This is a genomic window from Marivirga arenosa, from assembly GCF_030503875.2.
GTDB lineage: Bacteria > Bacteroidota > Bacteroidia > Cytophagales > Cyclobacteriaceae > Marivirga > Marivirga arenosa.
Map to the genome: position 1 here is coordinate 3,293,158 of NZ_CP129968.2, position 115,343 is coordinate 3,408,500.

97 protein-coding genes, 2 other RNA genes and 3 riboswitches (2 of these 102 only partly in view) are annotated in these 115,343 nt (G+C 33.7%); of the genes, 42 read left to right on the forward strand and 57 right to left on the reverse strand.

Going from position 1 to position 115,343, the window contains the following annotated elements; genetic code table 11:
- From sov to QYS47_RS14200, 14 genes are all read right to left on the reverse strand, one after another.
- Positions 1-4,044, reverse strand: the 5' portion of a protein-coding gene (sov, locus tag QYS47_RS14135; protein WP_322346870.1) for a T9SS outer membrane translocon Sov/SprA. The gene continues 3,102 nt to the left of window position 1, outside the view; only the first 4,044 of its 7,146 coding nucleotides appear in the window; it begins with the start codon at positions 4,042-4,044; its stop codon lies beyond the left edge, outside the window.
- Between the two features lie 13 nt (positions 4,045-4,057).
- Positions 4,058-4,651, reverse strand: a complete 594-nt coding sequence (gene ruvA, locus QYS47_RS14140) for a Holliday junction branch migration protein RuvA (RefSeq protein WP_308356055.1) — start codon at positions 4,649-4,651, stop codon at positions 4,058-4,060.
- A complete protein-coding gene (locus QYS47_RS14145; RefSeq protein ID WP_322346871.1) occupies positions 4,648-6,927 on the reverse strand; it encodes an NADP-dependent malic enzyme in 2,280 nt (759 codons plus the stop codon). The genes ruvA and QYS47_RS14145 overlap by 4 nt, the downstream gene beginning before the upstream one ends.
- Positions 6,928-7,038: 111 nt before the next feature.
- A complete protein-coding gene (locus QYS47_RS14150; protein WP_322346872.1) occupies positions 7,039-8,139 on the reverse strand; it encodes a DUF4837 family protein in 1,101 nt (366 codons plus the stop codon).
- A gap of 11 nt (positions 8,140-8,150) precedes the next feature.
- Entirely contained in the window at positions 8,151-9,536 is a 1,386-nt protein-coding gene (locus QYS47_RS14155) for a lytic transglycosylase domain-containing protein (protein ID WP_322346873.1), read from the reverse strand.
- An 88-nt stretch (positions 9,537-9,624) separates the two neighbouring features.
- Positions 9,625-11,049, reverse strand: a complete 1,425-nt coding sequence (gatA, locus tag QYS47_RS14160; protein ID WP_322346874.1) for an Asp-tRNA(Asn)/Glu-tRNA(Gln) amidotransferase subunit GatA — start codon at positions 11,047-11,049, stop codon at positions 9,625-9,627.
- Between the two features lie 2 nt (positions 11,050-11,051).
- Complete coding sequence (locus QYS47_RS14165; protein WP_322346875.1) at positions 11,052-11,297, reverse strand: Sec-independent protein translocase subunit TatA/TatB; 246 nt, start codon at positions 11,295-11,297, stop codon at positions 11,052-11,054.
- A 151-nt stretch (positions 11,298-11,448) separates the two neighbouring features.
- The gene (locus tag QYS47_RS14170) at positions 11,449-12,654 is read right to left on the reverse strand and encodes a murein hydrolase activator EnvC family protein (RefSeq protein ID WP_308356048.1); all 1,206 of its coding nucleotides are present in this window, start codon (positions 12,652-12,654) and stop codon (positions 11,449-11,451) included.
- Positions 12,644-13,390: a DUF4292 domain-containing protein gene (locus QYS47_RS14175; RefSeq protein ID WP_302123697.1), complete on the reverse strand. Its 747-nt coding sequence runs from the start codon at positions 13,388-13,390 to the stop codon at positions 12,644-12,646. The genes QYS47_RS14170 and QYS47_RS14175 overlap by 11 nt, the downstream gene beginning before the upstream one ends.
- Positions 13,374-15,134, reverse strand: a complete 1,761-nt coding sequence (locus tag QYS47_RS14180) for a tetratricopeptide repeat protein (protein ID WP_322346876.1) — start codon at positions 15,132-15,134, stop codon at positions 13,374-13,376. The genes QYS47_RS14175 and QYS47_RS14180 overlap by 17 nt, the downstream gene beginning before the upstream one ends.
- Positions 15,135-15,140: 6 nt before the next feature.
- Positions 15,141-16,151 carry a sugar phosphate nucleotidyltransferase gene (locus tag QYS47_RS14185; RefSeq protein WP_322346877.1) on the reverse strand — a complete coding sequence of 337 codons (1,011 nt, stop codon included), beginning with the start codon at positions 16,149-16,151 and terminating at the stop codon, positions 15,141-15,143.
- Between the two features lie 63 nt (positions 16,152-16,214).
- Positions 16,215-16,649, reverse strand: a complete 435-nt coding sequence (gene dut / locus QYS47_RS14190) for a dUTP diphosphatase (protein ID WP_302123691.1) — start codon at positions 16,647-16,649, stop codon at positions 16,215-16,217.
- Between the two features lie 25 nt (positions 16,650-16,674).
- Positions 16,675-18,153, reverse strand: coding sequence for a lipopolysaccharide biosynthesis protein (locus QYS47_RS14195; protein ID WP_322346878.1), 1,479 nt, complete (start codon positions 18,151-18,153; stop codon positions 16,675-16,677).
- A gap of 149 nt (positions 18,154-18,302) precedes the next feature.
- A complete protein-coding gene (locus QYS47_RS14200; RefSeq protein ID WP_302101653.1) occupies positions 18,303-19,088 on the reverse strand; it encodes an enoyl-CoA hydratase/isomerase family protein in 786 nt (261 codons plus the stop codon).
- Between the two features lie 268 nt (positions 19,089-19,356).
- Here QYS47_RS14200 and QYS47_RS14205 point away from each other — a divergent pair, with 268 nt between their 5' ends.
- Positions 19,357-20,481: a T9SS type A sorting domain-containing protein gene (locus tag QYS47_RS14205; protein WP_322346879.1), complete on the forward strand. Its 1,125-nt coding sequence runs from the start codon at positions 19,357-19,359 to the stop codon at positions 20,479-20,481.
- A 206-nt stretch (positions 20,482-20,687) separates the two neighbouring features.
- On the opposite strand, the gene QYS47_RS14210 is transcribed toward QYS47_RS14205, so the two are convergent.
- From QYS47_RS14210 to fabG, 3 genes are all read right to left on the reverse strand, one after another.
- On the reverse strand, positions 20,688-22,736 hold the full coding sequence (locus QYS47_RS14210) for an OmpA family protein (protein ID WP_322346880.1): 2,049 nt from the start codon (positions 22,734-22,736) through the stop codon (positions 20,688-20,690).
- Between the two features lie 46 nt (positions 22,737-22,782).
- On the reverse strand, positions 22,783-23,277 hold the full coding sequence (locus QYS47_RS14215; RefSeq protein ID WP_322346881.1) for a hypothetical protein: 495 nt from the start codon (positions 23,275-23,277) through the stop codon (positions 22,783-22,785).
- Positions 23,278-23,434: 157 nt separating this feature from the next.
- Positions 23,435-24,187, reverse strand: a complete 753-nt coding sequence (fabG, locus tag QYS47_RS14220; protein ID WP_322346882.1) for a 3-oxoacyl-[acyl-carrier-protein] reductase — start codon at positions 24,185-24,187, stop codon at positions 23,435-23,437.
- Between the two features lie 60 nt (positions 24,188-24,247).
- On the opposite strand from fabG, the gene QYS47_RS14225 reads away from it, so the two are divergent.
- From QYS47_RS14225 to QYS47_RS14245, 5 genes are all read left to right on the forward strand, one after another.
- Entirely contained in the window at positions 24,248-25,411 is a 1,164-nt protein-coding gene (locus tag QYS47_RS14225; protein ID WP_322346883.1) for an ArnT family glycosyltransferase, read from the forward strand.
- Between the two features lie 60 nt (positions 25,412-25,471).
- On the forward strand, positions 25,472-26,863 hold the full coding sequence (lpdA, locus tag QYS47_RS14230; protein ID WP_407660337.1) for a dihydrolipoyl dehydrogenase: 1,392 nt from the start codon (positions 25,472-25,474) through the stop codon (positions 26,861-26,863).
- 234 nt (positions 26,864-27,097) lie between these two features.
- Positions 27,098-27,625 carry an RNA polymerase sigma factor gene (locus QYS47_RS14235; protein ID WP_322348405.1) on the forward strand — a complete coding sequence of 176 codons (528 nt, stop codon included), beginning with the start codon at positions 27,098-27,100 and terminating at the stop codon, positions 27,623-27,625.
- Complete coding sequence (locus tag QYS47_RS14240; RefSeq protein WP_322346884.1) at positions 27,622-28,434, forward strand: anti-sigma factor; 813 nt, start codon at positions 27,622-27,624, stop codon at positions 28,432-28,434. Before QYS47_RS14235 ends, QYS47_RS14240 begins: the two co-directional genes overlap by 4 nt.
- A 108-nt stretch (positions 28,435-28,542) precedes the next feature.
- A complete protein-coding gene (locus QYS47_RS14245; RefSeq protein WP_322346885.1) occupies positions 28,543-29,613 on the forward strand; it encodes a T9SS type A sorting domain-containing protein in 1,071 nt (356 codons plus the stop codon).
- Between the two features lie 170 nt (positions 29,614-29,783).
- On the opposite strand, the gene QYS47_RS14250 is transcribed toward QYS47_RS14245, so the two are convergent.
- Positions 29,784-29,966, reverse strand: coding sequence for a DUF6576 domain-containing protein (locus QYS47_RS14250; RefSeq protein WP_322346886.1), 183 nt, complete (start codon positions 29,964-29,966; stop codon positions 29,784-29,786).
- A gap of 509 nt (positions 29,967-30,475) precedes the next feature.
- Between QYS47_RS14250 and QYS47_RS14255 the strand changes: the two genes are divergently transcribed.
- The gene (locus tag QYS47_RS14255) at positions 30,476-31,579 is read left to right on the forward strand and encodes a T9SS type A sorting domain-containing protein (RefSeq protein WP_322346887.1); all 1,104 of its coding nucleotides are present in this window, start codon (positions 30,476-30,478) and stop codon (positions 31,577-31,579) included.
- A gap of 44 nt (positions 31,580-31,623) precedes the next feature.
- On the opposite strand, the gene QYS47_RS14260 is transcribed toward QYS47_RS14255, so the two are convergent.
- The 4 genes from QYS47_RS14260 to QYS47_RS14275 all read right to left on the reverse strand — a co-directional run bounded on the left by QYS47_RS14260 (position 31,624) and on the right by QYS47_RS14275 (position 35,603).
- Complete coding sequence (locus QYS47_RS14260) at positions 31,624-32,532, reverse strand: rhomboid family intramembrane serine protease (RefSeq protein WP_322346888.1); 909 nt, start codon at positions 32,530-32,532, stop codon at positions 31,624-31,626.
- Between the two features lie 5 nt (positions 32,533-32,537).
- Positions 32,538-33,329, reverse strand: coding sequence for a rhomboid family intramembrane serine protease (locus QYS47_RS14265; RefSeq protein ID WP_308356040.1), 792 nt, complete (start codon positions 33,327-33,329; stop codon positions 32,538-32,540).
- Between the two features lie 88 nt (positions 33,330-33,417).
- Entirely contained in the window at positions 33,418-35,262 is a 1,845-nt protein-coding gene (gene mutL, locus QYS47_RS14270; RefSeq protein WP_322346889.1) for a DNA mismatch repair endonuclease MutL, read from the reverse strand.
- A gap of 8 nt (positions 35,263-35,270) precedes the next feature.
- Positions 35,271-35,603, reverse strand: coding sequence for a hypothetical protein (locus QYS47_RS14275; RefSeq protein WP_302101666.1), 333 nt, complete (start codon positions 35,601-35,603; stop codon positions 35,271-35,273).
- Positions 35,604-35,781: 178 nt separating this feature from the next.
- Here QYS47_RS14275 and QYS47_RS14280 point away from each other — a divergent pair, with 178 nt between their 5' ends.
- The 14 genes from QYS47_RS14280 to QYS47_RS14345 all read left to right on the forward strand — a co-directional run bounded on the left by QYS47_RS14280 (position 35,782) and on the right by QYS47_RS14345 (position 53,493).
- Positions 35,782-38,733 (forward strand): glycoside hydrolase family 3 N-terminal domain-containing protein, encoded by a 2,952-nt coding sequence (locus QYS47_RS14280; protein ID WP_322346890.1) that lies wholly within the window; start codon positions 35,782-35,784, stop codon positions 38,731-38,733.
- A 109-nt stretch (positions 38,734-38,842) separates the two neighbouring features.
- A complete protein-coding gene (gene bshA, locus QYS47_RS14285; RefSeq protein ID WP_308356037.1) occupies positions 38,843-39,973 on the forward strand; it encodes an N-acetyl-alpha-D-glucosaminyl L-malate synthase BshA in 1,131 nt (376 codons plus the stop codon).
- 101 nt (positions 39,974-40,074) lie between these two features.
- Positions 40,075-40,698: a sterol desaturase family protein gene (locus QYS47_RS14290; RefSeq protein ID WP_322346891.1), complete on the forward strand. Its 624-nt coding sequence runs from the start codon at positions 40,075-40,077 to the stop codon at positions 40,696-40,698.
- Positions 40,699-40,700: 2 nt separating this feature from the next.
- The gene (locus tag QYS47_RS14295; RefSeq protein WP_322346892.1) at positions 40,701-41,507 is read left to right on the forward strand and encodes an NAD(P)-binding domain-containing protein; all 807 of its coding nucleotides are present in this window, start codon (positions 40,701-40,703) and stop codon (positions 41,505-41,507) included.
- A 59-nt stretch (positions 41,508-41,566) separates the two neighbouring features.
- Positions 41,567-42,316 carry an NRDE family protein gene (locus QYS47_RS14300; protein WP_322346893.1) on the forward strand — a complete coding sequence of 250 codons (750 nt, stop codon included), beginning with the start codon at positions 41,567-41,569 and terminating at the stop codon, positions 42,314-42,316.
- A gap of 95 nt (positions 42,317-42,411) precedes the next feature.
- Positions 42,412-43,509 (forward strand): vWA domain-containing protein, encoded by a 1,098-nt coding sequence (locus QYS47_RS14305; RefSeq protein ID WP_308356034.1) that lies wholly within the window; start codon positions 42,412-42,414, stop codon positions 43,507-43,509.
- Positions 43,510-43,519: 10 nt separating this feature from the next.
- On the forward strand, positions 43,520-45,037 hold the full coding sequence (locus QYS47_RS14310) for a P-loop NTPase family protein (RefSeq protein ID WP_322346894.1): 1,518 nt from the start codon (positions 43,520-43,522) through the stop codon (positions 45,035-45,037).
- A 44-nt stretch (positions 45,038-45,081) separates the two neighbouring features.
- Positions 45,082-46,833 carry an ATP-binding protein gene (locus QYS47_RS14315; RefSeq protein ID WP_308356031.1) on the forward strand — a complete coding sequence of 584 codons (1,752 nt, stop codon included), beginning with the start codon at positions 45,082-45,084 and terminating at the stop codon, positions 46,831-46,833.
- A 46-nt stretch (positions 46,834-46,879) separates the two neighbouring features.
- Entirely contained in the window at positions 46,880-47,620 is a 741-nt protein-coding gene (locus QYS47_RS14320) for a TerC family protein (protein WP_322346895.1), read from the forward strand.
- A 38-nt stretch (positions 47,621-47,658) separates the two neighbouring features.
- A riboswitch (TPP riboswitch) is annotated at positions 47,659-47,754 on the forward strand.
- The gene (pnuC, locus tag QYS47_RS14325; protein ID WP_322346896.1) at positions 47,751-48,356 is read left to right on the forward strand and encodes a nicotinamide riboside transporter PnuC; all 606 of its coding nucleotides are present in this window, start codon (positions 47,751-47,753) and stop codon (positions 48,354-48,356) included. (Overlaps the previous riboswitch by 4 nt.)
- On the forward strand, positions 48,353-48,868 hold the full coding sequence (locus tag QYS47_RS14330; protein ID WP_322346897.1) for an ATP-binding protein: 516 nt from the start codon (positions 48,353-48,355) through the stop codon (positions 48,866-48,868). The genes pnuC and QYS47_RS14330 overlap by 4 nt, the downstream gene beginning before the upstream one ends.
- Positions 48,869-48,903: 35 nt before the next feature.
- Positions 48,904-48,998: riboswitch (TPP riboswitch) on the forward strand.
- A 6-nt stretch (positions 48,999-49,004) separates the two neighbouring features.
- A complete protein-coding gene (locus QYS47_RS14335) occupies positions 49,005-49,925 on the forward strand; it encodes an ABC transporter substrate-binding protein (protein WP_322346898.1) in 921 nt (306 codons plus the stop codon).
- Between the two features lie 8 nt (positions 49,926-49,933).
- Positions 49,934-50,030: riboswitch (TPP riboswitch) on the forward strand.
- A 58-nt stretch (positions 50,031-50,088) separates the two neighbouring features.
- Complete coding sequence (locus QYS47_RS14340; RefSeq protein WP_322346899.1) at positions 50,089-52,380, forward strand: TonB-dependent receptor; 2,292 nt, start codon at positions 50,089-50,091, stop codon at positions 52,378-52,380.
- Positions 52,381-52,437: 57 nt separating this feature from the next.
- A complete protein-coding gene (locus tag QYS47_RS14345) occupies positions 52,438-53,493 on the forward strand; it encodes a DUF6687 family protein (protein ID WP_322346900.1) in 1,056 nt (351 codons plus the stop codon).
- 56 nt (positions 53,494-53,549) lie between these two features.
- On the opposite strand, the gene QYS47_RS14350 is transcribed toward QYS47_RS14345, so the two are convergent.
- The 16 genes from QYS47_RS14350 to QYS47_RS14425 form a co-directional block, all read right to left on the reverse strand.
- The gene (locus QYS47_RS14350; RefSeq protein ID WP_308356025.1) at positions 53,550-53,969 is read right to left on the reverse strand and encodes a DUF5606 family protein; all 420 of its coding nucleotides are present in this window, start codon (positions 53,967-53,969) and stop codon (positions 53,550-53,552) included.
- A gap of 195 nt (positions 53,970-54,164) precedes the next feature.
- On the reverse strand, positions 54,165-55,745 hold the full coding sequence (gene ftsZ / locus QYS47_RS14355) for a cell division protein FtsZ (RefSeq protein ID WP_308356024.1): 1,581 nt from the start codon (positions 55,743-55,745) through the stop codon (positions 54,165-54,167).
- Positions 55,746-55,868: 123 nt separating this feature from the next.
- Positions 55,869-57,185: a cell division protein FtsA gene (gene ftsA, locus QYS47_RS14360; RefSeq protein ID WP_308356023.1), complete on the reverse strand. Its 1,317-nt coding sequence runs from the start codon at positions 57,183-57,185 to the stop codon at positions 55,869-55,871.
- Between the two features lie 24 nt (positions 57,186-57,209).
- The gene (locus QYS47_RS14365) at positions 57,210-57,974 is read right to left on the reverse strand and encodes a cell division protein FtsQ/DivIB (protein WP_322346901.1); all 765 of its coding nucleotides are present in this window, start codon (positions 57,972-57,974) and stop codon (positions 57,210-57,212) included.
- Positions 57,964-59,361 (reverse strand): UDP-N-acetylmuramate--L-alanine ligase, encoded by a 1,398-nt coding sequence (gene murC, locus QYS47_RS14370; protein WP_322346902.1) that lies wholly within the window; start codon positions 59,359-59,361, stop codon positions 57,964-57,966. Before murC ends, QYS47_RS14365 begins: the two co-directional genes overlap by 11 nt.
- Positions 59,358-60,464, reverse strand: coding sequence for an undecaprenyldiphospho-muramoylpentapeptide beta-N-acetylglucosaminyltransferase (gene murG / locus QYS47_RS14375; protein WP_322346903.1), 1,107 nt, complete (start codon positions 60,462-60,464; stop codon positions 59,358-59,360). The genes murC and murG overlap by 4 nt, the downstream gene beginning before the upstream one ends.
- A complete protein-coding gene (locus tag QYS47_RS14380; protein WP_308356019.1) occupies positions 60,465-61,646 on the reverse strand; it encodes an FtsW/RodA/SpoVE family cell cycle protein in 1,182 nt (393 codons plus the stop codon).
- Entirely contained in the window at positions 61,646-63,010 is a 1,365-nt protein-coding gene (murD, locus tag QYS47_RS14385) for a UDP-N-acetylmuramoyl-L-alanine--D-glutamate ligase (protein ID WP_322346904.1), read from the reverse strand. Before murD ends, QYS47_RS14380 begins: the two co-directional genes overlap by 1 nt.
- A 150-nt stretch (positions 63,011-63,160) precedes the next feature.
- Positions 63,161-64,378 (reverse strand): phospho-N-acetylmuramoyl-pentapeptide-transferase, encoded by a 1,218-nt coding sequence (gene mraY, locus QYS47_RS14390; RefSeq protein ID WP_308356017.1) that lies wholly within the window; start codon positions 64,376-64,378, stop codon positions 63,161-63,163.
- 6 nt (positions 64,379-64,384) lie between these two features.
- The gene (locus QYS47_RS14395; protein WP_322346905.1) at positions 64,385-65,851 is read right to left on the reverse strand and encodes a UDP-N-acetylmuramoyl-L-alanyl-D-glutamate--2,6-diaminopimelate ligase; all 1,467 of its coding nucleotides are present in this window, start codon (positions 65,849-65,851) and stop codon (positions 64,385-64,387) included.
- Positions 65,851-67,947 carry a penicillin-binding protein gene (locus QYS47_RS14400; RefSeq protein WP_308356015.1) on the reverse strand — a complete coding sequence of 699 codons (2,097 nt, stop codon included), beginning with the start codon at positions 67,945-67,947 and terminating at the stop codon, positions 65,851-65,853. The genes QYS47_RS14395 and QYS47_RS14400 overlap by 1 nt, the downstream gene beginning before the upstream one ends.
- On the reverse strand, positions 67,937-68,320 hold the full coding sequence (locus QYS47_RS14405; RefSeq protein WP_308356014.1) for an FtsL-like putative cell division protein: 384 nt from the start codon (positions 68,318-68,320) through the stop codon (positions 67,937-67,939). The genes QYS47_RS14400 and QYS47_RS14405 overlap by 11 nt, the downstream gene beginning before the upstream one ends.
- Positions 68,317-69,222, reverse strand: a complete 906-nt coding sequence (gene rsmH, locus QYS47_RS14410; protein WP_322346906.1) for a 16S rRNA (cytosine(1402)-N(4))-methyltransferase RsmH — start codon at positions 69,220-69,222, stop codon at positions 68,317-68,319. The genes QYS47_RS14405 and rsmH overlap by 4 nt, the downstream gene beginning before the upstream one ends.
- Positions 69,223-69,227: 5 nt before the next feature.
- The gene (mraZ, locus tag QYS47_RS14415; protein WP_302101696.1) at positions 69,228-69,674 is read right to left on the reverse strand and encodes a division/cell wall cluster transcriptional repressor MraZ; all 447 of its coding nucleotides are present in this window, start codon (positions 69,672-69,674) and stop codon (positions 69,228-69,230) included.
- A 350-nt stretch (positions 69,675-70,024) separates the two neighbouring features.
- A complete protein-coding gene (locus tag QYS47_RS14420; protein ID WP_322346907.1) occupies positions 70,025-71,164 on the reverse strand; it encodes a CaiB/BaiF CoA transferase family protein in 1,140 nt (379 codons plus the stop codon).
- Between the two features lie 22 nt (positions 71,165-71,186).
- Positions 71,187-72,584: an MATE family efflux transporter gene (locus QYS47_RS14425; RefSeq protein WP_322346908.1), complete on the reverse strand. Its 1,398-nt coding sequence runs from the start codon at positions 72,582-72,584 to the stop codon at positions 71,187-71,189.
- Positions 72,585-72,714: 130 nt separating this feature from the next.
- Here QYS47_RS14425 and QYS47_RS14430 point away from each other — a divergent pair, with 130 nt between their 5' ends.
- The 5 genes from QYS47_RS14430 (at position 72,715) to QYS47_RS14450 (ending at position 76,775) form a co-directional block, all read left to right on the forward strand.
- Positions 72,715-73,221, forward strand: coding sequence for a Rieske (2Fe-2S) protein (locus tag QYS47_RS14430; RefSeq protein WP_302123604.1), 507 nt, complete (start codon positions 72,715-72,717; stop codon positions 73,219-73,221).
- Positions 73,218-73,769, forward strand: coding sequence for a YceI family protein (locus QYS47_RS14435; protein ID WP_302123601.1), 552 nt, complete (start codon positions 73,218-73,220; stop codon positions 73,767-73,769). Before QYS47_RS14430 ends, QYS47_RS14435 begins: the two co-directional genes overlap by 4 nt.
- On the forward strand, positions 73,759-74,634 hold the full coding sequence (locus QYS47_RS14440) for a DUF5777 family beta-barrel protein (protein ID WP_302123599.1): 876 nt from the start codon (positions 73,759-73,761) through the stop codon (positions 74,632-74,634). The genes QYS47_RS14435 and QYS47_RS14440 overlap by 11 nt, the downstream gene beginning before the upstream one ends.
- Before the next feature lie 69 nt (positions 74,635-74,703).
- On the forward strand, positions 74,704-75,603 hold the full coding sequence (locus QYS47_RS14445) for a glycerophosphodiester phosphodiesterase family protein (RefSeq protein ID WP_302123597.1): 900 nt from the start codon (positions 74,704-74,706) through the stop codon (positions 75,601-75,603).
- 167 nt (positions 75,604-75,770) lie between these two features.
- Positions 75,771-76,775, forward strand: a complete 1,005-nt coding sequence (locus QYS47_RS14450) for an adenosine kinase (RefSeq protein ID WP_322346909.1) — start codon at positions 75,771-75,773, stop codon at positions 76,773-76,775.
- 55 nt (positions 76,776-76,830) lie between these two features.
- Here QYS47_RS14450 and QYS47_RS14455 read toward each other — a convergent pair whose 3' ends face one another.
- Positions 76,831-77,202 (reverse strand): VOC family protein, encoded by a 372-nt coding sequence (locus QYS47_RS14455; RefSeq protein WP_302123596.1) that lies wholly within the window; start codon positions 77,200-77,202, stop codon positions 76,831-76,833.
- Between the two features lie 435 nt (positions 77,203-77,637).
- Positions 77,638-82,377 carry a tetratricopeptide repeat protein gene (locus QYS47_RS14460; RefSeq protein WP_322346910.1) on the reverse strand — a complete coding sequence of 1,580 codons (4,740 nt, stop codon included), beginning with the start codon at positions 82,375-82,377 and terminating at the stop codon, positions 77,638-77,640.
- Between the two features lie 131 nt (positions 82,378-82,508).
- Here QYS47_RS14460 and QYS47_RS14465 point away from each other — a divergent pair, with 131 nt between their 5' ends.
- Together QYS47_RS14465 and QYS47_RS14470 are read left to right on the forward strand one after the other, a co-directional pair.
- Positions 82,509-83,591 (forward strand): isoaspartyl peptidase/L-asparaginase family protein, encoded by a 1,083-nt coding sequence (locus tag QYS47_RS14465; protein ID WP_322346911.1) that lies wholly within the window; start codon positions 82,509-82,511, stop codon positions 83,589-83,591.
- A gap of 493 nt (positions 83,592-84,084) precedes the next feature.
- Positions 84,085-85,212, forward strand: coding sequence for a fatty acid desaturase family protein (locus QYS47_RS14470; protein ID WP_322346912.1), 1,128 nt, complete (start codon positions 84,085-84,087; stop codon positions 85,210-85,212).
- A 91-nt stretch (positions 85,213-85,303) separates the two neighbouring features.
- On the opposite strand, the gene QYS47_RS14475 is transcribed toward QYS47_RS14470, so the two are convergent.
- The 6 genes from QYS47_RS14475 to QYS47_RS14500 form a co-directional block, all read right to left on the reverse strand.
- Positions 85,304-86,119 (reverse strand): ABC transporter permease, encoded by an 816-nt coding sequence (locus QYS47_RS14475; protein ID WP_369592733.1) that lies wholly within the window; start codon positions 86,117-86,119, stop codon positions 85,304-85,306.
- Positions 86,116-87,018 carry an ABC transporter ATP-binding protein gene (locus QYS47_RS14480; RefSeq protein WP_322346913.1) on the reverse strand — a complete coding sequence of 301 codons (903 nt, stop codon included), beginning with the start codon at positions 87,016-87,018 and terminating at the stop codon, positions 86,116-86,118. The genes QYS47_RS14475 and QYS47_RS14480 overlap by 4 nt, the downstream gene beginning before the upstream one ends.
- A 5-nt stretch (positions 87,019-87,023) precedes the next feature.
- Positions 87,024-87,614: a DUF4252 domain-containing protein gene (locus QYS47_RS14485; RefSeq protein WP_322346914.1), complete on the reverse strand. Its 591-nt coding sequence runs from the start codon at positions 87,612-87,614 to the stop codon at positions 87,024-87,026.
- 72 nt (positions 87,615-87,686) lie between these two features.
- Entirely contained in the window at positions 87,687-88,217 is a 531-nt protein-coding gene (locus tag QYS47_RS14490; RefSeq protein ID WP_322346915.1) for a DUF4252 domain-containing protein, read from the reverse strand.
- A 110-nt stretch (positions 88,218-88,327) separates the two neighbouring features.
- Entirely contained in the window at positions 88,328-88,846 is a 519-nt protein-coding gene (locus tag QYS47_RS14495) for a hypothetical protein (RefSeq protein WP_322346916.1), read from the reverse strand.
- The gene (locus QYS47_RS14500) at positions 88,815-89,348 is read right to left on the reverse strand and encodes an RNA polymerase sigma factor (protein WP_308356000.1); all 534 of its coding nucleotides are present in this window, start codon (positions 89,346-89,348) and stop codon (positions 88,815-88,817) included. Before QYS47_RS14500 ends, QYS47_RS14495 begins: the two co-directional genes overlap by 32 nt.
- Positions 89,349-89,678: 330 nt before the next feature.
- On the opposite strand from QYS47_RS14500, the gene QYS47_RS14505 reads away from it, so the two are divergent.
- Positions 89,679-90,197 carry a hypothetical protein gene (locus tag QYS47_RS14505; RefSeq protein ID WP_322346917.1) on the forward strand — a complete coding sequence of 173 codons (519 nt, stop codon included), beginning with the start codon at positions 89,679-89,681 and terminating at the stop codon, positions 90,195-90,197.
- Between the two features lie 106 nt (positions 90,198-90,303).
- A complete protein-coding gene (locus QYS47_RS14510; RefSeq protein ID WP_322346918.1) occupies positions 90,304-91,413 on the forward strand; it encodes an alkene reductase in 1,110 nt (369 codons plus the stop codon).
- Between the two features lie 143 nt (positions 91,414-91,556).
- On the opposite strand, the gene QYS47_RS14515 is transcribed toward QYS47_RS14510, so the two are convergent.
- The 4 genes from QYS47_RS14515 to QYS47_RS14530 form a co-directional block, all read right to left on the reverse strand.
- Positions 91,557-92,993 (reverse strand): TolC family protein, encoded by a 1,437-nt coding sequence (locus tag QYS47_RS14515; RefSeq protein ID WP_322346919.1) that lies wholly within the window; start codon positions 92,991-92,993, stop codon positions 91,557-91,559.
- Positions 92,990-96,151 (reverse strand): efflux RND transporter permease subunit, encoded by a 3,162-nt coding sequence (locus QYS47_RS14520; RefSeq protein WP_322346920.1) that lies wholly within the window; start codon positions 96,149-96,151, stop codon positions 92,990-92,992. Before QYS47_RS14520 ends, QYS47_RS14515 begins: the two co-directional genes overlap by 4 nt.
- Before the next feature lie 26 nt (positions 96,152-96,177).
- On the reverse strand, positions 96,178-97,263 hold the full coding sequence (locus QYS47_RS14525) for an efflux RND transporter periplasmic adaptor subunit (protein WP_322346921.1): 1,086 nt from the start codon (positions 97,261-97,263) through the stop codon (positions 96,178-96,180).
- Between the two features lie 122 nt (positions 97,264-97,385).
- Entirely contained in the window at positions 97,386-97,796 is a 411-nt protein-coding gene (locus tag QYS47_RS14530; protein ID WP_322346922.1) for a hypothetical protein, read from the reverse strand.
- A 361-nt stretch (positions 97,797-98,157) separates the two neighbouring features.
- Here QYS47_RS14530 and ssrA point away from each other — a divergent pair.
- Positions 98,158-98,563: a transfer-messenger RNA gene (ssrA, locus tag QYS47_RS14535) on the forward strand.
- 88 nt (positions 98,564-98,651) lie between these two features.
- Here ssrA and QYS47_RS14540 read toward each other — a convergent pair.
- On the reverse strand, positions 98,652-99,455 hold the full coding sequence (locus QYS47_RS14540) for a hypothetical protein (RefSeq protein WP_322346923.1): 804 nt from the start codon (positions 99,453-99,455) through the stop codon (positions 98,652-98,654).
- 180 nt (positions 99,456-99,635) lie between these two features.
- Here QYS47_RS14540 and ffs point away from each other — a divergent pair.
- The 7 genes from ffs (at position 99,636) to QYS47_RS14575 (ending at position 107,776) form a co-directional block, all read left to right on the forward strand.
- Positions 99,636-99,733, forward strand: an RNA gene (ffs, locus tag QYS47_RS14545) — signal recognition particle sRNA small type.
- Between the two features lie 216 nt (positions 99,734-99,949).
- Entirely contained in the window at positions 99,950-100,606 is a 657-nt protein-coding gene (gene fsa / locus QYS47_RS14550) for a fructose-6-phosphate aldolase (RefSeq protein ID WP_302123562.1), read from the forward strand.
- A gap of 71 nt (positions 100,607-100,677) precedes the next feature.
- A complete protein-coding gene (locus QYS47_RS14555) occupies positions 100,678-100,881 on the forward strand; it encodes a fructose-6-phosphate aldolase (protein ID WP_302104297.1) in 204 nt (67 codons plus the stop codon).
- A 1-nt stretch (position 100,882) separates the two neighbouring features.
- Complete coding sequence (locus QYS47_RS14560; RefSeq protein WP_308355994.1) at positions 100,883-101,593, forward strand: cell division ATP-binding protein FtsE; 711 nt, start codon at positions 100,883-100,885, stop codon at positions 101,591-101,593.
- A 43-nt stretch (positions 101,594-101,636) separates the two neighbouring features.
- Positions 101,637-102,026, forward strand: coding sequence for a hypothetical protein (locus QYS47_RS14565; protein WP_322346924.1), 390 nt, complete (start codon positions 101,637-101,639; stop codon positions 102,024-102,026).
- Positions 102,027-102,322: 296 nt separating this feature from the next.
- On the forward strand, positions 102,323-104,014 hold the full coding sequence (locus QYS47_RS14570) for a tail fiber domain-containing protein (RefSeq protein WP_322346925.1): 1,692 nt from the start codon (positions 102,323-102,325) through the stop codon (positions 104,012-104,014).
- A gap of 36 nt (positions 104,015-104,050) precedes the next feature.
- Positions 104,051-107,776: a T9SS type A sorting domain-containing protein gene (locus QYS47_RS14575; RefSeq protein ID WP_322346926.1), complete on the forward strand. Its 3,726-nt coding sequence runs from the start codon at positions 104,051-104,053 to the stop codon at positions 107,774-107,776.
- Between the two features lie 60 nt (positions 107,777-107,836).
- Here QYS47_RS14575 and cdd read toward each other — a convergent pair whose 3' ends face one another.
- Positions 107,837-108,310 (reverse strand): cytidine deaminase, encoded by a 474-nt coding sequence (gene cdd, locus QYS47_RS14580; protein WP_322346927.1) that lies wholly within the window; start codon positions 108,308-108,310, stop codon positions 107,837-107,839.
- Between the two features lie 96 nt (positions 108,311-108,406).
- On the opposite strand from cdd, the gene QYS47_RS14585 reads away from it, so the two are divergent.
- Positions 108,407-108,799 carry a hypothetical protein gene (locus tag QYS47_RS14585; RefSeq protein ID WP_322346928.1) on the forward strand — a complete coding sequence of 131 codons (393 nt, stop codon included), beginning with the start codon at positions 108,407-108,409 and terminating at the stop codon, positions 108,797-108,799.
- 69 nt (positions 108,800-108,868) lie between these two features.
- A complete protein-coding gene (locus tag QYS47_RS14590) occupies positions 108,869-109,372 on the forward strand; it encodes a hypothetical protein (RefSeq protein WP_322346929.1) in 504 nt (167 codons plus the stop codon).
- Here the strand turns inward: QYS47_RS14590 and deoC are convergent, their stop codons facing one another.
- Positions 109,373-110,020 (reverse strand): deoxyribose-phosphate aldolase, encoded by a 648-nt coding sequence (gene deoC / locus QYS47_RS14595; protein WP_322346930.1) that lies wholly within the window; start codon positions 110,018-110,020, stop codon positions 109,373-109,375.
- 22 nt (positions 110,021-110,042) lie between these two features.
- Here deoC and QYS47_RS14600 point away from each other — a divergent pair, with 22 nt between their 5' ends.
- Positions 110,043-111,299 (forward strand): aspartyl protease family protein, encoded by a 1,257-nt coding sequence (locus QYS47_RS14600; protein WP_322346931.1) that lies wholly within the window; start codon positions 110,043-110,045, stop codon positions 111,297-111,299.
- On the opposite strand, the gene QYS47_RS14605 is transcribed toward QYS47_RS14600, so the two are convergent.
- The gene (locus QYS47_RS14605; RefSeq protein WP_322346932.1) at positions 111,292-111,771 is read right to left on the reverse strand and encodes a hypothetical protein; all 480 of its coding nucleotides are present in this window, start codon (positions 111,769-111,771) and stop codon (positions 111,292-111,294) included. The two genes, QYS47_RS14600 and QYS47_RS14605, sit on opposite strands and share 8 nt — an antisense overlap.
- A 146-nt stretch (positions 111,772-111,917) precedes the next feature.
- Between QYS47_RS14605 and QYS47_RS14610 the strand changes: the two genes are divergently transcribed.
- Positions 111,918-113,390, forward strand: a complete 1,473-nt coding sequence (locus QYS47_RS14610; protein ID WP_322346933.1) for an SDR family oxidoreductase — start codon at positions 111,918-111,920, stop codon at positions 113,388-113,390.
- Here the strand turns inward: QYS47_RS14610 and QYS47_RS14615 are convergent.
- The 3 genes from QYS47_RS14615 to QYS47_RS14625 all read right to left on the reverse strand — a co-directional run.
- Positions 113,351-114,379 carry a glycosyltransferase family protein gene (locus QYS47_RS14615; RefSeq protein WP_322346934.1) on the reverse strand — a complete coding sequence of 343 codons (1,029 nt, stop codon included), beginning with the start codon at positions 114,377-114,379 and terminating at the stop codon, positions 113,351-113,353. The genes QYS47_RS14610 and QYS47_RS14615 overlap by 40 nt on opposite strands.
- A 117-nt stretch (positions 114,380-114,496) precedes the next feature.
- Positions 114,497-115,147 carry a protein-L-isoaspartate(D-aspartate) O-methyltransferase gene (locus QYS47_RS14620; RefSeq protein ID WP_308355983.1) on the reverse strand — a complete coding sequence of 217 codons (651 nt, stop codon included), beginning with the start codon at positions 115,145-115,147 and terminating at the stop codon, positions 114,497-114,499.
- A 92-nt stretch (positions 115,148-115,239) separates the two neighbouring features.
- Positions 115,240-115,343 carry the 3' portion of a phenylalanine 4-monooxygenase gene (locus QYS47_RS14625; protein WP_322346935.1) on the reverse strand. 634 nt of this gene lie beyond the right edge of the window, so only the last 104 of its 738 coding nucleotides appear in the window; its start codon lies off the right edge, out of view; the stop codon is at positions 115,240-115,242.

The window sequence follows — 115,343 nt, forward strand, 5'->3', positions numbered from 1 at the left end:
CGCTACAGCCGCAATATCTTGATCTCGGGTAATTCCAGGTGGTAATTGATAAGGTACCTTACCTGGACCATTTTCCGAGTTGGCTTCAATACTTACTGCAGATATCACTAAGTTGGAAGGCTTTTGCTCTGGAGTTTCAATTATTCCTGATCTTGACAAAGATCCATTATATTTTCTCCATTGAGAACCTACCAATCGGAAATCAGCCATTCTTAACACTACCGGTTGTTCAAAATCTGTCAAAAGAGTTCTGATATAGCGAATAGTTTTAAATCCTTGAATTTCCCCTTGAATTCTAGTTGGGTTCCTTACGGGTATTCTAAATAGATACCATTTCACATTTTCATTTTCACTTGATGCAGTTACTTCATCTACAATCAATGGGTTATTCGCTACATTTAATGTGGATTGTCTTAAATCCACTTCATATTCGTAATATTCTTCTAGAGTAGAAACTGTTCTATCATTATTTAAATCTTCAGAATCTGGGTATCGGCTTCCTGAAGGATTAAAACTTCCTTCACCACTACTAGCAGGAGTGTTTCCTTCCATATTACTGAAATTTTTATATCTTTCTACTATTGGCGCTTGTTCTGCATCAAATTCATCGCCCAAGAAATACCTGAAATTATCAGCAGATATATCACTGAGAATTCTGTTTTTAGCCTCATCAGATATCGATGAATTACTATTAATCTCGTTTACAAAATCACTATAAAATTCTTCCTCTTGATCATTTCTCACCCCATCTAAACCTACATCTTGATTTTCCCTTGCATCAGGATCCGTTGAGAATACATCTGTTATCGGTGCATTAGAAGGTACTCTTGCCTCTTCTGTAATGTCCACTTCAGCAGTATTATCATAATTTGCAGGTAATCCATTTTCATAGGCTAGCTTATTATCGGGTAAAATATCTTCTGAGACACTCCCCAGATTAAAGTACAATTTACCTCCTGTTGTATTATTAGTAGCATCTTCAGTTCCATCATCCACCACACCTCTTTCTGTTTCAATGAATGGATCAAGTAACCAAAATTCAATGTATTCAATATTATTTTTATCAAAATCAACCTCAGAAGTAATGGCTCTGGTAATACCTGCCCAGTTTTGTCTAGGATTTTTTAGCCTACCCTCAGCAGTTAAATCAGAATTGAAGTTATACATACCACGCTCTTCTGGGAAGTAAGCCAAGTCGAATGTCTGTTGGGCGTTGATTCCAATGTTCTGATCCCTGTTTTTATAAATTTCTTGTGCGGGTACATATCTAGCGTAATGATTTTCCTTTGCCTCATCAGTTAATTCGGGTATATTTTGCCCACTTCTATTATAAAAACTTAAATCGATGTTATACCAAGCTAGCTTAGCTCTTTTCTTATTAGCTCCCCATTTACCTTGTCCAAAAAAACGATTGTCTTGTGTAGCTGGAGTGGCTGCCATATTCCAACTCACAAAATCACTTCCGAGATTATTAACCGTTACAGATTGCTCAAAATCATCTAAGTAGGCTGTACCTTCACCATCCACCTGACTACTAGTACCCGGTATTAATTGGGCAAACTCTCCTCTAAAAGTTAAAGAAGAAGGCACTTTGGTATCTATAAAAGGAATGAAATCGACCATTTTGGTTAAAAATGGAACTTCATCATTATAATTTAAATCCACACCCCATTTGGTATTACTAGATGGTTCTGAACCTATTGTATATCGCGATACTCCCAATGGCCTTTGGGTATGCCTTAAGACAGTAGCTCCAACATTAAATTTATCACTTACTACATAATCGAAACGAGTACCTATTAATGTTTTAGACTGGAAATTAAACATATCCTCAGTTTCGAAGTCAATATCCAAATCTCTTCCTGAGTTCAAAATACCTTCATTCAATATGATAACTCTGCCTAAATTATAATCTACGCGATAATCAATTCCCTCTTGAAGAGGAGTTCCCCCGGCACTAACTCTAACAGAATTCTCAGCTATATTTAATCCAGGAAGTGCAATTTCAGTAGAAGAACCACTTTCATATTGCCCTTTAATAAAAAATTTATCTTTGGAAGTAAGCTGCTGAGCATCATTTTTAGTAGACTCATAAAGCGTATTAAAAACATATTTACTTTTAAAGGTTTGCTCATCATCCCTAAACTGCTGATCTAAACTGCTTCCGAATGGCTCCAATACTGGAAATATAATTTTTCCTTCTTGCTCATTGATAGTAAGTCCATTTATATAATCGAAATTTCCATCAGGTTGCGGATCATTATTTTGATTTAAGCTATCCAAATTGAACAGTCTTAATAATGGAATATCTCTTAATGAGCTTTCATGAAGACTAGGATTATCTTGACCAGTTCTATCATCACGATAGATGATTCTAAGTTGAAATCCTTCTTGGCTTATCTGATTTCCTTGAAGGTTGTAGATGTTTTTCATCATCAAATCCCAGCTAGGAACATCCACATTGATTTTTGACGGTCTTAATAGTTTTAATAATACTACTTCATCATCCGAGCGGCTACCATAATTTTCAGCCATTTCCCCTACTTGATAGCGCTGCCCATTATAAGTATACTCATAGGCAACAGCTAGCATCTCATCATTTTGAAGTTGTCTTCTTAAAGAAAGATACCCCAATTCCTTATTAAAATTATACTCCGTAGCATCTAGCTTTCTCGCTACGTTAATAATTTCATAATCGACTGTTCTAGCTAATTCTGGACTTGAGGTTTCTAAGGAATTAAGGAAATTATCATAGCTTTTATTGTAAGTATTGATTTCCTCCCATAGTCCGTTCGCATCATTATCTGTGGGACTATTATTAGGTGTGCCAGAATTTAAGTATTGCAATTGGTTGGTATTATTAGGATTTGCTTCTCCCAAATCCATAAAAGCAGCAATTGATCGAAGATTTTGAGTATTTTGATTTCTATTTAGTATATAGACCTCTACCCTTCTAATATCTAAGCTGGAATTAATTCGAGGCAATCCATTAAGCCATCTCTCGTAATTATTTCTGAAAAAATGCCCTAAAAAGAAATGCCTATTTTCATCATAATCAGATGATCTCACCTGGAACTCTTGCCTTTGTGCCCCTCCTTCTACTTTTACGCTTTCTGCTTTTCCTCTTTGAGTAGATGCTACACTAGTTACAAACAAATGACCAAATTGCATTTGAGTTTTAACTCCAAAAAGGTTTTGTGCTCCTGACATTAAAGAATTATTGACTGGCATACTCACATTACCGATCTCAATTTTCTTTAAAATCTCTTCTTCATATCCAGTATATTCAACTTTTAAGTCATTTTGGAAATCAAAAGAGTTGTTATTTGCAAAATTTGCTGTTACAGCTAACTTCTCTCCTACTTTCCCTACTGCATTCATATTGATTTGCTGATCGAATTCAAAGCTAGAATATCGTTGCTGCTGAACGGGCAAGTTTGGATTTTCATTTTTAGTAAATCGGCCTCCAAAATCAAGAGTAATAAAACCATTTGGAATGAGCTCAACAAAACTACCCCCAAAAATTCGATCAAATACAGGACTTACATACAAAGGCGGAATCAAAGAACGGCCACTTAATGCGCTTTCGCCATCTAAACCTAAAGATCTTTCCTTCCAATATTCTTTTAAAATTCGATCATCTTGATAATTGGAAAACTCCTGAAATGACATAGAAGATGTTGGTCGGAAATCTATATCACCTATAGTTTCATAAATGGAATAATTAAAACCTGTATCAATTTCAACGTCTACATTTAATGCCGCAGGGTCTTCCAATAGTAATGGACTATTCCCTAAATCATTAGAAAATGGATCACCGTATCTATCTTGCGCCTGATAAGTAGGTCTTCTACTGGGTTGATAGTTACGTACACTATCTACTTTAGTAGTATCAGATTTAACAGTGTCTTGTTGCTGCTGAACTTCCTGAAACAATTCAAATGAATGCTCGTTTGAATTAGCGTATAGGTATATCTGTCCTACTATTAAGAATAGGAAAAAGAGTACTGTCCGTAAAAGAAGTTGAAAGCTCCTACTTTGCAAAATACAATTTAGTTTAAGCTGATTTTAAGGCTTGCTTTATTAATTGCTCTAAAGTAATATTTTCCTTATTAGCTTGCAATATCTTATCAATAACCTTTTCAGCAGAATTTTTAGCGAATCCTAAATTTATCAATGCTGATAACGCTTCCTTGCGCAAGCTATTGTTTGAAATAGTAGAAGTTTGAGCAGATTCAGTAATTAAATCTTCTTTTTTATATCGATCTTTTAATTCAAGAATTACCCTCTGGGCTGTTTTTCCTCCAATTCCTTTAATCGATTGAATTTGTTTTACATTTTCAGCTACAATTGCTGACTTAATTTCATTAGGATTCATAGCGGAAAGCATCCCAATTGCTGTGGATGGGCCTATTCCTGAAATCCCAATCAAATCTAAAAATACGGCTCTTTCTTCTGGCAGAAAAAAACCATATAAAGTTTGAGCATCTTCTTTTACATGGAAATGTGTTAATACGCGGGCTTCCTTTTGACTTTTGAAAGCATCATAGGCAGAAAGCGGAATATTAACATGATAACCTACCCCCCCAACTTCAATGATGAGGTGAGTAGGTTCTAATTCTATTATTTGGCCTTTTAAAAATGATATCATGATTTCATCCTATTCTGATGGTCTTGAGCATCTACTACAGAAATAGCTACCATATTCACAATTTCACGAATAGAACTGCCAAGTTGTAGAATGTGAACTGGCTTATTCATACCTAATAAAATTGGTCCTATTGCTTCCGCATTTCCTAATTCCATCAAAAGCTTGTAGGCAATATTACCAGAAGCTAGATTAGGGAATATAAAGGTATTAGCCCCTTTTTCGGCCAATTCAGAAAAAGGATAAGTTTCCTTTAATAACTCTTCATTAACGGCTATATTGGCTTGAATATCTCCATCAATAATTAAATCTGGCCACCTTTCTTTTGCTATAGCTCTTGCTTTAGCTGTTTTCTCTGGTATATCACCTTTACTACTTCCAAAGTTAGAATATGAAAGCACCGCCATTCTTGGCTCAAAACCAAAAACTTTTGCTCCTCTGGCAGTTAAACCAATAATCTCCACTAATTCATCTACAGTTGGGTTTGTATTTACTGTAGTGTCTGAGAAGAAGAAAGTTCCCTTTTTGGTAAGTAAGATATACATACCTGCAACTCGCTTTCCTGCCTCTGCTCCAATTATTTCAAGTGCTGGACGGATAGTTTTTGGATAATCCTTAGTTAAACCAGAGATCATTGCATCTGCTTCTCCTAACTCTACCATCATACTACCAAAATAATTTCTTTCACGCATAATTTTGACAGCTTCGTATTGGGTTACCCCCTTACGTTTTCTCTTATTGTAGTAGACTTTACCATATTCCTCTCTTTTCTTGTCATCAATGTAATTATCAATGATTTTTACATCGTGTAAGTCTAGTTGATGCGTCTTAATTAAGGATTCAATTTTCTGCTTATTTCCTAAAAGAATTGGTTCAGCAATACCCTCATCTATTACCATTTGTACCGCTTTGAGTATGTTGGCATTATCCGCTTCAGCAAAAACTACTCTCTTAGGATCTTTTTTAGCAATGGTTAAAATTCTATTCATCAACTTCTGATCAACCCCAATTCTCTTTTGTAAATCTACATCATATTGAGACCAATTAGTGATTCTAGTTTTAGCCACTCCAGAATCCATTGCAGCTTTTGCAACTGCAGGTGAAATAGTAGTAATCAATCGAGGATCCAGCGGTTTTGGAATTAAATACTCTCTACCAAATACAATCTTTTGATCATCATATGCTTTATTAATCAATTCTGGAACTGGCTGCTTTGCCAATTCAGCAATTGCATAAGCAGCCGCTAACTTCATTTCTTCATTTATGGCTGTTGCTCTAACATCCAATGCCCCTCTAAAAATATATGGGAATCCGATCACATTATTCACCTGATTAGGATGATCAGATCTTCCTGTAGCCATAATAATATCTTTTCTTGCAGACATTGCTTCTGCATAAGGAATCTCTGGATCAGGATTAGCTAGGGCAAATACAATTGGATTATCCGCCATGGCTTTTATATGACTTTTGTCAATAACATTTCCTGCAGAAAGTCCCAAAAATACATCGGCTCCTTTCATTGCATCCTTCACATCATTGATATCTGATTTATCCTGAGCAAATAGTTTTCCCATCTCACTCAAGTCATCTCTGTCTTTAGTAAGTAAGCCCTTTCTGTCAAACATATAAATGTTTTCAAGCTTAGCACCTAAGGAATTATATAGTTTTGAACAAGATATAGCAGCTGCTCCTGCACCTAATACAACAATTTTGATGTCTTCAATTTTCTTATCAACTAACTCCAATGCATTGATTAGTGCAGCACCCGATATGATAGCCGTTCCATGCTGATCATCATGCATGACAGGAATATTCATTTGTTCCTTTAATGCGGTTTCAACTTCGAAGCATTCGGGAGCTTTTATGTCCTCTAAATTGATCCCACCAAAAGTAGGCTCTAAGGATTTTACGATTTCAATAAGCTTTTTAGGATCTTTTTCATTGATTTCAATATCAAATACATCAATTCCAGCAAATTTTTTAAAAAGTACTCCTTTCCCCTCCATTACAGGTTTTGAAGCATCCGGACCAATATCCCCTAATCCTAATACTGCTGTACCATTTGATACTACGCCTACTAAATTTCCTTTAGCAGTATATTTATAAGCATTTTCACTATCTTTTTCAATCTCCTTACAAGGTTCAGCAACCCCAGGAGAGTAGGCCAATGCTAAATCAGATTGAGAACTTAACATTTTTGTAGGTACAACCTCAATTTTACCTGGAGTACCCTGCATATGATAATTTAAAGCATCTTGCTTACGAACTTTTTTAGCCATAATAGTAATATAAAATATCAGAAATGACTCAATTGAATTTGAAAAATATATCCAATTGAATAAGTATAAAATTATTTAGAATTGCCTACTTCGATAGTAGGTTTAAATGGATTAATCCTCTATACTTTCAGGAAATTTAGCGGTACCCATAATTGCTTTTAATTTACGCATGGATTCACGCTTTGATTCTCCTGGAGCATCAAGATAGCCTTCCATAAAGTACAAATCACCGGAGTCTTCATTTGCAAATAAATAACCTACAAAAGCACCCCCACGAGAATTATCGGAATACTTCCATAACCCTCTCGTTCTTAATGTGTAGTTATTATTTAAATTGATTGTATCTATCACAAATTCTACTTCATCCTGACTGGTTAAGTATAAATCAGGTATGTCTTCATCTGTGATATACTTTTGTCCTAATTCATTTCTTAAAGATTTAATATTAGCGGGGTCAAAAATTGATTCATCCGTATAAGGCATTTTTACAATCCAGATATTAAATTCTTCATCATTGCCCAATTCTCTTAGCCAAACAAAATCATCTTGTTTGATTGCAATATCGAATCCTGCTGGAATCATTAACTCAAGATTTAAGGAATCCTCAATATAATTCATAATCCCCTTCTGAGCTGTTTTCTTATAATTTGAAATTAATCTTTCTGCTTCCTTATCATTGAAAAACTCTTTAATTCCATCACGGTTAGCTTTTATATTCTTGATTAATTCTTTCTCATTACGACCAAATAAATACAATACCTCTTGACCACGAGCATAAACGTCTTCTTGATTAAAAGAGAAAAGGTTTGGATTTTGCTCAATTTGATTCAATGAGTTTTCAGTAAAATACTTTTTCATGTATTTCCCTTCCGGCTTATTATTATCTAGAGTTGCCACAAACATCAAATTCTGTGAGGCTTTGAAGACACTATTAAATTTACTCGGATCTACAGGTTTTAGATCATAAAGGGCTTCATCTTGTGGTAGAACTTCAACTTTTGACACAAGAATTTCTCTTAATAAATTTCCTAGTTCACCATCCCAAAGGCTAGGTGGTATTACTAATATTACTTCTCCTGATTCACCTCTTGCCTTTTGCATAGTGGAATTTTCACTTTTCTCACCAGCTTTTTTATCATTATTACATGAGAAAATAAAAAGAGATAGTAATACTATTAAAAATAGATTATATGATTTTTTTAATAAGTGCATAATGAAAGTTTTTATGAATTTTCTTTAATCTTAAGAATCTGTCCGGGCTTAATCCCATTACCCTCCAAATTATTCATTTTTTTCAACTTCTCTACCGAAAGACCTTCAAATTTTCTGGAAATATCCCATAAGGTATCTCCGTATTGAACTCTATATTGGCCAGATTTAAGTGCTACCCTCTGGCTATTTAAGTTATTCTGGCTTGCTGCTTTTAATTGCATATTCACATTATCATAAAAGCCATCCTCAATCCAAATATTTAAGTTTTGTCCTACTCTGATTGTAGTTCCTCTTATATTATTCCATTGCTGAATATCCCCTATTCTGACATTATAAGTTTGAGCAATTTTACCGAGAACATCTCCTGGCTTCACCTTGTAAGCTAGCTTTTGTCTTCCATAAGTACTCCCTAATTCATTTCTTGCTAATCGTTCAAAATGCTCTTTTCCTTGACTCGCAAACTTCATGATCTCATCGAGATGGGAATCAACAAATTCTTTTTGATCAGAAGGGATTCTTAATTGATAACTTGCGTGATGATCAGAAATAGCTCCATGCTTCAATTCAGGATTAAGCTCATTTAAAGTTTCTAGGCAAATACCACTATGCTCTGCAAATAAAGATAGATTTAAAAATTCATTTATGGTTACAGTGGAGTATTCTGGCAAATATTCATACTCATCAATAAATAAATTATGCTCCTCTAAGTAATTCATACTGTACATAATGGCTATAAATTGAGGAACATATGACCGGGTTTCTCTATATAAATAAGGGTATATTTCCCAGAAGCTTTTTTTATACCCACTTCTTCTGATGGCTTTTCTAACATTACCTGGGCCTGTATTGTAGGCTGCAAGGGCTAATTGCCAATCATTATAAAAATATTTGTAAAGAAATGATAAATAACGACAAGCAGCATCAGTGGATTTTTCCATATCCATCTTTTCATCCATGTACCAGTTTTCATGTAGTCCATAATCTAATCGTCCTGTAAGAGGCATAAATTGCCACAAACCAACTGCTCCAGCTGGTGATTCAGCTTTTGGATTTAAACCAGATTCTACAATTGCTAAATATTTCAACTCTTCAGGCAAATCGTATTGCGCTAAATATTTCTCAATCATAGGAAAATATTTGGTCTGCAGTTTAGCTACTTTTCTAGTATAATCTCTATCAGTTACAGTAAAGTAATTGATAAATGAGTTAACTATACTATTGTAAGTTAGGGGGATTTCATTTTCAATGGAGGAAAGTCTTTCCTGAATAATTTCATTATTGAATTCAGGAATAAATTCGTATTCATGATTTAAAACAATCAAACTATCTGAAACAGAATCCATTTGAATTTCAATAGTATCTGATTCCTCAATACTATCTGCTTGTTGTAAATTCATTTGATATGCTTCTACATTCAAAGAAGTGCACATCAAAAAAAGCACAGCGATATATTTACTGACAATCTTCACCCACATATTAATAAAATTAGGAATTCATCAGATAATTAGAAAATGCATACAACTCATTTTCTTTAAAAACATCAGTCATCACCTGAAGTCCAATCGGCATGTTTGATTTATCTCTACCATTTGGAATCGAAATAGCTGGTATACCTGATACATTAGCTTGAACGGTAAAAATATCTTCCAAGTACATCTCCGCAGGATTATCTCGATCAGAATTAAGTGGAAATGCGGTACTTGGAGTCGTTGGCATTATGATAAAATCATATTTTGAAAGAATATCTCGAGTTTCATCTCTAATTATTCTTCTTACTTTTTGTGCTTTTGTGTAGTAAGCATCATAATAACTAGCTGACAGCACAAAAGTGCCTAGCATAATTCTTCTCTTAACTTCCTCTCCAAATCCTTGAGTTCTAGAAAGCTTATACATGCTTTCCATATTATAGGCTTCTGGGGCTCTATATCCATATCGGACGCCATCAAAACGAGATAAGTTTGAACTTGCTTCAGCTGTTGTTAATATATAATAAGTTGGTAGAACATAATCTAAATGAGGAAATGTGACCTCCTCAACTTCATGCCCTTGTTCTGTTAGCCAGTTTAACTTTTCTAAGGTTGAGTTTTTAATTTCTTCTTGAAGGGCTTCATTTTCAATTGTTTCTTTTATAAAAGCAACTCTAGCCTTTTGATTAAAAGATAATTGCTTTGAATATTCAGGTACTTCCTTATTAGAAACGGTACTGTCATAATCGTCTGAACCTGAAATGACTTCAAGAATAAGAGCATTATCTTCAATGTTCTTTGAGAACACTCCGATGCAATCGAAGGAAGAAGCAAATGCTATTAATCCATATCTAGATACTCTAGAATAGGTAGGTTTAATGCCGACAACACCACAGAATGCTGCGGGTTGCCTAACTGAACCACCCGTATCGGTACCTAAAGCAGCCATGCATAAACCTGCTTGAACTGAAACAGCTGATGCCCCTGAAGAACCTCCTGGTACTTTTAAATTATCATCAGCATTTAATGTAGGACCGAATGCTGAATTTTCATTTGAAGAGCCCATTGCAAATTCATCACAATTCTGTGATCCAATAATGATGGCATCCTCGTCTAAAAGTCTTTGAACTGAAGTAGCGGTGAATTGAGATTCAAAACCTTCTAATATTTTAGATGCAGAACGAACTTCTTTATTCTTCTGCACTAGAACATCCTTAATACCTATCACTAATCCGAATAGCTTGCCTAAAGATTGACCAGAATCTATTTTATTCTGTAATTCTTGAGCTTTCGAAATAGCTTCAGAATGGTAAACATCAAGAAAAACATTAAGATGTTTATTCTCCTCTATTGATTTAAGATAATGTTCTACAACTGAAACAAGGGTATAGCTCCCCTCCCTCAGCTCATTCTGAAGCTGCTGTAGACTGTGATAGGTCTCCAATATTATTGGTCTTTAGTATTGCTACTTTGAGTGCTATCAGTTTTAGAGGTAGTGTTGTGAGAAGTACCTCCGTCTTCAATATTATCTTTAATTTCTGTAGTAGCATCCTTAAATTCTCTGATACCTCTACCTAAACCTCTAGCTAAATCAGGTATTCTTTTAGCACCAAAAAATATTAAAATTACTAACATGATTAAAAGGATTTCCCATCCTCCTATACCACCTAAAAATGCAAATACTGTGTTCATTGCTTGTTATATTATAAATGTAAATGTAAAGTTAAAGAATAATTGATTGCCTAACCAACCCCTTATCAAAAATTGAGTAATTCTATTTCAGAAAGTCTTATTATCAAACAATAGTTCATCTAATCTCAAAAAATAATAGGTGAGAATACTTTTATCTTCTAAAAAGCCATTGTTCAGGATTCATCTTTTGATTGTTTTTCCAAACCTGAAATTGAATTTCTGAAGTACCGTCATTGTCGGTATAAACTATCCCTAGTGGTTGTTTTGCGGTGACTTTATCTCCTTTTCTAACGCTCACCTCTTTTAGCTTAGCATAAACTGTAAAATACTCACCATGTTGAACCATAACCACATTATTCATACCTGGTATAAATGCTACATTTCTGACTTCCCCATCAAAAACAGCTCGTATCTCTTGATTTTCATTAGTTTGGATATCTACTCCGTCATTTTTGATTTGAATATTTTTATAAACAGGGTGCGGGTGAGTACCGAATTTTTGTGAAATAAAGCCAGAGCTTACAGGCCAAAACAACTTATTTCGGTTACCAGCAAATGAATCTGATAATTCTTTTGCTTCTGGTGTTAAAGCAAACTTTGTGGAAGATGCTCCCTTTGAGCTTTTCTCAATTTCCTTTTTAATTAAATCAGCAATTATTTTCTCTAAGTTTTTAACTGATTTTTTTCTATCTTCTATTTCAGATTTTATTTGTTTCTCTCTTTTGTTGAGTTCTGTTACTAAAGAGCTTTGTTGTTGCTTTAATTTATTTAGCTCTCTATTTCTGAAAATTTGTTCTTGCAAAAGTGTACTTTTTTCTAGTCTAACTTCTTCTACACTTTCTTTTTGACCTATCAATAATTGTTTGATTAACTCAATTTGTGCAGCTTGTTCTCTACGAATTTTCCCATAATATTCCATATACTTCAAACGCATGAACATTTCATAAAAAGACGAGGATGCAAACACATATGCTAGCTTACTAAGTGACTGATTGCTTTTTTGAGTGGCATATAACATTTTGGCGTACTCAACTTTCATTTTTTCCAAATCACTCTCCATTGAATTGATAATACTTCCAATCTCATTGAGCTTTTGATTCAATAAATTCAGTTCATTTGAAATGGAATTTGTTAAGGATTGCTGAGCCTGAATTTTATAATTCAAAGCATTTAATTGACCAATTGTAGCCCGCTTTTTGGAAGTTGTTTGATTTAAAATTTTCTCCGCTTCACTTATCTTTTGGAGATTCTCCTTTTTTTCTTTTTCTAACTCCTCTCTAGATTTTTGAGCATAAGAATCGTACCCAAAAATTAAAAAAAGACTTATAAGGCTAATATGGAAAAAATTAATTTTCATATTTACTTGGTACGCTGAATGGGAAAGAGATTGGAGTATTTCCTACTTCTACTTTTGAATGTTCGATTTGCACTTGGGTAGATTCTTCACCTTTTGTGCCTGCAGATATGATTTCAACAATTGCATTGAAGGGAAAGGCTTGTTGATCAACCAAATTAAATTCTGAAAATATAATTTCCATTTTACTTCCATCTGGAATTTCTCTCACCTTAATATTTTGGACTTTTCTGTCTTTAGCAGAGGCAGTAGTTTCCAATTCAAACCTTCCTCTTTTTTGATTAATCATTAATTCTCCTGCCTTTTTTGAGAAGTTATCATCATTTTTAAACTCAAAAACCTGATTTCCTAGCAAAATAGACTGTATCATTTCAAAATCTATTTCAAAATTCAAACTATTACTCAAGGATTTGAAATTATACCGATAAACATCCTTATTCACTCTATCCAGAAAAACTATTGTATCCTGACTTATAAAGCCTCTTGCCGCTTCAATCCCGAAAATAGGTGATACAGAAACCCAGATTATGCTATCTCTCTTCATTCTTATGCTAGCACTTGAGCTTAGGTTTCGGTCGGGAGAACTAAACCGAATTTTAGATTTTGCTTGTAGATAGTCAAAATCAAATTTTTCTAATGCATATTCCTTTTCCACAGATGAAGTAGGTAAAATCTTTTTACCACATGAAGTGAAGACTAAAACTGCGAAACAGATTAATACACTAAATAGACGCGTCATAATATTTTTTTTCAGATATTTTTTTGTCAATTAAATCAGAAGCCCCTCCTAAGGATTTTGCCTTCTTCCATACCTCTAAAGCCCTATCCTTATCGCCAGTTTTAAAAAGCGCATCAGCATAATGTTCAACTATGGTAGCGGAATTACTATTTTCCGCAGCTTTTTCTAAATACTTAAGAGCCTCTTCATACTCTTCCTTTTGGAATAAAACCCATCCGTGGGTATCTAGGAAGGTAGCATTATCAGGGTTCGCTTGCACCATTCTGGATGACAGTTCTTTAGCTCTGTCTAAATTTTCTTTTCTTAGAGATAAATAGTAGGCATAATTATTTATAGCAAAATAATTACTAGGATTAGCTTCAATTGCTTCTTCATAAGACCTAAATGATTTATCAAACTGCTGATTGGCATGGTAGGCATCACCCAATTGAGCCGCAAAAGTGCTTTTTAATCTTGGGTTACCATAAACAATAGATTTGCCTTGCTCCCAGTTCATAATGGCCATTTTATAATTCTTTAATGAAAAATGACCTGATCCACCATATAAATATAATACAGGCTGATTGGGGAAATAGGTCAAGGCTTCATCAGCATATTTTACCACATTTTTATAATTGGCACTTTCCATCTCAATGGATAATAAGTTTTGCCATAATTGAAGATTATCACCATTAATGTTTACTGCTTTACTATAAAAATATTTTGCACTATCTTTTTGATTCAATGCGAAATATAAATCACCATTTGCTGCATAAGCATTTGCATCAGTAGAATGAATTTTTATAATATTTTGACCTAATGCTTTCAGTTTTTCTTGTTCATTTTCAGATGTTATTTTTTGAATTAGTGCAACGAAATTATTCAGTTTATCTTCTAAAGGTATTTCCTCTGAAGTAAAAGCCTTTTCAAAATATGGTAGTGCTAACTCAAATTCTCCATTTTGCCTGTAAAGCTTAGCTAATTCCATTTGAACCAAAGCTTGATTTGGATAATCGTCCAAATATGATTTCAAATAATTAATAGCATCATCTTTTTTATCATTTGACAACATGATCTGAGCTACAGAAACAGCATAATCACCAATTTTCGGATAAGCATTTACTAATCTTTTTCCTTCCTCAATGGCTTCTTTTAATTTATTCTGCTTTAAATAAATTTTTTGCTTTTGAGTACTTACTTCTTCTAAAATACCTATCCTACTTTCGATTCTGTCATACGTATTCAGCGCCATATTAAGATCATTACTATATAAATAAAGCGCTGCAAGCTCTAATAAATAATCATCTGGAGCATTTTCAGAAAATTTATATAAATTTTCGTAAGTCTGAATTGCTTCAGAAAGACTTCCTAATTCGGTTTGTATTTCTGCTTTTAAAGCTTGGTAGTAATAATTGGATTGATCTTTCTCAGTTGATTTAGAGATGTAAAAAAGTGCTTGATTCTTATCATCACTATCTTTTAAAATTTTGGCGATTTGATAATTTAAAGCGGCATTTTCAGGCATAATTTGATGAGCCTTCATAAAACTATCCAAAGCTTTTGCTTTATCATCGATAGCTAAATGATGCATACCTTCAACGATTAGGAATTCTACATTAAAGCGATCCACTTTTAAAGGATCAGCTTCAGGTAATATATCTTCTTGTTGAGGTGTATCAGGAACTTGAGCGTACCCAAGTTGAGCCATCGCAATTAAAAGCAATACAAAAATGCTACTTACACTATTCCCTACCCTATTTAACACTATAAATTATTCAATTACTTTGTTGTAATCCCCTATACTCAAATCTTTAGCTGCTCCATTGTAAGAAACAAAATTCCCGAGCATACTGTCTTTAATTTGAGCTTCAGTAATATTTGTATTCGTTTGAATTATACTATTCTTAATTCTGCTATCTGCCACCTTAGTATCATCTCCTATGGAAACATGAGGACCAATAACTGAGTTCTCAATACTTACATTTTCACCCAAATACACTGGCGGGATAATAACTGAGTTGTTTATACTTGCTGATTCACTAATTAAATTCTCATGCTTAATAAACTCTAAATATCTTTGATTGGTATAAACGGTTGCATCTTTATTTCCGCAATCTAACCATTCAGTTACCGTACCAGGGCGTAATTTTACACCCTTATCTTTCATATTCTCAAGCGCGACAGTAATCTGAAATTCGCCTCCTGCGTCTTTAATATCATTATCTAAAAGATACTGTAACTCTTTTCTTAAATCTTCTCCTTTTTGGAAATAATAAATTCCAATGATTGCAAGATTAGAAACCGGAGTTTCAGGTTTTTCAATGAAATCAGTAATTACATTATCTTCATTTACCTTTACTACTCCAAAAGCTGATGGATCCTCAACTTTTTGAGTCCAAATGATTCCTTCCTCAGAAGTATCTAATTTGAAATCAGCTTTAAAGAGTGTATCCGCAAAGGCTACAACCGTATTTCCATCCAATAGCTCTTTAGCACACATGATAGCATGTGCTGTACCTAAAGCTTCTTCCTGATAATGGATAGAACCTTTTGCACCTACCGATTCAGCTATTTTTAGAAGACTTGCTTCAATTTCTTTGCCGAAAGATGATTTAATTATAAATCCTATTTTATCAACGTCACTTCCACAAACCTTAGCAATATCTTCAACTAACCTTTGTACAATAGGCTTACCCGCAATTGGCACTAAAGGTTTAGGGACGGTAAGTGTATGAGGTCGCATGCGTTTGCCCATGCCGGCCATAGGTATAATTATATTCATTTTTCTATATTTTTATTGAACCATATGGTTCTTTTAACATCGATTTTATAAAACTTCTTCAAGTTATGATTTTCCAGTGCTACCAAATCCACCTGCACTTCTTTCAGAATCTTCTAGAGTTTCTACTAAATTCCAATCAATTTGTTCATGTTTAGCTATGACCATTTGCGCTATTCTTTCTCCATTTTCGATCAGAAAGCTTTCATCTGAAAGATTAACTAATAAAACTTTCAATTCCCCTCTGTAGTCAGCATCTATGGTTCCAGGACTATTAAGCACCGTTATTCCATGCTTGTAAGCTAATCCACTTCTGGGTCTGATCTGTGCTTCATAACCTTTGGGTAATTCCATAAATAGACCTGTAGGAACCAATACTCTTTGCATGGGCTTCAAATTAATAGGCTCTTCCAAATTAGCTCGTAAATCTAAGCCTGCTGAACTTTCTGTTTGATAAGCTGGAAGTTCATTATTTGATTTATTGATAACGTTTACTTTCATAATTAGAGTTCTAAATTCAAAAGTATCAATTTAATTTATTGGAAAAAACCCTTTTGCGTTCATATAAATATACAATTAGGATAAAAATCAAAGTAATAAGTACTCCTAACGTATAATTCAGCCAAGATGAATCAGGTTTGAAATAAAAATAAGTAGCAATAAGTATTCCTGAGATTAAAATATTTAAAAATATCTTCCCTACCTGATATGGAATTTTAAAATACTTTTGACCGGTAAAATAACAATACACCATCATGCTAAAATACGCTAAAAGTGTTGCGATAGCTGCTCCAGTATAACCTAAAATTGGTATTAATATCAAATCACCTACTAAGGTAACCAAGCCTCCTAAAACACTAATATAAACTCCATAATAAGTCTTATCTGTAATCTTAAACCAAATACTTAAGTTTACATAGATTCCAAAGAATAATTTTCCTAAAAGTAAAATTGGAACTAAGAATAAAGCATCTCGGTATCCTGAGCCTCGAAGGAAAATCTGACCTATTAAATCGGCATTTAAACTCACCCCAACCCAAATTATTAAAGAAAGAGAAACAAAATAATACAATACTTTCGCGAATAACTCTGGTGCTTGTTTATCTTCTGCCTGACTGAAAAAGAATGGCTCTCCTGCATAACGAAATGCTTGTACTGCTAGCGCCATAAAAACACTTAACTTAAAGGCCGCAGAATAAATACCAATTGCAGCTTTTGCGTTTATTCCAGCATAAAAATCTTCTGGAAGAAGAAATTCGAATAATATTTTATCTAATTGTTCTACTGCAATACCAGCAACTCCCATTAATAATATTGGCCATGCATAAACCAACATTTTTCTTAATTTTATCCACTGTATTTGAAGATGAGCAGAAAAGATCTCTTTGTATAAAATCAAAATCATTGAAATATTCGCTAAGAGATTTGCTAAAAACACATAACCAATTCCAACGCTTTCTTTCGAATCCCAATTCATAAATCCTTTTTTTGCCAAATATGGGAAAAGCATTAAGAAAAGAATGTTGAAAGCTATATTTAAGACTATACTGCTCATTCTGGTAAAAGCAAATTTCTTTGCTTTATGCTCTAATCTTAATTTAGCAAGAGGAATAGCAATAATTGCATCGATAAAAAAGATTACCGCAAGGTAACGTACAATGTAAGTTTCAACAGATAATTTAAGAAAATTGATAATCTGTTCTGAGAATAAAAATATTGCTGAACTGAAAATTAAGGAGCTTATTAAAATGGAAGTAAAGGCCTGAGAGTAATAGCTATTATCTTTCTCTTTTGTAGAAAACCTAAAAAAAGCGGTTTCCATTCCATAGGTATAAATAATATTCAAAAAAGCAGCATAAGCATAAAGCTGATTTAGACTACCATATTCCGCCTCCAAAAAAATTGCCGTGTGAATAGGTACTAATAAGTAATTTAACAATCTTCCCAAAATGCTGGGTAATCCATATAAACCGGCTTCAGATGCTAACTTTTTAAGTGGATTCATCGCTGGGGGTTGGATGTTGGAAGATGGAAGCGGGAAGTTGAGATAAAGAGATCAAAAATAGGGAGATGACTACCAAAAAGATAATTTAACTCCCTATTTACCATTTCTATTTAATTACTAATTAAAAAATTACTAATTATTAATTAAACCTACTCTCCTTTGAACTCTGCTGCTCTTTTCTCTAAGAATGCTTTAGTACCTTCTTTAAAATCTTCAGATTTACAGCAAGCAGCAAAACTATTAGCTTCCGTTTGATAACCATTCTCTTCACCAGCATAGTAAGCATTTACGCTATCGATTACCATACCAATTGCTAATGGTGCTTTACTATTAATTTTATGTAAAATAGAATTAGCCAAAGTCATTAATTCTTCCTGACTTTCGGCTATATGATTCACCAAACCTAAATTTTTAGCTTCTTCGGCACCAATAAAATCAGCAGTCATCATTAACTCTAATGCTTTACCTTTTCCAATAAGCTGTGTTAATCTTTGAGTACCTCCATAACCTGGGATTATTCCTAGATTCACTTCAGGCTGCCCAAATTTAGCATTTGGTGTAGCAATTCTCATGTGGCAAGACATGGCTAATTCACATCCTCCACCCAGAGCAAAACCATTAACCGCTGCAAGCACAGGTTTATGGCATTTCTCAATCATTTCGAAAACTTCCTGACCATTCTCAGAAAACTTTCTGCCATTCATCTCATTTAATTCTGAGATTTCAGAAATATCAGCTCCCGCCACAAAAGCTTTTTCACCAGCTCCTGTGATGATTACTGACTTCACTTCAGGATTATCATAAATATCTTGAAAGGCTTCACGCAGCTCTTCAATGGTAGCTATATTTAAGGCATTTAGTTTTTCGGCTCTATTGATGGTGATGGTTAATACACCATTATCATTAGCCAGTTGTAGGTTTGCAAAATCAGCCATAAATGATTTAAAGTTTCTATTAAATCACAAATATAGCGTATGTAGCCCCAACCACAAAGGGCAAATGGTATTATTGAAAATTGAATCAAGTGCTTTTATTAAGAAAATAAGCCTTTATCGAACCATATCTACATTTAACCTATTAAAATAACTCATTTAAATCCAACTATGTGCTAATTATCGTAAATAGTCATACTTATGTAAGAAAGGCTAGTATTTCAACTAGTTTTTAAGAACTGAATAGTATCATTAGACGTATATTTGCATTATGAAAAAGGTAGGAATATTAATTCTGTTATTAACAAGTTTTCAAGCTTTTAGCCAATCAAGTTTTGATGAGCAAACTGGAGCCTGGACTGCAAACTCAACCTGGAATGGAAGCAATGCGCCAGGAACCACTGGTTTGAAAAATATAAATATTACGATTAACGGTACTGTTACTAGGACTGGTAGTTTGGATTTTGATCAAAATGCAAACATAACGATCAACAACAATACAGATGACAGTGATACTCTAATAGTTACGGGTGATCTTATTTTTAATAACAATACTGTTTTAACAATAAGAGGATCCAGTATATTAATTATACTTGGCAACTTAGAATCTAATAACAATATTATTGTTTCTTCAAGTGGTAAATTGGTAGTAGTAGGCTCTGCTTCTACAGGAAATAATACTAACATATCGAACAGTGGTGATTTTTATATTTTAGGTACAAATAATTTAGGAACTGGAGGAGGCAGTAATTATGCTGGTACTACACCTGGAGATGCTCAAGATTTGGTAGATAATGATCAGGCTTTAGCAGATTATCTTGTTAATGATCTAGGAGTAGTAAATTCAACTCTACCCATCGTACTAAAATCATTCTCAGCATCGATATTTAATAATAATATTAATCTAGACTGGATCACAGCCAAAGAAGAGAATTTCTCACACTTCGAGCTTGAACGTTCTTTAGACCAAAACAATTGGGAGCAAATTGGTAAAGTTCAGGGTCTAGGCGAAAGTAATTCAGATGTTTATTATGACTTTATTGATGAAAACGCTCCTTTTGGTAAGCTTTACTATCGTTTAAAATCTGTTGACATTGATGCTACTTTTGAATATTCACCAGTTGTAAGTATTGAGAATGGTTTTGAAGGGAGTTTAAGAATAATGCCGAATCCTGCTCAAAATGCTTCAAATTTAAAGATTCATGTTCCTGCCAAATTCAAAGAAAATATTGATTACGTAGGTTTATTTGACTTATCAGGAGTTAAAATTCAAGAATTCAGAAATTTTGATACTCAATCAAGTCTACAAATTGAAAAAGAATTGAAAGCCGGAATGTATATTTTAAAAGTAAATCACAATAGCTTACAAGAAAACATAAGAGTAATAATTCAATAACAAAATATAGATCAACAATAGGGTTAGCCTTGCAATTATTGCGGGGCTTTTTTATTTTAATAGGTTGACAAGTTTACAGGTTTTTAAAAGTTGTCAAGTTATTGATAAAGAAAAGATTTTTTCTAATTAATTGCTTCTGATCACTTAAAAATATTGCCATAATTAAATATTTGACAACAAGTTAACATATTAACTTGTCAACTTAATTAGTTAAAATCAAATTCATCAGATGATGATTGCTCTGGTACTTCTTCCTCACTCTTAATTTCTACCTCTGTGGTTCCTTTTTTGAATTTAGCTTCTTCGGCTTCTCTCATTTTACGAGCAATCTCCTTATCGTATTCCGTTACTTTAAATTCAGTTCTACGATTGGTTTCATGTTCCTCTTCGGTTTGAGCATCCTGAATTATAAGTTGACTTTCACCATATCCTCTGGCCTTAATTCTAGATGGATCTATACCCTGAGATATTATATAAGCCACTGCAGACTCTGCTCTTCTTCTTGAAAGATCTTGATTATAAGCTGCCTCTCCACGTGCATCGGTGTGTGAACTTAATTCAATTTTAATTGGAGGGTTGTCTTCCAAAATTGTAACTAATCGATCTAATTCTTTTGCGGCATCCGCTCGGATATTAGCCGAATCAAAATCATAATAAATATTTTCTAGCTCAAAGGCTTTATCTAAGATGATTTCTTCAAGCAAAATTTCGGTTTCAAAAACCTTATTAGTGATCAAAGCATCTAATTTAGATTTATCCAGAGTTTTACCTATAGTCGAAAAGGTTTTTCGAGTGGTGAAATAATTTTCTTTCTCGGCTATAATGAAATAATTTTCTTCTTCTGACACTCTGAAATTAAATTTCCCATCTTGACCTGTCATAATTTCCCCTAGCAATACACTATCAGAAGAAAATAATCTAACGCTAGTACCTGGTAATATCACCTCATCATCATTTTGATTACGGGTTGTACTAACTCCTGCTAAAAAGTAATTAACGATTTTAAGGTTAGGGTCTTCGTTTTTCCAAGTATAGATATCATCTCTGCCTTCACCACCTGGACGATCGCTTGAGAAAAAGCCTCTATCTGGCGAATACATAAAAACGCCAAAATCATCCTTATTAGAATTCATAGGCTTTCCAAGATGAGATATAGTGATTTTACCTCCTTTTCTTTCCGCTACGAAAATATCTAGCTTTCCTAAGCCTGGATGGCCATTTGATGAAAAATATAGTTTCCCATCTTGGGAGGTTGAGGGAAACATTTCATCACCTGGTGTATTAATTCGATCTCCTAAATTTCTTACATTCCCCCATTGGCCACGACTATTTACTGTAGCAGAATAAAGATCCACTCCGCCAAAACCTCCCTCTCGGGTGGAAGAAAAGTAAAGTGTTCGGCCATCTTCACTAAAAGCAGGAGTTGAATTCCAGGCATTTGGATCATTAATCCGCATTAATTCAGGTTCAGACCATTGACCACTGCGATAACGAGTAATGTATAAATTTACATCATTTTGGCCTTTACGCTTGCCGGTATTTCCACGAGCAAAAATCATAGTTCTACCTCTAGGACCAATTGCTATTGAGCCTTCATTTGCATCAGGCCAATTTATAATAGGAGGTAATTTTTCGATAGTAGTAGTATCAACATTTGCTCCCCTTGATTTCACTTGATAGATATCAGAAAAATTATCTCCTGTAGCTTTATATACTTTGCTATCTTCATCCCGGGTTGAAGTAAAATAAAGTTTATCATCATTAAAAAACGGAGCATATTCAGCTGCCGGTGTATTTATTTCCTGAAGATTTTTAACTGTGTAAAAAGTCTGATCTTCTAATATTTCATCAATATTGTAAAGATTATTTAATTGAAAATCAGCTAATTTTTTAAATTCATCATTATTAGCGTTGGGTAAGTAACTCTCTAATACTTCTTTGGCCTTTTTATAATTTGAATTTGCTTTTAATGACAAAGCATAATTATAATACACCTCATCTTCCTGATACCCTGAATCAATTGCAGCTTCATAATAAGGCGCTGCAATTTCTAATCTATTGGAAAGCCTGTAGGCTTCAGCTGTATAAAACAATGCTTGAGCAGCATTTTCATTTTTCCTAATAGCTGATTGATAGAGATCGATAGCTGAATTATACTCTCCTTTTTCAAATTTCTTTTCTGCTTTTTTATAAACAGAACAAGCATTAACAATAGAAAAGGTGAATATTAAAAATATGTACGCTTTGGTTTTCAATAGTTTAGTTTTTTACACTACTAAAAGAACGGAAAATAGTATAAAATCATACTTTCTCCTTAAAAAATCTTGACATCCAACTTTCAGAAGCTGGTATTAACCATTTAGAATTAAAATCGGCTTTTGTGGTCACCATATTATTAAAAGTAGGCAAATCAGCTGAGATTTCGTTTCTTTCAACCTTAGATTTAATGGAAGGAAGATTTTCTAAAACTACCTCCTCACCTTTTAGGAATGCAACTTTACTTTTATCCAATAAATTAACGTTTAATTCATTTTCGATTGCTCTAATAAAATGAACCGATTTATCAATTGAACAACCCGTAGCCTGTGATTTAGTCTCATCCACTGCGAGCACTATAAATTGATCATATTTCACCTCTATACTTGCATATAAAGTATTGTTATGAGCAGTCCAGGAGTCAACAAATGCTTTGCCATTCATCAAAATGAATTCTTTTTCATTTTCTGATAGTTTTCTATCTGCTTGATAAACCCACAATCTTGAATTGTCATCTAAATCACTAAAATTGGTATACATATCTAAAAGTAAATTATAACTTATTAATCGATCAGATTAACGAGCATTCTCCTCATTAAGTTTGAAGAATTTGTTTAACTACTTAAGAAGAATTTGCTGAAAAAAGTTTCTAACTATAATCATTGATCTAGCTAGAAACTTCTATTTTGAATTTTGATTAGGTTAACATTCCACCATCAACCTGAATTACTTGACCTGTAATATAGGATGACATATCAGAGCCTAAGAAAACGCATAAATCAGCCACGTCCTCAGGACTCCCGCCTCGTTTCAACGGAATAGCATCTCTCCATCCTTGAACAGTTTTTTCATCTAACGCATCCGTCATTTCGGTTTCAATAAATCCTGGAGCTATGGCGTTTGATCTAATATTTCTGGAACCAAGTTCTAAAGCCACTGATTTAGTAAATCCAATAATCCCTGCTTTTGAAGCAGCATAATTCGCTTGACCAGCATTACCTTTTACTCCAACAACTGAAGTCATATTAATAATTGATCCGCTCTTTTGCTTCATAAAAGTTCTATTGGCTGCTTTCACAGTATTGAAGCATGATTTTAAATTGATATTAATGACGTCATCCCACATTTCCTCCGTCATTCTCATCAATAAGTTGTCTTTAGTGATACCCGCATTATTTACCAAAATATCTAGGCTACCAAAATCAGCTACAACCCCTGCAATTAATTCTTCGGCTGCTTTAAAATCGGAAGCATCAGAACGATAGCCTTTAACTTTTACTCCATAAGCATCCGCCAATTCCTTTTCTAAAGCCTGACCTTTTTCAACGCTTGATAAAAATGTGAAAGCAACATTAGCTCCTTGCTCAGCATATTTTTGGGCAATTGCTTTACCAATCCCTTTAGATGCACCTGTAATAAGTGCAGTTTTTCCATCTAATAGTTTTGTCATAATAGGTTTGAAGTTGATTCTAAAAAGTCTAAAATTACAAGGAATAAGCTAATTAAGAAAATGAATATTAAAATAGCCTCTAAAAGAATATTTAATCGGTACGAATGGTATTTACTTAGCTTTATTCTTCTTTTGGCACTAAGTGTTCATTTATACTCTTCATGGGGTGGTTTAATATGGACTATTGACTCAAATACTTACTGGACAGCTTCAAGAAATATTATCAATGAAGGGAAATTAATTGCTGCTGATGGAGGCGCCTATGTTTTCTGGCCACCACTGTTTCCCATTACACTAAGCTTATTTAGTGAAAGTAGTTATTATGTATTTCACAGCTTCAGTTTCTTACTTGGTCTAATCTTTATTTATCAATTCTTAAAATTAAAACATTCAATTACGCTTAGTTTGATGGTCTTATCGGTATATACACTAACAGTATACCCTTACTTACTATCAAGTTTTCTATGGACTGAAGTAAATTTTATACTATTTCTATATTCAGGATTGTATTTTTTTCAAAAGTGGAACATGGATGAAAATAACCACAAATACTTAATGCTTGCTGGAATCCTGTTTTGCTTAATGTGTTTGCAACGGAATGCTGGAGTTTTTATAATAGTAGGATTGTCGATTTACTCTATCGCCTTTTATTTTAAAACTAGAAACTTTAAAAATTTTATTTCAACAGGATCCGTATTAAGTATATCTGTAATACCAGTAATTCTTTGGAATATCAATAGAAGAATATTGTTCCCTGAAGAATATTACATTTATCAACAACCATTTTTGACCGATTTTTTAAAAAATTTTAAAATGGTTTCAAATGAACTAATAAGATTAGTTTTGCCAATCGATACTGGATTAAACTCCTACATCATTATCATTCTGCTTTCAATGATAATGATGTCAATTATTTACAAGAAAGAAAGCTCTTTAACAATCACATTAATTTCAACTTATATTTTTCTTTTTATTACACTGCCCTTACTTGAAAAAAGCGATATTGGAAGATTCATAGCTCCAATCATGCCATTAATAATTCTACAAATAATTTCATCATCAAAATATTACATAAGTAAATTATATAAAAACAAAATTAAAAATGCTATAATCTTATTATTCTCTATCGTTCTATTATATAATATTGCTAGAACTATAAATAATGTTGAACAATGGAATTATAGAAGTGTTCATAATCCTAAGTCTGCTAAAATTTTTTTCTAGTCCCTTTTCCATTAAATTTGTCAGCAGAAAAAAGATTTCAAAATTTAACTAATCAATATTATGGCATCAAAATATGATATTATTGTTGTGGGTTCAGGCCCGGGTGGTTATGTAGCCGCTATACGTGCTTCACAGTTAGGTAAAAAAGTAGCGATCGTTGAAAAAGAGAGCTTAGGAGGTATATGCTTAAACTGGGGATGTATTCCTACAAAAGCCTTATTAAAAAGTGCCAATGTATTTGAATATATAAGCCATGCAGAAGATTACGGTATTAGCGTAAAAGATGCAAAAGCTGACTTCACTGGAATGGTAAAAAGAAGCCGTGGAGTTGCTGAAGGAATGAGCAAAGGTGTTCAGTTCTTAATGAAGAAAAACAAAATTGAAGTTATTGATGGCTTTGGTAAACTTAAAAAAGGTAAGAAAGTAGAAGTTGACAATAACGGTAAAAAGACTGAATACTCAGCTGATCATATCATATTGGCCACTGGTGGAAGAGCCAAAGAATTACCGAACCTTCCTATTGATGGTAAAAAAATCATTGAATACAGAAAAGCGATGAGCCTTGAAAAACAGCCTAAGAAAATGGTTGTAGTAGGTTCAGGTGCAATAGGTGTTGAGTTTGCTTATTTCTACAATTCAATCGGTACTGAAGTTACGATTGTTGAATTTATGGATAGAATTGTTCCTGTTGAGGATGAAGAAGTTTCTAAAGCATTAGCTAAAACTTATAAGAAAGCTGGAATCAATATCATGACTAGCTCTGAAGTAACTTCTGTAGATACTAAAGGAAGCGGTTGCAAAGTAACCGTTAAAACCAAAAAAGGTGAAGAGAAGTTAGATTGCGATGTAGTTCTTTCTGCAGTTGGAGTAGCTACTAACTTAGAAAATATTGGATTAGAAGATGTTGGCGTTTCAACTGATAAAGGAAAAGTATTAGTTGATGATTATTATAAAACTAATGTAGATGGGGTTTATGCTATAGGTGATATAGTTCATGGACCAGCATTAGCTCACGTAGCTTCAGCCGAAGGTATTATCTGTGTTGAAAAAATAGCGGGAGAAAATCCTGAGCCATTGGATTATAAAAACATACCAGGTTGTACGTATTGCAGCCCTGAAATTGCTTCTGTTGGATATACTGAAAAACAAGCAAAAGAAGCTGGATACGATTTAAAAGTTGGTAAATTCCCATTCTCTGCATCAGGAAAAGCTAGTGCAGCAGGCGCTAAAGACGGTTTTGTAAAATTAGTATTTGACGCGAAATATGGTGAATTACTAGGTGCTCATATGATTGGTGCTAATGTTACTGAAATGATTGCTGAAATTGTTGCAGTTAGAAAATTAGAAACTACAGGACATGAATTGATCAAAACGGTTCATCCTCACCCAACTATGAGCGAGGCCGTGATGGAAGCTGCGGCAGCTGCTTATGATGAGGTGATTCACATTTAAGAGACATCCTCAACCCTGTCAGGTTTTATTCTTAAATAAGGAGTAAACAGGATAACAAACTTCCACCTTGCTTTCAAAGTGAAACCTGACAGCTTACAATACCAATAAATTAAAATAAAAAGCTGTTTAGCAGATTTAATCAAATGAATCTAATAAACAGCTTTTTTATTGCCATATTATCATTTATTTTAGCACAACATTCTTAAACTTATACCTATAGCACAACAAATTAAAATATCTGAAGAAGTTCTTGTTTCAGAACTTAAAGCACAAAAAGAAAGTGCGTTTGAATATCTTTATGATAATTACAGTGGTGCTATATATGGTGTTATACTTCGAATAGTAAAATCTGAGGATGTAGCACAGGAGGTACTTCATGATTCCTTTATAAAAGCATGGAAAAAAATTAATTCATACAGTGCTGAAAAAGGTCGATTATACACTTGGTTAGTCAATATTAGTAGAAATGCCTCAATTGATAAGTTAAGATCAAAAGAAATAAAGAAAACTAGCAAAACCGATTCAGTATCAGACAACGTACATAAGATTGACAATGCAAATTCAACTGAACAATCTATTGATGGAATAGGCTTAGATAAGGTTTTAGATAAGTTACCTGAAGATTTAAGGTTTGTAATTGAGCAAATGTATTATAAAGGGTATACGCAATCTGAAATCGCAGAAGAGTTTGATATTCCGTTAGGAACTGTTAAAACGAGGGCACGAACTGCTATGCGTTCATTAAGAGAATTATTATTGTGAGTAAAATAGAAGCATACATATCGTCTGGAGTAATTGAAGCTTTTGTTTTGGGTCAGTTAAATGAACCTGAAACAAAAGAATTATTACAGTATGCAGAAGAGCATGAGGAGGTAAGAAAAGCGCTTGATGAAGCGGAAGAAACTTTATTTCTTTTAGGAGAAAAAGATAAAGTCGTTCCACCAGCTAATGTAAAAAATACACTTTTTGATGAATTAGGGATTAAATCATCACAAGCTAATAATGGGGTTAATATAGAAACTCCAAAATCATCAAAAACAATTAATTTTTACCCATATTTTTCAGCGGCTGCCAGTATTATTGCGATAATAGGCATTGTATTAAGTGTTTATTATTACAATTTATGGCAGGATACAGAGTCAAGGTTATCTACCATCATTGCTGAAAACCAAACGATGGCCCAGCAATACAATGTAGTTAAAAACCAGATGGATCAATATGCCGCTAATATTGAAATTTTACGTCAACCAGGGATTGAAAATGTTCCAATGAAAGGGCTGGATATTGCCCCAGAAGCTCAAGCAATAGTGCATTGGAATAAAAAAACGAATGAAGTCTTTTTAAATGCTAAATCAATGCCTTCCAATGATGTGAATAATCAATATCAGTTATGGGCTATAGTAGATGGAACGCCTGTTGACATGGGAGTGTTTGATGTAGCAGGCGATATGACGAGTCTACTGAAAATGAAGACTACTGGCAAAGCCTCAGCCTTTGCGGTAACCCTCGAACCTAGAGGTGGAAGCGAAAACCCTACCCTAGAAAAAATGTATGTAATCGGACAGATTTAAAATATATAACGGCCTTCTTGACTTTTCTTGCATCTGTTTTAGATTGTTACAATAATTACATTTTTTTTATATCTTTAAAGTTATTTTTATATTAAAATAACTTATGTTATGAAAAGAATAATATTGTCTCTGTTAATTTTTACAATTTCTTTTACAACTATTGCGCAAAACACCTCTGCAAGTGAACAATTTACTGACTGGGATAATAATGGTGGGTGGTCGAATGGAACATCACCTGGAGCAGTTACTTTTTTTGAAGATATAGAAATAGACGGGAGTGTAGTAAGAATTGATGATTTAGATTTAAATTTAGGATCAGTACTCACAATTAACACCGGTGATTCATTAGTTGTAGATGGAAATCTTAATGTTAGCTCGTCTTCAGAATTAATAGTAGAAGAAGGCGGATACTTATATGTAAATGGAAATCTAGTAAACGAAGGTTCCTTTATAATTTTTGGAGATTTTACAAATGATGGGATAATTGCTGTTTCTGGAAATTATATAGAGAATGGTTTAGGCGATTTAAATACAGGTACAAATAGTAATTTTTACGTAAATGGCACTAGCGATGATCCTGGCAATACTGATGGGATAATACCTCCTGAAATTCAAGCAATTTACAATACACTCCCAATCGAATTAAAAAGCTTTGAAGGAATTTTAACCCAAAATAAAACGACAGAATTAAAGTGGATAACCGCAAAAGAAGAAAACTTTTCGCATTTTGAGATTCAGAGATCAATCAATAATCAAGATTTTGAAGTGATTGGAACTGTAAATGGCCTGGGCGAAAGTAATTCTGATGTATATTATAGTTTTAATGATAAAAATGTTCCTTATGGCATTGTAAGATACAGACTTAATGCTGTTGACATAGATGAAAGCTTTGAACTATTTGAAGCCATTGAAATTCAAAACACATTTAGTAGTGAATTAAAAGCATTCCCTAATCCCGTTACAGATTTTTCTAAATTAAGAATTGTGGTCCCCCAAGATTTATCTGGCAAATTGAATAAAGTGGCTTTATATGACAATGCTGGAAGCTTACTTTACAGTCAAACAAATTATGACCCTATTGATGGGAAGATTGAAATAGAAAATATTAAGGAAGGAATGTATATTTTAAAAATCACTCATAATGGTTTAACCGAAAATTTGAGGATATTTAAACATTAAGATCGAAATTAAAGAATGTAATATTCTGAAAAACAAAAACCGTTTAGGATCATCAGCTTAAACGGTTTTTTTAATGTTCCCTATAAAATATGAAATCAACAATTAGTGCATAAATAACCTACTAGATAATTATCCACTTGAGGGGATTGTAGGGGTTTATATGTCAGAATCTATTTCTTACTCGCATTAAAAAGCTTTTGCTTTTCATCTTTGGACAAGCTTTCATAGCCTTTTTCTGAAATCTTATCTAATATTCTATCAATCTCTTCCTGTTCAGATGCAGAAGAAGAACTACATAAGGATGAATTACCATTTGACTTTTGATTAGATGATATACTCTTTTTGTAGGTCACTTTAAACTTTTACTTTTATTTGAACAGACTTTAAAAAAGACTTAAGATTATAGAAGTTTGAACAGAAGTGATTCTTCCTAAAATAATATTTTATTTAACCGTTGAGTAATAATATATAATTTACAATATATAATCTTTAATTTTTAATATTAAATCAGTTTATTATTACATATGGTGAAGCTACGGATAAACACATAATTATTTTGCGATTAAGATTTTGAACAGAACATTATTTTAATCATCAAACTTTAGAAACATATGATAAAAAATATTCTCATTTAAATTAACCTAGAAAGGAACCTGTCTATAAATAAAGAGTTAGTTTTTAATATGACTTTTTGAATAATCTAGGTAAAAATACTCACACTAATAATATAAGGTTATGTAAATTCACTTAATCTAGATAATTGCCTATAAAAAATTACAAATGTAAATACTCTTAAACAATAGGAAAGCATTCGATCCTCTGTTACTCTACTTTTATAATTACAAACAAAACAACAAGGATCATGAAATACTTCTTCACAGCTTTCTCAGTTATTTGTATTTTTTACTTATTTCCAATCTGTGCACAGAATTATAAAACTCTTAATGAAAAAACTATAAAATGGAGTGAAGGTTCCGGGTGGATAAGTTATGCTAGTCCTGGCAACCAGCTTTACGGATTAGAAATTAGCATAGAAGGTACGGTTATTTTTGACAGCATTGATTATAATTCCTCATTAGTAATCGATGGTTATGAAGAAAATGATGAAGGGATTATCACTGTTGATAGCGGAGATTCACTAACAATAAATGGTGATTTAATTGTTGAGCCTGGAGGTAAAATTATCGTTAAGAAAAATGCAGTTGTTCAGATTAATGGAAACTTATTGAATAAAGGACTTTCCTCATTAGGAACGCCATATGCAGGGGGAGATATAATTAATAATGGAATAATCTTTGTCTCAGGAGATTATTCGCAGCATGCAGGAGCTACGCTAACGAATGGCGATAGTAGTATTTTCACTGTTGAAGGAATAATTGATGAGAATAAAAATTATGATTCAGAAAACTCAACTTTGCCGATTAAACTTAAAAGTTTTACTGGGGTTTTAACAGCTAGTAGCACTATTGAATTGAATTGGGCGACAGCTAAAGAAGAAAACTTTTCCTTTTTCGAAATTCATAGATCAGTAGATAACCATGCTTTTGAAGTCATCGGTTATATAACGGGTACTGGAAACAGTAATACAGAAGTTGAATACAATTTTACAGATGATACCCCTCCATTTGGATTATTGAAATACAGGTTAAAAGCAGTTGATATAGACGATAGTTTTGAGATTTTTCAATCTATAATAATTAAGAATACTTTTAGTAATCAAATAAAAGCTTATCCTAATCCGGTTTCAAATACTACAGATTTAAGGTTATTAGTTCCTGAAAAATTATCAGGTAATATAAACAAAGTAGATTTACAAAGTACTTGTGGTAGAATGCTTTACAGTCAAACTAATTTTGATCCAGCAATTGATAAAATCAATATAAATGGACTGAAGGAAGGAATGTATATTTTAAAAGTAACATATAATGGTGTAACTGATATACTCAGAATTTTCAAAAGTCAATGATATTTAGAACCCTAAGCTAATGAAAAAACCGTGTTCTTTACTTGCTATTTTTTACTCGCATTAAAAAGCTTTTGTTTTTCATCCTTGGACAAGCTTTCATAGCCTTTTTCTGAAATCTTATCTAAAATTCGATCAATCTCTTCCTGTTCAGATGCAGAAGAAGAACTACTTGATGATGAAGTACTACTTGACTTTTGATTAGATGATTTACTCTTTTTGTAAGTCACTTTAATCTTTGGCTTTGATTTGAAAAGATTCTGAAAAAAACCTAAGGTCATTTGAATCCACAGACCGAAGTCCGTCCCTGCCTGAAGACCTCTAACGTAAAGAAAGCCGATTGCAGCACCCCCTAAGTGAGCAATATTACCCCCTGCATTCGGACCAGCAGAATTCAATAAAGATAACACTATGTAAACCGCAACTATGTATTTTATTTTAACTGGTCCTATTAATATCAAATGGAATCTATGATCAGGCAATAAGGTTGCAGATGCTGTTGCCACTGCATAAACTGCAGCTGAAGCTCCTACCATACCAGAGGTGGTTCTGTCTGCAAGAAAAGGTATTAGGTTATAGGCTAAAATAAATACAACCGCTCCTGCCAGTGCTCCTAAAACATATAAGTTGACTAATTTGGCACTACCCAAATATTGAGAAATGAGCATTCCAAACCAATATAAAACCAACATATTCAATAATATATGAAAAAAGCCTGCATGAGAAAATGCATAGGTAATGATGGTCCATGGTCTGTAAATAAATCGACCTAAATCAGGTGGGATAGTAAATTGAGCATCTACTATTGCATATAATTCATTAGTACCAGAAAAAGCTCCTATTACTCTAATTAATCCTAAACCAACAAACACAATGGCGTTGATAATGATTAATTGATTTAATGCATTATTTGGTCGCTTAAAGTTTTGTCTTAATTCATCAAAAAATCCTGCCATCTTATTTAATAAAATCTCTTATTATCTTTCTGCCATACCTTTAACAGAATAAATCCAATTAGCATTCCCCCAAGGTGAGCGTAATGTGCAACATTATCTCCAGGAGCATTCTGTATGCCTGCATATAACTCATATAATCCATAGAAGGTTACAAGGTACTTTGCTTTGATGGGTATTGGTGGAAATAACAAAAACAGTTCTGTATTAGGAAAAAGCATACCAAAAGCTAATAATATCCCAAAAACTGCACCTGAAGCACCAATTAAAGGTACATTTGCCTGAAATCTTACTACTTCCTGAACTCTTTGAATACTCGCATTTAAATACTCCTGGCTGTTCGGGTTTTCACCGAAAGCATCTATGAAATCATACCACTGGCGGTACACATAATTAGCATTATTATTGATGAAAGATACGAAACCTTCATAATTAGGATTATTTATATATTGTTGAGCTGCTGATTCTAATTGTTGCATTTCAATGAAATTTACAACTCCAAATAGCATTCCTGCCCCTATGCCGGTCACCATATAATAGATGAAAAAGCGCTTAGAACCCCAAAACCTTTCCAACATTGGACCGAAGATAAACAAGGCAAACATATTCCCCAGTAAATGACCAAAACCTGAATGTAAAAACATATAGGTTATAAACTGAAAGGGCTTAAAAGACTCTGCAAATATGTAGCGTAATCCAAAAAGGTTGGCTAAATCAAAATTTAGAAGCGATGGGATTAAAAGTAATCCAATATTTATCAGTAAAAGGTTTTTAACAACCGGAGTTAATCTCGCGAACATAAAATAATTTTAAATCAATAAAGTTGATCGACTTATTAAATACTTAATCAACTATAATAAAGTTACCAATATCTAAAAAAGATAATTTTTAATTGAAAAAGCTTCCAATTTTATTCAGGTCAAAAATAATAAAAGTCGAATTACCTGAAGGTGCATAATTAGGGTTTTGACAGGCAAATAATTTATCTATCAATGCATTCATTTCTTCCGCGTTAAGTTTTGCCCCAGCTTTAACAGCTGATCGCTTGGCTAATGATCGAGCAATATTTTCGTTTTTAGATACACTTAAGACATTTTTATTATGCTTAAACTGATCAATCAATCCCTCAAATACAGATTTCACAGAGGTATCGGTTAATTCAGTAGGCGCTCCATTAATCACTACCGTATCCTTACCAAAGGAAGTAATTACAAAACCTAAGGCTTTTAATTCCTCCTCCATATCCATTACTAAGGCATAATCTGAAGCAGACAATTGTAGTTGCTCTGGAAAAAGAAATTGCTGTGAACTTCCATCATTATTTTTCAAGTGTTGATTAAACTTCTCAAATAATATTCTTTCGTGAGCAGCTTGCTGGTCAACCAACATTAAACCCGACTTTACTTGAGTTGCAATGTATTTATTATGAATCTGAAAAATGCTGGTTTTACTATCTCCCCATTCCTGATTTGGGCTTACGGCTTTTACCTCTTCATTAATAGAACTTCCAAAAGTCAGTGATTGCTGACTCTCATCTATCACTTCTTTTTGATCCTCTTCCTTACTTATTTTATCACTTAATTCTTGAAAATTAGATAGGATTTTATCCCATTCACTATCGCTATCCTTCGACTTAAATTTTTGATAATTTGATGACTTTGTTGAAAATTCATCTACCCTACTTCTTCTTGGTGCATTAAAACTAAAATTCACATCACTATCAAAATCCAAAGCAGGTGCAACATTGTGAGCACCTAATGCCTGACGGATAGCAGCAGCTAATATTCCATACACCATACGCTCATCATCAAATTTAATTTCAGTTTTGGTAGGATGGACATTCACATCAATCTTTTTAGGATCAATTTCCAAACACAATACGTAGAATGGATGAGCATCATTTGCTAATAAGCCTTCAAAGCCGTTTACGACTGCATGATGTAAATAGCCACTTTTTATATATCGATTATTGACAAAGAAAAACTGCTCACCTCTGGTCTTTTTAGCATACTCAGGTTTTCCTATATAGCCATAAATTTTAAGCTGGTCTGTAGTTTCTTCACAAGCTACCAACTGCTCTTGATAGTTTTTGCCAAATAAACCGACTATTCGTTGGCTTAATTTTCCTGCATTTAACTGATAAACATCGGTAACATTTTGATGAAGACTAAAAGCCACTTGAGGATTAGCTAATGCCACCCTTTGAAATTCATCAATAATATGACGCATTTCTACAGGGTTAGATTTTAGGAAATTTCTTCGTGCCGGGACATTATAAAACAAATTCTTAACGGAAATCGAAGTTCCACCAGTATAGGCAGTATGGGTCTGCTTTTTTACTTCAGAGGCCTCAACTTCTAACAAAACCCCTAGCTCTGCATCCTCCTTTTTAGTTTTTAGCTCAACTTGAGAAACTGCAGCAATAGAGGCCATAGCTTCACCTCTAAACCCCATCGTTTTGAGTTCAAATAGATCTTCGGATTTACGAATTTTTGAGGTAGCATGTCTTTCAAAACACATTCTGGCATCCGTTTCAGACATACCTATTCCATCATCAATTACTTGAATTAATTGTTTCCCTGCATCTTTTACAACTAATTTAATTTTCTTACTTCCAGCATCAATTGAATTTTCCAAAAGCTCCTTCACTACAGAAGCTGGTCTTTGGACTACTTCACCTGCTGCGATCTGATTGGCAATTGCATCAGGTAGTAATTGTATAATATCAGACATTTAAAAAATTAACTTCTTCGTTTTCTTAATATGATGTATAATGGGATTAGGAGAAAAAGTGCGAAATATACATTCGCTCCATACATTAGATACCCTCCTATTGATAATCCTACAATTACAATCATTAATAATTGAAACAAATCAGCAGATCGGTTTGAACTTCTCCTATTCCTGTATGCTTCTCTAATACTTTCTACAGAACCGCCATTACTTTCATTTTTTATTTCCTGTCGAATTCTAGCTGTTCTCTTATCTAGATCTTCTTTTACGGGATCGTAATATCTTGGCTGGATTTCAAATCTTTGATGGCGTGGAAGCCTAAAAATGGATGGAAATTTCATAATTATTCAATTTAAGTCTGATAAATTAAGAACTAAGATGTTTATATGTAAGTTAAATTTAAATTCTATTGAAATGATTCCAAATTAATTCAACAAATTAGCGTAGTAAAGAATAATTAATCTTTACATAACAAACTTAGCGCTTATTTAGCTTTTATCATAAAATCAAAACTGCCTCATGATTAAAAAAGTTTTATACCTTCTTTTTCTTTCGAGTTTAAGTGTTTTAAACACAACGCTATCGCAAACTAAATCTTATCCTAATTGGGTGAATCAAACCTATAAGGATATGACTTTAGATGAAAAGATAGGTCAACTTTTTATGGTTGCGGCTTATTCCAATAAAGATGCTCAGCATGTGGAAGACTTAGCGATTTTGATAGAGAATTATAATATAGGAGGCTTAATATTTTTTCAGGGCGGACCAGGCAGAGAAATTGATATTACGAATTATTTACAATCAAAATCAAAAATACCTTTATGGATCGGGATGGATGCAGAATGGGGATTAGGCATGCGGTTAGACAGCACCATGAATTTCCCAAAGCAAATGACATTAGGCGCTATTCAGAATAACGATTTGATATATAAAATGGGTGCTGAAATTGCTCGTCAAGCTAAATTAATTGGTGTACATGTCAATTTCGCACCAGTTGTAGATGTCAATAATAATATCAAAAATCCTGTGATAGGTTATCGTTCCTTTGGTGAAGACAAGGAGAATGTAGCTCAAAAAGGAGTGGCATACATGAAAGGAATGCAGAATAATGGATTGCTAGCAAATGCTAAACACTTCCCTGGTCATGGTGATACTGATTCTGATTCTCATATGACCCTTCCAGTAATCCGCCATTCTAAAGAAAGATTAGATGAAATTGAATTATACCCTTTCAAAAAATTAATTGAGAATAATGTAAATAGCATGATGGTGGCGCATCTACATATTCCTGCTTATGATAACACGCCTAACAAAGCAACCACTTTATCTAAAAATGTGGTTACAGATTTACTTAAAACCAAATTAGGTTTCGATGGACTAATTTTTACCGATGCCCTTAATATGAAAGGAGTTAGTAATTTTTATGAACCAGGAGAAACAGATTTACTTGCTTTTAAAGCAGGAAATGATGTTTTATTGTTTCCGATGAATGTGCCCAATGCAGTTAAAATGATTAAAACTGCTATTAAAAATAAAGAAATTACGGAAGACAGATTAGAAGAGAGTGTAAAGAAAATTCTAAATGCAAAATATAAACTAGGACTAAATGAAGGTTTTAAAAAACTAGATAAGGAAAATATTTTTGAAAAACTGCATACTACTGAAGCACATAGCTTGAATGAAAAGCTGTACGCTGAGGCTGCAACATTAGTGAAAAATAAAAAGAACTTTATCCCAATTCATATACTGGACACCACCACTTTCGCCTCACTTTCTTTAAGAGGAGAAAAGAATAGCACTTTTCAGAAATTCTTAAATAAATATGCCGATTTCACTCATTATGATCTCCCAAAAGGAAATTATGATCTTGGCGATTACACTCGATTAATGGATCAATTGAGCCAATATGAAACGGTAGTAGTAGGATTACATAACATGAATAATTCTCCATCGAAACGATTTGGGCTGAAATCTGAGGACTTATTATTCCTTCAAAATTTATCTGAAAAATCAAATGTAATCATTACTGTATTTGGAAATGCTTACAGCTTAAAATACTTACAAAATTTCGAGCAAGTTTTATTAATGTATGAAGACAATGATTATACACAAAAACTAGCACCACAAATGCTTTTTGGAGCAAAAGCTATTAAAGGAAAACTGCCTATCAGTATTTCAAATGACATTAAGGTAGGAACCGGTATTATCACTAAACCTTATGATAGATTTGGTTACAGCAATCCGCTCGATGTGGGCATGGACCCTAAAATACTTTCAGAAATTGATGCTATTGCGCAAGAAGCAATTGATACAGAAGCTACACCAGGTTGCCAAATTTTAGTAGCCAAAGATGGCCAAATCATTTACGAGAAAGATTTTGGTTTTCAAACCTATCATAAATTTTCTGAGGTGAAAGAAGAAACCATTTATGACTTAGCCTCCATCACAAAAGTTGCTGCTACACTTCAAAGCATTATGTTTTTATATGATAGAGGTATAATCGATCTAGATGAGAAAATAGTAAAATATCTTCCTGAGCTTAAAGGCAGTAATAAGCAAAACATGACTTTGCGGAATATATTAACGCATCAGGCAGGTTTAGTGCCTTACGTTCCATTTTGGAAGCAAACACACGATTTGTTTGGTTTAAAAACACCGCTTTACCAGAATTATGAAGCTTCTCTTTATCCTAACCAATTAGCTTCTGGGCTATATGGTCATCAAGTTTTAGGGGATTCCATTTGGCAATGGGTAATTGATTCAGAATTATTAGAAAAGCCTAAGTGGAAAAAAAGATACGATTATCGCTATTCTGATATGGGCTACTACATTATGCAAAAAATCAGCGAACGCATGATGAATATGAATTATGAAGAATTTCTGTATGAAAACTTCTATAAACCATTAGGTATGAAAACGATGGGATTCTTACCCTTATGCAGATTTCCAGAAACACAAATTGCTCCTACAGAAAATGACTTACTATTCAGGAATGATTTAATAAAAGGCTGGGTACATGATCAAGGTGCCGCCATGGTGGGTGGAGTTGCAGGACATGCTGGTTTATTCAGCAATGCCAAAGACTTAGCCATATTAATGCAAATGAACCTATGGGATGGGTCTTATGGTGGAGTCCGATATTTTAGTAAGGGAACAGTTCCCTATTTCACCAAAAAGCAATTTGATGAAAATAGAAGAGGCTTAGGCTGGGATAAACCAGTAGAAGAAGATGGCCCTTCTCCTACTTCACATTACGCATCTTCCTTAACTTTTGGCCATACTGGCTTTACTGGAACCGCAGCATGGGCTGATCCTGAATTTGGATTGGTTTTTATTTTCTTATCTAATAGAATATACCCTGATGCATCAAATAGAAAGTTAATAACCTCTAACATCAGAACTCGAATAATGGATGTGATTTACCAATCAATTTTTGAATACGAATCGCAGCATGAAGAATACGTAAACTAAGTTACAAGCAATAATATACTTGATTGGTATTTTTGATTTTTTAAACATATTGAGTGAGCCTTACGTTTTAGCTTTCATCAATAAAAAATTATTACTTAATAGAGAATAAATGAATATTGGAATAGTGTGTTATCCTACCTTTGGGGGGAGTGGGGTTGTAGCAACAGAATTAGGAAAAGCTTTAGCAAAAAACGGACATAATGTTCATTTCATCACCTATTCACAACCTACCAGATTAGATTTTTTTAATCAAAATTTATTCTACCATGAAGTAGATATTAGAACTTATCCTTTATTTCAATATCCACCCTATGAGCTTGCCTTAGCCAGTAAAATGGTTGATGTAGTGGAACATGAAAATCTGGACTTATTGCATGTGCATTACGCCATACCTCATGCCTCAGCAGCTTTCATGGCAAAGCAGATATTAAAAGAAAAAAATATTAATATACCTGTAGTTACCACACTACACGGTACTGACATCACTCTAGTAGGTAAAGATCCTTCTTATGAACCTGTAGTAACCTTTAGTATTAATAAATCTGATGGCGTTACTGCAGTATCAGAAGACTTGAAAAAAGACACTTTGGAACATTTTGATATCTATCAACATATTGAAGTTATACCAAATTTCATCGATTTAAGCAGATTTAAAAGACAAAAGAAAGAGCATTTTAAAACGGCTATTTGTCCTAATGGAGAAAAATTAATGGTACATACTTCGAATTTCCGAAAAGTAAAGAGAGTTGAAGATGTTATCCATGTTTTCAATAATGTGAGGAAAATTATACCTGCAAAACTCCTTTTAGTTGGAGATGGGCCTGAAAGAATAAAAATGGAAAAGCTATGCCGTGAATTGGGAACATGTGAGGATATAAGGTTTTTAGGGAAATTGGAGGCAGTTGAAGAAGTATTATCGGTTAGTGACTTATTCTTAATGCCTTCTGAAAAAGAAAGTTTTGGATTAGCTGCCTTAGAAGCAATGGCATGTGAAGTTCCAGTATTGTCTTCAAATGCTGGCGGTATTCCTGAGTTAAATATAAATGGTGTTACTGGCTTTACTTGTAATGTTGGTGATGTGAAAGATATGACTGAAAAAGCATTGTATATACTTGCAGATGAGCATTTGGATACATTTAAGAAAGCTGCCCTTGAAAGAGCCAAAGAATTTGACATCAGCAATATCTTACCATTATATGAAAACTTCTACGATAAAATTTTGAAGACAGAACCAGCCTAGAAATTTTCTATCCAATTATATAGAACAATTAAGTAGTTTGATCGTTTCAATTTCATATTTAACCGAAAACATACTTTTTAACACTGTCACTTTTATTGGATATGGAAATAGCACAAGACAAAAACATAAAGGGCTCTGGTACAAAAAGATTATTTAACAACCCTATTTTAGAAAAACTATCAAGAAGTCATTTTTCAATTCCACTGAGCATTTTAGCGATAATCTCTACCTATCTTGCTTACTTAGCATTAACTTATTTCAATATTGAATTAGCCAATTTTCTTACCTTATTTTTTATTGGTTTTTTTAGTTGGACTTTAGGTGAATATCTCATTCATAGGTTTGTGTTCCATATGGATGACGACAAAAGATGGAAAAGGTGGATAACCTATACCTTTCATGGAATACATCATGACTATCCGAAAGATAAAGATAGGATAGTGATGCCCCCTGCTGGTGCCATTCTTATCAGTAGTATAATTTTTGGTGCCTTCTGGTTGGTAATAAAGGAATACGCTTTTGCATTCGTGCCAGGCTTCCTAATTGGATATTTATTATATGCCTTTATTCATTATGCAATTCATGCATACCAACCACCCAAAAACTTTTTAAGATGGTTATGGATTTATCATAGCATCCATCATTACAAACACCCAGATAAATATTTTGGAGTTTCTTCTCCTATTTGGGATTTTGTATTTAATACAATTCCTAAGAAAAAGTAGAAATGTCTTCTATTAGCATTTTAGGTTGTGGTTGGCTTGGATTAGCCTTAGCTGAAGAACTTATCAAAAGAGGTTTTAAGGTAAAAGGAAGTACAACCACAACTGAAAAAATATCACAGTTACAATCCAAAGGAATTGAGGCTTATGAAATTGAATTACCAAATAATAAATTTGATAAAAGCTTTTTCGCTACAGATTATTTAATAATTGACATCCCTCCCAAAAGCTCAAAAGCGGGTGTAAATCATCACTTTGAAAGTATTAAAAGCATTATTCCCTACATAAAAAACGATCAAAAAATAATATATATAAGTTCAACCTCTGTTTACCCTGATGTTGATCACCCTATAAACGAAGATCATGAATTAGATAAAAATTCAGATAGAGCCAATGCTTTAATACAAGTAGAACAACTACTCCTCAACACTTTCTATGATCGCTTAACCATTATAAGATCTGGAGGATTATTAGGCTATGATAGAATACCTGGCAAATATTTCGCGGGTAAAAAAGTAAACCAATACGATCAAAAAGTAAATTATTTACACAGAGATGATGCTGTTGGAATAATAATAACTGTGATAGATAAAAAAGCCTGGGGCTGCATTTTGAATGCCGTTGCTCCACAGCATCCAACTCGGAAGGAAGTTTACTTAAAAAATGCAGATGATTATAGCTTTGAATATCCCATATTTGAAAATACACCTCAAGAATTAACTAACAGAATAATTGAAAACTCTAAAATTGAACAAATCTTATATTATTCATTCATTTACCCTGACCCTCTACACTTTTTTTATATTAATTAAAGAAATCACTTCCATTAATTTTTATATTTTAGTATCATTCGAAAGTATTTTCAAAAACTATGTGTACACTTACCTATTTACCACTTTCGGAAGAGCAATATATTCTCACCACAAATAGAGATGAAAGTCCTGAACGAGGTCAAGCAGGTTTCCCCTCTTATCATCATGTTGAAGGGAAAAACATCATATATCCAGCTGATCCTAAGGCAGGTGGTACATGGATTGCAACTTCTGATAATGGAATTAGTGTATGCTTATTAAATGGTGCAAATGAACCACATGAGTTCAATCCTCCGTACAGAATGAGTAGAGGAAAAGTGGTAATTGAAGCCATTGAGTGTATAAAACCAGACGAGTTTTTTAAGAATTATGATTTCTCAGGTATTGAACCCTTCACAATGGTGGTTCTTTTCCATGATCCTCAATTGAAAATACTTGAATTCAAATGGGATGGTAATAATACATCTCTTGAAGAAAAGGATGTAAGCAAACCTCAAATATGGGCTTCTGCTCAGCTTTACACTCAACAGGCTATTAACAATAGAAAAGAATGGTTTGCAAAATGGTTAAAAGAGAATCAGAATTTCACTGTTGAAGCTATTAGAGATTTCCATAGAAATGCAGGTTCTGGTGATTTAGAAAATGATATGGTAATGGACCGGGGTAAAGTAAAAACAGTAAGCATTACCAGTATTTATTCTTTAAAAGGTGTGATTAATATGGCACACAAAAATTTATTAAATGAAAAATATCAAGAAATCACATTATCTCAACACGTAAACCAAGAGTTTTCACATCATATTCTATAGCTCAGGCTACTACCAGAAAATTTTAATTCCAATTCTTTTACAATTTTCAAGCTTATCAAGTAACATTCATCTTCTCCTTTTAGTTAAGGAAAGATATGTTAGGTTACCGATTCACTAAATATTTAGCCCACAAAGATTTATCAGACACAACCTTTGATCAATTATTCAATGTATTCAATGAATTATTGATCATAACTGGAGGTGATGTAAGTGAAGCTTTGAGCTGGCTTACTAATATTGATAAACAATATAATATCACAGATGACAAATATGGTCTTGGTGATTTTATAGAAGACCTGAAAAAGAAAGGGTTTATATCTGATAAGACACCCGATGGGTCGTTTGAAATTACAGCAAAGACCGAACAAACTATCAGAAAAAGTGCATTAGAAGAAATATTTGGTAAACTTAAAAAATCTGGAAAGGGAGAGCATAAAACTAACTTTACAGGATTAGGAGAAGAGCCAGGTACTGACAGGAGGAATTATGAATTTGGTGATCTTTTACATCAAATTTCAATGACCGATTCTTTGCGAAATGCTCAAATTAATCATGGTCTTGGAGATTTTCAACTAACAGAAGATGATCTTGAAATAGTAGATAGTGAATACAAAACGCAGACTTCTACAGTCTTAATGATTGATATTTCACATTCTATGATTTTATACGGAGAAGACCGTATTACGCCTGCTAAAAAGGTGGCTATGGCATTGGCTGAGCTTATCACTAAGAAGTATAAAAAAGACACACTAGATATTATCGTATTTGGAAATGACGCTTGGCAAATACAAATAAAAGATTTGCCTTACCTTCAGGTTGGGCCTTATCACACTAATACGATTGCTGGCTTGGAATTGGCCATGGACTTACTAAGAAGACGAAAAAATAAAAATAAACAAATTTTCATGATTACGGATGGGAAACCTACCTGCATGAAACAAGGTATTAAATACTATAAAAATAGCTTTGGATTGGATCCTAAAATCCTTAATAAAACCTTGAATTTAGGAGCTCAATGCAGAAGATTGAATATTCCAATTACAACCTTTATGATTGCCTCTGATCCTTATCTACAAGAATTTGTAAAAGAATTCACAAGTGTAAATAACGGAAATGCTTATTACAGTAGTTTACAAGGATTAGGAAACTTAGTATTTGAAGATTATAAAAGAAATAGAAAAAAACGATACTGAAAACAATTTTATGAGCTACGAAAAACTCTTATCATCAGATAAATTAAAAATTACCACTCTTAAAGATTTAATGCAAAGTGGGTATCAACCAAAGTCAGTTAAGGAAGAGCTCAGAGATAACCTCATAAAGAAAATGAGGGCTGGAGAAAATGTTTTTGAAGGCATTTGGGGATATGAGGATACAGTTATCCCTGATATTCAAAGAGCAATACTATCTCGTCATAACATTAATTTATTGGGTTTAAGAGGTCAGGCCAAAACTAGAATAGCCAGGATGATGACCTTATTGCTAGATGAATATATACCTGTATTAAAAGGATCAGAGCTTAATGATGACCCTATGCAGCCATTATCCCGTCAAGCAAAAGACATACTAGAGGAAAAAAGAAATGATGCTGAGGTAATATGGATGCATAGAGAAGAAAGATATACAGAAAAACTCGCTACTCCAGATGTATCGGTAGCAGATTTGATTGGTGACGTAGATCCTATTAAAGCAGCAACATTAAAATTACCCTATTCAGATGAAAGAGTAATCCATTATGGATTAATCCCACGCTCTCACAGAGGTATATTTGTGATCAATGAGTTACCGGATTTACAAGCAAGAATTCAAGTAGCTTTATTTAATATATTACAGGAAGGAGACATCCAAATAAGAGGGTTCAAGTTACGTTTACCATTGGATTTACAGTTTGTGTTTACTGCAAACCCAGAAGACTATACGAATAGAGGAAGTATAATTACACCTTTAAAAGATAGAATAGATGCACAAATTATAACGCATTATCCTGAATCAATTGCCATTGGTAAGAAAATCACTTCTCAAGAAGCAGCTATAAAAGAGGTTCAGGATGAAACAGTAGAGCTAAATGATTTATCAAAAGACTTAATTGAACAGATTGCAATAGAAGCTAGAAATAGTGAGTATATAGATGAAAAAAGTGGTGTATCAGCAAGGCTTACAATCTCTGCTTACGAAAGTTTAGTAAGTGCCGCAGAAAGAAGGTCATTGATCAATAATGAGAAAAAAGTTTATGTTCGCATGTCTGACTTCACAGGAGTTGTTCCTGCAATAACGGGTAAAGTTGAGCTAGTATATGAAGGAGAACAAGAAGGGCCTGGTATTGTAGCTCAAACATTAGTAGGCAAAGCGATACGATCTCAATTTGATCATTATTTCCCGAATCCTGAAGAATTAAGAAAAGATAGAGAGAAGAAAAACCCATACAGACCCATCAGCAAATGGTTTAATGATGGAGAAAAAATAGACCTTCTTCATGATGACAATGAAAAAGAATACAGAAAAAAACTGGATAAGGTTCCAGGCTTAAAAGATTTAGTAAAAGAACATCATAAAAAGCTGAATGAAAAAGAAACTTACTTTATGATGGAATTTGCACTTCATGGAATGGCTGAATACAGTTTATTGAGTAAACATGCCTTGGCAAAAGGACATAGTTTTAAAGACCTGTTAAGCAGCATGTTAAACTTTGAAGAATCAGATGAAAATGAGGATGATTTTTAATTATAAATTGTATATTTGATAGGAACCATCAATTTATAATCTAATTGAAAATTGCTGAAGACCTTATTGGGGGAATAAAGGAACTATTAGCTGATGCTCATAAATTATCAAAACAGAATATACCTTTAGCGATAAGCATCACTGAGAAAGCGCTTTTCAAATCCCAAAAAATCAAAGAAAAAAACATCATTCATGCAGATGCATTGAATCAATTATCCTTGTTGCAGAGAAAAAACAAGGAATATGCAACCGCTAGGTCTTTAGCAGAAAGAGCTCAAGCCATTTCTATAAATATAGATTATGATAGAGGAAGAGGTGATGCATGTTATAATTTAGGGACTATATTTAAAGCCCAAGGTAAGTTTAGCGATGCATTGCCTCATTTTATTGAAGCGATCAATCATTACGAAAGCATCCAAAACAAAAATTTCCACTCAAAATCCCTATGCCTTTTAGGTAACATTTATGAAAAGTTTCAAGATTTCAAAAATGCTAAAATCGCTTATGAAAAAGCTTTAGATGAGGCAGAGGCGCTTAAAAATGAAAATCTGATTAGCGATATTTATTTAAATCTAGCAAGTGTAAATCTTAAAATTGATAGAATAAGTAAGGCTTCCTATTTGATAGAAAAATCAATAAAGCTAAAAGCTAAATTAGATCAGAAAGAGAAGCTCGCTAATGCACATTATGTAGCAGGAAAAATCAAATCAAAATCAGGCGATCTTAAAACAGCCGAAGAATATTTTAAAACAGCTATTTCTTTATATTCTGAAGGCGATTTTAAGGATGGCTTGGTGGAGTGTATGGAAAAACTTGGAGGGGTTTACATACAAGAAGAAAAAATTAAAGAGGCCATTTTGCTTTTAGAAGATGCGGCTGAAATTGCAGAGAAGATGGATTTAAAGAATAGTCTATTTAAATGCCACCATTTATTGTTCAGATGCTTCAAATCCATTAATACCTCCAAAGCGCTATTTCACTTAGAAGAATATGTACGATTAAAAGAGGAAACCAATCAACTATATATTCAAAATCTTGTAAATGGTTATGAAATTATCTCCCAACTAGAAGATTTAGAAAAAGAATCGGAAATCGAGCAAGAACGTGCTTCTATTATTGAGAAGAAAAACACTGAATTAGATTCTTTTTTTTATCGCGTTTCACATGATTTAAAAGGCCCTATAGCTTCTTTATTGGGCTTAAGCGATTTAGCAGATAAGGATATCAAAGACGCAGAAGCACGTCAATATTTCAAAATGTACGATCATCAAATCAGAAGATTGAATATGATCGTGATGGAACTCATTAATATTACCGAATTAAATTATAAGGACATAAAGCTGACTCTAATAAATTTCTATGAAATTGTTGATAATTGCATCTCAGCCTATACTTACCTGCCTAATTACTCAAAAATTAGCTTTTCAATAGATATTGAAAGTAATCTATCCTTTAAATCAGAATGGTATATCATTAATACAATCCTTCAAAACCTAATTGAAAATAGCATAAAATATATTGATGCTGAAAAAGACCAGCCGCGAGTGGAAATTTCAATTTTCAAGAAAAAAGAGCTTATAAATATTAAAGTAAGTGATAATGGAGAAGGAATAGATGAAAAATACCATAGTAAAATATTTGATATGTTCTATAGAGCAAGTGAAAACGCAAGTGGTACTGGCTTAGGTTTATTCATTATGAAGAGAGCTATAGAACGTCTCAAAGGAGAAGTGTCAGTAGAAAGTGAAAAGAATGTAGGCTCTACATTTCTTGTAAAAATTCCAATTACACATTAAAATTTATACATTTAACGTTTATTAATTTATCTTTTTAACGTCTTTTATGGAATCACTCTTGACTGTCGATGGGATTATTAGTCTTTTGTCTTTAACCCTGATGGAAATTGTTTTAGGTATAGATAATATCATATTTATATCCATTTTATGTAATCGACTTCCTGAAAGCCAACAGTCAAAGGCTCGAAATTTAGGGCTGTTTTTAGCCCTAATCATGCGAATTGGATTATTATTTGCCGTTACTTGGTTAGTTGGACTAAAAGAGCCATTTCTAAGTGTATTTGATTTCGATTTAACCTATAGAGATGCCATCTTAATGGCAGGTGGTTTGTTTTTAATATACAAGAGTACAACCGAAATCCATGATAAACTTGAAGGAGAAGAAACTGATGTGAAAAATTCACAAAAGATAAGTGGCTTTACATCCGTTATCTTTCAAATCATTTTACTTGATATCGTTTTTTCATTTGATTCTATTTTAACTGCAGTAGGATTGGTGGATAACGTTGCCATTATGATAGTAGCTGTAATTATCAGTATAGGTATTATGATATTAGCCGCAGGCAAAATTAGCAGTTTTGTAAATAAACATCCAACAGTTAAAATGCTAGCTTTATCCTTCTTACTGCTAATTGGGGTTTTATTATTAGTAGAAGGTTTCCATGTACATGTACCAAAAGGATATATATATTTCGCAATATTCTTCTCATTATTGGTTGAAGTATTAAATATGAGGATGAGAAAAAAAACAAAACCAGTGCATCTAAAAGAAAAATTCAAGGAGTAAAAGAATTTTGCCTAGTCGAAAGCTTATGTTACCTTAGCATAATTATTAAGGGGTGCCACATGATAACGGGCTGAGAACATACCCTGGACCTGATCCTGATAATGCAGGCGTAGGAATTAATGTTATTCAAATGGAAATTTTACAAGAACTTTATAAAGGCCTACTCAATATGGGATGGCTTGAAGGACTAGGTGTATTCTTTGGAATACTCTATATCTATTTTGCTGCTAAAGAAATGATTTGGTGTTGGTATGCTAGTCTGATTAGTGTTAGCATTTATTTGATAATATGCTACCAAGTACAGCTTTACGCAGAAATGGGTTTAAATGTGTACTATTTAGGCGCCACAATATATGGATGGTGGCACTGGCGTAATCCTAGTGAAAATAAAAAAGAGTTACCGATCTCTAAAATGAAATTGAAGGAACATATTTTATTTATTTTAGTCGGATTTACATTTACCTTCGGATTAGGATATTTTCTTATTGAAAATACAGATGCTCAACTCCCCTATCTAGATTCATTTACTACTGTTTTTGCAGTGCTTACCACTCTCTTAGTTACGCGTAAAGTCCTTGAAAACTGGATTTATTGGGTATTTATTGATACTGTAGCCATTTACATTTATTTTCAGAGAGAATTATATTTGACTTCCTTATTAATGGCCGCATACGTAATTATAGCAGCAGTCGGCTATTTGAATTGGCTTAAGCTTTACCGTACAAAATACGCATGAAAAAAATTGCCATAATAGGACCAGAAAGTACCGGAAAAAGTACGATTACAGCCCAATTGGCTAGATATTACAATGAACCATTTGTAGAAGAATTTGGAAGGAAATACCTAGAAAAAACCAATGGAACGTATAATCGAGAGGATTTATTAGCCATTACTAAAGGTATGATTGAATCAGAAAAATCTCTTGAGAAAAAAGCAACTAATTTTCTTTTTTGTGATACTGATTTAATTATGATGAAGGTATGGTATGAGGTTAAATATGGTGAGTGTCATCCTTTGGTCTTAGACCGATTGGATTCTAAACCTTATGATCATTATTTATTATGCTATCCCGATCTCCCCTGGGAAGATGATCCCTTGAGAGAAAACCCTAATATGAGAGAAGAGCTTTTTGAAAGATATTTAAAAGAATTAAACCTCTATAATTTTCCTTTCAGTATTGTGAAAGGAAAGATTAACCGATTTATGATTGCTGCAAATGAAATTGAAAGACTAAAGAATGATAATTAATTTTTGCAAAGCATAAAAATCCGTCTTATCATTGCAGAATCAATGAGGGGTGCCTTAATATAACGGGCTGAGAGTATACCCTTGACCTGATCTCGGTAATTCGAGCGTAGGAATTTTGAACTTTAATTTACATACAATGGAACTAATAAGACTAGCATTGGATTGGACTCCTAACACCAATCATACTGGCTTTTTTGTAGCTCAAGCAAAAGGTTTTTATGATGAAATAGGAATAAAAGTGGAGATCCGTTCTCCGGAATTAGATAATTACTCCAAGACTCCTGCAAAATTAGTAGAGAAAAAATCAGTTGAACTTGGCATAGCTCCTTCAGAATCGGTTATTAGTTACCAAACTTTAAAAAACAAGCCAAATTTGACAGCCATAGCAGCCATCCTGCAAAAAGATGCAAGCGCGATTGTGAGCTTAGCTGAAGGAAGTATTCAAAATATTAAAGATTTGGATCAGCAAACCTATGCTTCCTATAATGCTCGTTTTGAAGACCATATAGTAGAAGCAATGATTAGGAAAGATGGTGGCAAAGGGGAATTCAATAAAAGTACTCCTGATAAATTAGGGATCTGGGATACATTATTAGAGGGCAATGCGGATGCAACATGGGTATTCATGCCATGGGAAGGCATCCTAGCTAAAAATAACGGAATAAAATTAAATGAATTCCAACTTGATGAATACAACATTCCTTATGGATACTCTCCTATTTTGATTGCCCATCCTGAAACTCTAAATGAAAAAGAAGAACCGATTTCTAAGTTTTTAAAAGCTTCTGCAAAAGGATTTCATTTTACCCAAAATTATCCTGAAGATGCTGTTAAAATACTAGCTGCTTCAGGAGAACAAGAAGAGCTGAAGGATGAAGAGTTTTTATTAGAAAGTCAAAAGGCAATCAATCCATATTATACCGATGAAAATGATGATTGGGGTCTAATGCAAGATAGTAGATGGAAAGATTTCGTAGATTGGATAAAATCTGAAAAACTAATTGATAAAGAAACTTTATCTAATCACAAATCATTATACACGAATAAGTACTTATAAAATATTACTCTTTTGAGTAGGGGTGCCTTAATACAACGGGCTGAGATTATACCCAATGAACCTGATGCTGGTAATGCAGTCGCAGGGATTTTGGTTAAGGAAAATGAAGGAAGTAGTTACCCCGCTTCCGCAAGTTTCACTAACAATTATTTAATTTATCAACATGTTACATTTAGTCAAAAAAGCAATTTTAATTGCTACAGCAGTTTTATTGCCAATGACAGTTTTTAGTCAGCACACAATCAAAGGAACTGTAAAATCGGAAGGAGAAAATGAACCTTTAATTGGAGCCAATGTGATGCTATTGCCAATCTCCAAAGGAAATACCACCAATCAAAATGGAAAATTTGAAATCAATAATATTCCAAATGGTGACTACACCCTGAAAGTTAGCTATGTCGGCTATAAAACGCTCGAAAAAAGCATAACTATTAATGAGAACAGAACTTTTGAATTTCAACTTGAATCAGATAAGGTATTATCTGAAGAAGTAGTAGTAAGTGCTATACGTGCAGACAAACTTGCTCCTATCACACAAACAACTTTAAATAAAAAGGAAATCAATTCTGTGTTTAATGGGCAAGATGGGGCTTTTGTATTAGAACAATTATCTCCTTCTATACAGGTAAACTCAGATGCTGGAACTCGTTTCACCAATTATGGCAGCATGCGATTAAGAGGAATTGACCAAAAAAGAATTAACATTACGCTAAACGGAGTACCTCTAAATGACATGATGGATCAGGGGGTTTTCTTTTCAAATTTCACGGATATCACTAGGAGCATGGAAAGTGTGCAAATACAAAGAGGAGTTGGAACAAGTACTAATGGAACAGCCTCTTACGCAGGTTCCATCGGCTATGAATCCGAAAAAATTAATACCGAAAAACCTGAAGCAACCGTTACTTTACTAGCTGGGTCGTTCAATACTTGGCAAGGAACAGCAGAAGCTAAAACAGGATTGATGGATAATAACACAGCCTTTTATACAAGGTTAAGCAGAACTTACAGCGATGGGTACAGAGATCATTCCGGAAGTGATGCCTATTCTTTCTTTTTCAGCGGAGGATGGTTTGGTGAAAAGGATATTATAAAGATCAATGGATTCAACGGGAGAACTAAAAATGATTTGGCTTACTCTCCTGTTCCTGAATCTTTAATTGAAGAAGATCCGAAAACGAATATTAATAACCCCAATGATATTGATGATTTTGGTCAATCATTATTACAATTAGAGCACACTCATTTTTTCGGTGATAATTCCACATTAACTTCTTCTGCCTATTATGGTGGAGCTGGCGGAGATTTTCCCTTTACATATAATGTGGATAGTGTTACTCTACAAAGCATTAACTACCCGCTTTTTAATGACCATTTTGGAGTAATGAGTTACTTCAATCAAAAATTCACAGATTTTGAATGGACAACTGGTGTTCATGCTTATCGCTTTAAAAGGGAAAATATTGAGCAATTGGTACCTAATTTCAGTAATCCTTATTATCAAGACCAATCAACAAAAGACGAAATAAGTGGTTTTATAAAGGGAACTTACAGAATTGGAAAATTTAGCCTTTTGGCAGATGTACAAGCTCGTTATGTCACCCTGGAAATGATTCCTGACACTGATTTTCTAGGGGAAAATAGAAGCATTCCTACTTACGACTGGACTTTTATCAATCCTAAAATAGGTGTTACCTATGAAATTAATAGCACTTTAAATACTTATGCATCATTTGGTCGTTCAGGCAGAGAACCTACAAGAAGTAATTACTTAGGCGACACTCAGATAAATGAAGGAAATATTGACAGTTTACAAAATCAGGGCTTTGTGAAACCAGAATTTGTAAATGATTTTGAAGCTGGGATTCGTTACAATACGCAAACAGCGAAATTCAATTTCAATGCCTTTTATATGGATTTTGAAAACGAAATTGCTCCAATTGGTGAATTCATCCCTCAATATTTTATCCAACTTTATGAAAACCAAGCAGCTTCCTTCAGAAGAGGAGTTGAGTTCGATTGGCAATTCATACCGTTGGAAAACTTTATATTTTCAGGTAATGCTACTTATATGCAAAGTATCATCAGTGAATATCGACCAGAGGGCAGCAATGAAGTTTTTGAAGATATCAAAACACCTTATAGTCCAGAATATTTTGTGAATGCCCAAATTCAATATCAACCCATTGAACAATTTGGTTTAAGCTTTCACACTAGATTTGTGGGAATGAGTTTTAGTGAATTAACCAATAACGAGAATTTTGTGCTACCGAGCTATTCAGTCGCAAATGTAAAGTTGTTTTCTAATTTATCTGAAAACTATCGGGTAGAATTAGAACTCAATAATATTTTTAGTGAACAATATTATACGGACGGTGCTCCAGTTGGAAATGAAATGGGATTCTTTGTTCAAGCTCCTGCACATTTTTATGCAACTTTCATTGCCAAGTTCTAAAATGATCAAGGTGGTTAGGAATTTACTTCCTAACCACTTTCTTAATACATAAAGCTCATGCAAAATAAAAAATTCATTCCTTTCTATGACATTCGAAAATATCCAGATGATGTATTAGTAGTAGATGCTCATCATCCTGAAGCTTTTGATTTATCGCATTGGAGAGGTGCGGCTGTTCCTGATAATTGTGAAGCCGATACCAGTACGGAAGTAGTTCTTAAAGCCATTAAAAATAATTTAGCTGAACTTAGTAGAACCTATGTTACTAACAACCATTATGATATTGATGGATTTTTAGGCGTATGGGCTCTATTTAATCCTGAAATTGCAATTCAGCGATATGACTTATTAGTTGAAATGGCTCAAATAGGAGATTTCAGAGAAATAAACTTTAAAAACCCTAATTGGCAAAAAGCTCTAAAACTTGTTTGTTGGCTGAATGAGGAAGAAGCCCAATTGTTCTACCCTCCTTTTGGAGCTCCAGAAATTGCAGAAAAAGAAATGGAAGCCTCAGTCCCTAAATATTTGCATTTCCTTGAAGCATTTACTGAACAAATAAATTTAGTAATAGATGAAATACCTAGTACTGAAGAATATGAGATAGTATCTGAACATCTAAACAAAAAAATAAATAAAGAAACACTCTCTGATATTAGATTGCATATAGTTCAGGCTGAACAACCGCTTCATTATTATGCCTTGTATAGCGAAAGTTCTTCCTCAGATATTGTAATGAGTATTTACTCTGATAATAGATATGAATTAGAGTTCAAATATACTACCTGGGTAAACACTACGAGAATGCATTATCCTAGAATTGGCTTAGAAAAGCTATGCGATCAACTGAATGCAGTTGAAACAAGCGGTAAAAAATGGGAAGCTGAGCATTTTACAGATACAGCCCCTATTCTTAGACTTAAGGGTAAAAAATTAAGTAAGAAAGAGAGATTTCAAAGTCCTTGCTTTAGGCCTATCTATTCGTCAAGTATCAAGGCAGATGAGTTTAAAAATATATGCATTGAATATTTCCAACAATACTATAAAGGCTTAGAAAAAGGAGAAACACTAGATTGGAAAGAAGTAAGAGTAATCAATCGAGAACTATTTGAATAATAAAAAAGGCATCCGTAATCACTCAGATGCCTTATCGTTTATAAATCAAATCAAAATCACTTACTCTCCTCTTCACTTTTTGCAGTCAATACTTCAGGAGCTTCTTTTAATAAGATGTTATACCAGCTTACTAATTTTTTAACATCTGAAGGATATACCTGATTTTCATCATAATTAGGCAACACATGCTTTAAAAACGCCATTATTTCTTCTTTTGAAGATTTATTATCAATACCTAAATCATCTCCAAACTCTTCATTCATAGTATTAAAGATTTTCTGTAAGGCAACGTTTCCTTCGGCATCGGTAGTATATATAGATATTTCATCTAGTATAGATACTCTATCGTGAGCGTGAGCTACTAATTTCTGTTTTTTATTGTCCAGAGACTCTAGAATAACACCTGTTCTTGATGGTTTAACAACTTTAAATAAACCTCCTTTTCCACTTACTGATGCAATATCTTTTAATTCCATGTTTTAATATTCTTAAAATTGATTGACGAATTTACAGTAAAGATTTTCGTTTTCACAAAATTAAGGAGCTGTTTTTAATTGATATTAGTTTTACCATAAATTCTCATGGATTATGGATATTTTGACTTTTAAAAATAAAAAAGCAGCTCCGATTGAAGCTGCCTTAACACCTGTTTATTATGACTTAAAATAAGATCAATCTACATTATCATGTAAAAACTTATTATTGCCTAGTATCTGATTATCATCATTTAAATTAAAACGTGATATGTTCTTTTCAGAAGAATGCGGAACATCTTTCAATTTTACTTGCTTACGCTTATAAGCGGGTACTTCCATTTGCTTGTAGGCTTCAGGAGTATTCGTATGACCACCATTTAAGTTTTTAAGCTTCTCTATTCTTTCAATAGATCTTCTTCTTAACATTTCCTGATGTTCAGCTTCACGTTTATCTAAATCATCTTGGTTCCCCATATTTTCCGTATGATCTACAATTTCATAATCATGAGATAAACTTTCTGTGAAATCATCAGCATACTCATTTTCTTCTTCTATATATTCAGGCTCTTCCTGTTTTTTAGAAGGAAATCCAAATGAATAGCCTCTTTCTTCATCAGCATTAGGTCTAGATTCTTGCTGTGTATTTCTTTTTTCAAAAGTAAAGGGTCTAGAGTCAGTTTTTGGTTCTTGCTTAGGCTTATCTTCCTTTTGTTCGTCACCAAAAAGCGTTATCTGCTTATTAGAATCTAAATCATATACCTTACGGGCCTCTTTATGAGGAATAGCATTTTCTTTGTATCCTGTTTGATCGAAACCAGTTGCAATAACTGTTACGGACAATCCTTCACCTAAAGTTTCATCCACACCATGACCGAAAATCACCTCAGCCTCATCTCCAGCTCTTTCTTGAATATAATCTGTGATCTCAGTTAATTCATCCATCTGGAGTTCTGCTTTTTCACCAGAAATGATGGACAGCAATATTTTTTGAGCTCCCAAGATATCGGTATTATTCAATAAAGGAGAAGATAATGCTTCCTCTGCTGCTCTTAATGCTCTACCGTCACCATCGGTTTTGGCAGATCCCATAACAGCTGCACCAGCATTTTTCATTACAGTTTTAACATCTTCAAAATCCACGTTTACCTGACCTGGAACTGTTATGATTTCAGCAATCCCTTTTGCTCCTGTTGTTAATACATTATCTGCTTTCGCAAATGCATTACCAATAGTAAGATTTCCGTGAATCTCTCTCAACTTATCATTGAGAATAACCAAAACCGTATCACAGTTTTCCTTTAATTGACGAATACCTTCTTCCGCCTGTCTGACTTTTTTCTTGCCTTCAAAACTGAATGGAGAGGTTACAATTCCAACCGTTAGGATATCCATTTCTTTAGCTATACGGGCGATTACAGGAGCAGCTCCTGTACCAGTACCTCCGCCCATACCAGCCGTAACGAAAACCATTTTGGTATCATTACCTAGTAAGTCTCTAATATCTTCTTTGCTTTCAAGGGCCGCATCTTTTCCTTTTTCAGGATTAGCGCCAGCACCCAATCCGCTTGTCAGATTAGTTCCAATTTGTAATTTGTTAGGCACAGGACTTGATTTGAGTGCTTGTGAGTCAGTATTACATACTATGAACTCTACATCTCTGATGCCCTGATTAAACATGTGATTAACAGCATTACTGCCACCGCCACCAACACCTATTACTTTAATAATAGATTTATGGTGTTTTGGAATTTCGAATTTATAAGCTCCTTCAGTCATAATATCCGTGTTTTATATCCTTTCGATATCATTCGATATTTAATTTTCTACACTAAAAATCTCTTTAATACTCAACATTAGTAACCTCTAGAGATTTTCTTGTAATTGCCTAATAGGCACTAATTAATAGTCATCTTTATCGTCAAAATCATCTATCAAAAAGCTCTTGGTCTTATTGATAATTTTTGAAAAAAAGTCTCCTTCTCTTTTTGAACCTTTCTGCTTATGGTTGATAAACATATTCTGATTATTCAACTTTGCTTCAAGGTATCTATTTTCTCGTTCATCAATGGAACGATAACCTGCCAATACTAAACCAACTGATGTGGCATACATCGGGCTTTTAACAGCCTCTATTTTTGTTCTTCCTAAATGCTCATTTGGATATCCAATACGAGCATCCATTCCTGTTAAATATTCTACTAATTGACGAGCACTATGCATCTGCGACCCACCACCAGTGATTACAATTCCACCAGCAAGGCGACCTTCATAACCTGACGCTAATATCTCTGCATGTACTAAATCAATAATCTCTTCCATTCTAGCTTCAACAATATGAGCTAGGTTTTTAATGGATATTTCTTTTGGCGCTCTATTTCGTAAGCCAGGAATTGAAACAATTTCATTTTCACTTGCTTCAGTTGAGATAGCTCTACCAAATTTAGTTTTAAGTAATTCAGCCTGCTGTTGCATTACCATACATCCTTCCTTGATATCAGAAGTAATGATATTACCTCCGAAAGGAATTACGCCTGTATGTCGAATTATATTTTCATGGAAAATGGCAATATCAGTTGTTCCACCTCCTATATCTACTAAACACACTCCCGCTTCTTTTTCATCATCTGATAATACAGCCAAGCTAGAAGCTAAAGGCTCCAATATCATATTTTCTATATCCAAACCTGCTCTTTTAACACATTTTTGGATGTTATTGATTGAATTAATATCAGCAGTGATCACATGGAAATCAGCTTCAAGGCGAATACCTGTCATTCCTACAGGATCTTTTATACCGTCATCATAATCAACCGTATATACCTGTGGCATTACATGAATTATCTGATTACCAGCAGGAATTACCATACGATGCATATCGTTGGTAAGGCGATTAACATCCTCCACGGTAATTTCTTCCTCTCTATCATCACGTGTGATACTACCTCTTTGTATTGAACTTCTGATGTGATGACCTGCAATCCCTACATTCACCACTTTTATATCGATACCGGAATTATCTTCTGCTTCTTCCACAGCCTTTTTGATGGCCAGAATAGTCTTCTCAATATTGATGACTTTTCCTTTTACCACACCATCAGATACGGCCTTACCCATACCTAAAACATCTAGTTTACCATAATCATTTTTATGGCCCACTATCACGCATATTTTAGTGGTTCCTATGTCTAATCCGACTACTATTTTATCATTTTGCATATCCATGTATCGCCTTAGGTTATTCTATTCACAAATGATTTGTTCTTTAAACTGTAAATTTACACGATCGTATCGATTCCACCCGCGATCGGGCAATATCTTATCATAAAAAATTTTAAGTTTTGATAATTTATCAGAATAATTATACACCGTCCCAAATTCGATCAACTGTTTAGTAACCTGTGGGTATATATTTATTATTCCTCTATCATCTACTTCTAATTGTGCAAACTGTGCACTCCAAAATTTATCTTGCTCTATAAACTTAATAAAATGAAACAAATCTTTTCCAGCTTGATCAGCTAGCATATCCTTTTCTAAATAAGGATTGAAAAAATCTCCAGACAATACCATTACTCTAGCAGTAAATCGATCTGAAACTGGAAGTATTTTCCCTTGATCACTTATATAGTGATCTTCACCGTTTGGATCAAATATTCTTGCAATAGGTCTGGCCTGAACTGCATCTACCATCATATTCCCAGCCAAGTCTCTATATACCTCTGCCGTTTGGATAAACTTATGTGCATTAACCCTTTCTTCCAAATCTTTTAATTTAAATTTTTCATATGGAAGATTCAAAATCATTTCATTGCCATTCTTGGTTAAAAGGCTGTTAATATCAGCTTCATTTAAGAAGAAGTTTCCTTGCTGATTTTCAATATTAATAATGATCTTTTTGCATAAGACTTCATTCTGCTTTTTGCTTACAAAGCCAATAGTTACCAAAAATATTATAACTGGTAAAACGATCTTCAGGGCAATATTTAAAGACTTTTTAAGCTGCATACTGCTTTTCAAATATATTTTTTAAGGGTTGTACTAATTGATCAATATTTCCTGCTCCCATAGTGATAAAGACCTCGAAATCTTTATTTTGTAAATACTCAATTGCCTTTTCTTTTTCAATCTTAATCTTTTCATTAGCTTGGATTGATTCCAGCAACATATTGCTATTCACACCTTCTATTGGCAACTCTCTTGCAGGATAAATATCTAACAATATGACTTCATCCGCCAGACTTAAACTTTGTGAAAATTCAGAGGCAAAATCACGAGTTCTTGAAAACAAATGAGGTTGAAATAATACACTCACTTTTTTACCTGGGTATAAAGATCTCACGGATGTAAGCATGGCTCTGATCTCACTAGGATGATGAGCATAATCATCAATGAAAACAAAGTTTTCTCTCTGGATTATATATTCAAATCTTCTCTTTACACCCTTGTATGACTTTATTCCCTTTTGAATTAATTCAGGTTTAATTCCAAGTTGATATGCTACTGCAATAGCCGCAACAGCGTTTTCAACATTATGAAAGCCAGGAACTGACAATTCGAAACCTTCAATTGTATTATTCCTAAAAGCTACATCAAATACAAATTTCGCATTCTTTGCCTGAACATTTAAAGCTCGTATATCTCCAGCATTAATTCCGTAAGATTGAGGTTTAGCTTTTATCTTTTTATTAGCTATTTCATCCCAAAGACCATCCTTAATATAAATATCACCATTTGGATTCACCTTCTCTAAAAATAAAGAAAAAGACTTTTTAAGTTCTCCTATTTGACCATAAATATCTAAGTGATCAGCATCTGTAGAAGTAACAATTGCGATATTAGGTTTTAAGGTTAAGAATGACCGATCATATTCATCAGCCTCTACCACAATAATAGCTTTTTTATAATCCTTTTCATTCATGACCATATTAGTACCATAATTGGTAGTAATGCCACCTAAAAATCCTGCGATATCTTTATTGCCACTTTTTAACAAATGAGCCACCATTGAGCTTGTAGTCGTTTTACCATGGGTACCCGCAACTGCAACTGTAAACATGCCTTCTGTTAGCAATCCTAAAACTTCAGATCTTTTCAACATCTCAATCCCTTTTTCTTTCAGGAAATTAAAACCAATATGATCTTTAGGAATTGCAGGAGTATACACTACAATATTTTTAGTACTTGATTCAAGTACAAATTCAGGAATTGCCTCTACTTCATCATTAAAATGAATGTAAATTCCTTCTTCATTCAGTTTATTTGTAAGGTCGGTTGATGTTTTATCATAACCATAAACATTTATCCCATTATGGTGAAACCAGCGAGCAAGTGCACTCATGCCAATCCCTCCAATCCCGATGAAATATGCGTTATGTATATTTTTTATATTCATTCAATCATTTTAAAAATAATCGATACTATATCTTGAGTGGCGTTTGGTTTTGCCATTTTCTTAATATTTTTCGCTAATTCAGTCTGCTTATATTCATTTTGCAACAGTGATAAAGTAGTAGGCAATAGTTCTTTTATAGAATTCTCATCTTTTACTATTTCAGCAGCATTTTCTTTAACCAAAGCCATTGCATTTTTAGTTTGATGATCCTCAGCTACATTAGGTGAAGGCACAAATACAACAGGTTTAGCTACTACCGCCAATTCTGAAACAGATAGTGCTCCTGCTCTAGAAATAATAATATCAGCTGCAGCATAAGCAGCCCCCATATTTTTAATGAATTCCAATATCTTCACATTATCTTCATTAGCCTTGTCAGATCTTGATAGCATTTCTTTATGATAAAGTCTGCCTGTTTGCCAAAGCATTTGAATAGTATCATTATTCAGTAATTCTAAATTCTGAACAATGCTTTCATTAATTGTCCTTGCTCCTAAACTTCCTCCTAAAACCAGTATAGTTTTCTTACCTTCTTCTAAATCAAAACTTTTTAAAGCTTCTTTTTTAGCAGGTAAGTTCAATAAATCTTTCCTAATTGGATTACCAGTTATATTAAGCTTCGATTGAGGAAAATATTTTTCCATTCCATCATAAGCCACACAAATTTGCTTCACCTTTTTTCTTAACCATTTATTGGTTAAGCCAGCATATGAATTTTGCTCCTGTAATAAACAAGGTATTCCAAGATTTGAAGCGGCTCTTAAAGTAGGGCCACTAGCATATCCGCCAACTCCAATAACAGCATCTGGCTTGAAGTTTTTCACAATCTTTTTTGCCTGCTTTAAGCTATTCAATAATTTAAAAGGGAAACTCAAATTCTTTATGGACAAACTTCTTTGAATGCCTGCTATCGGTAGGCCAAATATTTTATATCCAGCTTCTGGCACTTTTTGCATTTCCATCTTACCCTCAGCACCTACAAATAAAATTTCAGCATTAGGCAATTGACTTTTAATCTCATCAGCAATAGCTAATGCAGGAAATATGTGACCGCCAGTGCCCCCTCCACTTAAAATAAATCGATATGGTTTTTGCATATCCATTTAAGCTGCTTCTTTTTTAGGTAAGTTTGAAAATTGTTTTTTACTCAATGCATCGGGAGTTTCTTCTATTTCTCCTCTGCTTACGCTTAATATTATTCCCATTGCTATACCTGTAAATAATAAAGAAGTCCCTCCCATACTTAATAGGGGCAATGGTAAACCTGTAATCGGCCCTAAACCAACTGCGACAGCCATATTTACCATGGCTTGAATTACGATCGCGAAACTCAGTCCTGCAGAAAGTAATCCTCCGTAGGCCCTACCACTGGCAGCTGCCGCTTTCATTCCTCTATAGAGAAGAGTGAGATACAATAAAATTACAATGCCCGCTCCTATCATTCCATATTCCTCCACTACAATGGCAAAAATGAAATCAGAAAATGCCTCTGGCAGGAAATTTCTTTGTGAACTATTTCCCGGACCTTTACCTGTAATCCCTCCAGTGGCTACAGCGATATAAGATTGCTGAGCTTGATACGGTACATTTTCTTTATTGATGAAATTTTCAACTCTACTAATTGCTGTCTCTCCCCTTTGCCCTACTACCATTGCTATACTAACCGCAAAAACACCCACAAAAGCCAACATAGCTAAATACTTCACGGGTATTCTACCAATAAATAAAAGTAGCATACAGGTTAAGAATAATAATATTGCGGTCGATAAATTAGTCATGGCAATTAAACCACAGATTAAACCACACCACCCTAACATTGGGATAAGTGACTTTTTAAAATCATGAATATTTTGTTGCCGCTTCGAAAGCATCCCTGCCAAATTGATAATCAAAGCTAGTTTTGCTAAATCAGATGGCTGAAAAGATTGATTAATGAAAGGAATCGTGATCCACCGTGATGCACTATTCAAATTCACACCAAACTGCCATGCAAAAATTAACAATGGAACAGATAACCATAAGGCCAATCTTGACAATTTAGAATAATATCTATAATCTATTTTATGGGCTACCCACATAGCTAAAAAGCTTAACAATACTAAAAAGCTATGTCTTATTAAGTAGTATTCAGTATTTCCACCAAATTTGAAATACGCTATACTTCCAGTGGCACTGTATACCACCAAAATACTAAGCATCCCTAAAGCAAAGACCACAGACCAAATTACCGGGTCTCCTTTAAGATGCTTATCTGTCCATGCCTTTATGTTTTGAATATTAAGCATTACTGTGATATTTTCTTTAATTCGATTTCTCTCTCTAATAATTGAAAAGCTAAACGAAACTGATTTCCTCTATCTTCATAATTTTTGAATAAATCAAAGCTGGCACAAGCTGGAGATAATAAAACTACCTCTCTATCTTTCGATAGATGATATCCAATTTTTACCGCTTCCTGCATAGATTGTGTTTCCTCTATTATTGGGCATCTATCCTTAAAGTGCTTCTTAATCTTATCATTATCTTTTCCTAAACAGATAATAGCTTTCACATTTCCACTAACTGCGTCTAACTGGCTATAATCATTTCCTTTGTCGACTCCACCTACTATCCATATTATTGGGCGACTAAAAGCTTCCAGGGCATAATAAACTGCATCTACATTAGTAGCTTTAGAATCGTTTATAAATTCAACACCATGTATGTTACCAACAGATTCAAGTCTATGCTGAATGCTCTTGAATTTTGGTAAACTCTCTTTAATTTGATCATCTTTAATTTTAGTCAGTTTCGCAGTTAAAATAGACGCCATAGCATTGATTTGATTATGTCTTCCTTTTATGGGAAGCAGTGATTGTGAAAAATGATGTTTTTTGTCCTCTATATTGATTACGATCTCAGAAGAATCAGCAAATGCATTTAATGATTGATTTGTAAAGCCAACATTTAGGATTTCCGCTTCAATATTATACTTCGGTAATGCTTCATTAATCAGTTGATTGCCTTCAACCAAAATGGCAAAATCTTCCTCAGATTGATTTTTGAATAGTGAAAACTTAGCGTTCACATAGTTTTCAACTTTATAGTGATAACGATCTAAGTGATCAGGTGTAATATTTAAAAGTACCGCGATATGAGGCTTAAAATCAACAAAGCCATCAATCTGGAAACTGCTACACTCCAATACCCACCAATCATAATCCTGATCAACTAATTGAGCAGCCATACTTTTTCCAATATTCCCCCCTAAACCTACTGACAAAGCTGCTTCTTTTAGCAAATGATAAGTCATCATCGTAGTAGTAGATTTACCATTGGTTCCCGTAATCGCAATTATTTTCCCTTTTGTGAATTGGTAAGCAAATTCAAGCTCATCTATCACTTTGATGTTTTTAGCTACAGCCTTTTTAATTATCTCAACCTCTGGATTTATTCCAGGGCTTTTAATAATCGTATCTGCATTTAATATTTTTTCTTCAGTGTGTTTACCTTCTTCAAATTGAATATGAGCATTGTATAATTTTTCTTTAAATGAGTCAGATATGGTTCCAAAATCAGACACAAAAACATCATATCCCTTTGCTTTTGCTAGCAAAGCAGCACCTGTTCCGCTTTCTCCTGCTCCTAATATGATGATTCTTTTATTCACTGTCTATTTTCTTATTTCTATTTATTTCTAACTCACTTCTATCTATTTCAATTTTATCTAACTCCGGTCTGGCCTAAGGTACCGACCTACTCATGATTCAATTTTCTCTTTTAATGCTATCCCAATTTCCCCTTTGGGGTTTAAAGGGCTTTATCTTAATTTTAAAGTTGCTACTGAAATAATGGCTAATAATATTCCTACAATCCAAAATCGGTTTACAATTTTAGATTCATGAATCCCTTTCTTCTGATAATGATGATGAAGTGGAGACATCAAGAATATTCTTCTTCCTTCTCCGTATTTCTTTTTAGTGTATTTGAAATAACTTACTTGAATAATTACTGATAGATTTTCAATTAAGAATATCCCACATAAAACAGGTATCAAAAGTTCTTTTCTGATTACAAGAGCCAGTACAGCAATTATCCCCCCGATAGAAAGACTACCTGTATCCCCCATAAAAACTTGAGCTGGATGGGTGTTATACCATAAAAAGCCTACGCAGGCCCCAACAAATGCCGCACAGAAAATCACAATTTCTCCACTGTTTGGTATAAACATGATGTTGAGATATTGCGAAAAAATAGCATTACCCGATACATAAGCGAAAATGGCTAGAGCTAAACCTATTATAGCTGAAGTTCCAGCCGCTAGACCGTCAATTCCATCAGTGATATTAGCTCCATTGCTAACTGCTGTAACGATGAATATCACCCATAAAACATAAATGATAACCGTATAACCATCAGGTAGAAATGGGAAAATATTGCTGTAATCAAATTCATTGTTTTTGAAGAAAGGGATAGTAGTTACCATCGACTTCACATCTTCAAATGAGCTTTCTGTCACCATTTCAACACCATCAGAAACGCTTACGGGATCCCCAAATTCCCTTACTGTCACATCAGGATGATAGAATAGTGTTAAGCCCACTATAAGGCCTAAACCAATTTGTCCGAATACTTTGAATTTACCCTGTAAACCTTCTTTATTCTTTTTAAATACTTTGATATAGTCATCTAAGAAGCCTATTAACCCCATCCATACGGTTGAGATTAATAATAAAATGATGTAAATATTATCAATTTTCGAGAACAGTAATACTGGAATTACTATAGCAAGAATAATCATTATCCCTCCCATAGTTGGAGTTCCAGCCTTTTCAATTTGTCCATCTAAACCTAAATCACGAACCGTTTCGCCTACTTGCTTTCTTCTTAAGGCATTGATCAATTGCTTGCCGAAAGTAATTGTAATCAAAAGTGAAAAAAGCGTAGCCATTCCAGCTCTGAAAGAGATGTATTGAAACACCCCTGCTCCCAGAAGATCTAATTTTTTATTTAAGAAGTCGAATAAATAATATAACACCCTATTCTATTTGTTATGTATTAGATTTAACATTTCATTTACTACTTCCTTATCATCGAAATGGCTTCTTTCTCCTTTTATTTCCTGATAAGTTTCATGACCTTTTCCGGCCACTAATATGATATCTCCCTTCTGAGCAAAGCTGCAAGCAAGCTTAATAGCTTCTTTTCTATCAGGAAGATTTGTTACTTTTCTTATTTGCGAAATCGGCACTCCTTTTTGCATATCTGCAATAATGGCTTCAGGCTCTTCATAGCGTGGATTATCAGAAGTGAGAATCACTCTATCGCTATATCTGCAAGCAATCTCAGCCATAACTGGCCTTTTTTCTGTATCTCTATTCCCACCACAGCCTACTACAGTTAATACTTGTTCATTACCCGTTCTGATGTTATCAATAGTATTCAACACATTTTCTAATGCATCAGGAGTATGTGCATAATCCACTATTGCAGTAATACCTGCTTTATTGGGTACTTGCTCAAACCTCCCATTGTTCAATTCTATTTGAGATAAGTGCATCAATACTTCTTCACTATCTTCTTCTAATAGATTAGCAGTTGCGTAAGCCGCAAGTAGATTATATGCATTGAAATAACCGATCTGTCTGAACCAAACATCTTTCTGATCCACTGTAAGCTCTAATCCCTGGAGTGAATTGTTCAAAACTTTTGCTTTGTAAGTCGCCATCATTTTTAAGGAATAAGTATTCTTTGATGCTTTACAATTCTGAAGCATCACCATTCCTCTTTTATCATCCACATTTACTAAAGCAAAAGCATCTGATGGAAGATCATCAAACAACTTTTTCTTAGCTTTTATATAATTATCAAAAGTCTTATGATAATCTAGATGCTCATGGGTAATATTGGTGAAAATAGCACCTGCTAATTTTAGACCCGCCATTCTTTCCTGAGCAATCGCATGGCTACTAGCTTCCATGAAAACCATAGTGCATCCATGATCTACCATCTTGCTCAATAAAGCATTCAACTGTAATGCATCAGGAGTCGTATGAGTTGCAGGAATTACCAGATCATCAATTTGATTTTGAACCGTGGATATCATTCCGGTGTGATATCCTAAACTCATGAATAATTTATGAAGCAAGCTTACAGTAGTAGTTTTACCATTAGTACCTGTAACTGCAACTAATTTTAATTTTTCAGAAGGATGATCATAATAGTTATCGGACATGATGCCTAAAGCCTTAGCAGAATCCTCAGTTTGAACATAAGTAACTTCAGGATGAATATTATGCGGGATATCTTCACAAATTACAGCTACAGCACCTTGCTCAACAGCTTTGCCTATATAATCATGACCATCTACTTGAGTACCTTTAACGGCTACAAAAACATCTCCTGATCCTACAATCCTCGAATCGAATTGAATAGCATCAACAGAAATATCAGTAGCACCAGATATGCTCACTAATTTTACTTTGTATAATATGTCTTTTAAAATTGCCACTAACCTACTTCTAATTTAATAGTGCTACCTTTTAATGCTCGCGATCCCGGATATTGAGATTGCTGCATCACTCTACCTTTACTTCCTTTTACTTGTACTTGAAGACCTGTATTTTCTAATAAATAAAGTGCATCTCTTAAAGTCATTCCTCTAACATCTGGCACTAATCCATTTTGATGTTGATTATTTGGTTTCCATTTAATTGAATTGTTATGAATAGAAGCTCTTACCCAGTCTACATCTTGAGATTCTGCGTGGTTAGAAACACCTAAATAGTTAAGCATCGAAGCTAAATCACTTCTATTCCCTGCTTGTACTACAGGGAATATTCCTTCCTCAGGCTTCTCCTCCAATTCGTACTCATCGTGCATATTTAAATCTAGCGCATAAATCTTATCTGCAATTTCTTTGAATACCGGAGCCGCTACATCAGAACCATATTGCTGATATCCTTTAGGATTATCCATCACAACTATAGCTGAATATTTTGGATTATCCGCTGGAAAATACCCAGCAAAAGAGGTGTAATACTGCCTTACATATCTACCATTCTTTAGACTTTGGGCTGTGCCCGTTTTACCAGCAATTTTATATTCTGCATTGTTGATATTGGAGGCTGTTCCTTCCTCAACAACTCCTTCAAGCATTTTTTTAAGTTTTTTAAGTGTTTCTTCAGAGCATATTTGATCACTGATTACACTAGTTTTGAAAGTATTAATTTCCTTATCTGTCTTTTTAATTGATTTCACTAAAAGCGGACGGATCATTTTTCCATTATTTGCAATGGCATTATATAATGTTAGTGTATGAAGCGGAGTTAATTCCAAACCGTAGCCATAAGCCATCCATGGCAATGTAATACCACTCCATTTTTTAATAGGTGGAATATTAGGTTTACCCTCTCCTACCATTTGAAAACCTAAAGGCTGTGTTAAACCCATAATTTTCAAATAGTCCAAAAATCTTTGAGGATTTTCTCTAAAGGTTTCATCAATTAATTTAGCAATTGCAATATTGGAAGATTTTTTAAAAGCTTCTTCTATAGTAATGGTACCGTAACCACCCGGCTTATGATCTCTTACCGTTTCTTTATAAAATTTTAATTGGCCATCACCAGTCTCTATGGAGTCTGATAATTGAATTTCTTTCTCTTCCAATAAAGCCATATAAGAAGCTAATTTGAAAGTAGAACCAGGTTCTCTTAATCCATGACTTCCCACAGCATAGTTATAAACCTCACCATACTTACCATTCTTTAACTTTTTAAGATTAGAAATGGCTTTAATTTCACCCGTTTCAACTTCCATTACAACCACACAGCCCATATCCGCATCATGCTTTATCAAATGTCTTAAAAGCGCTGATTCTGATACATCTTGTAAGTTTATATCAATAGTAGTTTGGATATCAAATCCATCTTTTGGTCTTATTTCAGATCCATCATTTACAGGTCTCCAGCTACTGCCAGATATTTTTTGAAATAATGCTTTGCCGTTAGTGCCAGCTAAATATTTATTAAAACTGTATTCTAATCCTGCTCCATAATCATTCTCATTCAAGAAGCCTATTGTTCTAAAAGCTAGATTAGAGAATGGACGGAATCTTTTATCTGTTTTAGTAAAAATTACTCCTCCACCTAATCTTCCTTCTCTGAAGATAGGCCAGGTTTCCATTTCCTTTTTCTTTTGATAACCAATTAAATCTCTTGTTAAGAAGATATACTGCCTTCCCTTTTGTCTAGCAGAAGTAATTTTTTGTTTATAATAAGTTTTACTGTTCCCAAAGTTTTTAGCTAGCATTAAGCTTAAAGAATCAATGCCTTCTCTAAAAAGTTGTTCGTCAGCGATAGTCGGATCAAAAGCCACCTTATAAAAAGGCAAAGAGGTAGCTAACAAGCTCCCATTATCGGAATATATATTTCCTCTGGTAGCTTTCACTTCCTGATAACTCATGGTAATTTCTTCTGCCATCTTTTTCCATTTTTCACCATCCATCCATTGGATATGGAAAATCTGATACATGATAGCCCCAGCAAAAATTACAATTGCCAAAAATGCTAGTCTTACTCTTAGTAATATGGACTTCTTAATATTCACCTTTCTCTACTACTATTTTAAAGGGTGGCTTTTCTGACTCTTTTAATCCTAATTTTTTAACTTTTTTAGCCACTTCAGATTGCTTCGAAGCAAACATATATTCTGATTTTAATGTGGTATAATCTGCTCTAAGATCTTCTACTTCTTGGTGCAGTTTGTCAATTTTTCTAGTAGTTTTATCAGCATAATGACTGTTCCCTATGTAGAAAATACCCATAGCCACTAAAAAAAGAACATAGGGAAGATACTTTACTGGTAAGCCAGCATCTTGAGCATTTCCACCTATTCTCTTATCTAATCTGGAAAAGATGCTTCCAGAAGATGAGTCCTTAGCTTTATTTTTATCCTTTGCTTTAAAAGTGTTCCCTTTCATAACTTTTCAGCAATTCTTAATTTTGCACTTCTTGCTCTATTATTTCTCTCAACCTCTTCATCATCAGCTACTACGGGCTTGCGAGTTAAGGCTTTAAAAGGTTTTAATACATTACCATAAAAATCTTTCTCTTCATGGCCGTCTAATTTCCCTTTATTGATATAATTCTTCACTAGCCTATCTTCAAGACTATGATAACTCATTACAACCAATCTCCCACCTGGTTTTATTACTTCTTCCATTTGAAGTAGAACCTCCTCTAAAGCCTTCAATTCTTCATTCACTTCAATTCTTAAGGCTTGAAATACCTGAGCATAATATTTATTCTCTCTACCTCTTTTGGCAAATTTCTCCAAAACAGCTTTAAGCTCTCCTATGGTATTAATGGGATTATTATTTCTGGCTGAAACTATAGCAGCTGCTAAAGTTTTTGCATTTCTAACCTCACCATATAGCCCAAAAATTTTATGTAAGTCTGCTTCACTGTATTCATTAATGACCTGTTTGGCAGATAATGAAGCATTTTGATCCATTCTCATATCCAATTCAGCGTCAAAACGAGTAGAAAATCCTCTTTCTGCTTTATTAAACTGATGGGAAGAAACTCCCAAATCAGCTAAAACTCCATCGAGCTGTTTAACTCCATACAGTTTTAAATACTTCTTAATATATCTGAAATTTGCTTGAACAAATTCAAAGCCTGGATGATCAATGGTCTCAGCATTTGCTTCAGCATCTTGATCTTGATCGAAGCTGAATAACCTACCATCGGTTAACTTCTCTAAAATTGCTTTAGTATGTCCGCCTCCGCCAAAAGTTAAATCGGCATAAACTCCAGATGGCTTTATAGCCAATCCATCCAGACATTGCTGTAACATAACCGGTTCGTGATATTCGCTCATATTGATTAAGATTCAAAAAGGTGTTTCTCAGCTAATTCAGAAAATTCTTTCTGGTCCTTAATCAGGTAATCATCATATTTAGATGGTTCCCATATTTCAACTCGATTTCCCATCCCCACAACAATTGACTCCTTTTGAAGTCCAGCAAAGGACATCATATTTTTAGGAATCAAAATTCTTCCTGCACTATCAAGTTCCACGATTGCATTGCCCCTAAAGAAATTACGCTGAAGATTTCTGTATTCAGCATTAAATTCATTCAAGCCAGCGATTTTAGAAAATATCTTTTTGTATTCAAGCATAGGATATAATACCAAACATGGTTCAAATCCTCTGCGCACGACAAGCTCATCACCGCTTCCCTCTGGAAGGCTGTTTTTGATCTTGGCTGGCAAGACCATTCGCCCTTTGGCGTCTAGCTTACAATCATATTCACCGGTGAAGAATGCCATGCTTACATTTTACACAATTTCTTATATGCAAAGCTAAAACAATATGCGACATTTCATACCACTTTCCCCCACTTTTTTACACTTTTCTTCAAAAGATTACATTTTCATCCCCAAATTTTAAAAGAAAATATAGCTTAAAAGCATTTTAAGGCCAGGAAATAAAAAATTAGAAGTGAAATTTCAAGAGGTATTAATATGACATAAGATACTGATAACCAGAATAATAAGACTGGATATAATTATTGAAAGATTAGAAGGTAAAGGATTGTAAATCAGAGAGAAGTGAAAATTATTAATTATTTCAGCACGTGTAATATTTGAAATTAAGAATTTTTCAGAAAAAGTGATTTTCATCTCAATAAGGATAGAATTTCGGCTCTATCCGCATCTAATTCTGGTGGTGGGGGAAGGTGGGAGATTTTTTCCATAAATTGAATTTCCCCCACAAAATGTCTTAATCCGTGGGGGTTTTCACCTTCTTGAAAAATCATTTCGGAAGCTTCTTTTGTTTCAAAAACTTCATCAATCGATTTCAAAACTCCAGCGGGTACATTTGCTGAATTTAGTTGATGAATCAATTCTTCAGCCAGAATATTTTCAGCTTTTTCTAAAAGATATTGATTTATGATTTCCCTATTTTGAACGCGCTCAGAATTCGATTTAAACCGCTGATCATCAACAATATTTCCCAATCCTAAAACCTTACAGAGGTTCCTGAATTGTTTATCCGTTCCAACGGCCAAAAGTATTTCTTTTTGGTTTTTCGTTCTTAACACTGTTCCATAAGGAGCAATATTAGGATGCTCTGTCCCCATCTTTGTTGGAATATGTTTAGCAACCAGATAATTCGTAGCTTGATTTACCAAGGCTGATACAGCTGATTCAAATAAAGAAACGGAAACTTTTGAACCCACCCCATTTTTTAAAAGGTTTATATAGGCCAGTAAAATTGCTTCTTTAAGCTGATGAGCTGCTAATACATCCACAAGGGCAACCGGCATCTTTAAGGATTTCCCACCAGGTTCACCATTCATCTTCATAAATCCACTTTCTGCCTGAATTATAGCATCATAACCTACCCTTTTATCATGCTCACCATAACCAGTAATTTGACCATATATAATTTTTGGATTTAATAATTTTAAGGATTCAAAATCAACTTTAAGCTTTTGGGCATCACCTGACTTATAACTTGCAATCACTACATCTGAGATCTTTACAAGTTCATAAAATATAGATAAATCCTCCTGATTCGATAGATCTAAAGCAATGGATTTTTTACCGCAATTCGCTGAAGAAAAATAAGCAGACACAGAGCTTTCCTTTTCTTCATTCTTTAATTTCCAAGATCGCGTTACATCTCCGCAACTTTTGGGGTTTTCGATTTTGATTACTTCAGCCCCCAACTCAGCAAAAAACTGACCTACAGATGGGCCTGCAAGCACATTTGCTAGTTCTAAAACTCTCAATTCTTTAAAAATACCCTCCATAAAACATTAGATCATTACGATTCTAAACTTCTGTTAACTTCCATTTACCTCTCTTAAACCAAATAATTGAAATAATGGCAAGAAGAGCGAAAGCCGAAACAATCCCAATATAGACACCATTTGAACCATAACCCATTTGATTTGCTATATAATAAGCCAAAGGAATTTGAAATAGCCAAAAACATACAAAATTGATGATAGTTGGCGTTTTGGTGTCTCCTGCACCGTTGAAAGCATGACTCAACACCATTCCGTAAGCAAAAAAGATGTAGCCAAAGCAAATGAATCGAACTGCTTTAATGGCTTCAGCTTTTACTGCTGCTACATCTGTAAAAATTCCAACGATTTCATTTGAAAAGATGAAAAACACTAAAGAAACTGTAAATAGGAAAATCACATTATAACGAGCAGCGAGCCAAACTGACTTCTCTGCTCTTTCGGGAAATTTAGCCCCCAAGTTTTGACCCACTAAAGTTGCTCCTGCATTACTGATTCCGAAGGAGGGCAGTATGGTAAAAATAATAATGCGGAGTGCAATGGTATAACCTGCTAAAACTTCACTGCCAAAATTTGAAATGATTCTAACCAAAAATATCCAACTGGCGGATTCAATTAAAAATTGCCCTACCCCACCCGAAGCAATTTTCACTATTCTTTTTATAATAGAAAAATCAGGTTTTAAATGATGAAAAGAAACGCTTATTACTCCTGTTCCTTTCAATAAATGATAAAGTTGATACAAGACTCCAATACTTCTACCTATGGCCGTGGCAATTGCAGCTCCAGTAACTCCCATTTCTGGGATTGGTCCAAATCCAAAAATGAATATTGGATCCAATATCATGTTTAAAATATTGCTCACCCATAAAGCACGCATTGCAATGGATGCGTTTCCAGCACCTCTAAAAATTCCATTTATTAAGAATAGCAGCATAATAGTTCCATTACTGGCAAATAGAATTTTAGTATACCATTTCCCTTCTTGGATTAAAGCCTCAGAACCTCCCATCAATCGTAATATATCTTCCCCGAAAATGAAGCCTGAAACACTTAAAATAATAGAAATAAACACAGTTACAATTATCGCTTGTACTGATGTATGAGCGGCTTCTTTGTTTTTCTTTTCCCCTATTCTTCTTGCAACCATAGCAGTTGCAGCCATACTAAGCCCAATACCTAATGAATAAACTATTGTGATCACGGACTCGGTTAAACCTACAGTTGCTACAGCATTAGTGCCAACTTGAGCAACAAAAAATACATCAACCACTGCAAAAAGTGATTCCATAACCATTTCCAGAACCATAGGAACGGCCAATAAAATTATAGCTCTGCTAATCTTTATATTGGTTAAGTCTTCATTTGTTCCTTTTATGGCATATTGAAGGAAAACAATATATCTCTTAATTCTTTGTAGCATAATTATAGATGAAAATGCAAAGTAAATCTATTCTCAACTTAAGTTGACAACTTATACGCCTTTTTTCAGAGAACTGTATATCAAAACATTAAATGAAAGTGGCGGTTATTGATGAACTAAACTAAAGACTATGGAAAAGATTAAAACTAGAATTAAAAAAGGCTCCTTAACCGAAGAAAGAAGAGACTTTCTTAAAAAAGCAGGTGGTTTTGCTGTAATGAGCATGTTTGGATTATCATTTTTCACTTCATGTAGTGATGAAAATGACCCCACTCCTGACAATAATTCTTCTAATCCAACTGATGGTGGAAATACAACAGAAGGAATTCAAATTGATGGAAACACAATAACAATTGATTTAACTGTAATAGATGAATTAAATTCAAATGGTGGTTGGGTACTGATTGAAGAAGCCCAAACTTTAGTGGTTAATGATGGTGAAATTAAAGCCTTAACTTCTGTTTGCACTCACTCCGGTTGTGATAAAGATTGGTCCTTACAAGGAGGAAATTTTGTATGTTCTTGTCACGGATCTGTATTTACAACAGACGGAGAAGTAGTTAGCGGCCCAGCAAATGGTGATTTACAAAAATTTAGTGTTATTGTTGAAGAAGACATAGTTACAATAACGAAATGAAGAAAATTCTTATACTATTTCTTATATGGTGTTTTTCAGAGAACGCATTGTCACAAGCCTATATTACTGATGATGGTTCTATCAAATTTATCTCCAGAGCGCCACTTAATGAGTTTGATGGAAATTCTAGTTATTTGAATGGTTTAATTGATTTAGATAAAAACCTAGTTGATTTCTACATTGATTTGAACACCATAAAAACAGGGATTTCACTTAGGGATTCTCATATGAGGGATAGCTATTTAGAAACTAATGATTATCCTTATGCAGAATTTACAGGTACGATAGAGAATATTGAGCAGATTAATAAACAAACTTTACAGCGTGGTTTAAAAGTGGTTGCTAAAGGAGATTTCACCATTCATGGTGAAAAACAACAAAAAGAAATAAATGGAAGGTTAAAATTAAATGATGAAGGAAAATTAATTCTAGAAGCTAAATTTAAAGTAGCCTTGAAAGACCACAATATTGAAAAACCTTCCCTCCTAGGTTACGAACTTGCTGATGTTCAAGATGTAGAAATTAAAGCCATTTTAAATGAAAAATAAAAAATATTATTGTTTAGCATTAATATTAGTCTTCTCAATGGTGCAAACTAGTTATGCACAACTAGAGCGTAAACTTGTAAATAAAAATCCTGATGTTGAACTCACATTTGAGGCCCCAAGAAATATAAATTTACTTACCGTTGAACCTTTAGGTGCTAACAATCTTCATTGGGCAATTATGCATACTTTTGGCACCATTGATAATGGAGGACAAAACCTTTGGGGCATAGATAACGGAGCAAATATTAGATTAAGTTTTGAATATGGAATTAGTGATAGATGGTCTGTTGGCTTTGGAAGAAGTAGTTTAGACAAAGTATATGATTTTTATACACGATACCATATTATTAAGCAAAAGCTAGATGATTCAACACCACTTTCAATATCCGCTATGTTGAATTATGCTGTTAATACTAGCAATTATAAATTTTTAGGAACGGAAAACCCCACATTCAGACAACGTTCCTCTTACTTCGGTCAAATTATGTTGGCAAGAAAGTTTAATAAAAAATTAAGCCTTCAAATAAGTCCTATGGTCGCATATTTTGAAGACCCTCAAGATATATTCCTTAATAACAGCACGGAAGAAATAAATGCGGCTTTAGGCTTCTCTGGAAAATACAGAGCATTCGGCAGAAGTACGTTTACCGTTCAATTCATTCCTAATTTAACTAATGGCTTAAGACCAAATGTTGGGATTGGCTATGATTTGGAAGCTGGTGGTCACGTTTTTCAAATGTATTTTGTTACAGGCTCTAGTTTAAATGAACAATATTTACTGAGCTCACAAAATGGTGTTGTTGGCGAAGGTTTTCGATTAGGCTTTAACGTTAATCGAGTTTTCTCATTGGGGTCAAATGAGTAACATTTAACATTTGGATAATTTATATCTAAATTAATTTTTAGTAATTAGGAGTTATAAAACTACTTTAAAATGAAAAACCTAATAATTGTCTCATCAATTTTATTCTCGATCATTAGTTGTAAACAAAACCCTGAAAGCTATGAAAACATCGATTGGCAAGGTCATCGAGGTGCACGTGGGGTTTATCCTGAAAACACTTGGGCTGCCTTTCAATATGCTTTAGAACAAAACATGAATACTTTAGAAATGGATGTTGTCATTTCAAAAGATGGCAAAGTCGTTCTATCTCATGAGCCATTTCTAAATCATAAAATTTGCCTAGATACTGCAGGAAACCCAATTCCTGAGGCAGAGGAAAAAGAATGGAACATTTACAAAATGAACTACTCTGATTTACAAAAATGTGATTGTGGAACTATTCAAAATCCTGATTTTCCTAACCAGAAAACTTCCAGCTCATCGAAACCGCTTTTAATTGACATTATAAATAAAACAAAGTCTTATTGTGGTGAAAAAGGAATTGAATTACCTCATATGAATGTTGAAGTAAAATATGAGGAAGAAATGAAAGGTGAGTTTCATCCTGAAATTAAAGAATTTAACAAATTAGTATATAATGTGCTATCTGAAAATTACCCATCAGAGAAATGGAATATTCAATCATTTGATTTTAATGTATTAAAACACTTTCGCAAAAATTACCCAAAAGTAACTTTAGCAGCTTTAGTTTTTGAAAGTGGTGCATATGAGCAACAATTTGAAGACTTAGGCTTTACACCTGAAATTTACAGTCCTTATTTTCAATTAGTTGACAATGAAATGTTAACTGAATTACACGAACAAAATGTAAAGGTGATTCCGTGGACGGTAAATGAGGAAAAAGATGCCAAGAGACTTATAAAATTAGGCATAGATGGCATCATTACAGATTATCCGGAATTAGCCGACAAATTCCGTAAGAATCCTTAATTTTGCCTAAATATTAGAAATTAAAAAACCTGTTAGCTTTGAAAATTTAATAGCGAATTCGCTATTTTATTCCTCTTTAATTTTAATAGAAAAACCTAACAGGTTTCTGTTTTCGTTAAACTAAAGCGATCTCAGATTCACTAATTATAAAATACTAATTAATATTTATGTCTAATAAAAAATACGACATCTACGGGATTGGAAATGCCTTGGTAGATATCATAACTGAAGTTTCAGAAGAGTTCGTTTTGGCAAACAAGGTCGAAAAAGGCGTTATGACCTTGGTAGAAGAAGAAAGACAAGCGGAGCTATTAAATTCTATGAAAATCACTGAAGAACACATGCAAGGTGGTGGTTCAGCTGCTAACACATTGGTTGCTTCTAGTCAATTTGGCGCAAAAGGATTTTATTCTTGTAAGGTAGCTAATGACATGGAAGGTAAGTTCTTTTTGAAAGATTTAAAAGAAAATGGAATTGACACGGTTTTAACACCTGAAACTGCGCCTCACGGTACTACAGGAAAAGTATTGGTGATGACTACTCCTGATGCTGAAAGAACAATGAATACTTTTTTAGGGATAACCTCTGATTTTTCTGAAAAGGAAATTCATGAATACGCATTAAAAGATTCAAAATATTTATACCTAGAAGGCTATTTAGTAACATCAGAAAGTGGTTTAGCAGCTATGCAAAAGGCTAAAAAAATTGCTGAAGAAAACGATGTAAAAGTAGCCCTTACATTCTCTGATCCATCTATGGTTAAGTATTTCAAAGAACAAATGGAATCAGTAGTGGGTGCAAGTGTTGATATGTTATTCTGTAATGAAGAAGAAGCAGCACTTTTCACAGGAGAAAATGATATAAAAAGTATAAGAGAAGAACTTAAAAAAGTAGCAAAAAAGTTTGCAATTACTCAAGGTAAAAATGGAGCTATCATTTACGATGGTGATACCTTTATTGATATTGAACCTTATCAAGTTCAAGCAATAGACAGCAATGGTGCTGGTGATATGTTCGCAGGAGCATTTTTATTTGCCATTACACATGGGCATAGCTTCGCAGATGCTGGGAAATTAGCTTCTTTAGCAAGTTCTAAAATTGTAACACAATTAGGCCCAAGGTTAAGCTGGCCAGATGCCAAAGAAATCCTAAGCAGATGGACAGCTGAATAATAGGATGAACATTTAATCAAATGCCTTTCGATTTCTCGAAGGGCATTTTTTTTAATCACCTATGCTGGTCAATCAAAATCGTATTACCATCAGGATCCTTTAAGATAATATTTGCAGGACCTTCTTTACTTCCATCGGTTGCCTGTATTAGTTCTAATCCTTTTGATTTCAAATCCTTTTCAATTTTTCTAACATCATCAAAAGGATTGATATCTTCTCCATTCTCATTCCATCCTGGATTAAAAGTCAGAATATTTTCTTCAAACATTCCTTGAAATAAGCCTACTAAAGAGTTCTCATTATTCATGATGAGATAATTCTTATCTAAATCTCCACTTAAAACTTGGAAGCCTAACTTTTCATAAAATTCTTTGGAAACTTTAAGATCTTTAACTGCTAAGCTTATTGAAAATGCTCCTAATCTCATAATTTGATTGTATTGGTTCTTCAATCAAATTACAATTTTTTCAATAAAAAATGCATTCCGTAGCTGAATGACTTAATGTTTAGCAGATTTTAATTTCAATATTAAAAGATTAACTACAAATAAAGCGATCATTGTTATAGATATCATCAATATGTAAGTAGTTGCAAATGCAAGATTATGGCCAAAATTTAAGCCCACTTCATATACAGAAGCACTATCAAAATTAGTGAAAATTGAATAGACAAAAGTGAGTAAATAAGCAATGCCAATGAAGCTAAAAATAATTTTGAGGAATTTTTTAAGGTTTAGGTTGATCATAACAAAAGTATTTAAGGTTATTAAAATTCTAAGTCATATGAATTCATGAGTTTTCATTTATATTTATAAAGTTAAAAAAATATGGCAAGATCAGCATTTCTGATCCTGCCTAATATCTTAATTACAATATTGATTTAAATAATAATTAACGCTGCTGTCACCTAAGCTTTTCGCTTTATTCCAATCTTCACAAGCTTCAGTATCATTTTCCAATTGATAATTTACATTTCCTCTTAACTTATAATAAGAAGCGTCATCATTTTTTAATTCAATTGCTTTGTTTAAATCTTTTAAAGCTGGGAGAAAATTTTCAAGAACAGATTTAACATTTCCCCTGTAGTAATATGCCGAAGCATCTTCTGGGTTTAACTGAACTACTTTATCATAATCTTGTAAGGCACCTTCCCAATCTTCGGTTTCTTCTCTTAAAATTGCTCTGTTGTAATAAGCATCTGTATTATTAGGATCTAAAGTGATGGCCTTAGAATAATCTTCAGCTGCATATCTTACATTCCCTAAATACAAATAACACTGAGCCCTATACAAATAAATTGAAGCATCTGCTGGTGATGCCTCAGCAGCTTTGTTAAAATCATCTAAGGCTGCTTGATAATCTTCTAATTCTAAATACGACCTACCTCTTTTAAAATAAGAATCTGATTTAATAACATCTCCTTGAATTGCTCTTTCGAAGTAAGATACTGAGCCCACCCAGTCTTCTATTGCATAATATGATTCTGCTTTTATGTAAAATACTTGAGGGTTTCCTTCATCTAAATCTTCCAAAGCATCCACATCATCAATTACACCTTGATAGTTTTCCTTTTCATATCTTGCTACTGCCCTATTTTCATAAGCTCTGGCATAATCTGAATCTAAGGATAGCGCTTGATCATAATCTTTTATCGCTTCATCAATATTCCCTTGGAGCTGTTTAGCCTTACCTCTATTATTAAAATAAACCGCCTCATTTATTCCACCAGAAATAGCGGTATTATAATCGCTAATAGCTCCCGACAAATCATCCAATCTAAATTTAGTATTCCCTCTTAACGCATAAGCTTCATACAATTCTTTGTTGGCTGCAATTGCAATGTCAAAATCCTGAAGTGCATTCTGCCAATTGTTTAATGCATAATTGGATTTCGCTCTAAACAAATAAAGTTGATCCGCTTTGCTGCCAAATTCTTCGGCTTTATCGAAATCAGATAAAGCAATTTCATATTGCTCATTTCTAAAATTAATTACCCCTCTGTGAAAATAGGTTTCAGGGTGCTTATCCCCAAATGTAACTGCTTGATTCAAATCACTTAAGGCCGGATCAAGTTCTTCCTGTTGGAAATAGGCGTTACCTCTACCATAATATAAATCTGATGACTGATTCCCCATTTGAAATGCTTGATCCATCATATTAATGGTTTCACCATAATTCTCAAGATTATAATAACTTAATCCCATGCGTACATAAGTGTTATTGTCAACCTGACCCAATTCAACAGCCTTATTAAAATCAGTTAATGCACTCTCCCATGACTCTAAAAAGAAATGAGCATTTGCTCTATTTAATACACCTTGCGGATAATTAGGATCTATGGTAAGCGATTGGTTATAATCCTGTAAAGCTGCTTCGTAATTTCCAAGCTTTGCTTTTGCCTTACCTCTATTGTTATAAATGATTTCATCTTTTTGCCCTAAAGTAATAGCCTGATCATATGATTTAATTGCATCTTTAAATCTATCCTGACGGAATAAGGTATTAGCATAATTAAAATGAGTTGTTGGATTCTGTGTACCAAAGCCAATTGCTCTTTGAAGGAATTTACTTGCTTCCTCATATTGTTTTCCTTCGTATAAAGCATTACCCAAGTTTTCAACTACTTCTTTGTCTGTAACACCTTTGTCAATTGCTTTAGATAACTGTGTTGCTGCTTCCCTATAATTTTCAATGACAAAAAATGCATTCCCTATGTTGGCATACAATTCAGCTTCATCAATTCCACCTTCAATTGCTTTTTGATAATCGCTTATGGCTGGTCTATAATCTTCTTTGTTATATAAGATATTTCCTTTGAAATAATGTAATTGTGCATTTTTAACACCACCTGTGATTGCCGTTTGCATATTTTCTAAAGCCTTATCAAACTGCTGAGTTTGATAATAAGCCAAACCGAGCATTTCAGCCACCTGTGTACTTTTATTTTCTATTTTTTCTAAATCACTTATCGATCCACTATAATTCTTTTGCTGATAATAAGCTGTACCTCTGTTTAATAAGGCTTGTTCATAATCTGGTTTTTCTGTTAAAGCCAAATCATAATCTTTAACGGCTTCCGCTACCTTATCCTGTAAAAATTTAGCTTTCCCCCTATTGTTAAATAAAATAGGGTCTTTAGCTCCTAAATTCACAGCTTTTGTATAAGCCTCTTCAGCTCTAATTAAGTTTTGATTTCTAAAATATAAATTGCCTAAATTAAAATAAACATCAATAGATTTACTTCCCATATCGGAGGCTTTGGACAAGTCCATAATAGCCATATCTGCTGATTTCATTTCATTGTAGGCCAAGCCTCTTTTCTCATATAAGTTTATGCTTGTTTCACCTTGCTCTTCTGCTTTTGTTAAAGCTTCAGCAGCACTTCTAAAATTTCCAGCTTCAAATTGAGACTGACCTAAAGCATAATAGACTTGCTGTGTATTTTTCCCGCCTTGAATAGCAGAATTCAAAGCTCGCACTGCCTCTTCATAATTTTTCGTTTCGAAATAAGACAAGCCTATTATTTCATAATTATCTGCAGATCTATCCCCTCTCTGAAAAGCTTGCTTAACCGTTTCAATGGATTGCTCATACTCCTTTTTATTGAATTGAGCTTTTGCTAAAGCAGAAAATAAATCTGCTTCATTATAGGAGGCTTCTTTTGCTTTATTTAATGCAGCTATAGCTTTATCCCAATTTTGATTGGCATTTGCCATAAAGCCTTGATAGAGGAATAGCTTAGCCCCCGATGAACCTGATGCGATTGCTCTTTCAATGTTAATTTTAGCTTCTTGAGTATTCCCTGCTTCATATAATAAAATAGCATATTCTTCAAAAACTTCTGGTGACTTTGCTCCAGCTGCAATGGCTTTTTTGAAATACGAAATAGCTCCTTCATTTTGATTTAATTCAATTTTAGCTTTTGCTGCATTTTTGAAAAGAGTAGTATCGTTTACACCAAATGAAATAGCCCTTTCTAAATTTTGAATTGATTCTTGATATGCTCCTCTTTCATATTGAGCTGTACCTAGCAATTGAAAAATCTCTCCATCATTCGCACCTCTTTCTACAGCAGCTTTAAAATCAGCTATTGCTCTATCACTTTGGGAATCCTTTAAATAGGCAATCCCTCTGTTTTTGTAAGTTTTAACCTCATTATTGCCTCCACTAATTGCTTTACCGTAATTAATGATCGCTTCACTGTATTTCTCAGTATTAAATTGAGCTTCTGCTAATTGAAGAAATACTTCTTGATCATTAGTACCTTGCTGAATTGCTTTTTTGTAATCTTCAATTGCTTTTGACCAATCCTCTGTTTTGAAATAAGCGGCTCCTCGGTTTTCTAGTGCAGTTTGATAATTAGCTTTTAATCCTAATGATGTAGTATAATCAGCAATTGCAGCCTCATATTTTTCAGTTAGAAATTTAGCTTTCCCTCTATTATTGAATAAGATCTCAGATTCATATCCCAACTTCTCTGCCTGATCATAAGCATTTATTGCGTTGGCATATTTCTCATTTTTGAAGTATGCATTCCCTAAATAATAGCTCACTTTCGGATCTTTGAATTCTAATTCAACTGCCTTTTCCAAATCAGGAATGGCTTGACTGATTTGATCCAATTCGTAATGAGAAATCCCTTTATAGGCATACCATTTAGCCTCATTAACTTTTTCTTTTTGAGCTTGTGCAAAATCATTAATTGCTTCAGTATACTTATTAAGCTCAAAGTATGCGAAAGCCCTAATTGAATAAGCTCTAGGGCTAGATTTTATTTTAAAAGCATTGGTTAGATTTGAAATTGTCTTATTATAATCTTTAGCTTCAAATGCTGAGAAGCCTGCCATCTTCCATGCAAAATCATCTTTCGGATTTTGGTTAGCAAACTTTTCAAATGTATTAATTGAATTAGCCCAATCTTCACTTGCATAAGCATTCAATGCAGATAATAAATGTGCGTTTTCACTAATCCTATTGGTAAAATTTGAAAACCCATTGGTGATTGGGTTGGCCTTTTCTAATCGAGATATATCAATAATTACGGCTCCATTTATGCCATCCGCCTTATTTAAAATAAAGCCTTGAATTTTATCATTTTCTACAACAGCGGCTCCAATAGCATCTTTATTCAGATTATCAGGTATTACGGCAAAAACACCATATCCTTCTATTTCAGAAGCACTCGCTACACTAACATTCGATTTTTTCACATCCTGTATAGCATCAGCTCTTAGCATATTAAAACTGGCTCCTTTCTTAATAATTCCTTCCCCAAGATTAGCCTTTTGGAATTTAATAGTCAGATTATTATCTACTGCAAATTTCACTAAGCCACTAGCTGGATCATGAGCATTTATAGTAGAAATATTATGAACGCTGCTATCCTGAGTAAATACTTTAGCGCTCGTGGCTTCTAAAAAAAGGTTCTGATGTGTGACCCCAGTTCCTTGGCCATCAATAATTATTGCAGTTCCTTTTTGAAGAGGTTGACCAGCACCATTATAGGTTTGAACAAAATATAAACTTTGCTCAGTTTGAGAAAAAGCAATTGCTGAACTAATAAAAAGAATTAGGGTCAGTATATTTCTATATATTTTCACCATGAATTAATGATTTAAAAAGATTGACGAAAATTATTGAATTTTTGGCGCTTATGGAAGAAAATAACCGCTTTAGTTATACATCTTGGTTAAACTAATTCTGTTAATTAAATTGAAATCTAAATTTTATAACTATGAAAAAGACATACCAAATCATTTTTCCCTTATTCATTATCTTAATTCTAGTGGCTTGTGATCCTACAACCAGGAAATCTCCCGAAGAAAAAGAAATAAGTACAGAACAAGTAGCCGGACCAAAAGAAGTAATGCAAGGCCCTATAAGCCTTGTGATTCATGGAGGAGCAGGTACTATTAAAAGGGAAAATATGACTGAAGAAAAAGATGCTGAATACAGAGCTAAGTTAGCAGAAGCATTGGAAGCAGGTTATGCTAAACTAGAAGATGGTGCTCCAGCAATGGAAGCGGTTATAGCAGCTATTCAGATTATGGAAGAATCACCACTTTTTAATGCGGGGAAAGGAGCAGTTTTTACAAACGAAGGTAAAAATGAGCTTGACGCGGCTGTTATGGATGGAAAAACAAGGAATGCAGGAGCAGTTGCGGGTGTATCCACTATCAAAAGCCCTATTGAAGCTGCTTTATCTGTTATGAAAGATAGTCCACATGTGATGATGGCTGGAAAGGGAGCTGAAAAATTCGCTGCTGAACAAGGCTTAGAAATCGTTGACCCAGAATATTTCTTCACCCAAAGTAGATATGATGCACTTCAAAGGGTAAAAGCAAGAGAAGAAGAGAAAGGAAGAAGTGCGGCATTATTAGATTTTCCAGATAGTAAATTCGGTACAGTAGGCTGTGTAGCGTTAGATAAAGATGGAAATATTGCGGCTGGAACTTCAACAGGTGGAATGACCAACAAAAGATATGGCAGAATTGGTGATGCACCTATTATTGCAGCAGGTACTTATGCCGATAATCTAACGTGTGGTGTTTCTGCTACGGGCCATGGAGAATATTTCATTCGATCGGTAGTAGCTTATGATATTGCCGCTAAAATGAAATATGCAGGAATGAGTTTAGAAGCTGCTGCTAACAAAGTAGTGTATGATGAGTTAGTTGAGTTTGGTGGTGGCGGTGGAATCATTGCCTTGGATAGAGCAGGAAACATCAGCATGCCTTTCAATACATCCGGAATGTACAGAGGCTATATGAATGAAAAAGGCACACCTAAAGTATATATATACGAAGACGAAAAATAGAATATCTCAATACAGTAAAGAGCCATGTTTCATATGCATGGCTTTTTTTATTTTAATCTATCTAATTTAAATACTTTTGTAAATATCTTCCTCCCTTCTGATTTTGTATAGATTATGTAGAGGTCATTCTTCTAATGATTAAACAAAACTGTATTTTTTTAATATATCTCAAATATTATTTGGCTGGGAATTTAATCTATCCTATGTTGAAGTTTTAAGAATACTTTACTTACTTATGTATAAGTAATTAGCTATAATACAATATAAAAGAGATATTTAAGAATCTACACATATTGAATAAGTAAAAGCTAAATAAAACTAATCCCCAGCTTTTCAAAAATTTCAATCTCTGTTAAAATCTTGAAAATGTATTTTTTTAATACACCAAAATCCCTTTGATATAAAATTGATGGAAAGTTGATTCGTCTAAAATATCTCCAAATATGGTATTAATGCTTTATTTAAAGGTAACTTGTAAGATTAATAATTGCATATGAACAAGAACACAGTAAAATTTAACACAACAGACAATCGGGAATTTGTTAGCACTTTAAGATTAAGAGTAAATCAATATTTCAAAGATCAAAAAATTACAAAATACGCGAATAACCGAATGAAAATTAAAACAGCTTTTATGTTATTGCTGTATTTTATTCCGCTAGTACTAATGCTTAGCGGTATTATCAATAGTGTTGGATTAGTGATTGCTATGTTTTTTGTAATGGGATTTGGAATGGCAGGAATAGGCCTATGCGTTATGCATGATGCAAACCATGGCGTTTATTCGAAAAATAATTTAGTAAATAAAGCTTTGGGCTTTACAGCCAACTTTATTGGTGCTTATCATATTAACTGGAAGATACAACACAACGTATTACACCATTCTTTCACCAATATTAATGAATACGATGAAGATATTGACAAAAAGGGCATCATAAGATTTTCACCACATCAAGAAAGAAGAAGCTTTTTTAAATTTCAGGCATTTTATGCTCCAATATTATACGGTTTAATGACCTTTTATTGGTTGATTGCTAAAGATTTAGATCAATTAATACGATACAATAAGCGAAATTTATTGAAAGCTCAAGGTTTAAGCTTCTCAAAAGGACTGGCCACAATGCTATTTCATAAAAGCTGGTATATTATGCTTACGTTGGTAGGTCCAATATTAATGACAAGTGTAATTTGGTGGCAAGTAGCCTTAGGCTTTTTATTAATGCAATTTATTAGCGGTTTGATCCTTGCTTTAATTTTTCAACCCGCACATGTTATAAATGAAACTCAGTTCTATGAAGTAGATGAAAAAGGAAGTGTAGAAAATAATTGGGCAATTCATCAATTACATACTACTTCAAATTTCGCTAACTCATCATCATGGTTTTCATGGATTGTTGGTGGCCTTAATCATCAAATTGAGCATCATTTATTCCCAAATATATGCCACATTCATTATAGCAGTATAGCTCCTATAGTTAAGAAAACAGCAAAAGAATTTGGCATACCTTATCATCATCATAAGTCATTCTATGCAGCTTTAAAGAGTCATTTTTCTTTATTAAACCAATTAGGAAATGGGGAATATGATAAAAAATTAGCTTTAGCTACTGTTGCTAGTTAAATAGCCTTTACATCAAAAAAAAGCCCTGAAGTTGATGAATTTCAGGGCTTTTCTATTTCAGGACGTCACAACGTCACAAATTATTTAAAATCTAATTTACATCTCTTTTTGCAATCAATACATAATTTAATGCAACACTGATGACCAACCATGCTAAGGCAATAATTGCACTACTTACTTTTACATAATCTTGAATTTCCATGAATACATACCGTTGAAATGGGATTTCAATCAAATTATTTACCGCATGAATTGGGAAAAGTGTAATTAACCAATGATCATCAAATTTATAATTTAGAATCCCTACTATGGCTGGTTCCAAAAATATGGCGTAAAAACACAGTCCTATTATAGCAAAACCTGCTTTTTTCAATAAAATAGATATGAGCATAGCCAGATTAAGGAATGTAACCAGCTCTAGAAAATGAGCCAATAAAAACTCCATATCGTTTATATACATACTGAAAACGAAATTAGTCCCGTAAAACAGTCCCATTAAAGTACCTGCAAGCCAAATCACCAACATATTAAACAAACTAAATCCAAAGATTAAAGTCTGTTTAGCAATTAAGAACTGAGAGGGCGACATTCCATCAATAATGTTCTGTCGGATCGTCCTATAACTATATTCATTAGTTACTGAAATGATCACTATGAAAGCTAAAAAGAACTTTAAGTAGGATGCCAAATAAGTGAGATTTTGCCATACATCCGGAAAATCATAAAAAGGAATAATATTTGGGCTAATCCCTTGAAATTCAACACCTGAATTGGTCATCCAGGAAAGTAAAATTTTAACGCTACTCATGATCAGCAATAGCAATAAAAAATACAGAGAAGCTAACCTTATGAAGGTTTTATAATTTTTCAGCTTTAGCCATTCGATTTGTAAATATTTCAATATCATTCGTTTCCGGATAAAAGTTGTAAAAATTGTTTCTCTAATGACTTATTGATATATGAAAGATGAGTTAAGATGATTCCATTTTTAATTAAATATTGATGGAATTCATGAATAGGGGTGTCATTAGACAATTGCACCTCTAACCTACCTAAATTATTAAGTTTCATATCAACAAAAGCAGGGAATTTACTGGCTACTGATTTCAGATTATCTAAATCTTCTGCCATTAGTTCAATCCCTTCATTTCCCATTAGGCTTTCGGCAACAGTTCCTTGGAATATCTTCTCACCTTGCTTTAATACAGCAAAATGAGTGCATACTTTTTGCACTTCATCTAGCAAATGACTCGCCAAAATAATGGTCTTACCTTTTTCAGCAATATTGATAATCAGCTCTCTGATTTCAGCTATACCTTGAGGATCTAAACCGTTAGTAGGTTCATCAAGTATTAACACTTCAGGGTCCGACAGCAAAGCAGAAGCAATGGCTAAACGCTGTTTCATACCCAAAGAATAACTTTTAAATGGCGATTCCGCTCTATTCCCTAAACCCACTTGGGTTAATACTTCTAAAATTCTTTTTTCTGGAACCTCCTTAATTTTACAAACAATCTTCAGATTTTGAATCCCTGATAAATAAGGATAGAAAGTAGGGCTTTCTAAAATAGCACCCAAATTTCTTCTTTGAGCTGCTGTGGGTTCCTTACCAAACCATTTATAAATACCAGAATCCTTTTGAACAACCCCTAATAAAATTCCTAAAGTAGTACTTTTACCACTACCATTTGGCCCTAACAAGCCAAAGACTGTTCCTTTTTCAACTTTTAATTCAAGATTATTAACAGCCTGAATTTTGCCATAGCGTTTATTCAGTCCTGAAATCTCTAGTATATTTTCAGCCATAAATTTTATTCTTCGGTTGTCGTATTTTTTTCTACCTCTTCATCAATTTCATCCTTGTAAGCCTCTCTTATTTTGCGCGCTTTCTCTCTCTGCTTTTCTCTTTTATCCTTATCTTGGATGAAATCTCCGATAGGGCCAAAATTTAAATCTGACTTCATGAGTTGAGGAAGTTTAGATATATCAAAGGCACCTTCTAAAAAGCCTACAAAAATACCTTCTTTCGTTTCTGCAGTCGCAAACAAAATATCATCTCTGCCCTCAGGAGTTTTAACCTCTATATCTGATCCTTCAATTCTGGCGGTAAAAATAGATTCCCAACCCGTAAAGTCCTGATTGCTTTTCCATTCCTGAAATTTCATTTCATTTGAATCTGATTTCAATTGTATCTGAAGAATATGAAGCTTTTTGATTCCTTTTGTCGCCTCTGCAAATTCAGGATTATTATTAGCATTAATCATCTTTATATTACTAGGATAAAGATTGATATTTAAAGTATGAATACCTTCTTCTTGAAGGCTTTTTAATGGGTCTTCTATCTTCTTGTTGCAAGAAAATAGTATTAAGGTTGATAGCAATGATAAGATTAGTAGTCGCATAGTTTTTAGTTTAAATAGAAATAGCAAGATGAAGATATACTTCATCCTGCTAATATTTTAGTTTATTATTGATTAGTTTTTCTCATCTTCCATATTCTCAAGCTGCTCTAAATTTTCCATTCCTGAAATATTTAAGCCATTAGCCATTTTCGACATTTGTTTCAAATCGATATCTCCAAATATACTAGCGGCTACGAAACTACTGTCACTACCCACTAACATTACTAACTCACTTACCATACCTCCTTTTTCTTGAATTAGAAATCGAATATCAGAATCACCGTCTCTCACGGTCATCAATTCGTCATAACCTCTGGCAAAGGCTTTATTTGCTTCAGAAAATAAAGATGCTCCATCACTTGTTTTACTGTTAGCAATCAACTTAATACCTTTTAAACCACTTACTGCCTTCTTCATGGCTTCACCATCTTCTCCTTCTACTTCAAAATTTGAGAATAATTCAATCATTCGCTGGTTCACTGAAACTATAGTAAATGATTCGTTCGAAGCATATTTATCATAAAATTTCATGAACTCCGAGTTCTGTGCCTGTGCTGCCAAACTTACTAAAGCTAAAACAACTATTAATCCTATCTTTTTCATTTTTATTCTATTTTTATTTGTATTCACTTATAATTATTAATCACTAAGGTTTTAGATATTTTAAGTACAGTGTTCGAATTTATGTCTAGACTCCAGTACTTAAATCTTTTTTAACTATCTCCTTTTTCTTTATTCTGTTTTCTTTCTGGTTGAAATGTATTTTTCACTTTCTCCTGTGCTGTATTGATCATTTCAAGCGAGCTTAAATGTTTTCTACTATGATTCATCATAGAAGCCATCAGTTCCAAAGTAGCTTTAGCCTCTAAATATGCTTTTTCTTCTTGCTGAGCTAGTTCTCTTCTTTCTTGTTGCAACGGCATCCACCAGGCAAAGAAACCAAGGGCAAAGGCAACTAATACAGAAGCTGCTATTTTCATCCAATTCCATTGGTCTTTAGATTTTGATTTTGAATGAATTTTATTCATTACTTGATCATCGAAATCTTCACCCAATGTTAGGTTTTGTTTCAGCTCTTCCTGGCTTTCAAACCACTCCGCCATCTGTAACAACTCTCCCTCTAATTTATTTTTATTGGCTTTCAGTTCACTTTTGAACTGCATTTCTTCTACTTGGCTAAGCTCTCCTAACCAGTATTTTTCAAGCCAAATTTCTAAAGTTTTTAATGCCATGATCATTTATTTTTTGCATGCTAGCTTTCAAATATTTTCTTGAGCGATATAAATCAGTTTTAACTTGTGACTCTGAAATTTCCAAAGTCTCTGCAATTTCCTGATAACTATTCCCCTCTACTTCTCTTAATATGAAGACTGTTTTTTGCTTCTCGCTAAGTTGCTCTAAAACGTCTTGCAATATTTTCCATTGGTCTTGCCAAACAGAAATTGTGCCTGGATCTTGACCAAAAGTCTTTTCTAACTTGAGTGAATCTTGATGCTTTTGAACTGTCTTTTGCTTTCTAAGTCTATCAAGGCAAATGTTTTTTACAATTTGCATCCCCCAAGCTTCAGGGTTTTCCACCCTATCCCAATCCGATCTTTTATCCCAAATCTTAATTAAAGCCTCTTGAACTGCATCTTTAGCCTCTTCTTCATCTTTCATGTAAAAGAAGCTGAAGCGATAAAGCTTATTCTTTTGACTCAGGTAAATATTTTTAAAATAGTTCTCTTCGTTCATTTCATGTGTTTAAAAATGTTATTCATCGGCCACATGGAACTTGACAAAATAAAAGAGTGAAATTCTTAATTCTTTTTAAACTCTCGTTTTGTTTCGTTTCATAAAGTAGATGCACAAGTGAATTAAAAGTTACAGCAAGTTGAAGTATTTTTTTAAATCTTATCCTACAACGATATAATTTATTGATTTTCAGTTAATTAATTTTATTAAAAATATTAAAATTAATTTAGATAGTGTCAGGAATAGTAGAATCCGCTATATTCAGATATATTTATCTGTATTATGAGATCGATTTTTTGTCTATTAGCGATTAGCCTATTTACTAATTTTATGATATATTCTCAGGAAAGAGAAAATCATCTAATCTTCTGGGAGAAATTAGAAGCACATTGTGGAAAAGCATATGCCGGAGAAGTAGTAACCGCTCCAGTTCCTGAAGATTTTCAAAAGAAAGATCTAATCATTCATTTTAAGTCATGTGGGGAAGGGCAAATAAGAATCCCCTTTGTAGTAGGTGAGAACAGGTCAAGAACCTGGGTTTTTACATTAAGCGATCGCAATATTGAATTAAAACACGATCACAGAAATAAAGATGGAAGTCCTGCGGAAATAACTATGTACGGAGGTACCAGCCCTAATACAGGTTTTGAACAAATGCAGTATTTCCCAGCAGATCAACAAACAGTAGATATGATTCCATATGCTGCTGGCAATGTATGGTGGGTTAGTATTTCAGATTCAGTATTTACTTATAACCTTAGAAGAGTTAGCAGTGATGCCCCAATCCGATTAGAATTTGATTTAACTCAAGAAGTAGAAGCACCTGCATCACCCTGGGGTTGGGAATAATCCGAAATTGTCAGCTGGCTTACAAAGAATAGTCCTTCTTACTGTAACCTAAACTTCAATTAGGGAGTGTACTAGTTTTATCAATAAATAAAAGATAAAACTTAATATGGATTATAATCAAGCACTCTTAAAACCTTTCAAACTAGGAGACTTAGAATTAAAGAATAGAGTTGTAATGGCTCCAATGACCAGAAGCAGAGCAGATAACGAGCAAAAAGCTGCGAATGCTGAATTACAGGGACTGTATTACAAACAACGTGCTTCTGCAGGATTAATCATTACAGAGGGCTCTCAGATATCAGAAAAAGCGGTTGGATATATTAACACTCCAGGAATTCATACTAAAGCTCAAACTGAGGGATGGAAAGAAGTTACCAAAATGGTGCATGATGAAGGAGGTAAAATATTTCTTCAATTATGGCACGTAGGTAGAATGTCTCATCCAGATTTTCATAATGGTGAACTTCCACATGCACCCTCTGCGATAAATCCAAATTCAAAATCTTATACTCCAGAAGGATTTAAAGAAACTGAAACTCCGAAGGAAATGACATTGGAGGATATCAAACAAACCATTCAGGATTTTAAAAATGCTGCAGCAAATGCTTGGGAAGCTGGATTTGATGGTGTTGAAATACATTCTTCTAACGGATACCTGTTACATCAATTCTTTAGTTCTACTTCTAATAAAAGAACTGATGAATATGGCGGTTCAAAAGAAAATAGATCAAAAATCCTATTCGAAATTATAGATGCAATTAAAGAAGTAATGCCTGAAAACAGAATTGGCTTGAGGTTAAATCCTTCTTTACATGGCATTTTTGGAATGGAATTAAATGAAGAAACAATTCCAACCTTTGATTATATAATAGAAAAATTAAATGATTACGATTTAGCTTATTTACATCTTTCTGAACCATTCAATGATGTATCAGATATAGAGTATGCGGTAACTGAAATCGCCAAAAGATATAGACCTATTTATAAAGGTAATTTGATGATCAACGCTCATTTTGATAGAGAATCAGGCAATAAAGTGATTGAAGAAGGTGATGCTGATATGGTGGCATATGGAAAACCATATATTTCAAATCCTGATTTAGTGGAACGATTTGCTGCGAAAGCTGAGCTAGCAGAATATGATACTGACACCTTCTACACCCCTGGTCATAAAGGCTATACGGACTATCCTAAATTGAAAGAAATAGAAGCATAATGAATGATAAAAAAAACCACTCCAAACTGGAGTGGTTTTTTAGTAATCGAATCAAAAAGTCCCGACTCAAGCGAATAACCATAAATAAAAATCACTTGAAGTCGGGTATTAAATAGAACCACTATTTAACTATGAAAAAGTAATTAATTCCAACCACCACCAAGCGCTTGATAAATATTAACTTTAGCATTCATTTGTTCTCTTTTCGTTTCTACTAATTCAAACTTAGATTCCAAGGCATCTCTTTGGGTTAATAGTACCTCCATATAATCTGCCCTGGCAGATTTGAATAGATTATTCGCTATCTCAATGGATTCATTCAGTGCCTGTACTTCTTGCTGTTTTAAGTCATAGCTCTTATTCAAGTTATCAACTTTGGAAAGCTGATTTTTCACTTCCATGAAAGCATTCAATACCGTTCTATCATATTCATAAACTGCTTGAATTTGCTTAGCATTGGCTGTATAATAATTCGCTTTAATTGCCCTTCTATTAATTAAGGGAGAAACTAAGTCTCCTGCCAAATTAAACAGCATCGACTCTGGAGTTTGAATTAAATAAGCAGGATTAAAAGCTTGCAATCCTATACCAGCAGAAATATCAAGAGTAGGATAAAAATTAGCTTTAGCTACTTTAATATTTAGCTTTCTAGCTGCTAATTCCAATTCTGCTCTTCTTATATCCGGTCTGTTTTCCAATAGTTGAGACGGAATACCTGCTTGAATACTGTCCGATAATATTTCTATAATATCTTGAGTACTTCTTTCAATAGGCTGTGGATATCTACCAAGCAGATAATTGATTTTATTTTCAGTCTCAATTATTTGCTGCTTAATTCCATACTGCAAAGAGCGCGTATTTAATACTTCAGCTTGAAATTTACGAACTGCTAATTCCGTAACCCTCGATGCTTGTTTTTGAAGTTTTACAATCTTTAAAGCATTAGATTGAATCTCGATATTCTGATTTAGAATTTGTAATTGATTATCTAAAGCCAGTAACTCATAATAGGAATTCGCAATTTCTGCTACCAATTGAGTGATTAAGAAATTCTTACCTTCTTGAGTTGCTAAATACTCCTTTACTGCAGATTCTTTAGCATTTCGCAATTTACGCCAAATATCAACTTCCCATGATGCAATAGCACCTAATTGAAAATCTGGAACAGGTTCCGGCATTTCTCTACCGGGTTCAATATCGGTAGTAGCCTCACTGGCTCCTTCTGGAGTATAGCGCGCTTTTTTTTCAACACCACTTCCTGCTTTAAGATCTAGGTAAGGAAGATACTCTCCCTTCCTAGCTCCTATTTCAAATTTTGCAATGGCGATTTCCTGAAACATAATATTCAATTCCTGATTTCTATTTAGCGCAGTATCAATTAAGGCCAGCAAATGTGGGTCAGAAAAGTATTCTTTCCAGTTCAGCTGAGCCATATTAGTACTGTCTTGCTTAGCACTAAATTTTTCAGGAATTGAATTATTAACCGATTTTTCTATTAATGATGGGGTTTTACAGCTTGTCATAAAAAAGACTGTAAAAACAACCCCCAATCCTATATATAATAATCTTTTATTCCTCATTTTTTATCTTGATGTTCTGTTAAAGGATATTCTTCTTCATATTTGATGAGGTGTTTACCATCTGCTAGTTTCGCAAAAATGTAGTATAAGCCAGGTACTATAATTACACCGAATACAGTACCAAATAGCATTCCTCCTAAGGCTGATGCCCCAATCGTTCTGTTACCTATTGCTCCTGCACCAGAAGCTAACACCAATGGAATTAGACCTGCAATAAAAGCGAAAGATGTCATTAAGATTGGCCTAAACCTCACTTTGGCACCTTCAATTGCTGCATTGAAAATACTGGCTCCTGCTTGTCTTTTCTGAACAGCAAACTCAACTATCAATACAGCATTTTTACCTAATAGACCAACCAACATTATCAAACCAATTTGAGCATAAATATCATTGTCCAATCCTAACATTTTAAGCAATAGGAATGAACCAAATACACCCACCGGTAGTGAAAAGAAAACAGTTAAAGGAATTATGAAACTTTCATATTGTGCTGCTAATACTAGGTAGACGAATATGAGTACGATTACGAAAATGTATAATGACTCATTTCCTCTTTGAGCCTCATCATAAGAAAGGCCTTCCCAGGCTATATCATAACCTTTTGGCAGTGTTGTACTGGCTACTTCTTTTATAGCCTCAATTGCATCTGCAGTAGTATAACCCTTTGCAGGCAAACCTCTGATTGCTGCAGAATTATACATATTATATCGAGTCACCTCATTGGGCCCTTGTTTTTTCTTAAGCGTCATAAAGGCCGAATAAGGAACCATCTCACCCTCTTCATTTTTAACATATAAGTTTAGTACGTCCTTAGGCAATCTTCTAAACTTCGGATCAGATTGAACATACACTTTAAAGAATCGTCCAAATCGGATGAACCCTTGTTCGTATGTACTACCAATCAATATGTTCAGATTTTCCATTGCTTTTCCAATAGAAACCCCCTTCTGCATGGCTCTTTCATTGTCAATCACCAATTCATATTGAGGATAGTTGGCTGCAAAGAATGTGAATAGACCTGAAAGCTCTTTTCGTTCTCTTAGGTTATCCATGAACTGATTATTTATCTTTTCAAATTCCTGATAGTCAGTATTCGTTGTTTGATCTAATAATCGCATGGAGAAACCACCAGAGGAACCGAAACCTGGAATTGCAGGTGGCTCAAAGAACTCAACTATGGCACCTAAATTCTTCGACTTTTCTTCGAGTTCTTCCATAATTTCTTTTACAGAATGCTCACGTTCAGACCAGTTTTTTAAGTTAATCAAACAAGTACCAGCATTTGAACCTCTACCTTCTGTCATGATTTCATATCCAGCTAAAGAAGATACGGTTTCTACTCCTTCAATTTCTTCACAAATTTCCTGAAGACGTTGCGAAACTTCATTGGTTCTTTCAAGCGTTGAGCCTGGAGGAGTTTGAATGATCGCATAAATAGTACCTTGATCTTCACTTGGAATAAAGCCTGTTGGTAAAATTTCATTTTCTAAAAAGATACCAGCACCAAAGGCTAATAAAATACCAAAGGTCAATACTCTCCTATTTACTATTCGCTTCAATAGCCCTGTGTATGATCCCGTTAATTTATCAAACCCTCTATTGAAACTATCTAAGCCTTTGGTAAGGAAGTTTTTCTTTTGCTCTTTACCATGATTATTTTTTAACAACATTGCACAAAGTACTGGTGTAAGCGTTAAGGCTATAATTGCTGAAATCACAATCGCACTGGCCATTGTAATAGAGAACTGTCTGTAGAAAGTACCTACAGGACCGACCATAAAGGATATTGGTAAGAACACCGACACCATAACCGCTGTAATAGCGATAATTGCACCACTAATTTCACCTAATACCTTTTGTACAGCCTTGTAAGGTGTGATTTTAGGGTTTTCAGCAAATTTAGCATGTACGGCCTCCACTACTACTATGGCATCATCCACCACAATACCAATGGCTAAAACTAGAGCGAAAAGCGTAACTAAGTTGATGGAGAGTCCAAAAAATTGTATGACAAAAAATGCTCCTATCAGAGATACTGGTACCGCTAAAATTGGGATCAAAGTAGAACGCCAATCGCCTAGAAATATAAATACTACTAAAGCCACTAAAATAAAGGCATCTCGCAAAGTATGGGTAACTTGTTCAATGGAGGCATCTAAGAATTTAGATACATCATAACTGATTTTATAATCGACCCCTGGAGGGAAATCAGCTTTCATTTCCTTCAAGGTTTCTTTTACTTCCGCTATAACCTCACTGGCATTACTACCATAGTTTTGTTTTAATACAATTGCTGCTGAAGGTTTACCATCTAAATTAGAATAGATATCAAAAAACTCACTTCCTAATTCTACCTTAGCTATATCACGTAAATGGATGCTCTCCCCTTCAGCATTTGCCCTCACAATTATATTTTCATATTCTTCCGGTTGATTACGCCTCCCTTTATAGGTTAAAACGTACTCTAAAGATTGAGCTTCAATTCCAGAACTTCTACCTATTCTACCTGGTCTACCTACAATACTTTGTTCCTCTAAAGCTTTCATCACTTCTTCGGTAGAAATATCGTAAGCTCGCATACGATCAGGATTAAGCCAAATTCTCATAGCATATTTCCTACTCCCTAAAATTTGAGCTCTGGCTACACCTTTAATCCTTTGTATTTCCGGAATCATTTTAACATTAGCATAATTGTACAGAAACTTCTCATCCATACTCTTATCCTTACCATATAAGTTGACATACATCAACATACTTGGTTGTATTGGGGTGATTACCACACCTTCCCGTTGAACAAGTTCTGGAAGTAGTGGCATCACCTGATCCACCCGAGTCTTGACTCGTATTACGGCTTGATTGGGATCTGTACCCGGTTCAAAAATAACTCTTAAAGTTGCCTCACCGGCACTGGTTGCATCCGTTGCGATATAACGCATACCTTGCACACCATTTATTGAATTTTCTAATGTAACTAGTGTAGATTTCACCAGTACGTCAGCACTAGCACCAGGATATGCAATAAATATATTGACAGTAGTGGGTGCAATCTTAGGGAATTGAGAAATAGGCAATTGTCTAATCGCTAGCATCCCAACAAATACGATAATAACCGATATCACAATAGCCAATACCGGTCTATGTATAAACCTTTTAAACATTAATTCTTAAGTTTTAGGATTATAAATTATTCTGCGTAAAGCGCTAATTGTGAAATTGCTTTATGGGGCTCCTCGAAATCGTAATGGATTTCGTCATTATCTCTTACTAGTCTTAATCCTTCGAGTAAGATTTTATCGCCTTCATTTAAGCCTTCTGTTACGGCAAACAGATGTGGAATCTCTTCACCTATCTTAATTTCACGTTGATGAACACGGTTTTCCTCATCAATTACGAAAACATACTTCTTTTCTAAGTTTTCGAATGTTGCTTTTTGCGGAACTAACAATGCATTCTTTAGAGGAATATTCATTAATATATTACCCGTTTCACCGTGTCTCAATAATCCTTTTGGATTTGGAAAAGTCGCTCTGAAAGGGATATTACCTGTTTCATGATTAAAATCAGCTTCAATGGTCTCCACTATTCCAGTTTGATCAAAAACCTTATTATTAGCCATGAGCAAATTCACTCTCATTAAACTATCTCTATCCAAATTACTCATATAATCGAGATACTCCGCCTCAGGTACATTATAATATACCCACATCTTAGTATTATCTGACAAATGAGTAAGCAGTTCACCCTCTTCAATTAAACTCCCCTGACGAACATGGAATCGATCAATTATACCATTGAATGGTGCACGGATTTCAGTGAAATCGAGATGTACTTTTGCCAAGGCTAACTCTGCCTTAGCTTTTTCATACTTTGCTTTGGCCATTGCTAATTCAGTTGGTGATACAATATCACTATCGGCCAAATTCTTGGTGTTTAAAAATTCAATTTCTGCAAAATTAACCTCTGCTTCAGCTTTTTGAAGTTCCGCTTCATATAGCCTGGGCATAATTTTGAATAGCAATTGGCCTTCTTTTACAAATTGACCTTCATCTACATAAATCTTCTGTAAATATCCTCTTTCTTGAGCTCTTAGTTCAATATGTTGAATTGAATGGACCTGACTTACATATTCTTTGGTAAATGAAGTATCCATTCTAACTGGTGAAGTAACTAGAAACGATCTTTCAGCCTCTTCTTCTTGATGTTTTTTTGATTCACAACTAGTAAATATTATTACACTAGTTAATGTGAAAAGCATGAGTAATTGCCTCATAATATGATAACTAATTTTAATTTTTTTAAAATGAAATTGGGTTGAGCAGTCTTCATAATGCCCATAATTTGCATTTTGTAGAAGTAAATTATCTACAGAGAATGCAGTGTTATTTTAAAAAATTAAACTAGGTAGTCTTTCCAGCAATGGAAAAGTATGTAAAGAGGGATTTTGTAACTCTTAGCTACTACTCCATAAAAGGTAGCATCAAAAGAGTTTAAATAAGGATCAATTAAATCCTCTATTTGGTTATTAGAAAATTCTCCATCATAATCAGTATCTGAATTTTCTTCGTTTTCTTCTTCACCATTTTTTTGTGAGGAAGATTCATCTTCTGGAAAATCTGATATTGGAGATTGATTATCTGATTCTTGATCAGTAAAAAAAGTGGAAAATTTTTGTGATTGAGCTTCAAAAATAGAAATGCTAGGATCATTCTGAACAGCTTCTGCGTTTGCAGACATAATAATTCCTAATGACAGAATTATCTGCCAAAAGAATTTTTTCAATATGTCGCTGTTTGTTTTTAGCATTTACCTATTTGAATGAATCGCAAATATAGTTTTTAATCGTTGAAATAAAGAAAAAGTTTTTGAAATCTATATTTTAATGATTTTACATATGTTATAAATAGCTCATTAAAAGAAAATTATAAAACTATATGGATTACATGAAGCACATTAAAAATCAAATAAAACGGGAATTATTGTGGACGAACCTTTAAGTGTAAAAGCTAAACCTGTCTCTATATCATTCACTTACAAAAGTAATATTTATTATAAAAAACTTTATTTTAAGATAAACGTGTCAAAGAATTGAATAATACAGCTTGCAATTTTATGTAATGTTGTACATTTGTAGCCCTTCAAACGGAAGGAGCAAAAATTGACATATGGGGTTGACCGGTATTGACGGTAAGTGTGAATTATGTATTAGCATGCAGGGTGGAGAATGTACATCCTTAAGTAATTCATTCCAACTATAATTGGCGAATCTAATTACGCCATGGCTGCATAATCTTAAATTTTATTTAAGATAAAGCTTTAAGGGTTGAGTCCCCAAAGGGATTCCCCGGCCACATTCCTCGTTCCTTCGTTTTTCCGGGAGCGATCAAGGAGTGTCGACTAGGAGAAACTAGCGTGGTGATGCTATTAAGCCATTGCGAAACTAAAGTAGCTAAGGCCTGCAACAGGACTGTTACTTTCCATAACAGGCTCGAAAATCTAATTAGTAACTAAGCATGTAGAAAATGCATCGTTTCCTTATCCGGACGAGGGTTCGAATCCCTCCAACTCCACAATAAAAAGAAAGACCATCTGTAAGTTGTTCATTTACAGATGGTTTCATTCTCACTTTAAAATCTAGTGTCTATTCAGTGTCATTAGTTCTTACTTTTTACTTTTAAATAAATCTTTTTTAAGAATGTAATTAAAAAGACCTTTACCCGCTTCTGTTACAGTGTAATTTCCTCGAAATTCATCTAACTCACCATCAAACAACTTTTCTACTAAATCGAAGTTTTCTAATAAGTAAATTTTCTTTTTGGAGTTTCCATCTAATGAGGGAGCATAAGGAGAATGCTCTACTAAATTTTGTTCTGCTATTTCTAAAAATTGGTCAAATAATCCATTCTCTTTTAATCCTTTTATTTTTTGTTCGAAAGCACTATCTCCAGAATCTCCTCCAAATGAAAAGTCATCCCAGGTATTTTTTTCTGTCAAATCTGCTACCTGCTCTTTTAATTTAGTCAATTCAGCATTTAATGTTTTATTGGTATTCCTTAATTGTGACATTTCATTTGCACCTGAAATCTCTTCTTCAATTTTCCTTTGGGTGGCAGCAATACTTAACTTCCTTTTTAATTTTTCTTCTTTAATTTCCAGCTTAATTGCATTTCTCTTTATCTTATTAATCTTTAGCAGTTCATCTAACTTAAGGGAAATTACAGGTAGCAGTAATGTGTAAGTTAAAGCAGATATAAAAGGATAAATTAAGACATTCAAAATTTCTGATGACCATTTATCAATATACTGTTCTTTGTAAAGAAATGCAGCTCCGTCAAACATCAGGAAAAACCAGATTTTATAATTGATAATGATCCATGATATAAAGAAAGAAGAAAAGAATGGGTTTTTTAATCTTTCAGAAAGGTTATCATTTATTGAATTAAAAATTTTTGACAGGGTTTCCATTTAATTTTGATTGAAATTTAAAACCGAAACATTAATGTAAACTAAAAATCTAAAAAAGTAAAATACTTAGTCTTAGGGTGTTTTGACCTAATCTTTTAATAAAATAATTAGGATTAATATTTATTTAATATTTTTCTGCATTCAATGTTTACATTTCCAAACCTTCTTCCTACCTTTGCATCGGCAAATCGGCACGACCAGCTCCTGCTGAATTCCCCCAGGACCGGAAGGTAGCAAGGGTAGGCGGTCGTAGCGGTGCGATGTTGATTTGCCATTTTTATTTCCCCTCTTACATTAAAAAACACATTTTATCTTTACCAACTAAGCTGAAGCAGACTTAAACCTTTCAGGTTTTCACTTGGTACCCATTAATAAAACACTTCTTTAATACCATCATTAATTCTCTAAACCTGACAGGTTTCTAATAAGACATTTTCAGATTAAAGCATTACCTTTGCGGTAGATTAATTGAATTCAAAATAACCAGTCTACTTATGAAATTTTTTATCGATACTGCTAATTTAGACGAAATCAGAGAAGCCTATGACATGGGGGTTCTTGATGGCGTAACCACCAATCCTAGCCTAATGGCCAAAGAAGGCATTACGGGTGAAGATAACATTAAAGCACATTACAAAGCAATCTGTGATATAGTAGATAATAATGTGAGTGCTGAAGTAATCTCAACTGATTACGAAGGCATGTTAAAAGAAGGAAGAGAACTCGCTAAAATCGATGATAAAATCGTGGTAAAAGTGCCCATGATCAAAGAGGGTGTAAAAGCAATCAAGCAATTCTCAGCTGAAGGCATCAGAACCAATTGCACTTTGGTTTTTTCTTCTGGTCAGGCTTTATTAGCTGCTAAAGCAGGTGCTTCTTATGTGTCTCCATTCATTGGCAGATTAGACGATATCTCAACGGACGGCTTGACTTTAATTGAAGATATTATCCGCATCTATGATAATTATGGATATGAAACTGAAGTTTTAGCAGCTTCTGTTCGTCATACTATGCACTTAATTGAATGTGCAAATATGGGAGCTGATGTAGTAACATGTCCATTGAAAGTAATCACAGGATTATTAAAACATCCATTAACTGATTCTGGTTTAGCTCAATTCCTAGCGGATCATAAAAAAGGAAATAAATAAAAGAAGAAATAAGAAAGATGAAATTTGGAAACATGCTTTCTTATTTCATCTTTCAACTTTCATATTTAAATATGTATATAATAAAAGTAAAAGGTAAAGCTAAAATCCCTGATTACATTCAGTTAAGGGATGACAACTTCGTTCTCATTGCTTACTTCAGAGCCGACAGACCCCTAAAGAATTTAGATAAATATGGATTGGAAGGGAAAGAAGAAGCCTTGACAAAAGTTATAAATGAGTTACCTTTCGGAAAAATTCAAGCCCTAGATATATAATATGTCTTTTTCTAACGAACCTGTAATCCGCATTGAAAACGCTACTATCTTTCAAGAAGATAGAGCCATTCTAAGTGACATCACCCTTAAAATTGAAAAAGGGGAATTCGTATACCTTATTGGGAGAACAGGAAGTGGAAAAAGTTCATTTATGAAAACCCTTTATGCTGACTTAGATTTAAGACTAGGTCAAATGGAGGTTGCAGGTTTTAAAATTAATGGCATTAGCTCCAAACAAATAGCGCAGCTTAGAAGAAAAATAAGCGTTATCTTCCAAGACTTTCAATTATTAGCTGATAGAACTGTAGCTGAAAATCTTTATTTCGTAATGAAAGCTACAGGCTGGAAGGATAAGTCGAAAATGAAAAATCGAATGGCTGAAGTATTAATGCAGGTTGGATTAGGTTCTGTAGATAATAAAATGCCTCATCAACTATCAGGAGGCGAACAACAAAGAGTGGTTATTGCACGTGCCTTAATTAATGAACCCGTGCTACTAATTGCTGATGAGCCCACTGGTAACTTAGATCCAGAAGTTTCAGAAGGTATTTTTAAATTGTTTACTGATATTAACAAAAGTGGGACTGCAATTCTTATGGGCACACACGATCACAGCTTTCTAGATACTCATCCTGCAAGAGTATTAAAATGCCAAAATGGTAAGTTGTTAGATTCTAAAAAAGAAGATTTTGATTTTAAAAGTAATTATTAATCAATTCTGATAACTTTTAATTGCATTTCTTATTATTAAGAACATGCAAACATCTAATCAAAGACCTGAAATTCCCTCCATTCAAAATGGAGCTGAGAGCAATCCAATTGAAATCTTTCAAAATCAATGTTTAAGACCCATCATTAAACAGCTACATCAACAAATCTTATTTCATTTCTCGATTTGTATTTCGTTAAAACATAAGGGGAAATACTTTGAAATTCCTGATGACCAAAAAGCAAATTATATTCTTAAAGTCTTAAATACTGATCAAAATTATAAGTTAGAGTTGAAAGGCATGATATTAGGACATTTTACAGAGCAAGAATTCCAGCTATACGCCAATAATTATAAAAAAATTGACAAAAGAATTTTCTCAATTGTAACCGAAAGAATCCTATCAAATCAGTCAGACTTAAAGAAAATTCATTGAACTCATATTTTAAAAAATAAAAATTATTTTCATACATAAAGTGTAATTATAACTGGCTTTAATTCAATTGTGAACATATCTAATTTGATAAAACCATAAATTAAATAAACATTTTTACCGTTCAATCCTGCCTCAAATACTCATCCCATATAATGTAAGTTTTATCGAAAAATATAATATAAAGCATACTTACTTATAGGTATATTATTCTATATCAGTAGCATATATAAACTCCTTTTAGTATTTTAAATGATCTTTATAGTAAGAAACTGACTTTATTTAAATATAATTCTAAAATGAAAAAATTATTTACTACACTCGTTTTATTATTTTTCATAGCTACTTCCATGATAGCTCAAAAGCTTCCTTTTCAAGGATATTTGGAAGAATCCGGAGTACCAGTAGAAGGAACTCGTAACTTCACCTTTAACTTGCCAGCTTACGGCTGGATAGAAACCTTTTCCGCAGTCCCAGTTACAAATGGGGTATATAATGTGGTTTTGGGTTCAAATACTCCTTTGCCGAAGAATATCTTTGGAGGAGTTAGTGAAATATCTATGAATGTTGGTGTAAATGGTACCCCAATTGGCAGTATAACCTTGTACAAGCCATTGGTTAGTGCAAATACACTATTAGATGCAGAACGTGACATGACTATAGTTGGCCCAAATGATAGTACTAACCTTAAAATGGGAAGTAATAATTTATATTACGGTAGTGTGAATTTTTATGATTCTTTAGGGGTTCAACAAGGTTTTTTATCAGCGGATCCTGCGGGTGGAAGGCTACAATTAAACCAAAGAGATGGTAGCGGTAATTTTTCAAGTGCCGTTGTAATGAGAACTAATAACACTTCAAGTACCTCTCAGTTTTATGGACAAAATACTACAGGTGATGGAATCGAATTAATGATCACTGATTATATTACTGCAAATCAAATTGATTTTGGGCCTGTAATGTCTGGTAATTATCAAAGATCAGGAACTGACTGGAAAGATAATGCGGGAAATTTATTAGCTGCAATTGGTAATACAAGAGACGAAGGAGGATCTGATCCTACAGGTCATTCCGGTTATTTATCGTTATGGGGTACAAACTCTTTTAATATCGAACTAACGGGCCAAAGATGGCAAAATAACGACCTGCCAATTTTCCAACTATTTGGTAGCAATGATGATGGTGCAGGCTGGTGGATGAGAAATATTGGAGCAGAAGTTGTTGCAGGAGCAGGTACTGATAATTATGGTAATATCTATCTTTCAAATTCTGATAATGGTGGAATTGGAAATGATGGCCTATTTTTAACTTCAAATTTAAATGCAACCAGTGGGGGTGGAATTGAAGTGAAAGATAACACTAGTGCAAATAGAATTATTTTAGAAGGACAAACGGGTCTTATTTCATCTGAAAGAGCTTCAGGAGGCTCTGCTGTTAGGTTATCCCAAAATGCAGGAAGCGGTAGTATTGCGGTCGAAAATGCCGCACAAGACGTTAACTTCTTTTATGAAGCGGAAAGTAACATCCTAGATATATCAAATGCAGGAGCACCTACTATCCAACTAAATGGTGCTACTGGGGTTTTGACAGCAAATGCATATAACAATCCTTCTGATAGAAGACTTAAAAGAGAAATTTCTTCATTAGATAATGCTTTAGAGAACACTTTAAAACTGAGGGGTACTTCATATTTTTGGAAGGATGAAAAGAAATCTCAACAAAGACAAATCGGAGTAATTGCTCAGGAATTAGAAGAAGTTTATCCTGAATTTGTTCATACCAATAAAGATGGAATGAAGTCAGTTAATTATGCTCAAATGACTGCAGTTTTAATTGAAGCCGTAAAAGAGCTGAATGCTAAGATTGAAAAATTAGAATCAGATAATAAAGAATTAACCACTGCACTAAATGAGCAGCAAAAATTAAACGATAGAATTACGAAGTTAGAAAAACTGCTTTTGGAAAATGCAAAGCTTGCCACTAACGAATAATAATCAATAAATGGTTTCATCTTAAAACGAAACATTATGAAAAAAATATTATCGTTAATCATATTAGCAACACTTAGCTTAAATGTGTTTTCTCAATCATTGCAGAATAACACCTATACAATAAGTGGCGAGAAGCTGGTGAATGGAACTACTAGCATGACTGTGAGCGGAAGTGCTTATAGCACCTCTCCTATTTCATCTGGAGGAACCATTTTGGCACCGGGTTTTCAAAGCTTGTTTAGATCGCAGAATAATCCTGTAACAGCGAGCATTATTGATTCATTGGCTTTGGTTGATTTATATAATGCGACCAATCCAGGAGATACAGCTTGGATTTCTGCAACAGGTTGGTTAACTGCCCCTCTTTCGGATTGGCAAGGTGTTTCTTTAGGGCCTACAGGAAGAGTAGAAGAAGTTTGGCTGGCTGATAACAATTTAACGGGAACGATGCCCGAGTCAATCAAAAATTTAGATTCACTCAAGCGTTTCTATTTTTGGAACAACCCTAGCTTGGAAGGTAATCTTTTTGATATCCTTGTGAATTTCTCAGCTTTAGAAAGAGCCTCAGCTCATGATTGTTCATTCACTGGACCTATTTTACCTGAGATATTTAGACCTGGCTTACTAGAACTAAGATTATTTAACAATCAAATTACAGGACCTATCCCGACTGAAATTGGAAATGCTCCAGATCTACAGCAGTTTCATTTTGCCAACAATCAGCTTAGTGGGACTATTCCAAATACAATAGGCAACTTAGATCTACTAACAGAATTAAATTTAAGTCAAAATGATAGCATATCAGGATCAATACCTCCAGAGATAGGTCAAATGGAATTATTGACCTTTCTTTTCTTGGAAAATTGTAGCCTTTCAGGAGCAATACCGGCTGAAATCTTAAATGCCCCTTCATTAGTAGAATTATGGATATCTGGAAATGATTTTTCAGGAACTTTACCTGATGTTTTAAATATGCCTAATTTCAGAGCACTCCATGCAGGAGGAAATAGAAACCTTTTAGTTGATTTACCAGATAATCTTGGAGAATTAACTCAATTGGAAGTGTTAATTATCTGGAATACAAGACCAAATGGTGGTCCTTTTCCTGAAGGTGTTTACAACCTAACAAATCTCAGAGATTTAGATTTGTCTGAACAACGTTTCACAGGTTCAATTGATGATAGAATAGGAAATCTAACCAATTTATTTTCCCTATACTTGAGAAACAATTTACTTTCAGGAGCTTTTCCTATTGAAATTACCAATGCAGCAGAATTACAAACTCTAGATTTAAGTGGAAATTCATTCGACTTTTTACCAGATATCAGCAGTCTATCAGGTTTGAATTTTGTTTTTCTGGATAGAAATAATTTTCAATTTGAATCACTTCTTCCTTATGTAGGAACTACAGTTGATTTCTCATATGCACCTCAAAATCCAATTGGTGCTCAACAGGATATAGATGTTACAATAGGTGGTTCCACTACTATTGAAAGTGCAATTAATAATGAAGCAGATGCAGAATATATCTGGATTCAGAATGGTGATAGCTTGACTAGTCAAATTGATATCAATTTAACTATTGATAATTACAATACAGCAAAATCGGGTAGATATGTATTAAGATCAACCCATCCATCTTTACCTGATTTAGTTTTAAATAGCGCCCCTATCAATTTAAAAATCCAAGGTGGAAGAAGAAACTGGTATGTCGATAACAGAGCGGGGACTATTGCTGATTTTAGATCCTTATTTCAAGCAGTTGCAGCAACTAAGGCTGGTGACACATTATATATAGCAGGTTCAAATGAAATATATGGAGGAGTTATTATTGATGGAGCCAGAGTATTAATTGGGCCAGGCTATTTCTTGGCTGAAAACCCTAATACTCAATTCAATATTCAAGCTGCTAATATTGATTTCATTGATTTATCTTTTGCAGCAGCAGGTACTGAAGTTTACGGCATATCTTCAAGATTATTGAGATTAAATAACCAGTCTTCTGCAGCACCGGATACCTTGAAGAATGTTAGAATAGTTGGAAATAGAATTCGACAATTGTCATTAGGTGATAAAAATGATGGGATTGATGTAGAGAGAAACTATATAGGTAGATTTGAATTCACTGCAACATCAGTACAAAATGTATTTAGATCTTACGATAACATTAATGCATCAAACAATATTATCGACACTGTAAAAACCTTCTTCGATGTAATTAACTCGAGTCGAAATGGCTTAAATAATGTTGTTTTCAATTATAATAATATAAGAGTAATAAATGACAGTATTAATGATGTTAGCTTTACCAATAACATCATTGGTAATCAAGGAAGCGGAAGTAATACTTTTAGCGGAAATATAGCTTACAATGCTGGTCTCTTTACAAATGGCTCAGGTTCATTTACTATTGATAATGATTTTGTACCAGTTGATGCGGCATTACCACAAGGTGCTTTTGCAGGAACAAATCCCTATCAATTAAGTGGCTTACCACCTGTTCCGTCTATTTATAATATTACAATTGGAACCAGATTATCCGCTGCAGTTAGTGTGAAGAGTAATTCTTCAGAAAATATTCAGAGAATTCGGTATCTCTACAGAAGAAATAATGCATCCTCTACTCCATTTAATGTGAGAGGTTTTACACCTGCTGATGATATTCAAATAGAATTCCTTCCAAATAGATCATCTATTGAACCTAATCAGACTTATAATTTAGTATTTCAGGCAGTAGACGAAAGTGGGAAAAGAAGTCATAGAACTTATATCCCTTATGAAACGATTGCAGGGAATGTTTCAGGTACAGTAGTAGATATTGAAAATATTAATGTAAATACAGGAAATGTTAGATTATTTGCCATAAATCCATTTGCTAATAAGTATGATACTGCAGCAGTTCAAGCTTTAGGAGGTGCTAACACCTTTAATTTTGAAAATCTAATTTTGGGAGATTATATAATTTTAGCTGATCCTGATCCAGTTGATTATCCTGATTTGATTCCAACTTATTTGGGGAATACTTTGGACTGGCAATTAGCTGATACTTTATTCTTAGAAACAAGTGTTTCAGATATTGTAATAGAGGTTGAAAAAGAACCCGCTCCTTTAACCGAGCCGGGCTCAGAAATCGCTGGTTTCCTAGAGGAAGAGTTTGAAGAAGCAGATTCTACACTTAGAGCTTTGCCAAGAAGAAGAGTTTCGGGAGCTGGTGTAAGTGTAAGAAGGTTAACGGGTTCTTCGCGAAATACAAATGGTAGTCTAAGGCTTATAGAAAATAATTATGTTTTGGTAGCTTATTTAAAAACCAATGAAGATGGTGAGTTTGTTTTCCCTAATCTACCAAGTGGTGACTACAGAATACGAATAGAATATCCAGGGGTTGAAGTAGATGAAGCTACGGATATTGATTTTAATTTAAGTGGACAACAAGGTGAAGTAGTCAGTGTAGAAGCAGTGGTGGAAGATGGTAAAATTACAGTTACTGAAACTGGAAGAGTAACTGCAAACGAACCTAATAAAAAGGTTTCATTTAGTTTTTATCCGAATCCTGCTCGAGATGAATTAACCTTAAAATTGAAAAACTCTGCAACATCAAATGAGATATTAATTTATGATGTTAAAGGTGTTTTACATAAAAGGATGAAGCTTATGGAAGGTGAAAATAAATTTAGTATTAGCGATTTAGCTGTAGGAACTTATATCATTCAAATAAAGGATGATGCAGGTAATTATATGATGTCAAAGATGATAAAACAATAAATCGTTAAAGAGTCTAACCCACTAAAAATACTCACTCTATACTTTAGGGTGAGTATTTTTTTAAAAGACAAATGAGAATGGGAATAAATCGGTTGGCTTATCGATTAGGATAAAATTATCATCTGCATCCGTAAAAAGTATTTCAAATCCTTGTTGATGTCTTTTTTCAAATTCTAACATAACTTGTCTACATCCTCCACAGGGTGGCGCACTTGCTAACGCCTCCTCTCCTCTTCTAGTAGCTACAATTGCAATCCTTTTAAATTTCTTGTTTGGGGCTTGAATTCCAGCTCTATACATAGCCGTTCTTTCAGCACACAATCCGGCTGGGAAAGACGCATTTTCCTGATTGGTTCCAGTTATTATTTCATCATTTTCTAATTCAATTGCTGCCCCTACAGTAAAATTTGAATATGGAGAATGTGAATATTTCCGCGCTTCTAAGGCAGCTTTCCATAATTTTTGATAATCCTCAGAGAGTTCAGTTATTGAACCGTATTTTTTATAATCAATTTGAATCGTATCCTTTTTCAACTGTCATTTTTGTTTAAATGGGTTACAATATACTATTTACTTCAATTTATGTTTCCTAATGATCACAATATTTTTGGCACCTAACGTTTAGTAAACATGAATAAATTTTGTTTTGTACTTGTAATTATGGTGTTATTTATGGCGAGTTGTAAACAACAGCCCATTAGCCAATCAAAATCAGAATATCAAAGTCCTTCTAGTTTAAACCCGGGGGAACAAACTAATAGGTATAGCAGAAGAGCTCCAGTAGCTCAGCAAACCTGGTTCTTTGGTTTATTTAAAAAGAAACAAAAACTAGACTGGGGAGATCAATTAGTATTGGAATATTACGAAAGAATGGAAGAAAATGCCAAAGAAAAGCGTAAACAAGCCAAAGAAATGGAAAAACCTCAATATTCTGATTGGACCTACTTCGGTCATAAAAGAAAACCAAAAAAACGACCACCTGAAAAAATGAAGTTCTGTGAAGAATGTGGCATTAGGCATTAAACTTTTATTTTAAAGTCAAAGCCTTCACATTTTATGGTTTTGGTTTTATATTTGGGAAAATAAATTTTAATGAGGCGCAGATTTTTTCCTTTTGATAAAAATTATCTATTAGAAAATGCTCAAATGGAGCTTAAAGATTCCCTACTAAATCATATAGTTGAGATAGTAAAGGATATTTATCTACTGAGATATAATCCTTTGGGTTTAAAAGATAAATCAATTAAAAAAATCATAAATACTACCGATTACAATCTTCAGGAACTTTCCAGTTTCTATGATGAGTTAGCAGGATACTATAGATATAAGTATAGCTCTAACCAGTTAGAATTGCTATTCGATGGTAGAGACCATCAAGATAAATACCAAGAAGATTGGACTGAAGCCTTGAGGAACTGGATTATAGAATTTTCAAAATCAAAACACTTTTTAAAAGCTGTTTTGGAAACTGCTATTTTTTACCCAAATGACAAACAGTCTCAATTAGCCTATTCTAGATTAAAAAATTACATTTCGGATCACTTTCAAATTAAAATCTATAAGCATAAAGGAATTGTTCCTTTAAAAATTGCCTAATTATTTTTTACAAATAGCTGGGCCAGATGAAGTTCCTATTCTTTCTGCTCCGGCATCAATTAATTCAATAGCTTGATCATAAGTTTTAATACCTCCACTAGCTTTAATCCCTACATGATCAGGTAAAACAGATCTCATTAGTTTCACATCTTCTACCTTAGCCCCTGATGAGGCAAAACCAGTTGAGGTTTTTACAAAATCAGCACCAGCATCAGCACATAATTTACAAGCTTCAACTATTTCCTCATTATTTAAATATGCTGTTTCAATAATAACCTTTAATAATTTCCCATGCTCGTGCGCTAACTTCCCTATTTTTGCCACTTCTATTTTTGGCCACATCATTTCTGATTTAAAAGCAGAAATATTTAAAACTAAATCTAATTCATCAGCACCATCTTTTATAGCCTGTAAAGCCTCTGCTTCCTTTGTTTGACTCATTTGATACCCAAGTGGAAATCCTATTACAGTAACCAATTGAATATCTGATTTACCAATATCTCTTTTTGCTTTTTTAACCCAAAATGGTGGTACACATATTCCATAAATATTATAATCAATTGCCTCTTGAAGTAACATTTCAATATCAGATGATGTTATTGTGGTGCTTAAATTAGTATGCTCAATGTATTTTTGTATATTTCTCATATTGTTTACTTAATTGATTAAAATGATTAAAAAGTGTATTCTTCATGCTTTTTTAACCTTACTATTAATAACATCTGAATATAAAAATGTTTCAGGTCAAAGTATAAGATTTGGCTTTGAAATAAACGAAGGTAAAAATAGTACTATAATCCCTTTCAAGCTCAACAGTAATTTAATCATTGTAGACGTATTATTTGAAGGAGTTATTCCACTAAAATTTATAGTAGATACTGGTGTTACTAATACAGTTTTAATTGATAAAACATATAGCGATATTTTAAATATAGAGCCTGACAGAAAACTAACACTAGTTGGAGCTGCTGGCCTAAGAGAAGTTGAAGCATTTATAGTTAATAGAACCAGTATAAAAGTTGGAGAGGTAACTGGAAATAATATATCATTATTAATACTTAAAGAAGATTACTTAGACCTAAAAGAAAGGATTGGAGTTAAAGTTCATGGCATTTTAGGATATGATTTTTTCAAAAACTTCATTGTGAAAATAGATTATCATAATGAAATATTGAAGATTTTTAATCCATATAATTTTAATCGCCCTTTATTCTTTTATGAAAGAATTAATATGTCTGTTGAAAATAGTAAACCCTATATTTTTCAAAATATTGCTGTGAATGATTCAACAGTGATAAAAACGAAGTTAATGATAGACACTGGCGCTTCACATCCTTTAATGCTGCATAAAAATAGTAATGAATATCTAAACCTTCCTGAAAAAAATGTCCGAGATATATTAGGTGCCGGTATCGCTGGAAATATTGAAGGTCATGCAGCTAGAATTCCTAAACTTTATATTGATAAATATGAACTTGAGCAAGTTGTAACGAATTATCCAGATTCAGGTGCTTATCATGATATCATTGTTAATACAGGTAGAAATGGAACTATAGGGGGTGGTGTTTTAAAAAGATTTAAAATGTATTTTGATTATGGCAATGAAACACTTTACATAAAACGAAATGGTTTTTTAAAGAAAGAATTTAAGCATGATATGAGTGGCTTATCAGTAATTGCCAAAGGTGAATATTTTTTAGAACCCTATTATGAAATTGAAAGGGTTCGTGAAAACACACCCGCCTGGGAGGCAGGAATAAAAGTTGAAGATAAAATTATGAGCTTAAATGGAATAAGAGGTAAAGATCTAAGTCTAGAACTAATTAATAATACTTTAAGTAAAAAAGACGGTAAAAAGATAAATCTTACCGTCAAAAGAGGTGATCAAATTCTGGAATTCACTTTTTACCTAGAAGCTTTTATATAAACATTCTTTTTAAGCTTCTTTTACCAGATCTATATTTAATTTTGAAATACTGTTGAGTCTTCTTGAATTTTAAAGCGTTCCTTAATGCATTATATATTCTAAGCTCACTAATTCCATCTTTCATCAAATACTCTTGTACCCCAGATGTAATTTCTTCTCTATTATCTGATTTCAATAAGGTTATAGAAATCATGTCTTTACTTAAAGCATTAACATTTTTAATAATAGTTTTCAAAGGGGCAATACCTAAATTATCATCCAAAACTATGCAGTTAGGGTGCATTAAAGTAATTTTACTTAATACATCTTCCTGAGTAAAAGCCGTCTCAATCCTTTTAATTTTACCCTTTAATTTCGACAGCTTGTCATAAATACTGCTCATTTCAATAGGGTTATTTCCCACTAATAACACACTGATATCGTGATTCAAATTTGCTTTCTTCCCAAGACTAAGTGTTTTTATCCCTTCCATAACCCTATGACTATATTACAATTTATTATTTATTTTATACAATATACAAAAGCAAACAGACAAATACTAGACTATTTCTATAACTCACAATATTTTATCGACAAATATCAATTACAACTTTTATTGCTTGAGTTGGTTTTTAACTTATGAAGATTTTATTAACTGGTGCGAATGGATACATAGGTAGAAGACTATTGCCAATTTTATTCATGCAAGGGCATGACGTTATTTGTTTTGTAAGAGATAAAAGAAGGATTGAATTAGAGGACAGATTAATTGATAAAATAGAGTTTTATGAGGCTGACCTTTTAAAGCCTGAAGAACTAGAAAATCTTCCAAAGGATATCGATGCAGCATATTATTTAGTTCATTCAATGGGTAGCTCTTCAAGAAAATTCCAGCAAATGGAACAAGAGACTGCGGAGAACTTTGTAAAAGCAATAGACACGACAAATTGTAAACATATTGTTTATCTAAGTGGAATATCAAATGACGAATATCTCTCAAAACACCTAAGCTCAAGAAAAAAAACAGAGTCTATTCTTAACAATGCAAAATCCTCCCTTACAGTATTAAGAGCAGCAATCATAATTGGCTCAGGTGGTGCATCCTTTGAAATAATTAGAGATATAGTAGAAAAACTACCTGTAATGGTGGCACCTAAATGGTTAAGAACAAAATGCCAGCCTATTGCGATCCGAAATGTAGTAAACTATCTCTCTGGTATTATTGGAAAGGAAGAGGCGTATGGCAAAACATTTGACATTGGAGGGCCAGATATACTTACTTATAAACAAATGCTTCTCATTTTTGCAGAGGTTCGTGGTTTAAATAGGTATATATTAACATTACCAGTATTAACCCCACGTTTAAGTTCTTACTGGCTTCATTTTGTTACCTCAACTTCCTACAAAATTGCAAGAAGCTTAGTTGATAGTATGAGAAACGAAGTAATTGTTCAAAACAAAGGAATAGAAGAAATAGTACCTCAGCAGCTTATTACCTACAGTGATGCAGTACAAATGGCATTTGATAAAATTGCACAGAATGAGGTAGTGTCAAGTTGGAAAGATGCATTAGCCAGCTCTAAAATCAATACAGAATTATTAGAATTCGTCAAGGTTCCTTTTCATGGTTGTTTTGTAGATAAAAGATCATCTTTCTTTGAAAGAGACCGATCTGAAGTTTTAACTAATATCTGGAAAATAGGTGGAGATAGAGGTTGGTATTATTGGAATTTTTTATGGAAGATTAGAGGATATATGGATAAAGCAGTTGGAGGCGTTGGACTAAGGCGTGGAAGAAGAAGTCCTGATCAATTAGTCGCAGGTGATTCATTAGACTTTTGGCGTGTATTAGTTGCAAATAAAGAAGAAGGTAGACTTTTATTATTTGCAGAAATGAAATTGCCTGGAGAAGCATGGTTGGAGTTCAAACTTTCAAAAGAAGATGGAAAGAATAAGATTACACAAACCGCTACATTCAGACCCCACGGGCTATTAGGACGGCTTTATTGGTATAGTATCATAGTATTTCATGAATTTATTTTCAATGGAATGATGAAGAGTATTATCAATCATCAAGAAAATGATAATCTAGAATTAGCTGATATCAATTGAGGATTGTGAATATGCTGATGTAAAATACTAACCAATATATCTTCTGTTTCATTTTCATAATTTATACTAAAATAATCTTGCTGTAGTATAAAGTTTTCAATATCACTGATATATTTTAAACTTAATTTTTTTAATACAGAAACTCCCATTTCTTCCAATGCAGCGGCATTGCATTTTTGCTCATACTGTGACATCATTGGAATGACTAACAACTTTTTCTTTAAAAATAGAGCTTCAGCAGGACCTTCAAATCCTGCTCCGCAAATTAAGCCTAAACTGGATTCTAAACTTTTAAGATATGACGTATTATTAATTGGTGTAAATTCAATATTATCTCTATTATATTTCTTATTACTATGTTTTGTAAAAACTTGAAATTTAGCTTCAACTCTCATCAATACTTTGGCTATTCTTTCATCACTATAAGCAGGTAAATAAACTGTATAATAATCCCCCTTTTTGGGTTTTAAATTTCTGATTTCTTTACGTATAACCGGGGTAAAAGTGTTTTCTGAATACCTTCTAAAGTGAAAACCATAGTTAATTTTTGATGGTGCGTAATATTTTAAAATTAGGTGAGATAAAAATTCAAACTTTTGGGGTCTTGGGGAAAAAGGATGAATAACTGAAGATTGATGACTCAAACCAATACATTTCTTAAAACGAAAAACGCAAGCCCATGCAGATACTGGTTCAAAATCATTTATAATAAGATCATATTGAGAAAGTTGCAAACTCATAATTTCTCTTATTAATCGAATCGGCTTAAATTTTTTAATGGTCTGCCATATATCAATACCTCCATTTTTTCCAAAAATGAAACTTAAGCCATAAAACTGATATTGTATTGAATATTCTAATTCAACATCTGCTTGAATTCCACTGATCAAAACATCTACTGATGCATACTTATTCAGAATAGGAATTATTTCTCTTGCTCTACTCACATGCCCATTTCCAGTACCTTGAATTGCATATAATACTTTCATTACTTTTCATTTTTCAGAAAGGTACTTATGTAATATGACTTGAATATCAACTCAAAATCATGAAATGATAATGGAATTATTAACTTACTTAATAGTATAGAAAATGGTAGGCATTAATTATCTCCAGCCCTCTTCACCTTTTAGTGGCACAAAACTAAAATTGGAAAATACTTCTTTGGATATCTTTCTGTCAGAAACCTTTGTGAGCCTTAACATCTGTTGAGTAGTATTATCACCTACAGGGATAACAAGACACCCTCCTATTCTTAATTGCTCAATTAACGAATTAGGGACTGTTGGAGCACCAGCAGTTACTATAATCTTATCGAATGGCGCATGAGCCTTCAATCCTTTTGAACCATCTCCTTGAAAAAAATGAATTTTGTAACCTAATTGAGGTAGGAAGTTCTTAGTCCTCTCATAGAGTGGCTTTTGATATTCAATCGTATATAGGTTGGCTCCTAAATCATGCAAAACCATTGCTTGGTAACCTGATCCAGTTCCAATTTCTAAAACTTTATCACCTGGTGAAATATTGAGTAATTGAGTTTGAAAGGCTACCGTGTAGGGCTGTGAAATTGTTTGCCCATGGCCAATCGGAAAAGCTTTATCCTGATAAGCATGTTCAAGAAATGCATTTTCAAAGAAAATATGTCTGGGTATATTCCCCATAGCTTCTAATACTCTTTCGGAATTTATCCCTTTCTCTCGCAGCTTCTGAATGAGCCGCCTACGCATTCCCTTATGTTTATAGCTATCCTCAACCATTTTTCAAACTTATAAAATTTTGAGGATTAGAAGTGAACAATCATAAAAATAAAAGGTAGAATCTCATTAAGAAATCCTACCTTTTCTATTGTTTAATCAATACTAATGGGTTCCTTTTTTAACCTATCCTCAATCACTTGCTCAATTTCAGGTAAAGAACTGTATAATTGTTCGTAGTCATCAATAATGAAGTACT

What these genes read in the sequence shown, in the direction of transcription:
- QYS47_RS14300 (WP_322346893.1), top strand. Translation starts at nt 41,567, where the DNA reads ATGTGTACACTTACCTATTTACCACTTTCGGAAGAGCAATATATTCTC.
- QYS47_RS14305 (WP_308356034.1), top strand. Translation starts at nt 42,412, where the DNA reads ATGTTAGGTTACCGATTCACTAAATATTTAGCCCACAAAGATTTATCA.
- QYS47_RS14435 (WP_302123601.1), top strand. Translation starts at nt 73,218, where the DNA reads ATGAAGAAAATTCTTATACTATTTCTTATATGGTGTTTTTCAGAGAAC.
- QYS47_RS14165 (WP_322346875.1), bottom strand. Translation starts at nt 11,297, where the DNA reads ATGAACACAGTATTTGCATTTTTAGGTGGTATAGGAGGATGGGAAATC.
- QYS47_RS14145 (WP_322346871.1), bottom strand. Translation starts at nt 6,927, where the DNA reads ATGGCTAAAAAAGTTCGTAAGCAAGATGCTTTAAATTATCATATGCAG.
- QYS47_RS14425 (WP_322346908.1), bottom strand. Translation starts at nt 72,584, where the DNA reads ATGCTACAAAGAATTAAGAGATATATTGTTTTCCTTCAATATGCCATA.
- fsa (WP_302123562.1), top strand. Translation starts at nt 99,950, where the DNA reads ATGAAATTTTTTATCGATACTGCTAATTTAGACGAAATCAGAGAAGCC.
- QYS47_RS14475 (WP_369592733.1), bottom strand. Translation starts at nt 86,119, where the DNA reads ATGATATTGAAATATTTACAAATCGAATGGCTAAAGCTGAAAAATTAT.
- QYS47_RS14605 (WP_322346932.1), bottom strand. Translation starts at nt 111,771, where the DNA reads ATGGAAGGGATAAAAACACTTAGTCTTGGGAAGAAAGCAAATTTGAAT.
- QYS47_RS14225 (WP_322346883.1), top strand. Translation starts at nt 24,248, where the DNA reads ATGAATATTAAAATAGCCTCTAAAAGAATATTTAATCGGTACGAATGG.
- QYS47_RS14365 (WP_322346901.1), bottom strand. Translation starts at nt 57,974, where the DNA reads ATGCAGCTTAAAAAGTCTTTAAATATTGCCCTGAAGATCGTTTTACCA.
- QYS47_RS14530 (WP_322346922.1), bottom strand. Translation starts at nt 97,796, where the DNA reads ATGCTAAAAACAAACAGCGACATATTGAAAAAATTCTTTTGGCAGATA.
- bshA (WP_308356037.1), top strand. Translation starts at nt 38,843, where the DNA reads ATGAATATTGGAATAGTGTGTTATCCTACCTTTGGGGGGAGTGGGGTT.
- QYS47_RS14510 (WP_322346918.1), top strand. Translation starts at nt 90,304, where the DNA reads ATGGATTATAATCAAGCACTCTTAAAACCTTTCAAACTAGGAGACTTA.
- QYS47_RS14465 (WP_322346911.1), top strand. Translation starts at nt 82,509, where the DNA reads ATGAAAAAGACATACCAAATCATTTTTCCCTTATTCATTATCTTAATT.
- murC (WP_322346902.1), bottom strand. Translation starts at nt 59,361, where the DNA reads ATGAATATAAAAAATATACATAACGCATATTTCATCGGGATTGGAGGG.
- mutL (WP_322346889.1), bottom strand. Translation starts at nt 35,262, where the DNA reads ATGTCTGATATTATACAATTACTACCTGATGCAATTGCCAATCAGATC.
- QYS47_RS14570 (WP_322346925.1), top strand. Translation starts at nt 102,323, where the DNA reads ATGAAAAAATTATTTACTACACTCGTTTTATTATTTTTCATAGCTACT.
- QYS47_RS14345 (WP_322346900.1), top strand. Translation starts at nt 52,438, where the DNA reads ATGCAAAATAAAAAATTCATTCCTTTCTATGACATTCGAAAATATCCA.
- QYS47_RS14620 (WP_308355983.1), bottom strand. Translation starts at nt 115,147, where the DNA reads ATGGTTGAGGATAGCTATAAACATAAGGGAATGCGTAGGCGGCTCATT.
- QYS47_RS14330 (WP_322346897.1), top strand. Translation starts at nt 48,353, where the DNA reads ATGAAAAAAATTGCCATAATAGGACCAGAAAGTACCGGAAAAAGTACG.
- QYS47_RS14515 (WP_322346919.1), bottom strand. Translation starts at nt 92,993, where the DNA reads ATGAGGAATAAAAGATTATTATATATAGGATTGGGGGTTGTTTTTACA.
- QYS47_RS14500 (WP_308356000.1), bottom strand. Translation starts at nt 89,348, where the DNA reads ATGAACGAAGAGAACTATTTTAAAAATATTTACCTGAGTCAAAAGAAT.
- pnuC (WP_322346896.1), top strand. Translation starts at nt 47,751, where the DNA reads ATGGAAATTTTACAAGAACTTTATAAAGGCCTACTCAATATGGGATGG.
- QYS47_RS14525 (WP_322346921.1), bottom strand. Translation starts at nt 97,263, where the DNA reads ATGAGGCAATTACTCATGCTTTTCACATTAACTAGTGTAATAATATTT.
- QYS47_RS14290 (WP_322346891.1), top strand. Translation starts at nt 40,075, where the DNA reads ATGGAAATAGCACAAGACAAAAACATAAAGGGCTCTGGTACAAAAAGA.
- QYS47_RS14615 (WP_322346934.1), bottom strand. Translation starts at nt 114,379, where the DNA reads ATGAAAGTATTATATGCAATTCAAGGTACTGGAAATGGGCATGTGAGT.
- QYS47_RS14445 (WP_302123597.1), top strand. Translation starts at nt 74,704, where the DNA reads ATGAAAAACCTAATAATTGTCTCATCAATTTTATTCTCGATCATTAGT.
- ruvA (WP_308356055.1), bottom strand. Translation starts at nt 4,651, where the DNA reads ATGATATCATTTTTAAAAGGCCAAATAATAGAATTAGAACCTACTCAC.
- QYS47_RS14600 (WP_322346931.1), top strand. Translation starts at nt 110,043, where the DNA reads ATGATTAAAAAGTGTATTCTTCATGCTTTTTTAACCTTACTATTAATA.
- QYS47_RS14520 (WP_322346920.1), bottom strand. Translation starts at nt 96,151, where the DNA reads ATGTTTAAAAGGTTTATACATAGACCGGTATTGGCTATTGTGATATCG.
- QYS47_RS14610 (WP_322346933.1), top strand. Translation starts at nt 111,918, where the DNA reads ATGAAGATTTTATTAACTGGTGCGAATGGATACATAGGTAGAAGACTA.
- QYS47_RS14575 (WP_322346926.1), top strand. Translation starts at nt 104,051, where the DNA reads ATGAAAAAAATATTATCGTTAATCATATTAGCAACACTTAGCTTAAAT.
- rsmH (WP_322346906.1), bottom strand. Translation starts at nt 69,222, where the DNA reads ATGAGCGAATATCACGAACCGGTTATGTTACAGCAATGTCTGGATGGA.
- QYS47_RS14380 (WP_308356019.1), bottom strand. Translation starts at nt 61,646, where the DNA reads ATGCTTAATATTCAAAACATAAAGGCATGGACAGATAAGCATCTTAAA.
- QYS47_RS14150 (WP_322346872.1), bottom strand. Translation starts at nt 8,139, where the DNA reads ATGCACTTATTAAAAAAATCATATAATCTATTTTTAATAGTATTACTA.
- QYS47_RS14490 (WP_322346915.1), bottom strand. Translation starts at nt 88,217, where the DNA reads ATGAAAAAGATAGGATTAATAGTTGTTTTAGCTTTAGTAAGTTTGGCA.
- QYS47_RS14310 (WP_322346894.1), top strand. Translation starts at nt 43,520, where the DNA reads ATGAGCTACGAAAAACTCTTATCATCAGATAAATTAAAAATTACCACT.
- QYS47_RS14170 (WP_308356048.1), bottom strand. Translation starts at nt 12,654, where the DNA reads ATGAAAATTAATTTTTTCCATATTAGCCTTATAAGTCTTTTTTTAATT.
- murG (WP_322346903.1), bottom strand. Translation starts at nt 60,464, where the DNA reads ATGGATATGCAAAAACCATATCGATTTATTTTAAGTGGAGGGGGCACT.
- QYS47_RS14455 (WP_302123596.1), bottom strand. Translation starts at nt 77,202, where the DNA reads ATGAGATTAGGAGCATTTTCAATAAGCTTAGCAGTTAAAGATCTTAAA.
- QYS47_RS14560 (WP_308355994.1), top strand. Translation starts at nt 100,883, where the DNA reads ATGTCTTTTTCTAACGAACCTGTAATCCGCATTGAAAACGCTACTATC.
- QYS47_RS14585 (WP_322346928.1), top strand. Translation starts at nt 108,407, where the DNA reads ATGAATAAATTTTGTTTTGTACTTGTAATTATGGTGTTATTTATGGCG.
- QYS47_RS14555 (WP_302104297.1), top strand. Translation starts at nt 100,678, where the DNA reads ATGTATATAATAAAAGTAAAAGGTAAAGCTAAAATCCCTGATTACATT.
- QYS47_RS14440 (WP_302123599.1), top strand. Translation starts at nt 73,759, where the DNA reads ATGAAAAATAAAAAATATTATTGTTTAGCATTAATATTAGTCTTCTCA.
- QYS47_RS14470 (WP_322346912.1), top strand. Translation starts at nt 84,085, where the DNA reads ATGAACAAGAACACAGTAAAATTTAACACAACAGACAATCGGGAATTT.
- QYS47_RS14280 (WP_322346890.1), top strand. Translation starts at nt 35,782, where the DNA reads ATGATTAAAAAAGTTTTATACCTTCTTTTTCTTTCGAGTTTAAGTGTT.
- QYS47_RS14275 (WP_302101666.1), bottom strand. Translation starts at nt 35,603, where the DNA reads ATGAAATTTCCATCCATTTTTAGGCTTCCACGCCATCAAAGATTTGAA.
- QYS47_RS14320 (WP_322346895.1), top strand. Translation starts at nt 46,880, where the DNA reads ATGGAATCACTCTTGACTGTCGATGGGATTATTAGTCTTTTGTCTTTA.
- fabG (WP_322346882.1), bottom strand. Translation starts at nt 24,187, where the DNA reads ATGACAAAACTATTAGATGGAAAAACTGCACTTATTACAGGTGCATCT.
- QYS47_RS14255 (WP_322346887.1), top strand. Translation starts at nt 30,476, where the DNA reads ATGAAATACTTCTTCACAGCTTTCTCAGTTATTTGTATTTTTTACTTA.
- lpdA (WP_407660337.1), top strand. Translation starts at nt 25,472, where the DNA reads ATGGCATCAAAATATGATATTATTGTTGTGGGTTCAGGCCCGGGTGGT.
- mraZ (WP_302101696.1), bottom strand. Translation starts at nt 69,674, where the DNA reads ATGGCATTCTTCACCGGTGAATATGATTGTAAGCTAGACGCCAAAGGG.
- QYS47_RS14295 (WP_322346892.1), top strand. Translation starts at nt 40,701, where the DNA reads ATGTCTTCTATTAGCATTTTAGGTTGTGGTTGGCTTGGATTAGCCTTA.
- QYS47_RS14485 (WP_322346914.1), bottom strand. Translation starts at nt 87,614, where the DNA reads ATGCGACTACTAATCTTATCATTGCTATCAACCTTAATACTATTTTCT.
- deoC (WP_322346930.1), bottom strand. Translation starts at nt 110,020, where the DNA reads ATGAGAAATATACAAAAATACATTGAGCATACTAATTTAAGCACCACA.
- QYS47_RS14540 (WP_322346923.1), bottom strand. Translation starts at nt 99,455, where the DNA reads ATGGAAACCCTGTCAAAAATTTTTAATTCAATAAATGATAACCTTTCT.
- QYS47_RS14495 (WP_322346916.1), bottom strand. Translation starts at nt 88,846, where the DNA reads ATGGCATTAAAAACTTTAGAAATTTGGCTTGAAAAATACTGGTTAGGA.
- QYS47_RS14335 (WP_322346898.1), top strand. Translation starts at nt 49,005, where the DNA reads ATGGAACTAATAAGACTAGCATTGGATTGGACTCCTAACACCAATCAT.
- QYS47_RS14260 (WP_322346888.1), bottom strand. Translation starts at nt 32,532, where the DNA reads ATGGCAGGATTTTTTGATGAATTAAGACAAAACTTTAAGCGACCAAAT.
- dut (WP_302123691.1), bottom strand. Translation starts at nt 16,649, where the DNA reads ATGAAAGTAAACGTTATCAATAAATCAAATAATGAACTTCCAGCTTAT.
- QYS47_RS14460 (WP_322346910.1), bottom strand. Translation starts at nt 82,377, where the DNA reads ATGGTGAAAATATATAGAAATATACTGACCCTAATTCTTTTTATTAGT.
- QYS47_RS14450 (WP_322346909.1), top strand. Translation starts at nt 75,771, where the DNA reads ATGTCTAATAAAAAATACGACATCTACGGGATTGGAAATGCCTTGGTA.
- QYS47_RS14420 (WP_322346907.1), bottom strand. Translation starts at nt 71,164, where the DNA reads ATGGAGGGTATTTTTAAAGAATTGAGAGTTTTAGAACTAGCAAATGTG.
- QYS47_RS14480 (WP_322346913.1), bottom strand. Translation starts at nt 87,018, where the DNA reads ATGGCTGAAAATATACTAGAGATTTCAGGACTGAATAAACGCTATGGC.
- QYS47_RS14340 (WP_322346899.1), top strand. Translation starts at nt 50,089, where the DNA reads ATGTTACATTTAGTCAAAAAAGCAATTTTAATTGCTACAGCAGTTTTA.
- QYS47_RS14245 (WP_322346885.1), top strand. Translation starts at nt 28,543, where the DNA reads ATGAAAAGAATAATATTGTCTCTGTTAATTTTTACAATTTCTTTTACA.
- QYS47_RS14155 (WP_322346873.1), bottom strand. Translation starts at nt 9,536, where the DNA reads ATGAATTTACAACAAGCAGATAGTATTGAGGAATCAGATACTATTGAA.
- QYS47_RS14505 (WP_322346917.1), top strand. Translation starts at nt 89,679, where the DNA reads ATGATATATTCTCAGGAAAGAGAAAATCATCTAATCTTCTGGGAGAAA.
- QYS47_RS14185 (WP_322346877.1), bottom strand. Translation starts at nt 16,151, where the DNA reads ATGAATATAATTATACCTATGGCCGGCATGGGCAAACGCATGCGACCT.
- QYS47_RS14405 (WP_308356014.1), bottom strand. Translation starts at nt 68,320, where the DNA reads ATGAAAGGGAACACTTTTAAAGCAAAGGATAAAAATAAAGCTAAGGAC.
- QYS47_RS14215 (WP_322346881.1), bottom strand. Translation starts at nt 23,277, where the DNA reads ATGTATACCAATTTTAGTGATTTAGATGACAATTCAAGATTGTGGGTT.
- QYS47_RS14200 (WP_302101653.1), bottom strand. Translation starts at nt 19,088, where the DNA reads ATGGCTGATTTTGCAAACCTACAACTGGCTAATGATAATGGTGTATTA.
- ftsZ (WP_308356024.1), bottom strand. Translation starts at nt 55,745, where the DNA reads ATGACTGAAGGAGCTTATAAATTCGAAATTCCAAAACACCATAAATCT.
- QYS47_RS14430 (WP_302123604.1), top strand. Translation starts at nt 72,715, where the DNA reads ATGGAAAAGATTAAAACTAGAATTAAAAAAGGCTCCTTAACCGAAGAA.
- QYS47_RS14565 (WP_322346924.1), top strand. Translation starts at nt 101,637, where the DNA reads ATGCAAACATCTAATCAAAGACCTGAAATTCCCTCCATTCAAAATGGA.
- QYS47_RS14205 (WP_322346879.1), top strand. Translation starts at nt 19,357, where the DNA reads ATGAAAAAGGTAGGAATATTAATTCTGTTATTAACAAGTTTTCAAGCT.
- ftsA (WP_308356023.1), bottom strand. Translation starts at nt 57,185, where the DNA reads ATGCAAAATGATAAAATAGTAGTCGGATTAGACATAGGAACCACTAAA.
- QYS47_RS14590 (WP_322346929.1), top strand. Translation starts at nt 108,869, where the DNA reads ATGAGGCGCAGATTTTTTCCTTTTGATAAAAATTATCTATTAGAAAAT.
- QYS47_RS14350 (WP_308356025.1), bottom strand. Translation starts at nt 53,969, where the DNA reads ATGGAATTAAAAGATATTGCATCAGTAAGTGGAAAAGGAGGTTTATTT.
- QYS47_RS14175 (WP_302123697.1), bottom strand. Translation starts at nt 13,390, where the DNA reads ATGACGCGTCTATTTAGTGTATTAATCTGTTTCGCAGTTTTAGTCTTC.
- QYS47_RS14195 (WP_322346878.1), bottom strand. Translation starts at nt 18,153, where the DNA reads ATGAATCCACTTAAAAAGTTAGCATCTGAAGCCGGTTTATATGGATTA.
- QYS47_RS14265 (WP_308356040.1), bottom strand. Translation starts at nt 33,329, where the DNA reads ATGTTCGCGAGATTAACTCCGGTTGTTAAAAACCTTTTACTGATAAAT.